A 115,343-nucleotide genomic window follows, 5' to 3' on the forward strand; every position below is an offset into this window, starting at 1 on the left:
ACCACCCATCGTAAACCGCCAAACGTTAGAGTTCTGCTACACCTACCATCACGAAACTTGCATCAAGGATTGCGAACGCACGGTGAGCTACCCGACCCCGGTGCCGGTCTATGTTACCGCGTAGAACAGTGTCGCACCGATCACCACGACGAAAAGTCCGGCGAGTCGGACGAGAGCGTGTGGCCGATGACTTAACCACTGCGAGAACGACCGAATCCGTTCGCGGCCGACCAGTAACATCATGACCCCCGAAAAGAGCACCAGCGTACCGAAGAACCGGAGGAACATCGGTAGTCGTGTTTCTGCTGCCACCATTAGCAGAACTAGCCCAACGACAAGCCGAACCGCAGCGATGGCAAAATGCAGCCTGCCCTGATGCAACAACGCCAGCCGTGTCACGCCCCAGGGAACCACCATGACAACACTACCAAGGACAATCATAAACAGGCCAAAGACTGCTACGACTGTCGCCATTGAACTCCTCCGTTAGGTAAATCACTCGGGTTCCACAGTCCTGACGGAGGCGAGCTCGGCACGTCAGGGGTCAGCCTCCGCCTGTGCGTAGCTACTAGCGACGAGCGGTGGGAGTCATGGTGATCTCGTGACGTTCGCCGTCGCGTAAAAACACCACAGTAATGACCTCATCAACCTTCACGGCATCCAACGCGTAAGTGTAGTCATAGATGTTGGCAATCAATTGACCTGCAAACTCAATGAGCACATCGCCCTCTTGGAGGCCAGCCTTCGCCGCCGGACCACCTTCGATAACACCACCTAGTAATAGACCCTCGACCTCAGCAGTATAGTCAGGAATCGTTCCAGTGAACGCCCGCAAGCTCGCACGTTGGCCCTGCTGCTCTACCTGCTCGACCCGTACAAAGTCCAATGGAGTGTTTCGATTGGAAACGTTACGCGCGATGATCGTACCTAACCTGACCACTCGGTCAAGATCCTCGTAGTTAACAGCCGAAGTATCATCACTCGGCCGATGGTAGTCCGAATGGCTACCTGTGAAGAAATTTAGGCTCGGAACCTCCGCACCGTTAAAACTCATCACATCGGTCGGCAAATACGGATCGTGTTGGATCTGCACGTTGAAACCAACAGGTACGTTCGCCTGCTCGATCAGCCCCTCCCATGCCGTGCTAGAACCCACCGCCTGCAACGCAAGCCTGTTGTCACGTGCGCGTCCGACCATGTCAAAGTTTAAATAACCCGAGATGTCCGGCATCGGTACTGGTTCTGTATCAGCAAAGTTCGCAGACCCAAGGAGACCCAACTCTTCACCTGACCAAAACGCCAGGATGACGCCTCTCCGACGGTCAGTGCCAGCAAGTGCACGGCCGATTTCAATGACCGCCGCCACACCAGATGCGTTATCGTCAGCACCGTTATGAATTTCACCACGCTCGTTATCACGTGCTAAAGAATTGCCTTGGAGGCCGAGGCCCAAGTGGTCATAGTGCGCACCCAGTAACACATACGGCTTTTGGTCTGCAGTGACCGAAGGCATGGCCAACGGCGGCAAATATCCGACAACATTGAAGCCGGTACGCTGCTCCCTAGTCACCCTGACATCGAGTGTCAGTCGTACGTCGTCGATAGAAAATCCCGCCACGTGAGGGTTACCGGTGTCCAGTTCAGCCTGAATTTCCTCGACAGTCCGGTTCGGCACATACTCAAACAGTGAATCCCCCACAGCTGCACTCATGGTCGCGGCGACAATCCCCGACCCGGAAATGGCCGTATCAAAGGTCATCGGAATCGTCAGGCCAGCGTTCGGTGAGCGCGGGCCAGTTAACACGAGCAATGCCTTTGCCCCACGTTGGCGGGCAGCCATTGCCTTATAGCGGAGGCCTGAATACCGCGCGAGGATGTTACGTAGTTCCTGATCTACATCCTCTGGAAAATAGCGAAGCACCACAACAATCTTGTCGGTGACGTCGAGGGTTGCATAGCTGTCATAGCCGAAGTCTTGCGAGTCTGGCACGACTAGGCCGTAACCAGCGAACACCACCTCACCTTCGACTTCGGTCGAATCAGAAAACGACAGCGCTTGCACGTCGTCACTGCTATTCCAGCTGGTATCAAGGTTGAGTGTCAGTGACGTGCCAGCATCGTTGACACCGGCCGTGAACTCGAAAGGTAGCCGGAAATCTGATTGGCCTGGAAGGACTGTCGCTCCGATCGTGCGAAGTTGCCCGACAATGTAGTCTGCTGCACCCTGGGCTCCTTCAGACCCAGTCAGGCGTCCCCCCAATGCATCTGCCGCCAGCGCCTCAACATGCGATTGTGTGCGCCATCCTTCTTGGGCAACAACCGGACCTACGAATGCACTCACTCCCACGACGAAAACTGCCACGGAGAATTGAACGCGATATCGCTTCGTCATATCGTTACTCATCACCACCCGCCTCGCTGGTCCCGCCAGAATCTCTTGGCCCAGCGGCTTCAAGCGCTTCGAGCGCCTTGGCATGATTCCACTGTCCAAGAAAAATCTGTCCGGCTTGACCACCAGCGCGATTTGACGTCCATGTTAGAACCTCGCCATTTGGTGACGGTACAGGCAGTCCATCGAACCCATCGGTGTAAGTGATACGTATCGGTTCCTTTCGACCATCGGCATCGACAATGTACACCTCAAAATTCGTGAAGCCCAGTTTGTTCGATGCAAAGAAGATGTATTCGCCTGATGGATGGTAGTACGGCGCCCAACTCAACGAGTTAAAGTCAGTGATCTGCTGCTGCTCGGTGCCGTCGAGATTCATCGTCCAAACATCGGCGGTCAAACCTGCCTCGTCAAAGCGCCGCCAAACGATTTTTGAACCGTCGGGGGAGAAGAACGGACCGCCGTCGTACCCCAAAACATCGGTAAGCCGTCGCTGCCCTGATCCATCAGCACGCATAATGTAGATTTCAGCAAAGTACGACGGGTCTAGTTCTAGTTGCTTCCGCTCATCCTGACTCAATTCTCGGTTGTAGGCGTCACGCATCGACGTAAACGCGATCCATTCTCCATCTGGTGAATAGCCCCCTTCAGCGTCGTACCCGTAGACATCTGTCAATCGCGCATATTCACCAGTGTCCTGGTCGAATGTATAAATCTCCATCTCCGGGTCGTAGTCCCACGCGTATCGTCGTTCTTGCCCAGATTCGCGAAAAGCCATCTCGGCAGCCTGTAACGCCTCGGATTCGGAATCGTGCTGAGTTGAGGCATACATGATGAGCGCGCTGCCAGGCTGGAAAAAAGCGCAGGTCGTCTTACCATGACCTGGTGAAATCCGGCGCGAGTCACCCGTCTCCATATCAAGAACGTAAATCTGATAGAAGGGGTTCTCGGGCTCTCGTTCACTTTGAAAAACAAGCATGCCACCGTCTGGTCGAAAATAGCCCTCTCCAGCCCGCTTGCCTGTGATGGTCAGCTGCCGGATACGCGTCACGAAGTCAGATTCAGAGTAACCATCGTCATTCTGACTAGCAACGAAGGTCCCCGACAGCCCTAGAACCAGCACCGCCGCCACAATTACTACCCTGCACATCCGTGTCCCAACGTTTGTCATATTCCACATCATCCTTAACTCTCTGGCCGTCAGAGCCCGCCCTCACCATATTATCGCGCTCGCCCAGAATCGCGGGAACTTTGGTATCTAACCATTAAACGCTCCGTCCGATGTGTCCTGCGCCGCCACGATTTGACTGACCGCATGGTAATTCACACCACACTCCCTGTCACTGTAGCTATCCTCTCAAGACGAAAGCACGGTAGTAATACACTATAAACTGCACGCACGCAGCGTCCCTAGTCCAACATCTACCTCACTTTTTACTCCCAACTCCTGTATTCTTGTGCCGGTATGACCCGCACTGCCTCCACGATGTTGCCTCTGGAGACACCAGCGCCAGATTTCGTGTTGCCCGACCCGCGTGGAGACGTCGTCTCGCTGTCTCGTTTTTCCGATGCACCAGCACTCGTGGTCATTTTCATGTGCAACCATTGCCCCTACGTGAAACATCTGAAGCCGGCACTAGCCGTGTTCGCCCGCGACTACCTCCCGAAGCATGTCGCGGTGGTTGGGATCAATTCAAATGACACAGCTGAGTTCCCCGAAGATGCCCCTGAACGAATGGTAGAGGACATCGAAGCGTTTGATTACCGCTTTCCGTATCTCGTGGATGGAACACAGGAGATAGCCAAAGCATATGGCGCGGCCTGCACACCGGACTTCTTTTTGTTCAACGTGGGTCGGCGGCTTGTGTACCGAGGACAGTTCGATAACAGTCGACCGAACAATGGCCTACCCGTTACCGGCGAGTCCTTACGAACGGCAGTGGACGCCATCCTCGCCGGCTCACCGGTCCCTGGACCTCAAACACCAAGCCTTGGCTGCAACATCAAGTGGAAACCAAACAACGCACCGGATTACTTCGCCGGTTGAGATGATTTAGAACCGACCTTGGACATAAAGCGCCCTTGTTTACTGGGCGCTCCTCGCTCATCACAAACGCCCTGCCCTGTAACGAACCCTGGGTCGACCTGCATAGCATCCTCCAACAACTCTAGGTAATGGACGCGGGGCACCCCCACCGCACCTAGACGTGCCAAGTGCGGTGTGAGCCATTGGACGTCGAGTAAGCGGAACTCGCGGGTCCGCAGGTGGTCTGTCAAGGCCGAAAGTGCTACCTTCGACGCGTCGGTCACACGATAGAACATCGACTCGCCAAAGAACGCTCCCCCCAAGGCAACGCCATAGAGTCCACCAGCCAATTCTCTACCACACCACACCTCGACCGAGTGTGCGAAACCCGCTTCGTAGAGCGCCGAATATGTTTCGATAATTTCGCCATTGATCCAGTCACCCTCAACCCCGCGAGACGCGCAGCCAATAATTACCTGATGAAACGCGCGATCGAATGTTATGTCGAACTTGTGACTCCGCAGGACACGTGCCAGGCGACGCGAGACACGAAACCGACCTATCGGTAGGATTCCACGCGGGTCGGGCGCGTGCCACACCATGGTTCCAGATGGCCCGGGCATTGGGAACAAACCCGAACGGTAGGCCGTTAGCAGGACCGGGAGCGAAATCATAATCCGTCTAGTAATATATAGTGGTTCATCAGTCGTAGCTGGGCATTGGTTCCCTCTGGGGTTAGTCTGCATACAATGAAATGATGGACGAGTCGTTCCACACGTCGCACGAAGCGTTTTGCCATGAACGAATCCGAAGTGGTAACTAAAGGGATCCGGGTCCACGTGACCTCTCATTACTCCGCTGAAAACTCTCAGCCGCAGAATCTGTGGTTCTTTCTTTATACGATCAAGATTTCGAACGAGAGTACCGATACGGTGCAACTCGTTAGCCGTCACTGGGTCATCACCAACGCTGAGAACCAGGTTGAGGAGGTTCAGGGTCAAGGTGTCATCGGCAAACAACCGGTGCTGGCACCTGGTGAATCATTTGAGTACACGTCCGGCTGTCCACTCACCACGCCTTTCGGCATGATGAAAGGGACCTACCAGATGCTCACGGCCGACGGTGACAATTTCGAGGTCGAGATCGCTCCATTCGCTCTGACAGAACCCTACACCGTGCACTGAACGTGCCGTCGGACACGTCAAGCGGTAGGATTTTTCTTGGTCAAAACGTATTTGTTACTTGAAACGTCGAGGACCTGTGGGTTGGTTAGTAGGCATCGGCTGGCCTACTCTCACCATTTAGTCGAGTGCTTCACTCGTTGGTAGACACCCCTCCGTATGTGATGCAACCAGACGTTTCCATCCGCACCAGGCGCGCGGCGATGACGGCACTTTTCATGAGTGCCGGCCTGTCTTCAAGCGGATACATCGCCGCAATTATCGTGGCTCCTCTCATCGCCGAAGACCTGCTCGGTAACGCTATGCTGAGTGGTCTGCCGTCAGCCTTTACTGTCGTTGGTATGGCCATTGGCTCAACGGTGCTGTCAACTAGGATGGCCAAGTCTGGACGACGTAGCGGCCTGGTTCTGGGCTACACAGTCGTGGCGGTAGCAGCAGCCCTAGCCGTGATTGCAACAAATCTCGCGTCCTTCACCCTGTTCTCATTCGCCATGTTCGTCCTGGGTGCTGGCCACAGTGCAAATCGGCTCACGCGCTATGCGGCGTCAGACCTGTATGAATCGAAACAACGCGGAGCGGCAATCGGCTGGGTGATCTGGGCCGGCACGATAGGGTCAGTGGTCGGCCCAGCGCTTCTCGAACCAGCGCGCGTATTTGCGATGTGGCTCGGCACTGTCGAAACGTCTGGCGCCTATTTGGTTACCATTGTTGGAGCCCTAAGCGCGATCGGGGTTTTGCGGGCAAAAATGCCGCGGCTCGCTTCATTCAACGCGTCGACCAGCTCAAAGGCTCAGTATTCCAGCATCAGTCGGTTGCTCGGGGTACCCGAAATGCAGATCGCGCTAATGGCATTAGTCATTTCCCAAGGGGTAATGGTGCTCCTAATGACCATGACACCAGTCCACATTCGAGGCGCGGGTGATGGGCTTGGTTCGATCGGATTGGTCATCGGTGCTCACGCTTTTGGCATGTACGCACTTTCTCCGCTTACAGGGATACTGAGCGATCGACTGGGACGTGTCCCCGTCATTCTGCTCGGTATGGCCATGCTGGTGGGTTCAGCGTTCTTGGCCGCCAACACTCCCGGACACGAAACCATGCGGTTGACAGTCGCGTTACTCCTGCTGGGTCTCGGATGGAATCTCGGGTTCGTTGCCGGCAGTGCTCTGCTGACCGACAGCGTGCCTGACATTGACCGCCTCCATGTACAGGGCTTCGGTGATTCGGTTACCTGGGTGACCGGGGCAGTGGCTAGCCTTGCGTCCGGTGTGCTCCTAGCAAGCGGTGGTTTCCCCAAGCTGAGCTTCGTCGGCGCAACGTTCGCGGTCCTGCCGGCTCTATTGATTGGGTGGCACAGACTCCGTAAGTCGCCAGTCGTTGGCCCAGACTAAGAACTCTAACAGCTAGAAACGTCAACCTTCCTCCGGCAGCACCGTCCGGCGGACAACGCCTTCGATTGTTAAACCTTGAATGATGATCGAAAAAATAACAACACCGTAGGTCGCCGCAAGCAACAACTCCTTGACCGGTGACGGTGGCAGCGACAACGCTAGCGCAACGGAGATGCCTCCCCGCAATCCGCCCCACGTAAGTACGGGAATCGCGCCTCGTGTAAACGTTCGCATCAAGCCCAGAAGCGTGATTGAACCCGCCACACTTACGAAACGAGCCACCAAAACCACGGGAATCGCCAAGCCTACGGCAAGGCCAATCTTACCGTTCAAGGAGAGCGCTACGACCTCAAAACCGATGATGAGAAACAGAACTGAGTTTAGAATCTCGTCGAGTAACGACCAGAACGTTTCGATATGTTTTCGTGTGTTTACACTCATCGCGAATCGCGTGCCGTGATTGCCAATGAAGAGTCCTGCGACAACAACTGCAAGTGGCCCTGACACGTGTAACTGAATCGCGATAACTGAGATCGTCATCACGAGAGAGAGCGTCATCAGTATCTCAAGGTTATGCTCGTCCACTTGGCGCATAACGCGAAAGGTGAGGTATCCCGTCAATAAGCCGAGTGCAATACCGCCGACCGCCTCGGTCAACAGTAGCTTTACCACCATCAGAACTGACACATTACCTGGTGAAGTGGCGTCAAGCCCCAACCCAACCAAAACTGAAAAAATGACCACGCCCACACCATCGTTGAAAAGACTTTCGCCAGCGATCTTGGCTTGGAGTGCTTTCGGCACAGCAATCGTCTTTAGAATGCTGAGCACAGCGATCGGGTCAGTAGGTGAAATGAGCGCGCCGAAGACAAGGCACTGTAACCATGAAACGTCGAACCCGAGCGCGTGCCAACCTACGTAGGTCAACGCTCCGACAATCAGTGTTGACGCGAGGGTGCCAACCGTTGCTAGCATCGAGATCGCCCAGCGGCGATTCAATAGATCGGCCAAGTCAACATGTAAGGCGCCCGCGAAAAGCAGAAAGCCCAACATGCCTTTCATCAGGGTTTCGTACAGGCCGATTTCAAGTAATACACCGTGGACGGCCGCGCGGAAACCAAGTGAAGGGATGAGGCTATCGACCGCCAGTGCGGCGAGCGAGGTTAAAAGAGCAATGACAACAAGGCCGATGCTATGGGGCAACTTCAGCCACCGGTGGTTCAGGTAGCCAAACGCCGCCGCTCCGGTCACGAGGAGGGTAGCAAGCTGGAGAACCGACTCTATGCCCATCGCGTCACTCTACTGTGAGAGTGACGTCTCATCCGAAAAAAAAATTGAAAAAATACTGCGAGCGCTCAGTTCAGCGCTCATTCCCACGCAACCTCAATTTCATACGTGTCGTCGCCCCCCGTCCCCGTAGCAGTCACGCGTATGCTCTCAGGCCGATGCACCCGTTGGTTAAACGGCGTGCCGTCGCTTCCGCGAAGTTCACCCAACGAGAAGCGGTTTGTAGCCTCAGACTCCAAGCGGTATATCGTCGCCGAAAAGACCATCTGTCGTCCGACAGGAAACACTTCCAGTTTGAGGTCGTTCAGCCCGGTACCGGAGTGATTACTTACGCTTATGTTGAGTTGCGATCGTTCGATTTCGATCGGCCCTCCGGTCGGCGAATCGTATTCCCTACCTGATCCGCACGCCGTCACAACCACCATGATGCCTAAAATGACCGCCGCGGCCGCAATCTTATGAACATCTCCGCACTTCTTCATAGTCTTACCCTCCAAAGAATCTATAGAAGACTAATGGCCGACCGGGGAATCAAGTTGTATGAGCCGAACTGACACAACGGCCTTAGGAAACGGAACGACAAGCCAGTAGACTCTGGACCTGGGCCGGTTCTAGGAAAACCAAAGAGTATGACGCCGAACGCCGAAGGTCTCATATTCACCACCGGGAACGGAACGCTGACCGTCTCAGAAAAGCAAACCTACACGGAAAGGCCGAGTCTAGCCCGATGAGACCGGGCATGCAAGGTTGGACCGGGTGGGGCCGAATCGCTCATCGCGTCGAGGTGACGGCCACAGTGGTGTCCTAGAAATGCCGCTCGTACCAAGCAATTGAACGTTCAAGTAGGTCTACTTGGTGGGCCGCCTCGCGAATGCCGTGACCCTCGCGTGGGTAGCGTACCATCACCACCTCCACGCCGACGTCTTTGAGTGCGATATAAAACTGTTCGGCTTCAGCAATCGGTACATCATTATCGTTCTCGCCGTGCACAAGCATTGTTGGAGTCGTCACGCTGTGTGCGTAACGAATGGGTGACCGTTCCCAAAGCAAATCAATGATGCCATTTTCGTGGGGGTAAGCACCAAATTCTACGGCGAGATAATCATGATAGTAAGCCATGTAGTTGAAGCTGATGAGATTTGAAATGCTCGCTCGCGGAATCGCTGCCCTAAAGCGCTCTGTCTGCGTAATAATCCAATTCGTGAGCTGCCCACCATAGCTCCCGCCCTCGATCACCAACCGACCACCGTCAAGCCACCGGTACCTGTCGAGCGCTGCATCAACACCAGCCATTACATCTTTCGCTTCGCCACCGTTTTGATCCATAAAAATGGCGTCGGTCAGCTCCTGCCCATAGCCAGTCGACCCTCGGTAATTCACCATGAGTGTTGCCCAGCCGAGTCCCGCATAGACCTGTGCAGTTAGATTGAACGCCGCCCCTTGCTGACCGTGGGGACCACCATGGATCATGACCACCAGTGAATGACGATTTGCTGAATCAAGATCAACGGGTTTAGTAAGGAATGCCTCGATAGGTCGGCCATCGAAACTCGAAAACGTGAACGCTTCTACCTCAGCCGTCACACGCTCGGCAAGAAGCTCGGCATTTAGCGACGTCAATGGTTCCGACGAACCGTCGTGTCGCATATAGAGTTCAGCAGGGCCGCTCGGCGCAGTGAATGTGTAAGCGATCGCGCCATTGTCCGCCACCGACCAAGCGCCGACCCGTCCTCGATCAATAACAGTCATGCGGGGTGAACCACCAGAGGTGGGCAGCTGAAACAGATGGACATTGCCACGTGCCTGAACCGTGAAGTAAAGCGACTGACCATCAGAAGCCCACCGCACGCTCCGTTGACGATTATCAATGCTGCCGCCGAGCTCCTGGCGGTTACGCCCATCAGCGTCGAGAACCCACACGTGGGTGTCCTCCATCGTCGTCTCGGATGAAGTTAACGACCGTCGAGATCCTAAATAGGCGATCAGGCGACCGTCGGGTGACCATGTCGGTTGGTACTCCGCACTCGCCGTATCAGTCACCCTACGAATCGCGCCGTTTGCAACACGCACTGCATATATATCGTAATTAAAAACACGGTCCGGGTCCGGCTCGCGATTCGAAATAAACACAATCTCATCGCCTTGCGGTGACCAATCGATAGAGTGCTCGTAATAGATTCCGCTGGTAAGTTGATTTACGCGATTAGTAATTCGGTCAAATATGAATATATGCACTCGACGATTGTCGTTAAACCGAGTCATCCCCTCTGAAGCCGTTGGCTTGTAGAGATAACGGGTGATGACCATCGGGTCACCCGCTGCCGCATCCTCTGCCTCACCGGTCGCCGACACGAAAGCAATGCGGTTGCCATCGGGGGCCCACGCAATTCGCTCGCCAGCTGACGGCAGTGGATGATTTGTACCTGTAATTGGCGTAAGAAATTTTTCGGCCGAGCCATCCGCGCGCGCTACTACGAGTCCTGCCTGACCTTCCACCACGCCGAAGTAAGCAATCTCTAGACCGTTAGGTGACCAGCGAGGCCCCGAGGCAAAGCCACCTTCACCACCGAGTTTCGACACTTCGCCGCTTGCGATCTCCATTACCCAGACTTCTGAATAGGAACGCCCAGGTCGATCGCTTTTTCTAACGCTGTAGGCAACTCGCTCCCCGTCAGGTGAAAGTTGAACGTCGCCAACGGCCTGCTGCCGATAGAGATCGGCGGCTTCAAAGGGGCGAACTTGCGCACTCACCGACCGGTCGGCTCCTACCATCACGCCAATGACAACTAATAGAACAGTGATACACACGCGAGGACTCATGGGTCTCCTTTGATAACGAGTACGGTGAGCAGGATATCAGAGAAAGAACAGAGAAAATGGATGGTGGAAGCCAAAAACAAAAATTGCGGGGAAGGAAAAGTCGTCGGTCCCGCTTCCCCGGCCTTGTTCCCGTTGACTTCTATCCTTTGAATCCCGCTCTGTTCAACGCAGTTCCCTGCCCCGTGTCTCCGGAATCCAAATCCAGAAAATGGCAGCCACAATGAAGGCTGCAGACGTAATCGAAAGTGCCGGAGCAAAACCATGGGTCTCAGCAAGTGACCCGACAATCCATGGAGCTGCAGCGCTAGCCAAACGACCAATGTTGTAGGTAAATCCCTGGGCCGTAGCGCGGATTTCAGTTGGATATATCTCCGCAGTCACCGCTCCGAATCCGCTAAACGATCCGGTTCCGAAGAACGCAACAAACGGGCCCAACACGAGTAGCGCTATCGGGTTACGGGTAGAGGTGTAGGCAAGAATAAGCGCAGCCGCAATCAGTACGTAAACTATGTAAGTACGCTTCCTTCCAACGCGATCACTCACGAAACCGAACATTACGTAGCCAAGCCACATCCCAATTTGCATTGCGATGATTAGTGCGGACATCGCATATGCACTCAATCCAATGCCCCCATCCGCTACCGATAGCGAGAGGTAGGCTGGAATCCACAGGTTGAAGCCCCACCACGCAAACATGATGCAGGCATTCATCAGGGTCACTGCAACTGTTAGGCTGCGCAGTTCACGCCGGAACATTGAACTGAAACGGCCTAAAGATTTACTGCTGCGTGCACTGGCCTGCCAGATTTGAGGCTCTTCAAGCCGCCGTCTAATCCAGACCGTGAACAGGGCTGGAAAAATGCCAACGAAGAACACTGCCCGCCAGCCCAAGCTTGGTAATACGAGTGCAGTCACGATGGCTGCAGCAGCGTATCCAAGAGCCCAGGAACTTTGCATGAGGCCAAGCGCCTTGCCTCGATGCTCAGCTGGCCACGTCTCTGAGATGAGCGCTGCACCGCTCGCCCATTCACCGCCCATGCCGATGCCCAAGAAGACACGGAACACAGCGAGCTGGCGCACCGACTGTGCAAAACCACAGGCTGCTGTGAACACGGAGTAGGTGAGGATGCTCCAGATGAGTGCGCGAACACGGCCGAAACGATCGGCGAACACACCGAACAGGATCCCGCCAACCGCGGAAGCCGCCAACGTCAGAGAGGCCAGTGAACCACCCGTTGCGGTGCTCATATTCAAATCAGCCATGAGCGCGGCGAGCACGAGCGCGTAAAGCATGACGTCAAAGGAGTCCAGTAGCCATCCCATTGACGCGGCGACCAACGCACGCCTCGCAATTGGGGATGACTCTCGCCACCAATGTAAGCTCAGGAGGTTCGATGGTTTGCCAGAAGAAGTGGCCACGACTCAGCTACCGATGGTTTGAGCAGGCACTCAAGAACCAGACAGTCATTCCTCGTTGTTCTTCTCTTTTGGCGGCCTCGGCCGGTGCATCGTCAGTCGCACACCCTCGAAGAACTCGCTACCATCACGCTCGACCTCGTGCTTGCCGTCGGCGAGATATTGGAGAATTGCCTTGTCCCACTGCAAGCCAGCAGTTGCAACAAGATCCATCCAGGCACCATGAGCAGTTTCATCTGGCGCTTCAGTGCTGCCACTCCAAATAGTGACACGTGGGTTACGTGCCATGAAGCTCCGACTCCCCGCGCTAGCCCGCGACCCCTTGAGTGCCGTGTAGATCAGGACATCATCAGAGAAATCAAGCTTAAAATTTTCGTTGTCGTGATCAAATCCATATCGAGCGTAGCGAGCATAGGCTCTTTCGTTGAGCGCACGGACATCAGGCGCAGCGTTGATGTACTCGGTAATGAGGTCTCGAATAGCGAAAGCTGCCTCCTTATGGCGTGGATAGCGCGGATCGTCGAGATAGCTAAACCCCGGAATGAACCAGCCCCGCATCCCCCACCAACCACGTGATTGCGTCACCCGGTTCCGAACCCACCCGGCGTACTCCGAAAAGAGTTGGACCCATTCGTGTGATGGATACCCATGAGGGTTAAGAAAAATGTCGGGTAGCCAACTGCGCCACAAGTCAACGCGAATCGTCGATTCGGGATAGAGGGGATCACTGTTCCATTGGCCCGACGCAACGTCAACACCTAGGGCGCCAAGATATCCTGCATGCAACATATGGTTAGGGGTGCTCCTAGAAAGATCGTAGGCGAGCTGTGCACCGTCGGCGTTGGTAATAGGATGAATGATCACGTTCACCTTATTTAGCCGTGAGTTAAAGGCTTCGTCAGTCAGCAGTAACTCGGCCAACTTGAGCACATGGCTGGTCGATGACACCTCATTCGCATGCTGCCGTGCCGAGTAGATGACTGTCGGCTTGAACGTTGTCGCTTTCGCGTGCGACCAATGCGATGCTTCGATCGGCGACATGAGATCCATTGCCCAAACATCCTTGCCGAGATAGCTACCGCCAACTCGGTAGGTTGTAGCTTCGGGGTACTCGGCCATGACGGCAAGAACAGCGTTCGCTTCGGGTGGCGGAATCGGGGTCTCCCATTGGACGATCGGAGCGTCAGGGTCACGCGTCGGCGCGCCGCTCAGCAACGATCTGACGTCTGGAAACGGCGCAGGCCGGCTACCACGGATAAGCGATGCGGTTAGCTGGGTCTCAATATCAATCTCGTGCTCCCACCCAGCAGCAACGCGTATTTCTCCCAAACCGTGGTAAGCAAGCGCGTCCCGATATAGCCCGGCCTCACGTAGCCGTTCAAGGTTACCGACAAGAGAGATCAACTGTGTAGCGGACATAATCTGCTCGTCCACCCGCTCAACACGTGTGCGTTTAACCAGTTCCGTCCACTCGTCGTGTTCCGAATCGACCTTGACGCGCAAATCGAGTCGCTCGATACCATCCTGACCATCACGTACGTAAGCGGCTAGTGTCACTGGCTGTTCCAGGGCTACCCTGGGAATGTCACGCCGCAGGTGCCCAGCCAAGCCCCCCTCTTCTTGATAGCTCACAACAACCGCGGGCCGTGGTGAGCCAAAGCCGGTGAAACTAATCGTGGCAGTACCTGGGGTGCCATCCGATTTCGCCTGTACGATCGGAATAACCCGCCCCGGGTAATTGAGCGCTTGCCCACGAGCATAGCGGCCTAGAACATCAAAGAAGTGCAACGTACCAAAGTAGATCTCCTCGTGGAGTGCCTCCATTGGTGCAATCTGCTCTTGGTCGATGCCAAGCTGATAATCGGGCTCGCTCAGTGTCACCGCCACTGTAAGCTCACCAAAGTGCGGCGCGTCGGCTGCGCGGGGTTTACCCTCACTAAGCTCCATGACGTAGTCATAAATTGCTGGGAGCGTGGTCCCCTGAAAGTAATCCCAAAAGCGCTCGGGGTCGGTAATGATCCGTGTGTTAGCAACCTCGCGGTCGCCAACACGCGCGTCGAGCCAACCGGTGGTGACACGGACCTTCTCGTAATCGGGAAACTGATCGAAATACGACCGCACCACTACCGCAGGTTCAAACACCTGCCGCAGCCGCTCGCGACCACGCGCGTCCCAAGCAATCACCTCGTAGGTCGGAGACCCAATCGGCATCTTTTCGAATGTGATTTTGTCGAGTGCAAGGTCGAGCTCCCGGGCGAGTACTTCATCGATCGGATGCAGTTCAAGCAACCATCGCGTCGGGGTGTACATCGCTTGCTGCCGCCACCCGGGAGGCGGACCGATTTCGGCGAATCGAATCACAACTCGATCCACCGGCAGAGTTGCCAGCCTCGGCCGGACGGCGTCGTAGAGCCAACTGTAACCCTGCTTATAGGCCGAAAGGATCGATACCGATACTTCAGAAAGTGTCGCTCCGGCATCAACAAGCTCTTGAATCACCTGCTGCTCAATCCGCGAACGCATCATTGGCGGCTCGCTGAGTCTTGCTGTCACGGTGATCGGTTCATCCCACATAACGGTTGGAATAACCTTGTTGCGGAAGTGTTCCCAGAACTCATCGACTTCCGAGGGAATCTCGATCTCATCACCGATAACAACACCGTCTACTTCGACGGGCCGAGCCTCCTGGACATCAAGACTCTCCACCGTTACGTCCAAGTCCGACACCGCTAGTGATGCTTCGACCGTTCTCCGAACCAAAACCTCTAAGCCCTGCTCGGGCTTCTCGACGAAGACGGTTACCTCAGCCGAAGTTAAAGAACGATCAGACAGTTCAGTGGCCAGTTGCTCAAGTTTGTACAGCGCCGTTACTGCCTGACCTGCCGGAGACCGACCCGACAGCAGGTTCCGAGCATCGTCCTCGACCGTGTCTATCGTGGTGCGATCCTTTCCCCGCTCCCAGATGTGAGGAAGCCGCTCGGTCAACTGAAGGATTGCCCGATCAAGACCGGAGGCGTCACCTCCGGTGACAATGACCGCGCTCTTACTCCCAAATGCTGGCCGTACCACCTGAACAAGGCCCTGGCCTGGCATCAAGTCAGGTAATTCCACCTTCCCGTCCTCAATCAATGCATCGATAAGGGGGTGATCCATGCCGATCAACACCGGCGTCGGCAACGATTCAGGTTTCTCAATCGCTTCGGTAGGCAGCGCTAATGGCACTGATAATCCGGTGGTCTCGAGCCCGAGGCGCGCGGCAAGGTCAATTGTGCGCATGATGCCTCCGCCCGATGGCACCAGCACGATGTCCGTCCGGTCTGGGATCAGATCGCTATTAGAGTCGCCAAAAAAGCCGTCAATGCCGTACACCGAGGACAAGTCCAAACTGCGCTTAGCCGCCGCCCCCGGCCGGCTGCTCAGAGGCTTAGGGTCGGGACCACGCACTCGCGGCAGGTCAATCGACACAACGACCCCTTCGGCAACTAGGTTGAATTGAAGCATGAGTGCTCCCGGGTAGGACAATGTTGGGTCGTCGTCACTCTCGGGTTCAACATTGTTGGTCGCCCGAGAGGTCAGCAGCTCATTCAGAGAGTCTTCTGCCTGTCGTAGTGCGTCCACCGCGTCGAAACGAACAATGACCCCCAAGCGGTCAATGCCAGCACCACCCGCCGTAACACGCGCATTAGGAACAGCGATCCTGCCGACTGGCACATCCAGGAAAGTCCCGGCCGCATCAACAACGTCAGCCAATGCTGCGCCCTTCGGGTCCCACACCTTAGGTAGCCGTCCGGCGAAAAGTTCAGCAGCCGCCCGCGTTCCAGCATCGTCAGGACCGGCTAGGACAATCGCGAGTACTTCCCTCACACGTGTCACCGTTACCAGGCCCTCACCCATCGCAAGCTCATTCAGTCCGATCGCCGATGGTGAAAGGCCCAGACGCGCCATTCCCGCAGTGCCGATTGCGACGACCGGCGAGTCAGGGTTCGCGTCAGCAAGGGGAAGCCCGATCGCCATTGACTCGAAACCGAGACGCGCCGCGACGTTAGCTGCCGCCGAGACGTCAGACGCGCTAGGCGAGTCACCTAAAACAAAGCGGACGTTAACGAAATCCGTGACGCTATCAGCGTTACGATCTTGAAAAATGACACCTTGGTCGAAGATCGACGTGAGAGTCAACGCGGGTAATTCAACCGACTGCGCTCCAGTACGGACCGTGGAAGCCACAACCACCACGAACAGTGCTGCAGTGCGAACAAGTTGTCTCCACCAACAATACAAAGTCCTCACTCCTTAAGTTTTGCAGCGGTGGGGCTGCCAACCATTACTCACGCGCTGGGCATCCCCGGCCGCCTTGCCAGCGTAGCCCCTGGTTCCTGATTGATCAAGGATCTTGGTAACTTTCTGCTACGATTGCGGCCGACACTTGATTCGGCACGCCTCCAGCTAGCTGAAGGAAGAGAGAAGATGTCAGTTGATTTCACTCGGCGAGAGTTTCTCGGTGCGGTAACCACTGCCAGCCTTGCACCGAGAGCTATCAAGGCCGTCGGGCAGCCATCAGTAAGCGAGCCGCTCTATAGGATCTCGCTGGCCCAGTGGTCGTTAAACCGGACAATTTTCGGTCCCCGAGGCGACAACTTTATGTCGCTTCTGCGCACCGACCCTGACGCAGTGCTCCAGGGAACATTGAACCCACTCGATTTCGCAAGGACGGCCAGGCGAGACTACGACATTGACGCTATCGAGTACGTGAATCAGTTCTTTTTCGGCCATGCTCGCAATGCTTCTTATCTTCGAGATCTGAAACAGCGAGCCGACGATGAAGGGGTGCGCAGCCTGCTTATTATGTGCGATGCCGAAGGCAACTTGGGAGACCCTGATGCTTCGGCGCGGACCACGACCATCGAGAACCATCACAAGTGGGTCGAGGCCGCGGCTTTTCTCGGTTGTCATGCGATCCGCGTGAATGCGCGTAGTGAGGGTGCCTGGGATGAACAGGTCAAGCTCGCGACCGACGGTCTCGCACGTCTCGCCACTTTTGCGGACGGGCATGGAATTGACGTCATCGTTGAGAATCACGGTGGGCTTTCTAGTAACGGGGAGTGGCTGAGCACAGTGATGGAGGCAGTGAATCATCCGCGAGTTGGCACGCTCCCCGACTTCGGCAACTTCAACTTGGCCGATGGTGAGCTTTATGACAATTACCAAGGCGTGACTGAAATGATGCCCTACGCCAAGGCCGTTAGCGCCAAGTCACACGATTTTGATGCAACGGGAAATCACACAACGATTGACTTCACTCGGATGATGCGGATCGTCCTCGACGCTGGATATCGTGGCTATGTCGGTATCGAATACGAAGGTCAACGACTCAGTGAACCCGATGGTATCCGTGCAACGAAGGCGCTCCTCGAGCGCGTTAGAAGCGAGTTGGCCGGAGAGTATTGACCACAAAGTCAGAACAACAGGATGCCTCTTTTTGAGGTCCTCTGTCGGTCGCCGCTACCTCAAGACTTGCTTACCCAACACCTGTTATGAATCTCCCAAGCTCACGCCTGACCTGGAATTTACTAGCGTATCTTTCCCTTGCAACCACTCCGCTAATAGCGCAGCCACCAACAGTCGACAATGTGATTCTTATCACGCTTGACGGGGCCCGAACCCAAGAGATTTTTAGCGGCCTCGACATCGATGTGTTGCAGTCCTCCCGTAACGACGTGCCCGTCGAGACCACCGCGGTCTATCAACAGTACTGGGCCTCAACCCCCGAGGCCAGACGCAGACAATTGATGCCGTTCTTCTGGGGAACGCTGATGGCCGATTACGGGTCGATTGCCGGCAATCGTACGCGGGGAAGTGTTGTTGAACTCACAAACACCCAGAGATTCTCCTACCCTGGTTATTCTGAAATACTTACGGGCGAGTCACACGATGACGTCATCACGAGCAACGAGAATCGCCGCTACTCATTTCCAACGGTTCTTGATTTCCTAAGAACTGAACTGAGGCTCGACCGTGAGCGAGTCGCGGTATTCGCCGCGTGGGAAACCTTCCGCTGGATTGTTTCGAACAAGGTGGATACCTTCACCGTCAATGCTGGATATCAGTCTTCGGACGATCCCAATCCGACGATTCGGACTCTAACTAACCAGCAGTTCGAGACATTGACACCGTGGGACAGCGTCAGGCACGACTTTTATACGTTCCGCCTGGCGATGGCACACCTCGCCGCCTACAAGCCACGAGTGCTGTATCTGGCCCTCGGAGAGACTGACGACTGGGCCCACGACGGGAGATACGACAGGACACTCCAAGCGCTCAACCAGTTCGACGACTATCTACAGGAATTGTGGGAGTGGCTCGAAGCTGACAGCCAATACCGCAACCGGACAGGGATCATCATTACGGTCGATCACGGTCGAGGAAATACCGCTGCCGACTGGACTGACCACGGTAATGCGACCGAGGGTGCACAGTACATCTGGATGGCCTTCGTCAGCCCGACCGTATCACTGCGTGGGGAATGGAGCGACCATGAACCGATCGGGCAGAATCAGGTTGCGGCGACGCTCGCCCACTTTTTGGGCTTCGACTTTCGAACCCAGACGCCTACCGCTGGCCCACCAATAGAAACACTTTTCATTCAGGAGCATTGACACCTGCGTGCTCCGTCGCTGACACCCACACAGACTTACCGTGATAGCCAGCGGCGAACCCGACGGATCCAACCCCCGAGCGCATATTGATGGTCAAGGTGATCGGGTGCGGAATTTCCTGCAAAACCGGCAAGATGGAAACCGCCTTGTTCGACCTCGCTGAGTTGCTGCATTCCGATCGGTCCCTCTCGAAGAACAACTGTGCGCGTCAACCCGAGTTGGGCAAGTAGATAATCGGCGGTTTCCGTCGTACTCGCATAGGTGCCAGGAAAGACTTCAGAGTGTGTGACCCACATCTGCTTCTCCCCGGCTACAGCATCGGCGGCAAAACGGACAAATACGTCAAGGTCTTCAACCACCACTGGTGGTGACAGACCGGCTACACGTGGTGGAGTCTCACCTTCCAGATAGGTCGCATGTAGACCGTCAGCTAGCAGGACACCATCGACCCGTTCGTAGTGCTCTGAGTGACGGAGAATGGCCCGCGTCGCGCCATAGCCCGCACTAAACGAACTGAGCAGGATTTTCCCAACCTTCGTCTCTCCGCCAGACACCCAGCCAAGTGCTAACTCAATGTCGTTGATCATTGAGCTAAATGTGCCTGGGTCGACAAACGCATCGTTGTAGACCTTTGAACCAACGCCCAAGGGCACCATCACCAAGGCGGCATCAGGCATCAGTTGTGACACGTAATGCTCACCGAGCCAAAACTCATGGTGAAAGTTAACGATGACTGGTACGGTTTCGTTGCCACCGAAGTTACCGGAAACGAATAGAGTGCCGACCGATAGGTCTTCTCGTTGACCATCCGCGATGGGAGGCTCAATACGCGGGTGAGGGCGGGTTGAGTCGATCATCGGTGATGGATTCTGGCGCACCTGTGCCCTAATCGTTGGCCACGCTAGGAAAACACAAAGACCCACTAGAACTGGCAGACGCTTGCGAAACCTCCTGTCCACTGCCCTCAGCATCCTAATCGACTCCTCATTCCTTGCTCCTACGCTAGCCCCGATAGTCGTTGGCCGATAATTGCACGAGTGTATTGTCCGGGTCCATAAAATAGACCTCTACGCCACGATTAAAGGACGGGTCAAGACCGTTACGGCGAAGGGTGTCCGCCGCACGATCAAGATCAAAATTGTCTACGCCGATGCAACAATGATGAGTGTGGCCCGGTGGGTCAATTGTCGCGACTCGTATTGTCCGACTAGTTGATCGATGGCTTCTGTCATCTCCTACCCCCTCCCATTCCAAAAAAAGACAATACCTTTAACTACACGAAAACCCCCGTAGCTGCCAATTACAGTTTTCGAGGGTGGCGTCCAAGCAGCCACTCTTCGGGGGGAGGCCCCACGTTTTATCCCGGACGTGCATTGACAGCCTTGAATTGCCCAGAAACAATGCCTCTGCGATGCGACGAGAGTTGAGCGGACGGTCTATTTGGCGGGCCTCCGGTTCCGCGACGTGAATAAGGAGCAAACGATGCATGAGATGGTCGATCGAAGAAACTGGTTGAAAACGGCAGGGCTCGCAGCGGTCGGCGCTGGCCTCGGTGTTCACTGTGCCTCGCCACTTGAACCCAATCCGAATGGAACCCAGCTACGGCGGGTGCATGTCTCGCGCAACCGTATTATCAGAACGACGGTTGGTCTACGCCCAACACGGCCATCTGGCTTCGTGCTTCGCTCAGAAACGTTCGGTGACAAAACGATCATCCACAATTTCGGTCATGGCGGAAGTGGCATGTCGCTCTCTTGGGGGACTGCTCACCTGGCCATGGAACTGGCACTTGAGACTGGCGCCTCCCAGGTTGCCGTTGTCGGAGCTGGTGTTGTCGGCTTATCGACCGCACGCCTACTCCAACAGAAGGGTTATCAAGTGACGGTCTACGCAAAAGACCTGCCACCGCGCACAACGTCAAACATGTCAGCCGCGTATTTCGGCCCTACGGGGGCGTATCGTTCCGCATACGAAAACGTTTGGCATCGGGCAACGCGACTCTCCCATCGCTACTTTCAGGACTATCTTGGCGACGAATACGGTGTCCGATGGGTCCCCTACTACTTGGTCTCCCAGAACCCACCGAGCCCTCAGCGCGGCCTTGGTCGGCTCATCGAAGACCTCTACCCTGAAACTGCGCAACTGGACCCCTCAGAGCATCCGTTCCCAACACCCTATGTGCGACGGCGTTGGACACTGCAGTTTGAACCATCCGTCTATCTCAAAGCCCTCCTCCGCGACGTCCGACTCGCCTCTGGCCCTCGGTCGGTGATCGTCAGGGAATTCACTAACCTTGACGAACTACTCATGCTTGATGAACCAGTGATAATGAACTGTACCGGACTAGGGGCTAAGCCACTCTTCGGCGACGAGGAATTACACCCTGTCAAGGGTCAGCTCACCGTATTACTCCCACAGCCCGAAGTGGACTACGCGGTCGTGGGAGGTGGGCTCTACATGTTGCCACGTCGCGACGGAATCATCTTGGGTAGTACCCGAGAGGCGAACGATTGGACATTGGAGCCAAGCGAAACAGAAATGGAACGCGTCATGAATGGAAACGCTGAGTTCTTCGACGCGATGACGTAACGCGTTTAGAATAAAGGGGGCCTGACCACTAAGCTCCCGTGTCAGGCTGGTAGATTTCAGCAGCCAGATGAACTAAACGGAAGCTCCCTCGGGGTACTGAAGCGCTAGACGAAGTTCCGTCGAGAGCGATTCGACCGTCGCCCCCCTACGCTTCCATGCACCCTCAGTCTCAAACCGCAGGTCACCTATCCGCCGGCCCCAAGGCGATATGATCCTGCCAATCGCGCGAAAATCCGTCCTGTCGGCGTGCTCCTGGTCAAGCCGGCTGATAACCGACGGTGAGACTCTGATGAAGGCACGCAGGGCGGTCGCCTTTTTGATGCTATATTTTCGCCCATTCCACGCTGCACCGAATACCTGAGCGACTTGCCGGAAGTAGTTCACATAGAACTTCTTAGCGTCGTTTCGAAACGACGCCGATTTTATTGGCCCGCCGAAAGACTCCGTGGCGAAAAGCTTCTTGAGTTCCTGTGCCAAAGGAGCCTGGGCGACATGACCCTTGCCAACCCCTAATAGCTTGATATCACCGCAGAGTGGGGAATCGCTCCGCTCGGCAAGTGTACGGACGATGTCGTGGGCGGCAGCCAGATTGTCATCGCGATAGAGCTGCCGCCCCGAAAGCGACACGAGGTGCGACGCATTCAACCGGGTGTGCTTCGCATTGATCGTCACAAACATCTGGACCACGTGATCCTCGGGGAGCCGATCAAAAATGACGGCCGGCACACTGAACAGTTCCGTGCCGAATCGCTCGATGTCGGCGTGCAGTGCTAGTAGACGGTGTTGCCCGTCTATGGCACGAAGGACGCCCTCGCGCTCGGGCACCTTCAGAATGCCAAGGCTCGAACCCGCCTGTGCAGCTTCAAACCGCAACGGTTCATCCGACGAGATGATCACCGCGCCAGGAATAGATGGCAGGTCTCTCGCCTGACGACACTGTTCGTAGTATTGGACGAGCTCGTCAATCTTCCGCTTAATGATTTCTCGCTGGTAGGCTCTTTCACTTGAGGCGATCCGACGCTCAAGAAAGTCCCAATTAACCTTCGATTTGCGGCGCTTCCCCCCACGCACCGGTGGCTGGCTCCGTTCGCCGTAACCGAGCACCTCAAACCTAACTAGGCGGTCAATGTCGTCGGCTGTCAGGGAGGCTTGGTAAAAATGCACCCCGAACTGCTGCATGCGAATGGCAGCTACGTTAATCATGATGTGCGCAAGGCCCCTCTCAGGCCCACTAGCACCAACGAGATGCCAGCGATTCCCCGCGCGCAGCGGGCTAACGACCTACCCCATGTGGGTCGCTAAAGACGCGTATAATAACGGCTTATCATGCGGGACTCAACGGCTTTTTCACTGCTCAACCTCATTACGACAAGGAGTTAGGACCTATGTACTCCAGAATCGGCCGTATTCGGTGCCCAAAATGGGGCCATTGGGATAGCTCACAGCGATTCGGCACGATGTTCCTTACCCTAGTCTGTGCTGCGGTTCTGGGTTCAACGCCTGTGCTAGGGCAGCCTTCCAGCAGGCCGTATCCATCGGCACAGCACGGTGGGAACTACATGCACAACTACTACTTTTCACCGGCGCCAAGCTCTACCCCCTGGGCTCCGAGTTGGTCGCCTGACGGCCGCTGGATTGCGGTCGCCATGAACGGGTCAATTTGGAAAGTCGATCCCGAGACCGGGCTCGCGCACGAGCTCAGCTACAACAAAAAATATCACTCAGCACCTGACTGGTCACCTGATGGTCACTGGATCGCCTACACCGCGGATGACGGCGGCACGACCATTCAGCTTGAAGTCGTGAACGTCAACACCCAGAGAGTCCACACACTGACAAGTGATGAGTTCATCTACACCGACCCCGTCTTTTCTCCTGACGGCTTCCAACTCGCCTACGTGTCGACTAAGCCGAACGGCCACTTCAATGTCTATGTCAGGCCGATCCACGACGGGCAGTGGGCCGGAGACGAAATTGCCATCACCAAGGACAATTCGTTCGGCCGCGACCGTCTGTACTTCGGAGAGTGGGACATGCACCTAATGCCAGCTTGGATGCCGAACGGAAGAGAGTTGCTGCTTGTCTCAAATCGTGATGTTCCGTTGGGATCGGGCAATGTCATTCGGTTACCAGTTATTCCATTAGGTATCGAGGAAGCAGAGACGATTCTAGGCGAGCAGACACTCTACCGAACGCGCCCAGATGTCTCGATCGATGGCAAGCGGTTGGTCTACTCGTCTACCTCTGGCACAGCTGACCAATTCTCGAATCTTTACGTGCAACCGACTTCTGGAGGTGAGCCGTACAAGATGACCTTCTTCAACCACGACGCGTTCCACCCGAGATGGTCACCCGATGGTGAGTGGGTCGCCTATGTTTCCAACGCCAATGGCCTACCGCAGTTGGCCCTACTCGAGACGTATGGCGGTGCACAGCGAAGGCTCGAGATTTCTGACCGTCGTTGGAAGCGACCGATGGGCATCCTGTCGTTAAACACTCACGACGGTGCTACCGGTGAAGCAACCGCGGTACGCGTTCACTTAACAGCCAGTGACGGTAAATTTTACGCCCCGACAAACGCTTACGCGAGGGTAACCGGCGAAGGCGACAGGATTTTTCACTCCCGCGGGACCGCTAGGGTCGAACTGCCAGTCGGCACGGTGAATCTGACCGTGGTAAAGGGGTTCGAATTTTCCCCGGAAGAGCTAACGGCAGAAATCACGGCCGGGGAGGTCACAAACCTTACGGTCGGAGTCGACCCGTTGACCGACATGGCTGCCAAAGGCTGGTACAGCGGTTCGACCCATGTTCACATGAATTATGCCGGGAACCTACACAACACACTCGACAACCTGATGATGATGTCTGCCGCCGAGGACCAGGACATCGTCAATGAGCAGATCGCCAACAAAGACAATCGCATTTTGGACCATCACGTTTTCGTTCCCGGCGGTGGTGCACATCCGATATCCACACCAGAGCGCATCCTGGTAGTTGGACAGGAATACCGGCCGCCTTTCTATGGCCATGTCTTTATGTTCGGTCTCGAAGATCATTTAATTTCGCCGTTCACAACCGGCTATGAAGGCACGGCGATCGAGAGCCTGTACCCGAGCAACACCGATATGTTCCTTAAGGCCAAAGCGCAAGGTGCCACGGTCGGTTACGTTCACGCCTTCTTCGGAAACAGTGACCCCCTCGAAGGGGCACTCGGCGGTGCTAAGGGTTTCATGGTAGATGCGGCGTTGGGTACAACTGACGCCGTTGAGTGGTCTGGCGCAGGGCGAGCAGGATTCTTTCCCGTATACGCTGCGTGGAACAACGGTCTCCGTGTCACAGCCGTTGGTGGCGAGGATTCCATTAGTAATTTGCACGCGAGTAAACTGGTTGGGTCGGTGCGCACTTACATCCATACCGGTGAACGCGGCCTAACAATGGACGCTTGGTTCGAGGGACTTCGAGCTGGTCACGCATTCGTGTCAACCGGTCCACTCGTTGAGTTCACCGTTGATGGAGCCATCCCCGGCGAGACGGTGAACCTGCCCGAGCAAGGCGGCACTGTAGAACTTCGAGCCTGGGTCAGGTCGATCACCCCAATCGAACGCCTAATACTCGTTTGGAACGGTGATGTTATTGAAGAGGTGCTTTTAGAGGGAAACCGGCACGAGGCCGAAATGTCACGCACGCTGTCGGTATCCGGCAGCGGATGGTATCACTTACGTGTTGAGGGCCGCTCCGATGAACGTTTTCCTCTTGACGCTGATTTTGCGCAGGCATTCACCAACCCCGTCTGGATAACCGTTGGCGATCACCCGGTTCGGTCGCAAGAGTCTGCTGCCTACTCCTTGCGCTGGATCGATAAGCTACAAGGAATGGCTGAAGCTTGGCCCGGCTGGCGTTCAGTTCGGGAGCGGTCGCACGTCTTCGAGCAATTCGAACAGGCTCGCCAGGTGTATCGCGGTTTCATTGAAGAGTCACGATAGTTAACTTCGCTCGTGAATTGCGCCACAAGCCGGTATCTGGTAGAGTAGCAAGCACTTCGCGGGATTTGGCCGCCGCGTCGAAAACCTACTGAGTCACATCCGTGTGTAGGGCGCTGAGCGTAGGTGCCTCTTGGCTGCGACGGATGGCTGCCGTTCAGAAACCCCGCCCTACTCTGTCCGTAGCGAGCGAAAGAATGGTGGAGTTGGAGGGACTCAAGTCGAACACTTAAGGGGGAAGGCTTATGGCCCAACGAGGACGACCGACGCTCCAGAAACGCCAGAAAGAACGCGCTCGAGTCGAGCGACAAAAGGATCGGATGGCGCGGAAGGAAGCTGCCAAAGAGCGCCGTGCTAACGCGCCCGAACGTTCTAGAGATGCTGATCCAGATCTTGCTGGCATCATAGCCGGCCCACAGCCGATGCCCGATTGGCAGGCCGAGGCATTTGCCGAACTCGAGGCTGATGCTGATGAGGAACAGAAAGATTTGCAGGACGCTTGAGGCTCGGCGCATCACTAGTGCTCGCAAAGGCAATTCTCAACGAGCGTGACCAGAAGAGGTGCTGGTAACCTCTTCTTGCCAGTGGCCTAGCGTCTAACAGCGGTCTCAACGCCGCGCACTCGCCACGATGTATACGCCAACCAACTGACCGGTAATAGCACCAATAGGTAAGTCAAATACTGCCCATACCTGCCGTCTGGGCCATAGGGCTCAGTCGCCCAGTGGAGCGGTTCGCTATAGGGAAAAATGTTGGCCTCGGTCAACTCGTGAAATCCGTAAATGAATAGCTGTACAACGAAAACCATCAGAAAGATTGCGGTGACTTGGAAGAACCTCGTCAGATTCACCCGATGGCCATAGCGAGACCAGAGCCAAGCCACAAACGCGGCGCTCAGAATGCCAGCTGTCGCCCCCACAACGAGTTGTGCTGACCGCACTTGAAACAGCAGCGCGTTCATCAAAAGCGCTGCCTCCATCCCTTCCCGTGTGATCATTAGCAGTGTGAAGCCAAAAACTCCAAGGAAAGCCCACACGCCAGGTCTTTGGCTCGACTCCCGCAATCGCTCTTCAATTTCACCCTTCAGCTTCTTCGCGACACGCAACATATGGAATGTTAGCGAAGCCACCATCACACCTGCGGCAATTGCCAATACACCCTCCCACAAAGCCTGATTGGAAGCCCGTTGGAAGGCAATACCGGCCAAAATACTCAGGGCGATCGAAACAACGATGCCCCAATAAATGGCCGGAATAAGCTGCGCCCGGCCACTTTTTCGCAGGTAGGCCAAGCTAATGGCGATAATAAGAAACGCTTCGAGCCCTTCCCTGAGCGTGATAACGAAGGCTTGCAGCATGAGTCCTCACGGCTTTCCCACTACCAAATGCACCAATAAAATGAGATTCAGTCTCAGTATTAACTGGTAAGTCTACTGTCAAGGACGAGAATCGGTCAACTGTGATCGTTGCCCAAGTTGAGGTGCCAAGTTAAAGTTGTATAGAGCGAAACCACATCTATACGCGTGAGGCCAACAATGTCTTTACGATCTACCACTATTCATCTCGTATTCTGCTGCGTTGCCCTGCCTCTCATGGTTACGTCGGTCACGGCTCACCCCGTCGCTCAACAAAACCTGGACGAGAGAGCGCGCGCGTTGCAGAAAGAGACACCGCTAATCGACGGCCATAATGACTTCCCGTGGGCCTTACGGCAGAACGTTGAACGAGATTTGAATCGGTTGGATATTCGTGTTGCACAGCCGTCAATCCACACCGACATTCCACGATTGCGTGAAGGTGGGGTCGGTGCCCAGTTTTGGTCGGTCTATGTTCCAGCTAGCTTCGTCGGAGCTGATGCGGTCACGGCGACACTCGAAGAAGTCGACACCGTGCACCAGATGATGCGCCGCTATCCCGAAGCGTTCGAACTGGCACTCACGGCTGACGATGTTGAACGAATCTTTCGTGGCGGTAAAGTCGCTTCAATGATGGGCATGGAAGGCGGCCATTCAATCGATTCTTCGCTAGCAACGCTTCGCATGTTCTACCGGCTCGGTGTCCGCTACATGACACTGACCCATGGCAGTAATGTCCCATGGGCTGATTCCAGCACCGACGAACCGGTACTTGGTGGACTATCGCGATTCGGCGAGGAGGTCATCCGTGAGATGAATTGGCTCGGCATGCTCATCGACCTGAGCCATGTCTCGCCTGATACGATGCGGGACGCCCTCCGAATAACTGAAGCCCCGGTCATCTTTTCGCATTCCTCCGCGCGCGCGTTGACTGACGTGCCGCGTAACGTGCCAGATGACGTGCTTCGCCTGGTAGCCGAGAATGGCGGTGTCGTAATGGTGACCTTCGTGCCGCAGTTTATCTCGCCTGACGTCGCGGGCCATGGCCGAGCAGCCGAGGTGGAGGAGTTAAGATTGGAAGCCGCGTATCCTGGCAACGCGAACGCCATCGAAGCCGGAATGCAAACCTGGCTAGAAGCGAATCCGACGCCGCGCGCAACGCTCAGCCAGGTCGCCGACCACATCGATCACGTCCGCGACATCGCAGGGCTCGAGCACATCGGTATCGGCAGTGATTTCGACGGAATCTCAAGTGTGCCGGTAGGTTTAGAGGATGTGTCGACCTACCCGTCCCTGACGGCCGAACTGCTACGGAGAGGTTACACTGATGAGCACGTGATGGGCATTCTCGGCGTAAACGTGCTACGGGTGATGCGTGAAGCCGAAGCGGTCGCCGAACGTCTCCAACGTACACGACCGCCATCACCAACGCTTATCGAACACCTGGATGGGAGATAGCGAGATTCCTAATGAAATTCTGGATAAGCAAGATGTGGGAGAGTCGGTTACTTTCTGCCGCCATGATTGCAATGTGCTCGGCCACACAACCTTTGGCAGCCCAAACATTTTCCGACGAGCTGTGGAATGCTAACCAGAATGTGTACGATGCGATCCTCGAACACCCGTTTTTGACCGGAATGCAGGATGGGTCACTTCCTCCTGATATCTTCGCCTCCTACGTCGTTCAGGACACCCTTTATTTGCAAGCTTTCGCGGACGCACTAACAACTGCGGCCACCAAGGCTCCCGACCGGGCATGGGCCAAACAGTTAGCTGCCGATGCACAGGATAGCCTTGAAGAAGAGCGTCGGTTACATAGAGAGGTCTTTGCGAGTCTCGGTATAAGTGAGGCGGAGGCTGCGAAGATTGATTCGACGCCAAACGCTTTTGCTTACGCTAACTTCCTCATCGTCACCGCTGACCACCGCCCATTTGCAGAAGTGATCGCAGCCTTATTGCCGTGCTATTGGATTTACTGGGAGGTTGGGAAAGCGCTCCAATCCAGTGGTTCGCCGAACCCACTCTACCAAGCCTGGATCGACACCTATATTGCGCCTGGATACGCGGACACCGTTACCGCCGTCATCCAAATGGTCGACTCAGTGGCCGCGACCGCCGATGCAACGACCCGGGAACGGATGCACGAACACTTCCGCCGTAGCAGCAGTTACGAGTGGCTGTTCTGGGACGCAGCCTATCGGAGCCAGACCTGGCCATCTAGATAACCTGGATATGGAGCACTTAACCCGCCTGACGTGACGGCTTGGTAGGCTTACGCTTACTCTGAGCGAAGAACCGATCACAGGCTTGTGTGAACCGCTTGGTTATACGTTTTCCCTCCTCACCGTATGGCGGTGGGAGCCGCTTCCACTCTAGCTGAACCCGCTTGGCTTCTTCCACGCTCGCACGACGCTCGGCCGCAGGATCGACCTTGGCACCCATCGTATTGGCAGCTAGCGTCTCACGCCAACTGCTGGCTAGAAGCTCGGCTGGAGATAATTCGGTCTTAGTATCCACCTTGTCCGACACGAGCAGACTCTCAATCCGTTCACACAGCAGCTCCATCCTCTGTCGGCTCACCTCCGGATCGAGGTCCGTATCATGAAATGCCTCGGGAAACCTCTCGACGAGCCTACCGATCGAATCATGGAATCTGGAGTTGAGCTGCCGGGCACGCTGTTCCGGCAATCCATCAGCCTGCCCCCACTGACGACGAACGGCTGACACTTGGTCTGCCATATCCTCCGGTGGGGTTGGCGACGCCTCGCCTTTGGCAACTGATTCGAGAGGAAGAAGTGCTTCAAGCCTTGCGCACAACGTCTCACGAGCAGCAATCTGGTCAGCCAGCCGCGCTTCTTCCTGCTCGGTCAACCTTTCCGAAACTTTCGTGCAGGCAACTCGAAACCGTTGCCAGATTGCATCCGACTTGCTTCGCTTGACGGGCCCAATCCTCCGCCATTCCATCTCAAGCCGTCTAACCGTTTTTACTGCTTCAGCATCAGCCGAATCGGCTAACGCTTCAGCTTGTTTGCAGAGCGCTTCCTTATGGGAGTAGTTCTTTGCCCAGACCTCCTTCTGTTGATTGAGATTTGCTTTACGTCGTTCAAAAAACTGGTCGCAAGCTCCACGAAACCGCTTCCAGGTCGCTTGTGAGTGCTTCCTTGGCACTCCACCGATGGCCTTCCATACGGCCTGTAACTCCACGATACGCGCCGCCGTCTTGAGCCAATCGGTCGATGTCACCAATGCTTCAACCTGCTCACACAGCGCTATCTTCTTTATTAGATTTGCCTTCCTAGCTTTGGCTTGCTCTGCAAAATATGTTGCGCACCTCGCATAAGCCTGATCATGGGCAGTCTTGAAGCGCTGCCAAAGCTCAGCAGCTCGCTCACGAGGCACCGTCGCAACGGTTTTCCACTGGGCAACGACCTCACGCAACTCACGTGCTACCTCAGCCAAGTCTTCACGGTCGGCTAACGCCTCAACACGTTGACAAAGTTCTTCTTGGACATTTACATTTGCCCAGCGCCTCCAGGACTCGATCTCACGAAGCTCATACAGCTTCGGATGGAGCATCTTCTGCAATGCTTTCAACCGCGCCTCAAATGAAGTACGGTCGTGTTTTGTTGGCAAGGCCGGTGTATGCTCGAGTGCCTTGCGGACGTCTCGGTAGCCGCGCTCCACCTGCTTCAATGTCATCACAGGCGAAACGGTGAGCGCCTCAAGCTGATCGCAACGCTGCGTCAACCGCGAGAGATTAATCCGACGCCGTTCAGTTTCTGAAGCGCGTATAGCTTCTTTCTTCGTGCGCAACGCATCGTTGATCGCATGGACCCGACCTCGGAGCCCCTCTGTCCAAGAACCTTCAAGCCTCGGCCATCCCTTCTTTAAAGACGGCCAGGTCGATGAGACCTCGTCAAGAGCGCCCGCGGCAACCTTCGCTTCTATCGATTCGAGATCCTTTTCGACCTGGTGTCGCCAGGAGAGAATCTCACTGAACATTTCATGACGCCTGAGCGCTGAGGCACATCCATCGTCGAACCGTCTCGTCAGTCCAGAGCTTTCCTCGACGCTTAACAACTCTGCAGCCGGTAACACATCCCAAGCCGTCTTTGCCGACTCCACCTCCGCCGGCACATCTTTACCCTCAGCGCGCTCGACACACTCGCATAGGGTGACCCGTGGCGCAGCCTGCTCGGCCCGCTTCTTGCGTCGCAGAGCCTCATCCGCCTGAGACCGATGATGCTCGTCAATACGTTTTCTTAGTACGGTCACCGCGGTCACGAATCGATTCGAGCAACCGTCTTCGGATTGATCGCCTCCGCCTAGATTAGACCAGGCGCTCTCCGCTTCGCGCAGTCCATCGATAACAACCGACCAGTCTTCAGAACCACTCAGACCTTCAACCCGTTCACAGAGTTCCACACGCTTGGCTTCGCTGTCAGCATCAGCACCGGCTACTATTTCTCGTTCCTTGACCACTGCTCTTGCTCGCCGGGCCACAATCTTATTCTTGGCACGCAAGGCGATTGCAGCTAAACCACGAGCTGCATCTGTGTTTGACGGCGGCGCTTCAGCCAATCGGCTAAACGCAGTAAGGGCAACATCCTTGTGATCGCTCTTTATTGCCACCGCGATAAGTTCACCGGTCTCATCGGTGCTAAGCCTTGAAAGCGCTTCAAGGCGTACGCCGTTATAGCCAGCGCGGCGCGCCAACCCACCGAGCAATTTAACTTCGGTCACCCGTGTCAAAGCTTCGGTGGCAATCGACTCATGGTCGGCGGCACGTGCCACATCAGCAAGGTCCCGTTGATCGGTAAGCGCCCTGAGTGCAGTAACGCCAATCGCGACATCGTTGGTGGTTGTTACTAGATCGACCAATATAGCGGCTGCCGTCGCGCGCACCATTTCATCCGCTTCTTCACGCACAATCGCCGTCAGCGCCTCGAGATCGTCCAGACGCTCAACTGCTACCTGACGCACTTTCGCGTCGACATCGCTTCTCAAAATTTCAAGCAGGATTTCGTCCGTATCCTCATCATCAGCAAGCTGCCGCACAGCCGCAACGCGAACCGCTGGGTCTTCGTGCTTCCACTCTGGGTTAGGCCGGATCTTATCGAGGATGCTCATCAATTCGTGTCAGCGTTAATATGCCACGTGTCCATAGTTTACAAAACCCCGACGAACTCGCGCCACTGGTCTAAGTAAGCCGGGCTACGCCAGGCGACTAGACAGGTTCGCCGATAATTATGCATACTCGAGGTCGGGTTGTGGACTGTCGGCTCCGTCAGCCTAGCCTGATCCCGACCCCTGTGGAATCAGAGGTTTCGGATCGCAATCCAAAATATATGAGTTCAGGCGCCCAGTGATGTTCATCTCGTTAAATTAAGGAGTCCCTCATGCCCCTGCGTGCTGTTATCGGAACTGCGTGTCTCAGTGTCCTGTTTGCTGCCGTCCCCGCCTCGGCCCAAAACCCGGTCGTCGTCATTGAAACCAGTGTTGGGAACATTACAGCCGAGCTCTATCGAGACAAGGCGCCGATTAGCGTTGAGAACTTTCTTGGCTATGTGGAGTCTGGGTTTTTTGGCGGCACGATCTTCCACCGAGTGATCAAGGGCTTCATGATTCAGGGTGGCGGCTTCACCCAAGAAATGATGCGGAAGGAGACCAACGCGTCGATCAAGAACGAAGCGACTAACGGCGTGGGAAACGAGCGGGGCACCTTGGCGATGGCACGTACCGGCGAAGTTGACAGTGCAACGGCGCAGTTCTTTATTAATACCGTAAACAATCGTGCTCTAAATAACCGAGGTACCGACCCTGCTCAATACGGCTACGCGGTCTTCGGCAAGGTTACTGACGGGATGAACGTGGTTGATCAAATTGAGAATGCAGCCACTGGGACGAGCGGACCCTATCGGGATGTGCCGTCAACGCCGATCGTAATCAACGCCATCCGTCTTCAGTAGTCACTTCCTGCCCTGGGCACCGCAACACGCGACGCCCAGGGCTGCCCCACCCGCTGCCGCGTCGTATCGCTGCTGTTGCCAATGGATAAGTCCATTTCTCGACTGTTTTTTTCGTTCGGCGCTTTTGAAAACCACGTTCGTGCGGCCCTGTACCGGGAAAAACCCGGCGAGGCGGCCCACCTTGATATGGCGCCCCGCCCACGCCGGCCGCTACACAAGGATAAGACTTCGTTACGTAAAGCGGCCGGCCTCCTTCTTCTATATCCTCTCGACGGAAAGCCCCACATGCTCTTAACTGAGCGAGCTGGCACGCTGCCTCGGCATGGTGGGCAAGTCTCGTTACCTGGCGGCACCCTTGAGCCTTCCGAGACTATCGAGGCTACGGCGTTACGAGAAGCATTCGAAGAATGTGGTGTGCAACCTGATACCGTACGCGTGTTGGGTACACTCACCCCGATTCAAATCCCGGTCAGTAGCTTTCTTCTATATCCTATCGTCGGTGCCATATCGGAGCGGCCCGAATTTCGACCCAACTCTAGTGAAGTCACCCGGGTCTTGGAAGCTGCGGTCCAAGTGCTCCTTGAGCCGGGTTGTCTTGGGCGCCGTCACCAGACACGCGACGGCATTGATATCGACGTTCCGTACTTCGATCTCTCGGGGATACGGGTGTGGGGTGCAACAGCGATGATAATCGCCGAGTTTCTTCACCTGCTCGGCTACGAACCCGACCCGTGGACCTGATCCGTCGGGCCACCTAACGATCCACACCGAACGACCGAAACAAGGGAAGAGTCCCTGGGTTGTCTCCCTCTCGTAGGTAAACCACCACTCCCCAGCGGCTAAGGAGGTACTCGCAGTTTGGCTCGTCGAAAGTCCAAGAAAAAAAGGGGAGCACTGCTCGATCTCACCGAAGGCGACGATTCACTGTCGCGCGGAAAGCGGAAGGGCAGCAGCGTGCCCGAAGAGCCCAGCGTCTCTCTGCATGAAGCTGCGGAAGCGCGCTATCTTAATTACGCTCTTTCGGTTATCACCTCCCGCGCGCTACCTGACGTTCGCGACGGGCTCAAACCTGTGCAGCGTCGCATCCTCTACACGATGTGGGACCAGCGTCTCACAGCTGATGTTAAGCATCGCAAGTGCGCCAAGGTGGTCGGCGACGTTATGGGAAATTACCACCCGCACGGCGACACGGCCCTCTACGATTCCCTAGTGCGCATGGCACAGCCGTTCTCATTGCGTTACCCCCTCATCGACGGCTCGGGCAACTTCGGGTCACTCGATGGCGACCGCGCAGCAGCGATGCGGTACACCGAATGTCGTCTCGCACGAGTGGCGGACGATATTCTTACCGAAATCGATCAGGGAACGGTGAGTTTCCAACCCAACTACGACGGTAGCCGCCAAGAGCCGACGGTTCTTCCCTCGCGTCTCCCCAACTTGCTCATTAATGGCGCGACCGGTATCGCGGTCGGCATGGCAACCAATATCCCACCGCACAACCTTGGCGAAGTCTGTACCGCGCTACTCAAGCTTCTCGACAGTGATTTCGAGCTGAGCTCGGTCCGACTATGCCAGTGGGTTAAAGGCCCTGACTTCCCGACCGGGGGTCAGATCTTGAACTCGCCCAAAGAACTAAAGAGTATCTACAAAACTGGCTCGGGTGTTATCCGTCTGCGCGCTACCTGGAAAACTGGACCCACTACGCGCAGTGGCAAGCTCGTCTACATCACGAGCGTGCCCTACACCGTAAACAAAGCGCAACTCATCGAGCGAATCGCCGCCGTGGCGTTAAGTCGCAAGCTGCCGCCGTTGCTCGATGTCAGGGACCTCTCGACCGACGAAATCTGTATTGCGCTAGAACTCAAGCGAGAAGCAGACGAGAAGATGGTGTTGGCCTATCTCTTCAAGCATACGCCGTTACAAACGAGCATCACCGTCAACCTAACGTGCCTTGTGCCAGAAGAACTCCCAGACGGTCGAGAGGTTGGCCGGCCCTATCAGCTCGACCTGCATGAAGCGTTGTTTAACTTCCTAAAGTTCCGGTTGGTTGTGGTCACCCGTCGGCTCGAGCACGAGTTGGCAGCGCTCAAACGACGGATACACATTCTCGAAGGCTTTGCGAAAGTCTTCGACGCCCTCGACGCCATCATCAAATTGATACGTGGCTCCGACGGAAAAGCCGATGCCGCAAAGAAAATAATGAAGCGGTTCTCGCTCGATGCGGAGCAAACCGATGCAGTCCTTGAACTAAAGATCTATCGGCTAGCACGACTGGAAATTCTTCAAATTCGAGAAGAACTCTCAGCCAAGAAACGACGGGCGCGAAAAATCGGTGGCTTACTAAAGGACGAAGAAGCTCGCTGGACGCTGGTCCGCGACGAAATTGTGGACATCCAAAAAACCTACGGGAGCGCGAAGGCCGACGGCCGCCGGACTGCCATTGAGCCCGACGAGGACGACGTCGAATACTCAGCTGAAGATTTCATCGTCGAAGAAGATAACTTCGTCATCGTATCGTGCGACGGTTGGGTAAAACGCCAGAAGAACCCCCCTGACCTATCTACAACCCGTCTACGTGAAGGTGATTCGGTGCTGAGCGTCCTAGCTGGCAGCACAAGATCGACGGCTGCGTTTTTCACTAACTACGGTACCGCCTACACATGTCGGATCATTGACGTGCCAGCATCAACCGGTCACGGCGAACCGATTCAACGGTTATTTAAACTGAAAGATGGCGAGCGGATCGTTGCAGCGGTAAGCCTCGACCCTCGAGCAACCACCGGCGACATTGTCGCCGCGACGGAGGATGATGTCCCCCCTGTGCACGGAGTCGCGGTGACCAGCGACGGCTACAGTCTGCGCTTTGGTCTCCAGTCGTTCGTCGAACCAAGCACCCGTACCGGGCGCCGGTTCGCTCGTCCCGCGAAAAGCACCGAGGTCATTGGTGTCGCCACCACGACCGGCGAAGAAATCTTGATCGTTGCGACGCAGCAGGCACGAGCACTCCTTTGCCGTGCTGACGAGATTAACTATCTCTCGGGACCCGGCAAGGGTGTAATCCTGATTAAGATCAAGCGGGACACCGACCGCGTGCTCGGCTTCGTGGCATCGACGGGCGAACGCGACCTGCTGACAGTGGAAACCAGCCGCAGCGCGACACAGACCATTAGCACCGCAAAATATGAGGTCACTGGGCGCGGCGGTAAAGGCCGGGAACTCCTTCAACGAGGACAATTCATGCGAGTCATTCCAGCCCAGCCCGAGGTGCCGGCCGTACCAGTCGACAACTGAGGCTGACATCTAATAGGCACATTTATGGCACGCAGCTATACAGCGAAAAACATCACAGTTCTCGAGGGACTTGAACCCGTTCGAAAGCGACCGGGCATGTACATCGGCGGGGTGGGTTCCCCTGGTCTCCACCATCTCGTCTGGGAAATCGTCGACAACGCAGTCGACGAAGCGATGAATGGTCACGCGTCATCGATCGCACTGACTTTACACGCCGACGGCGCCTCCGTGACAGTGAATGACGACGGCCGCGGTATCCCGGTGGACAGACACGCCAAGACGAAGAAAAGTGCCATGGAGGTCATTTTCACTACCCTGCACGCCGGTGGGAAATTCGAACAGGAAACCTACAAGACAGCAGGTGGCCTGCACGGCGTCGGTGCAAGCGTTGTGAACGCGTTGTCAAAGGAATTCGTGGCAACGTCCAAGCGCGACGGCCATCAATGGCAGCAGCGCTTCAAACGAGGTAAACCGACAGGACCGGTCAAGAAAATCGGCACCTCCCGCGGTACGGGTACCACTGTCTTGTTCAGACCCGACCCCACCATTTTCCCTAAGGTCCAGTTCGATCCTGCTCTTCTAGGCGAGCGTCTGGAAATTATCAGTTACCTCCATCAGGGCCTAAAAATTACTTTCGAGGACGAGACCAATAAGACCAAGGTCGTCCATCAGCACAACGACGGCCTAGTCGAGTACCTGCGGGGCCTTGTTTCGGAACGGTCGGCCAAAGTGGTCCATGAGGCCCCATTCGCGATGCTCAAGGATGCAAACGGCAGCGGGATCCGTATCGGCCTCGTCTTACACTGGACGGAATCAACCGAGGAGAACCTACGGAGCTATGTCAACGGGATCCCAACTGGCTCGGGTGGGACCCACGAGAACGGCTTCCGTGCGGGACTCGGTAAGGCGGTACGCAACTTCATAGATACCCACCAACTGTCACCTAAGGGAGTCACGATTACTGCGGAAGACTTACGCGAAGGGCTAATCGGCATCCTCAGCGTATTCATGGGTAACCCGCAGTTCCAAGGCCAAACCAAGGACCGGCTTAACAACCCCGAGCTGACAGCCGTCGTCGACTCGACAGTACGTCCGGTACTCGAGCACTGGCTGAACCACAACAGTTCCGTCGCTGAGGCAATCGTCGCGCGGGTCATTCTCGCAGCGCGCGCCAGAGAGGCAAGCCGTGCGGCTCAGGAGCAAGTTTCCCGTAAGAGCGCTACGTCGAATCGATTAAATCTACCCGGGAAACTCAGTGATTGTACTCGGTCAGGCGCGACCGATAGCGAGCTCTTCATCGTGGAGGGTGACTCAGCAGGGGGATCGGCTAAGCAGGGTCGCGATCGGACCCGTCAGGCCATTTTACCGCTACGCGGTAAGGTCCTGAATGTCGAGAGTGCCACGATCGCAAAAGTTTTGGAAAACAAGGAGCTCTCTGATTTGGTGACCGCACTCGGCTGTGGCCTTGGAAAAAACTTCGATTTGTCGCGACTGCGTTACGAACGGCTCATCCTGTTGGCCGACGCTGACTCGGACGGGAATCACATCGCAACGCTACTACTGACATTCATCTACCGTCATCTTCCGCAGCTCATTTCGAACGGCAAGGTGTTTCTCGCGCAACCACCGCTTTACCGGATCGACATCGGCAAGGAAACTCACTGGGCACTCGACACAGCCCAGCGTGACGCGGTCATCACCAAACACGGCAAGCCGGGTCCTGGAAAAGCCACGCCGGAAATTACGAGGTTCAAAGGCTTGGGCGAAATGATGCCCAAGGTGCTCTGGGAAACAACTATGAATCCAAAAACCCGGCGGCTCCTTAAGGTCAACATCACTGACCACATCATCACGGACCGGGTGATCAATAACCTAATGGGTAAAGATGCCTCAGCACGTTACCGTTTCATTACGGAGCGCGCCGACGAGGCTGACCACCTTGATATCTGATCGGCTCGAGACCACTGCCCACATGCAACTAGACGAGAGTCGGCCTAGTTAGTTCTGGTCAACTGAATCGGGAGTCTCCGCGGCGTGCACTATGGCCGCGCGCGGATTAGCAGCCGACTGAGCATCTGATCATCGTCCTCGTCGAACACATCACCAAAAACTTCTTCAATGATGTCTTCGAGTGTTACAACACCGAGCGGGGACTCATCATGTTGATACACCATGGCCAAATGGCTCCGGCGTTCCTGCATCACGCGAAGTACTCTTAGCAAGGGATCATTTCGACGCGCAGAAAGTACCGGACGGACAAGCGAGTGCCACTGATGCTCCCCCGCCAACCTGAACGCCATAAATTCCTTCGTGTGGAGCAGGCCCCTTACGAGGCCGTCCGCCTCACAGACCGGTAGTCGCGTGTGGCCAGATTTGACAACCACCGACATCACCTCATCAGCAGACTGCGACAGAGCCACAGAAGTAACGCTCTCCCACGGAAGTGCAATATCACCGACACTCTTGGTTTCAATATTCACGAGGTTAAGGATGTAGCGCTCATGTGCATCCGATAACTGTTCTGCGTCTCGTTCAGCGTCAGTCCTAGCTGCATTCCGGGCAACCCCAAACAAGCGCATGACGACCTTAGTGGACCATTCCAGTGTTGTCACAGCTGGTGATAGAAGGCGGTCGAGAGTCGTCAACCAGAATGCACCGCTCAAGCCAATCCGGTGGGGACTGCGCAACGCTAGGGCCTTGGGCGCAATCTCACCCACGACGACCGTCAGATATGTAAGGGGCACCACGACAATCGTGATTGCGATGAAATCTGCCCATGCGTTACTTAGTCCAAACTCACGCTCAAACACCGGGCTTAGAGTCTCGCTCGCGCCGGCGCCTCCAACAGCACCCGAGATTAGCCCTACCATCGTGATCCCGAGCTGAACGACCGAGAGTGTCCGTTCGGGGCGCTCACGAAGCGCCAGGAGACCAGAAGCCCCGGGATACCCAGCGTGCGCCATGGCACGAAGCTCAGGACGACCGACCGACACAAACGCAGTCTCTGTCGCAGAAAGCAAGGCATTCAACAGTAAACACAACGTGATAATGGCGATTTCCACCATAGCTTCTTTGCCTCACCCGCCCTGGTTGCGATGCGGGTAGTTAAAGGTATTAAATGCGGTAAGAAGGGTCTTACAACTCCACCATCATAGCGCAGCCCTTGCACTTGAGGGGACACTCTCTCTGAACGAAAACGACCTTAACTGCTACAGAGGTCAAAGGTCTGAGGCTGCACGGTCTCGTTGACCGACGCTTCGTTTGCTAAATGGCTGGCAGTCAACGATTGAGCGAGCACGCCGAAGACAACAGCAAATGCGGCAATCCGACTCATGCGTCGATTATTCGCCCACGCTTAATAAGGTGTTGCTTGATCTTGTCGTGGTACGCGAAGAGAGCCGGCGTGCCTCCAGAGTGGATGAAGACTAGCCGGGTGCCGGACGGCCAGCGACCAGCGGCGTGGTGGGCGAGCAACCCTGAGAAAACCTTAGCTGAGTAGACTGGGTCGAGTAAGATTCCCTCCGTCTCAGCCATTAGCATAAGGCCATCGAGACAACCTTCGGTGGCGTCACCGTACTCCTGCCCAATGTAGCCGTCGTGGATTTCGTAGCCCTCACGAGAACGGTCTGGATCGACATCGAGTAGTCGACAGATTCCAGCCCACCATTTCACCAAATTTTCCTCGCACTTTTGTTGAGACGCGTTCACGCTGATGCCGATGAGAGGACACTCAACGCCGCACTCACGAAGTGCCAGTAAGGTCGAGGTGAAGATGCCCCCAGTGCCGAATGGAATGTAAACCGCATCGGGCCTAATGTCCTGTAACTCGAACTGGTCAACCAACTCCAGTCCCGCGCGAACATATCCCAGACAACTCGTCGGCGTCGTTCCGCTGACCGGGATGTAGTAGGGCCGCTCTCCCTTCAACCGCAACTCTTCGCAAAATGCCAAGGCGTGTGATTCCAAGTCCCAGTGGTCCCTAGTCTCGACAAATCGAACCTCCGCACCCATTAGGTAAACCGTCAGGAGATTGGACTGAAACGCTTTCAATTCGTCACTACTTAGGACGAGCGCGCTCTTAAGTCCTAACTTCCTAGCAGCAGCAGTCGTCAGGCGTGCATGATTACTCTGCGCGCTACCGCAGGTAACCAATACGGTTGCACCCTGGGAGTTCGCCTTGGCCGTCTCGTATTCCAGCTTGCGTGGCTTGTCCCCGCCCAAGGCTAGGTCAGTAAGATCATCTCGCTTAATAAATAGATCAACATCCAAACGCTCACTCAGGTGTTTCAGATGAACTAAGGGCGTCGGCGTTCTGATTAACTCATTCCGGGGGTATTTGGCCAATACTTGCTGGATGGACTTGGTGACGGTCATGGGCCTTGGAATTATAGACACAGAAGGGACTACACTTAGGGTTCGAGGGTAATACTAAGGTTATTAGTGAGGGGGGCTCATGTGTGCACCACATGTCATTGAGACAGTTCGTCGAACAGTGTCGCGACGGGAACTGCTGGGCACCATTGGGACGGTCACCCTTGGCGCGGCGTGTGGGGGAACCGCTCCAGTTGAAACATCAACCGCGGTAAGTCCTGAGCCGCAATCGGGGAAATTCGACCAGATCTTCGACCTGACACATGTGCTCACAATGTCGATCCCAGTTTACCCGTCACTTACAAAACCACAGATGCGCCAGACTGCGAGTCTTGAGGAAAACGGCGTTTACAACAACGACCTGGTTTTCGGTGAGCACACCGGCACACATATCGATGCTCCTATGCACTTTGCTGAAGGTGGTTTAACCACGGATCAATTACCAGCCGAGCGCTTCTTCGCACCGCTGGTGGTCCTGTCAATTGCTGCACGGGCCAGCAGTAATCCTGACACGGTTGTGACTATCGATGACATTCTGTCTTGGGAGCAGGAACACGGCCGCCTGCCCGAAAAAGCGTTTGTAGCGATGCTGTCAGGGTGGGGAGACCGAATCAGCGACGCCGAAGCGTTCACGAACGCAGACGAAGCAGGAGTAACACACTATCCCGGCTTCAGTGGAGAAACGGCTTCGTTCCTTTGTGAAGAACGGGACATCGTCGGTGTAGGTGTTGATACATTCAGCCTCGATACCGGTAACGCTGAAGGCTACCCAGCCCACCGAACATTCTTGCCTGCTGGAAAATACGGCGTTGAACTAATCGCAAACCTCGACACTGTTCCGGCAGCGGGTGCAACCATTATCGTGGGTGCGCCAAAGCATGAGCGCGGGTCGGGTGGTCCAGCGAGGGTTTTCGCAGTGAATTAAGCTGGTCGGCGATAGGAGCGGACATTGAAATGCGGACCGTAGCGGTTTTCGCGATAATCGCACTGGCGGTGGTGACCGGCCTGACCCAAACCCATCTAGGATCCATCCGTGGCACGGTAACCGACTCGACTGATGCCCGTATTGCTGGGGCCACAGTGGAGGTCGTAAACACCTCGACCAACATACGTCGTGTCATAACTACCAGTGGCGAGAGTGCCTTCGTTTTTTCGCAGCTGCCGCCCGGCGAATTCAGAATCTCAATCGGACGGGACGGATATAAGACCCACGTTAGTCGAGTGGTGCTCCAAGTCAGTCAGCGACTTCGTCTAGATGCTCAACTTGAGCTCGGTGTGGTTACAGAGCAGGTGATCGTAACCGCACCCGATACACCGATTGAGCTAGATTCCTCTGCATTAACGACGGTTATTGATAACCAGCAGATTGTCCAGTTACCCCTCGACGGACGGAATTTCCTCGAACTCGCGTTGCTCGCAGCGGGAACCTCGCCGTCTCCACAAGGGTCGGCAGCCTCGGTTCGTGGTGACTTCGCCATGAGCGTCAACGGCGCGCGCGAAAATGCAAATGCGTTCCTACTCGATGGTGCTTACAACGTCGACCCTAAACTGAACACCCCGGCCGTGCGACCGACAATCGACGCGATCAAGGAATTTCGTATCCTGACCAGCACGTACGATGCGTCTTTTGGCCGTCATGCCGGCGCCCAAGTCAACGTGACGACAAAGACTGGTGCCAATCAGTTTAGTGGTACGGCCTACGAGTTCTTCCGCACAGAAGCGCTAAATGCTAGGAATGCGTTCGCACCAACCGACGGCCCGGCACCAGACTACCGACGGAATCAGTTCGGCATGTCACTCGGTGGACCATTGATTGAGAACCGGACATTCTTTTTCACCGATTACGAAGGCCTGCGACTCAAAGAGGGGGTCACCAAGATCGCAAATGTGCCGACGCTCGCCGAGCGGCAAGGTGATTTGTCAGCCAGCCTGCTTACACCACCAACCAACCCGTTCACCGGCCAGCGTTTTCCAGGCGACGTCATTCCGGCACCGTTCTTGAATCCAATTGGCAAAGCAATCGCCAACCTCTACCCGCTCCCGAATCGTAATGTTCCCTTCGAAAACTACATCGCGTCGCCTAACCAGCGTGACCGTAACGATCGCTTTGATGCCCGAATCGATCACACGCTCGGCCCTGGGTCCGGACTGACAGCGCGCTATAGCTTCGGAGATCGGCGGTTATTTGAACCGTTCTCGGGGACAGGTTTCGCCGAGGTACCGGGTTTTGGGTCAAACATTGAACGCCGAGCTCAGAATCTCATGGTCAGTCAGACCCAAGTCATCTCGCCGGCCGTTGTGAACGACCTGCGGATAGCGTTCAGTCGGGTGTCTACTGGCGTATTTCACCAGAATTTCGGTAACAGCCTTAACAGCACTGTAGGACTGCCAGAAATGTCGACTAATCCTCGGGATTTCGGCCTTAGCTTTATTAAAGTCACCGGCTACTCACCCATCGGCGACGAGTTCAATAATCCGCAGCATAGCGAGACCAACCTTTTACAAGTATTGAACTCGCTTAGCTTCGTTCGTGGACGTCATCTACTGAAAGCCGGTTTTGATGCACACTTCACCCGCCAGAAGGCATTCCGTGATGTCCAGTCGCGAGGTTTTCTAACATTCACCAGCCAACCGTACTTCACAGGTAACGCGCTCGCCGATCTCCTGCTTGGTCTACCCCTCATGACAGGGGGCGCCACACTTGACAACCGCCAGCAGCTACGCACTGAGAGCTTTAACGCATTCTTCCAGGACGAGATTAGGCTCAACTCTAGCCTTACGGTGTCCGCCGGTGTTCGGTACGAAGTCACTTCACCCCCTGTCGACACCAATGATCGTGCAAACGTTTTTGATCCTGTATCACAGGCGGTCGTCCGAGTGGGCACCAAGGGTATCCCTCGTGGTGGCTATGCAACCGACTACAACAACATCGCCCCGCGCTTCGGGCTCGCGTGGACGCCCGGTATGAGCAACAACACTGTGGTTCGCGGTGGATATGGGATTTACCACAATCGAACGGCCTTAGCACCTGGCGAGGGGCTGTATTTTAATCCCCCGTTCTTCGATTTCAACTTGTGGTATCCGTTACCGGGGGCTCCGCTGACACTAGCTAACCCATTTCCGACTCAGTTTCCGATAGCGACGCCTCCGTCAGCGTTAGCATTCGATCGCAACCTAAAGACTCCATGGCTACAGCAGTGGAGCCTTCCAGCACCAGTTCGGCAATCGACGGTCGGTGGAGGTGAATTACGTCGGCTCAAAGGGGCACAATTTGCTCACCGCGCGAGACATTAATCAGGCCGCGCCGAGCCCACAACCCTACAACCTGCGGCCAAATCCGCAGTTCGGCGACATTGTTACATTAGAGTCAACCGCCACATCGCGTTACAACGCTTTGCAGCTAAAGGCTCAGCAGCGAATGCTCAACGGTCTTACGATGCATGCCGCCTACACCCTCGGTAAAGGGACCGACGATGCCTCGGATTTATTTACGAGTGCAGGCGACCCCAATTTTCCACAGGACAGTAATAATCCGAAAGTCGAGAGTGGGCGCTCGAGTTTCGACATCAGACATCGTTTCTCGATGAGTTTCTCCTACGCCCTGCCGTTCGGCCTAGACCAGCGGTTCGTTATCGATGGCCTGGCCTCTCATATCTTCGGAAACTGGACGGTCGCCGGTATCTTCACGGCACAAAGCGGCTCACCATTCACCGTGGCGCTCCTTCCCGAAGTTGACAACAGCAACACAGGCCGCGCCGCACTCGGGTTCGGGATGAACGACCGACCGAATCTTGCCGGAGACCCAGTCCGTCCGAACCCATCGGCCACTGCTTGGTTTAACACCACATCATTTAGTCTCCCTCCGTACGGCAGCTTTGGGAATGCAGGTCGTAATATCCTCGATGGACCGGGATTCCAAAATCTCAACTTAGCACTGCTCAAGCAGGCGTCTCTCAACAAAGACCTAGATGTACAGATTCGGCTCGAGGCGTTCAACGTCCTAAACCGAGTAACCCTTGGACTGCCCGATGCATTTCTTGGTTCACCAACTTTTGGACGTATCCTTTCAGCCGGTTCTGCCAGGCGTTTACAACTCGGACTGAAATTGATCTATTAAGCACAAGAAACAACAGAGGTGGAGTTCTCCCGCCAAACGTTGGGTAAGGCGCGGTCACCACTCGCAGTCATTGCCCAACGATTCCTAAGAGGACAGCGAATCAGAATCGTCAGTCTGCCGACTCAAATGGTCAAGCATTCTTCACCTTGACGGACAAAACATGTGCATACTAAGGTCAGGTTGGCTGTCATTCGGACTCCTTGAACGAAATGACAAAACTTAGTCCTCGTCACCTCAATCGCGTTGCTCTCTGGGTTAGCTTGACGGCTTTTTCTGTCGTGCCTGCAACGGCGAACGACTGGCCCGATTGGCGAGGGCCAAATCGTGACGGCACCTCCCTCGAAACTGGTCTGATCGCAACCTGGTCACCAGACGGTGAAAACTTAGCTTGGAGAGTGCCCTATGGTGGACGCTCCGGCCCGATCGTTAACAACGGACACGTGTACATCCAAAACGCCGTCGGTGAGGGTGAAAACCTCCAAGAACGACTAATGGCGTTCGACGTGAGTAACGGAGCACTCCTCTGGCAGCACCGGTTTAATGTGTATTTGAGCGACGTGCCGCCTCACCGGGTGGGTTGGGCATCGCCAGTTAGCGATGTCGTTACTGGACACCTCTACGTTTTCGGTGCTGGGGGGAGCTTGCTATCCCTTACTGCTCATGGGGAACTACGCTGGGAGCGATCGTTGAACGAAGAGTTTGGTCTCATTACCACCCACGGTGGGCGCACCGTGTCCCCAGTTCTCGACGGCGACCTAGTGATCATCAGTGGGCTGTCCTCGGGATGGGGCAACCAAGCAATTGGACGTCACCGCTTCATGGCTTTTCACAAGGACACCGGCGAGACTATCTGGGTAAGCACACCGGGCGGCCGCGCCTTTGACACAACTTATTCAACTCCGATTATTAGCGAAGTCGGCGGAACCCGACTCCTCATCGCTGGCGGTGGCGACGGCACCGTCCACGCACTCCAACCGCAAACGGGTCAACCAGTGTGGAATTTTTCGATGAGTAAACGCGGTATTAATACTGGTGTCGTGATCGCGGGTGACCGAGCTTTCGTCAGCCACGGGGAGGAAAATCTCGATACCAGTGAGATGGGATTACTTGCGGCGATCGACGCCACAATAACCGGCGCCCTCGGTTCAGACGCCGTTGCTTGGCAGGTAACCGGCGTTCTCAGCAGTTACTCCTCACCCGTCATCGACGGTGATCGGATCTACCAAGTAGACAACAGCGCAAACCTGGCAGCCTTCGATACCTCGTCGGGAAGCAAGCTATGGGAATTAAACATCGGCACGATTCAACGTGCATCACCGGTTTTGGCAGACGGTAAGCTGTACGTCGGGTCGGTGACAGGACGCTTTTTCGTCCTTGAGCCAAGTCGAGATGGAGCCGAGATCCTGTCGGAAGTCCAACTAGGCACTGTGACTGAACCCGAAGAATTGTTGGGGTCACCCGCTATCGCGAATGGACGTGTTTATGTCGTCACAGACCGAGCTCTATACGCGATCGGCCCCAAGGTGCCACGTGTCGAGCGCCGCCTACCGACACCGGCTTCGCTCCCAACGTCAACCGACCCAGTAGCCCATGTCCGTGTTTCACCGACTGAACTGGTTGTTGAGCCTGGACAGCTGGTGTCGCTTCGAGTCGACCTATTCGATGCACGGGGACAGTTGTTGCCCCAAAGCGAGGTGACCTGGGCACTTGATGGGCTTGACGGACGGGTCACGGCCAATGGCGAGTTCCTTGCCGAACCCACTACGGGTGGCCAAGCTGGGTCGGTAACAGCAACGGTCAATAACGTCACCGGAGGTGCGCGGCTACGGGTGATCCCAGCCCTCCCCAATACATACGATTTCGAAGGAGATGCGCCAGGCAGTTCGCCAGCGTTCTGGATTGCGTCAGCCGGAAAATTTGAAGTCCGAGACGTGGATGGTAGTCGCGTTTTGGTTAAGAAATCAGATAACCCGTTCACTCGTCGCGCGCGGGTGTATAACGGCGCTGCCCAACTCTCCGACTACACAGTCGAAGCGGACATCTCAGCAATCCAGAGCCGGCGCCAGATGGGTGACGCTGGGGTCAATGCTCAGAGGCATACACTGGTCCTGATGGGCAACCATCAGCGGCTGGAACTCCAGACCTGGCAACCCGAGACCGTGCGTACCGTTACAACCCCTTTTGCTTGGGAACCGGATACATGGTACCGCCTAAAGCTCAGCGTCGAGAATCTTGACGATGGTCGTGTCCACGCACGCGGTAAGGTGTGGCCACGTGCCGATGCGGAGCCAGACGACTGGACCCTGCAGATGGTCGATGAAAATCCGCATCAACAAGGTAGTCCCGGTATTTACGCAAATGCGCCCTTCGAGATCTTTTTCGACAACATCCGAGTGTATGAAAACTAGTAATCAAGCACCGGGTATTTGGAGTAGGAGTTGGTAGTGATGCGACGACGATTGCCTTGGTTCGGCGCCGTTGGTGCGTTCGTTGGTCTACTCAACATTTTCGTTGTGGCGCAGGAGTCATCGTCACAACAGAGTGACTGGCCGATGTGGGGCGGGACACCTGACCGAAACATGATTTCAAACATGGTCGGTCTCCCCAGCGACTGGGATATAGCCACCGGACACAACATTAAGTGGGTAGCTGAACTTGGTTCGCAGACTTATGGCAATCCAGTCGTCGCCGAAGGAGTCGTGCTGGTAGGCACAAACAACGAAGCAGTTAAGGACCTACGGCAGCAAGGTGACATGGGCGTTCTTATGGCCTTTCGTGAGGAAAATGGCGAATTGCTTTGGCAACATGCCAACGCGAAGCTAGCCGCGGGCCGGGTGCACGACTGGCCCTATCAAGGCGTGTGTTCGTCCCCACTGGTCGAAAATGGTGTGGTTTATTACGTCTCGAATCGAGGCGAAGTATTGGCACTCGATATCGAAGGTTTTCGAGACGGCGAAAATGACGGATGGGTAACAGACGAACCCTATTCGAGCGAGATTGATGCCGATGTTATTTGGCGGTTCGATATGCTCGAGGAAGTTGGCGCATTTCCCCACAACATGTCCAACTCGTCGCCCGTCGTCTACGGTGATTTAATTTTTGTAAGCACCTCAAACGGTCAGGATGAAAGCCATGTGAACATCCAGTCACCCATGGCGCCGGCAATTATCGCTTTGAATAAAACGACCGGCGAATTGATTTGGGAGGACAACTCCGTGGATGACCGCATTCTCCACGGCCAGTGGGCATCGCCAACGGTTGGGACAATTGGCGGCGTCGACCAAGTAATCATGGGGCAGGGTGACGGTTGGATACGCGGCTACGAGGTAACATCGGGCGAGAAGCTTTGGGAATTTGACACGAACCCGAAGGACTCTGTCTGGCCACGAACACGTAATGAGCTCATCGCCACGGCAGTTGTTTACAACGATCTCGTTTATATCGCCAACGGACAGGACCCGGAACATGGCGAGGGAATCGGTAATATGTATGCGATCGACGCTACGCAGCGTGGGGATATCACTGAGCTGGGTCGTGTCTGGTACTACACGGACATTCGCCGGACAGTGTCGACTGCAGCAATCTACGATGGGCTGATCTACCAACCGGACTTCAGTGGCTTCCTCCACTGCCTGGATGCGAAAACCGGAGAAGTTTACTGGGTTTACGACACGTTCGCCGCCATCTGGGGCTCACCTCTCGTAGTCGATGGCCGCGTCTATCTAGGTGATGAAGACGGGGACGTTGTCGTGCTGAAAACCGGCAAGGAACTTGAGGTTATTGCCGAGAATTACCTCGGCAGTGCCGTTTACAGTACTCCGGTGCCAGCCAACGGCGTACTCTTTCTAGGCTCCCGTAATCAACTGTTCGCTCTCGTCGAAAACTGAGACGAAGTACATGCAGCGACGTTCAAAGAGAAAGCTGCCAAGGACAATTTCAATGCGTGCGGTAATTATGGTCCTAGCTTTGATCATGGCTAGTGCTGCCGACGGGGCGTCGGGTGCGGACAGTCAGCCCTTGCCAAACGAACCGCGATCGACTGTTGATTGGCCACAGTTCCGAGGTGACCTATCACTGGATGGGGTTTCGACATCACCAGTGCCTGATGACCCTCAACTGCTGTGGACCTTTGATACGGGTGAAATGGTGGACTCATCAGCAGCAATCGCTAATGGTGTCGTCTACGTGGGCACCTACGCCGGTGACCTCATAGCTCTCAATCTTAGTGATGGCTCACCCCGCTGGCGCTACCATGCGTCAGAATGGGGCATCGGTGAATCATCTCCAGCCGTGGTAAACGGCACCGTCTACATTGGAGATCTCTCTGGAGTGCTGCACGCCGTTGACATCAACACCGGTAAGGCTCGCTGGACCTTCGAGACAGAGGCCGAGATCAAATCCTCACCCGTCCTCGTCAACGGCATCGTCCTCATCGGATCATACGACAGCCATCTATATGGCCTCTCGGCAGACAGTGGTAACCCGATCTGGAAGTTTGAAACCAGCAGTTACGTCCACGCCACGCCGGCAGTCGTCAACGGCATCGCATATTTCGGTGGATGCGACGAAGAATTCCGAGGTGTGCGGGTGAGCGACGGTGAGGAAATCTTCGCAGTCTCCTCCGGCGCCTACACCGCTGCTTCTCCCACAATCATAGGCACGACCGCGTTTTACGGCACTTTTGCCAATGAGGTGTTAGCTCTCGACCTCGACCAAGGGGTGATTCGATGGCGTTACGAACATCCCACTCGTCACTTCCCCTTCTACTCGTCCCCAGCCTTTCACAACGGACTCGTTGTGCTCGGAGGACGCGACCGGATGGTGCACGCACTCGACGCTGAGACCGGTAAATCCCAATGGGTCTTCACCACACGCGGTCGAATTGATTCGTCACCAGCAATCGCTGGTGATCGCGTTTATGTTGGCTCCAATGACGGGCGACTCTACGGCCTTGCCCTGTCCGATGGCACGCACGAATGGGAATACGAAATCGGATCATCCGTGAGCACCTCTCCGGCGATCGCTAGCGGCCGAATCGTTGTCGGCGCTGAAGACGGACTGATCTACTGCTTCGGATGAGGACTCGGTATCCGCCCCGGTGTCCGTTGACTTCCACCTACGTGCTTGGTACAGGCAAGGGTGCCGTCAGGGCAACCGGTTTCTAAGGAATTCCGGATGAAAACGTCGCAAACCTGCGCACCATTCGCCGTGGTTCTGCCGGAGAACCGAACGCACAAAGCTGACTCCGCCCTCCACCGAGAATGCTAATTGGTTGACAGGTTAAGCTGGTATTAGCTCTATTGTTGTAGTAGAGTCTCCCGCCGGCGTTCATATGACGGTGATCATACCGTGAAGACTCCTGAAGGCAAAAAATGCCGAAAAAACTACCTAAACACGCATTTGAGCCAGTGAGACTAGTCGCATTTTGGAGGATCGCGAATCATGGAAGTTAATCGAAGAAAATTCATGGCATCCGTAGGGGGTGTGGCTGCAGTCGAACTGATGTCGCCCGAAAACCGGGCGGAAGCTGTTGAGCATTTTGCTTCGACAGAGCTTGACAAGTGGTATATCGACGAGTTCGGTGAAACCGCCGCGTTATCGCCGATCCGTCCGTCGTGGTATCAGGCGGGCGGCGGCGGACAGCAGGGTCAAGAGGGCCCACCGGCGCGTGGGACCGGCCGCGCGTTCCGTGATGGCTTTTCCCTGGCTGAGATGCCGGCGAAACCAACATTGGTCGATTTCTATAAGTATCGCTTCGCGCCGGCGCAGCATGTCATCCGCAGTGCTTCCCACGCACTCAAGGAAGGTCACCCCGAACGGACTGTCATGGCGTGCTTGTTGCATGATGTGGCGCAGGCACTCGTTCGGTCTGACCATGGTTGGTGGGGTGGCCAGTTGTTTGAACCGTATGTGGACGAGCGGGTTAGTTGGGGCGTCCGCTACCACCAGCCGCTCCGTTTCTTCCCAGACCCTGCGGTCGGCTACGAATATCCGGAGTTCTACAATCGGATCTTTGGCGTCGATTACGAAGTAGACGACTACATCAAAGAAGCATACAAGTTTGCTCGCGGCCACAAGTGGTACATGGAAGCACGTTTCGTCACGATGAACGACGAGTACGGCTTCGACCCCAACGTGCCGGTGTCGCTTGAACCGTTCATTGACATCATCGGACGTCAGTTCAAACAGCCAAAAGAAGGTCTCGGCAATGACAATAGTCCGTCGGCCCACATGTGGCGGACGATTATTAATCCGAATCGACCCCTTTAAAATGGGTCCGTACAGTAAAAAAAAGGCCGAGGCATACGCCTCGGCCTTTTTTCTGTACGGTATATAGGAAAAACTATCCTCGGAGCACTACTCTAGTAGTCCTGCCGCCCGTGCCCATCGATATTTCGCCCCCAGTACGTTGACCGGAAGTTGCGTCGTATACGGATACGCCACGATCCCCCGATCGTAGAGGTATTCCGAAGCTTCTTCCACCTCGACGTCGCCGACGAGCGATGCCACGATCGGCTTGTGAATCCCCTTGGCGCGCGCCTCTTCTACGACTTCTGAGGCAAGCTTCGCGAAGACCATCGGCGGCGTAACGATCGTATGCCAGTAGCCTAAAATAAGCGCATGGACGCGATCGTCTTCCAAACCTAGCTTGATCGTATTCCGGTAAGTAATCGGTGGCTCACCACCAGTAATGTCCACCGGGTTACCCGCTGCACCAAACGGTGGGATGAATTCCCGAAACGCCGCGTCCAAGTCCTTCGGCATGCTCATCAATTGCAGGCCATTATCGATGCATGCGTCTGACAAGAGCACGCCAGAACCACCTGCGCCGGTAATGATGATGATGTTCTCCCCCTGCGGCGTCGGCAGGACCGGTAGCCCACGCGCAAACTGCAGCATGTCGTTTAGCGTTCGCGCACGGATCACACCCGACTGCCGCAGCACGTCATCATAAACCTTATCGTTGCCGGCCAAGGCACCGGTGTGCGACGCGGCGGCCCGTGCACCCAGTGCCGTTCGTCCCGCCTTAAGCACCACAACAGGCTTTTGTTTCGATACACGCTGAGCCACCTCGGCGAAGGCGCGACCATCCTTCAAATCTTCAACGTGCATAGCAATCACTTGCGTGTTGTCGTCTTGTTCAAAAAAGGTGAGCAGGTCGTCTTCATCGATATCCGATTTGTTACCCAACCCAACGATCGCTGAGACACCCATCTTGGCCGACCGGCTAAACCCGATGATCGCCATGCCAACCCCACCACTCTGTGAAGAAAGAGCCGCCTGCCCCTTCACATCGTAAGGTGTGCAGAACGTTGCACAGAGATTTTCGTGTGTGTAATAGAAGCCGTAGATATTCGGTCCCATGACACGCACGTTGTGCTTCCGCGCCACCGCGACCATCTCGCGCTGCAACTCGATTTCGCCCACCTCAGCAAAGCCCGAGGGGATCATGACAGCGCCAGCGATGCCCTTCTGACCGACCTCTTCCAGTGCGCCGGCTACAAACTTAGCGGGAATCGCGAACACGGCGATATCAATAGAGTCGTCGATGTCCTTGACGCTCTTGTAGCACTTGTGTCCGAGAATCTCGTCGGCCTTCGGATTGATCGGGTAGATCTCGCCCTTATAGCCACCGTTGATCAGGTTCTTCATTACCGAATTGCCGATCTTGCCTTCCTCACCAGACGCGCCGATAACGGCCACTGCCTTAGGCTTCATGATACGGACCATCGAAGCTAGGATCTCTTGTTGCGACGGTCGCGGCCGTGGCTCGGGTAATTCCTCAGTCAGCAGAATCCGCACGTCGACGGCCGTCACCGAGTCCTTGGTAGCGAACACAGGATTCAAATCCAGTTCATGAATTTCTGGAAAATCAGCGATCAGTGTCGACACGTTCTCGATGAGCGCTGCTAGAGCCTCGCGGTTCACCGGATCAGCACCCCGGACACCACGTAAGACCTCGGCCGCTTGGATCCCATCGATCATCGATAAGGCATCCTCTCGGTTCGCCGGTGCTAACCGGAACGTGACGTCCTTGAGCACCTCGACCAGAACGCCACCCAGTCCAAACGCGACCAACTTTCCGAAACTTGGGTCAGTGACGGCACCGATGATTACTTCCTGTGCGGCCGGCAGCATCTGCTGAACTTGTGCGCCAGTGATATCAGCATCTGGCTTGTACTCACGGGCACTCTTGCAGATCGCCTCGTAGCCCTGCACCACTTCGTCGGCCGTCGTTAGTCCAGTCAGAACGCCACCTGCTTCGGTTTTGTGCAGGACATCCTTCGAGACAATCTTCAGCACTACCGGATAACCAATACTGCCAGCCAGCTCGGCGGCTTCCCCACTGGACGTGGCCAGGCCCTCCTTGGGCACCGGAATACCGTAGGCATCGCAGACTTCCTTACTCTCGGTCGAGGTCAACGACGCACGCCCAGCTGCACGTGCTCCATCCAATATCGCTTTGACTACTACGTGATCATGACTCATGAATAAATCCGCGCGCCTCCTGTTCTACCCCTGGCTAAATGGCACCCGCTGTCCGGGCTGCCGCGATTTCTGCGCTGTCACAGCCGACAACATCTTGAAGAATCTCGTTAGTGTGCTCACCAAGTCCCGGCGACGTCGTCACCTCGACAGGCGAATCCGACAGCTGTAATGGACACCCCACCGTACGGAACGCGCCGCGTTGTGCATGCTCGACCTCGACAACCATGCCACGGGTCATGAGTGACTCGTCCTCAATAAGCTCTTTCATACTCATGATCGGTCCGCACGGCACATTGACCCCGTTCAGGAGACGCATAACCTCGAGCTTGTCGTACTGCCGCGTCCACTGCTCGATGATTTCAAAGCATTCATTAAGGTGTAACAGCCTTGCCTCCGGCGTGGCAAAGGCTGAGTCGGTGATGAGTTCTTCACGACCGACCAGCTTCATGAGCGGCTCCCAACCAGGCGGCTGGATCATGACATAAATGTAGTCGTTCGCCCCGCCGCCCTTACACTTCAACGCTTTACCTGGCTGTCCGCCACCCGAAGCATTGCCTGAACGAGGCACTGTGTCGCCGAACGTCTCGTTCGGATACTCCTGCAGTGGGCCCTGCAGCAGGCGTTGCTGATCACGCATTTTGACCCGACAGAGGTTCAAGACACAGTCTTGCATCGCAACCTCCACCCGCTGCCCGCGGCCGGTCTTCTCGCGTTGGATCACCGCAGCTAACACCGCCGCTACCAAATTCATGCCCGTACCCGAATCACCGATCTGCGCACCAGTACTCGTTGGTACGCTGTCTTCGAAACCGGTCGTACTCATCGAGCCACCCATCGCCTGCGCCACCGACTCGTAGGCTTTGCAATCAACGTAAGGCCCTGGCCCAAAGCCTTTGCCCGAGGCATAAATGATTCTTGGGTTAATCTCGCGGATCGTCTCCCAAGAAAAGCCCTGACGATCGAGCGCACCAGGCGAAAAATTTTCGACCAGAACGTCTGACTTGGCGATTAGTTTACGGAAAATCGCCTGACCTTCTTCAGTCTTCGTGTTCAAAGTGATACTTCGCTTGTTGCAGTTCAGCATCGTGAAGTAGAGGCTGTCCGCGTCGGGCATGTCACGCAATTGGGAACGCGTAATGTCACCCCGTCCTGGCAACTCAACCTTCACGACGTCCGCGCCAAGCCACGCCAGAATCTGTGTGGCCGACGGGCCTAACTGGACGTGGGTCATGTCCAAAATTCGGAGTCCTTCGAGTGCTTTACCCATATCCTCATTCACCTATTTGTACATCGTCTGATTACGAGTACCCGGTGCCCATTCTTCCCGGTCGACCCAGATGTTGACGAGCGCTGAAGTGCCACCACGAACGGCTTCACGTGCACGGTCGAGCGCCGGCCGGATGTCCTTGGGATCCCGAACAGCTTCGCCGTATCCGCCTAGCATCTCCGCGAACTTTTCGAACTCAACGTCACCGAGAAGATTGCCGACATTGCCACGTTCAGCGCCGTACTTGTTGATCTGGCCGCACCGGATCTGGTTCATCGCCGAGTTGTTTCCAATAACCCCCAAAATCGGTAATTTGAACCGCTGGCACGTTTCCAGATCCCAACCGGTCAGCGTGAAGGCTCCGTCGCCGAAGTAGCAGAGGACTTCCTTCTCCGGATGGGCATGCTTGGCAGCCATGGCGAACGGCACACCAACCCCTAGGGTGCCGAGTGGACCAGGGTCCATCCAGTGGCCTGGCTGGTGCGGCTGTACAGCTTGGGCCGTGATGGTAACAACATCGCCGCCGTCACCAATGTAAATCGTGTCGTCGGTGAGAAATTCGTTTAGTTCGTAAGCTACTCGATACGGATTGATCGGCACGTTCTCCGATTTGAACGACGGCATCAGCTTCTCGTACGCCACCTGCTCAGCCGCGCGGAGTTCGTCGAGCCACGCTTGCCGTTTCTTGGCCCCGTTGTCTGTAGTACCTGTCGTCGCCGCCAGTACCGACGCCAGCACTTGGCCGATATCGCCGACGAGTCCGAACGAGATGTCTCGGTTCTTGCCAACAGTCCTGTAGTCCATATCGACCTGGACGACCGTCGCCTCAGACCCGAGCCGACGGCCATAACCCATCCGGAAATCGAATGGCGTGCCAACAATGACGATGACATCAGCCTGGTTAAACGCCATCCTCCGGGTTCTGTGGAAATGGTGCGGGTCTCCAGGTGGAAATGTGCCACGCCCAGAACCGTTCATGTAGGCCGGAATATTCAGAGTACGTGCGAATTCACGTGCCGTGTCACTTGCTCGACAAGTCCACGTCTGGGTGCCGAAGAGTACGCACGGACGCTCAGCCCTCACAAGGAGGTCAGCGAGCCGCTGAATGTCTATTGGGTCAGCTGAAAGCTTCGTGGAGGCACGATAATGCCCTGCTTGAGGGATACGGGCTTTCGACAACTCCACCTTGGCATCGAGAACGTCCCGTGGAATTTCAAGAAACGATGGTCCTGGCGCACCGTTGAAACATTCCCTGAATGCCATCGACACTAAATCGGCGACTCGCTCGGTCGACGGTACTGTGGCAGCGAACTTCGTAATCGGCGACAGGATATCGACGTGCGGTAAGTCTTGTAACGACCCCATCTTGTGCTGCGTCAGTGCGCCCTGGCCACCAATCAGGAGCATCGGGCTCTCGGCGCGGAACGCGTTGGCGATGCCAGTAATTGCGTCTGTTGTTCCTGGACCGGCCGTCACGACCGCACAGCCAGGCTTTCCAGTTTGCCGTGAATAACCGTCCGCTGCATGCGCTGCGACCTGCTCATGCCGAACGTCGATGATGTCAATCCCCTCGTCTAGACAGCCATCATAAATATCGATGATGTGGCCGCCGCACAACGTGAAGATAACTTCAACCCCCTCTGCCTTAAGCGCTTTAGCAACTAGGTGGCCGCCGGAAATTTGTTCTGGCGCTGTCTCGGTTTCAGCTGGCTTCATCTTCGGTTCAGCAATTGGCATGGTCCCTCTTTGATTAAATCTCAATAATCATTCCGAAACATTAATCTAGAAATGTAACGTGCTGCGCGACGTGGGTCTCGAGATTAAGGCTGTGCTCACGGACAAGCCGCTCGGCTAAATCGGCATCTCGGCTCTCAAGCGCTTCGATGATGTGCATATGGTCAATAATCGACTGGCTCGCCCGGTCGCGGTCACCGATGGTCTGCATTCGGATCGACCGCATGTGAATAAATAGGTTCTCGGCCAGCTGGTTCAGTAGTTCACAGCGACTCAATTGCAGGATCGCCTGATGGAACGAAATGTTCGTTGCTGAATACTCGTCGATCCGCGCCTTCACCTCTCCCTGGTCGAACTTGGCAAACAGTCGGCGCAGCGTTGAAATCTCATCGTCAGTCGCGTGTTCAGTGATCAGACGGGCCGCCATCCCCTCGAGAGCAGCCCAAGCCGTGATCATCTCCAAGATTTCCTTTTTCTTCTTACGGATGATGAAGGCACCTTTCCTCGGAACGGTGCGGATGAATCCCTCCTGCTCGAGTCGCACCAGGGCTTCGCGGACCGGTGTGCGGCTGACCCCGAGAGCTTCACCAAGTTGCCGCTCGTCGAGCCGTAGCTCATCCCTCTGGGCGTAGATGTTCACCGAACAGATTGCCTTCTTGAGCCGGAGATATATCCGACTCTTCAAGGCTTCTCCGGCGTCGATCGGTCCAAGTTCAAGGACGGCAGCTGGCATAGAAAACAACCTAAGGACTCCTGTGGACTGACGGAAAGCACCGAATCCAATAAGTCTGGTATACAATATACCACATTTTGTATTCTTCACAAACAACTGTAGAATTTGGAGTTACGGACTCTCAAGGAGTTAGAGTAAAGAGCAGCCGCCCAGTGAGCTTTTCGGGTGTGTATCCGACACAGGGCTTGGACGAAACGGGTCTCGTTGTTATCGTCTCGACAAAAGTGAAAGAATCTTCCGCTGAGTACGGCCGACGCAACATAACGGTCTACGCCAAAACGCCTCTCATTCACTAGGGACGGCTGACGGCTTCTTGAAGGATGGGGGAGAACAACATGCGTGCCACTGTTAGAGGAACACTTCTGGCCTCACTACTAATACCTTTGATGGTCGTTGGCGTTCACGCGCAGAACCGTGCGATCGATGACGCAGTCGAGAAATACGCCGAACAGATTATCGGGCTGCGTCAATACATCCACCAACATCCCGAACTAGGAAATCGTGAGTTTGAGACGATGGAGTTGGTATCCAACCACCTACGCAATCTGGATTTTGATGAGGTTATGGTTGGCGTAGCCCATACTGGAGTTGTGGGTATCCTCCGTGGTGGCCTTCCTGGCGAGGTCGTGGCCGTTCGCGCCGACATGGATGCATTACCGGTAACTGAGGACACCACGTATCCCTTCCGGTCTAATGTGCGCACTGAGTATCTTGGCCAAGACGTTGGCGTCATGCATGCGTGCGGACACGACGTTCATACGGCAGTGCAACTCGGTGTCGCATCAGTCCTTGCCTCCATGCGGGACCAGATCCCAGGAACCATTAAGTTCATCTTTCAGCCCGCTGAGGAAGGTCCGCCGCCAGGCGAAGTGGGTGGTGCGGACCTTATGGTTCAGGAAGGAGTGTTGGAAAACCCCCGGCCTACGGCCATCTTCGGATTACACACGCTCGCCTCCATGGAGGTGGGCACCCTCGGCTATAAAGCTGGGCCGATGCTCGCTGCTGTGGACCACTTCAGGCTTCGAGTTAAAGGCCAGCAGGCGCATGGCGCCTATCCTCATCTTGGTATCGACCCAATTGTGATGGCCTCTCAGATCGTGACCGCTCTTCAGACGATCCGCTCCCGCAACTTGTCACCCCTTGAACCCAGCGTGGTGACCGTTGGTCTCATGCAAGGCGGTACACGTTTCAATATTATTCCGGATGAAGTGCGAATGGAGGGCACAGTTCGGACCTACGACCCGGACATCCGAAACACAATCGAAAGACGAATGGAAGAAATCCTTGATGGGATTACGCTCGCCGGCGGTGGTTCTTACGAACTCGATTACGAGCGAGGATCGCCTGCTACGATCAACGACCCAGAATTGACAGTCCAGATGGCGCCCACGCTTGAACGAATCGTGGGTGCCGATCGGCTCGTGATCGTAGAACCGGTTATGGGGGGCGAGGACTTCTCATTCTTCGCGAATGAGGTGCCTGGATTCTTTTTTCGGCTCGGTATGGTGAAACCTGGCACACAATCCGGAGGACATCACACACCGACCTTCCAAGCTGATGACGCATCAGTGCCCGTCGGCATGCGGGCAATGTCGCATCTTCTACTGGATTATCTTCGGTCCAAACAGCCCTAATCGGAGCTTAAACGAATTCTGCAATCCGCCGAGCTTGTAATGTCGAGCCAACAAGACAGCCTGAAGAAGGCTACGGCGGGCACTGGTTTCGGCGACGCATGCGGACTCCTCGAAGGAACCTTACGTGGCACCTTCCGACAAGAGGTCTCGACCGATCTCATCACATCATCCAGCCTGCCCCCCGCAACCGGGGTAGAATCATCCGTCCCCTATGCCTTTCCCAGACCTCCGCACGTTCATCGAGCGCCTACGGCATGACCGGGATCTTGTTGAGGTTACGACTCCCGTCGACCCCTACCTCGAAGTCGCAGAAATCCATCGTCGTGTTGTCGCCACCGGTGGTCCAGCGTTGTTGTTTACACAGGTTCACGGCGCCGATTTTCCGCTCGTCACGAATCTTTTTGGCACTGCTCACCGTGCGGAACTTGCGTTCGGCGATCGGCCGCACCGTCTGATCCAACGACTGGTCCAACTGTTCGAAACGATTCTCCCGCCGACAGCAACCAAGTTGTGGGGAGCTCGTGACCTTGGGTTCGAACTACTCAAGATAGGCCTCAAGAAGCAAGGCCGTGGAGGCCCGGTTACTGAGGTCGTCACCAACGACGTCCATCTCGAACGGCTACCAACATTAACGACGTGGCCAGACGACGGTGGACCGTTCATCACCCTGCCGTTGGTTTTTACACAGCATCCTGATGGTCGCGGCCACAACCTTGGGATGTATCGGCTGCACGTCCATGATCGGCAGACAACTGGCATGCATTGGCAGATTGGTAAGGGTGGCGGGTTTCACTACGACGTGGCCGAGTCACGCGGTGACGCACTGCCAGCCACCGTGTTTCTCGGTGGACCACCTGCCCTTATTCTGTCAGCCATCGCACCCCTGCCAGAGAACGTGCCGGAGTTAATGCTGGCCTCGCTGATTGGCGGAGAGCGCCTGCGGCTTACTGAAGGTCCCTGGCCACATCCCCTTGTAGCAAGCGCGGAATTCGCATTAGTTGGAGAAGTGCCACCCCACGAGCGAAAGCCCGAGGGTCCGTTCGGGGACCACTACGGATACTACTCTCTGCAACATGACTACCCTCTTTTTAGGGTACATACGATGGCGCATCGTCGGGACGCCATTTATCCAGCGACTGTGGTTGGCAAGCCGAGACAAGAGGACTTCTTCATTGGTGATCTCCTGCAGGAACTTCTCTCGCCCCTATTTCCGGTTGTGATGCCAGCCGTTGAGAAATTGTGGTCGTACGGCGAAACCGGTTATCACTCACTCGCGGCGGCCATCGTGAAGCAACGCTACGCACGAGAAGCGATGGTAAGTGCGTTCAGAATTCTGGGTGAGGGGCAATTGTCGCTAACTAAGTTTTTGCTCGTCACCGATCGACACATCGACCTAAAGGACTTTCCTGCCACGCTCGAGCATGTCCTCGCCAGAACCAATCCGGAAACTGACCTGTATATCTTTTCGAATCTTTCGATGGATACGCTCGATTACACCGGGCCAGAGGTAAACCTCGGCTCAAAAGGAGTTTGGCTCGGACTTGGGGACACGGTGCGTGAACTACCCCGAGCCTTCACAGGGTCGGAGTTGCCGCAAGGTGTCTTCGACGTTCAAGTCTTCTGCGGTGGCTGCCTGGTCGTTGGTGCGCCTTCACGACAGGTTGAGCCCAACATCGCCGCCAGAATTGCCTCGCATTCAGCATTCGCCGAGTGGCCGCTCATTGTAATCACCGACGAACCTGGTCGAGCCGCCAACAGCACGATCAATTTCCTCTGGACAACATTCACTCGCTTCGAGCCGGCGGCAGACATCCATGCAAGAGGAACGCAAGTCGTACGGAACCATTTGGCTTATACGGCGCCGATCACAATCGACGCCCGGCTCAAGACGGGATTCCCGAAAGAGCTTACCTGTCGTGATGATGTCGCAGCGACAGTTACCCGACGATGGAAGGAATACTTTCCAGCGGGTGGCGTGGAGATGGGTGATACCGATCAGAGCCACCTGACCTGAGGAAAGCACCAGCGCATAATCAACCTAATAACTGTGCATGATCCATCAAAGCATCACTGATAAGACCTCCCCAGCGCCGGCTAACCCGATTGCCTTAAAACGCATCTTCGCGAAGCAATGGCTCCATCTACTGCTACTCGTTTTGCTTCTCGGCGGGCTTGCGCCGGCAGTCCGCTCCGACCCTGTTCGAGTAGGCGTCCTTTTCGGCCTTGCCACGCCTATTTGGATCGTGGTGGCACTTATCCTCGCAGTCACTCATCAGAGCTACGTCTGGTTCTGCTGGAGAACGCAGCTGCACGCATCGCTGCTCACCCGTACTTTTGGCGACCGAGGCTTTCCTCTGTACGCCACTGGATTCGCTATTCTCGCACTGAGTCGAATCACAAGCGTTGTTATGGTTGCTGCCGCAAATCGCGGTACGGTTCCTTTGGATTTGACTGTTTTGCGAGTAATAGCCGTCGTCACGACAGCGCCGGTTGTATACCTTTTTTACTCAGTTTACCGTTACTTCACGTTCCGGCGAGCACTCGGAGTCGACCATTTCGACCCCTCGCACCACTCCCGGCCGCTAGTGCGCCAGGGCATCTTCCGCTTTACCCGAAACGGCATGTATGTGTTCGGCCTGCTGATTGCGTGGCTTCCTGGACTTTGGTACGCCTCTGCGGCGGGGCTCGTCCTCGCGCTGTTCAACCACGCCTACGTCTGGGTGCACTACTTCACGACGGAGCGTCCCGATATGAAGCGGATCTACCCCAGTCTCATGGCCACGCCACAACCACCTGCGTGATACTCTCAAGCACTCGGCCGGAACGCGTCATTGGAAATTTTTCCTGAAGGAGTGAATCCCATGAGATCGAATCGATTCTCACAACGATTCGCGGTCGTCCTGATCGTATTAACAACTGTGCTGGGACTCCGGACAGCGGTCGTTTTCGGCCAGACCATTCCGTCACCGGAAGAGTTTTTCGGCTTTCAAATGGGTGCCGACCAAAAACTGGCCCGGTGGGACAAACTGGTCGAATATTACGAACTCCTCGGACGTGAAAGTGCGCGGCTCGAGGTCGTCCATATGGGACCGACGACACTCGGTAATCCATTTCTCGCGCTCTTTATCTCTTCACCAGACAATCTGGCTCACCTTGAAGACCTGCGCCAATTTAACGCCATGCTGAATGACCCGCGTGGTATATCAGAGGAAAAAATTGAGCGGGCGATCACTGACGGCAAGGCCGTCGTCGTTCAGTCGATGGGCTTGCACTCAACTGAAGTTGGCTCAAGCCAGATGGCTGCCGAACTAATGTACGACCTCGTAACCCGTAACGATCCCGAGATAACACGGATCCTCGACGAAACGGTTGCTATCATGATCCCGTGCTTCAATCCCGACGGGGAGATCATGGTGACCGATTGGTATAACGAAAACGTCGGTACAGACTACGAAGGTGTCGGCCTCCCCTGGCTGTACCACCACTACATCGGTCACGACAACAACCGCGACGCGTTTCAACAGAACACGATTGAGTCGCAGTACGGTGCCAAGATCTTGTTCCGCGACTGGATTCCCCAAGCCTACATTGACCATCACCAGATGGGAGCATACGGGGCCCGAATCTACGTGCCACCCTACGCTGAACCGATCCGCCCGGCAGCTGATCCACTGGTGTGGCGCGAGATGAGCTGGTACGGTGCACACATCGCCTACAAGGAAGAAGAGGCTGGCAGAGCCGGTGTCGTTAATGCCGCCATTTACTCTGGATGGGGACACTTCGGCTTCCACTGGATCACCCCATTTCATAACATCGCCGGCATGCTCACCGAGTCAGCAAGCGCCCGGTTAGCAACGCCATTGTTTGTGCATCCGGATCAACTCAACGGCTCTCGTGGCCTGCCGGAGTATGAGGCCCAAACAACGTTCCCAAATCCATGGCAAGGTGGTTGGTGGCACGTACGCGATATCGTCGAGCAACAGAAAATTGCTGCAGTGGCCACGTTAGATATCGCAGCCAGACATCGCTCCACAGTGCTCCGTAACGCCTACCTGAAGGCGTCCCGCCAAATTGAGCGTGGTGACTCAATGTCACCGGCCGCGTTCGTCATCCCTACCAACCAGCACGACGCGCTCACGGCAACCAAGATGGTGAATAAGCTGCTCGGCCAAGGTGTTGAAGTGCACCAATCACGAAGTGAGTTCATCCATGAGGGGCGAGTCTACGGTGCAGGTTCGTTTGTCATCTCGATGGCTCAGCCGAAGCGAGGTGTCATCCGTTGGTTGCTTGGCCAGACGTTCTATCCTGACAACACCTATACGCGTAACCGAGACGGGAGTCCAATTCGGCCGTACGACATGTCCACCGATACGATGGCTGAGTTTATGGGCGTTCGCGTGGACCCGGTTGACTCGATGGTTAACAGCGCACTCGCGACCATTGACGAGCCGCTCTCTCCGGCAGGCGAGGTTACCAGGGGCGAATTCGGATTTGTTCTCGACGGGCGGCTAAACGATAGCTTCAAGGCAGCCAACCTTCTCCTAGCAGAGAGCGTTGGGGTGCGGCGTGTCACGACGGCAGGCGAAGGCTTTCGGGTCGGGGATTTCATCGTAGCAGCTTCGGCGGCTGATGCGATTGTGGCTGAGGTTGCACAGACAACGGGTGTTGATTTCTCGACACTCGATACCAATGTTAGGAACATGAGCCAGATGCTGCGACCCAATCGGGTTGGGATGTACCAACGATACTACGGTGGCAACATGGACGAGGGCTGGACGCGCTGGCTGCTGGAGGCTTTCGCGTTCCCTTACGACACGTTAATGGATACAGCAATCACTGGTGGCAACCTGAACGAGGCTTACGACGTGATTGTGCTACCAGCCGACAGCGTCGCGCGTATGACCGGAGAACCGTCAGAAACCAGCGGGCGGGGTGGCTCTCGCCCCGAAGACTATCCGCCGGCTTACCGAAGCGGCTTCGGAGATGAGGGTGTGGCCGCGCTTGAAACCTTCGTCAAGAACGGCGGCACGCTCGTAACGTTCGCTCAAGCCGGAGACCTACCGATTCAGAAGTTCGGCTTGCCAGTGCGCAACCTCCTGGCCGGACTGTCGTCAATGGAATTTTGGTCACCGGGGTCGACCCTCAGAGTCAATATTGATCACACAAATGCACTGGCCTACGGCATGCCCGCTGACGGTCTGGCAGCCTTTCTTGGTGGGAACCAAGTCTATGAGGTCGTGGCCACGCCACGAAATGATAGGGTCAAGCGAATCGTAACCTTTGTAGACCGTGACATCCTACAAAGCGGCTGGCTGCTTGGCGAAGATGTGATTGCGGAGAAGGCGGCCATGGTCTCAGTGCAGCATGGACTAGGCCAAGTAGTCTTGATCGGTTTCAGAGTTCAACATCGGGCTCAAACACACGGTACCTTCAAGCTCTTCTTTAACGCCCTAATAGGCGCGAGCATGCCGTAAGTGGTGACATGCAACTCAACAGTGCACGGAAGGTGACCTTAACGACACCAAACGGACGGACTTCTGGAGTGAGGAAATATGACTAAGCAGCCATGCCTCGGCCGCCTTGCGTGTATTGCAACACTCGCGGCCATCGTAACCACCCCGACGACTGTCGCGCACGAACAAGACAGGCTCAATATTTTCATCTCGGTTGACATGGAAGGCATTGGGGGGATCGGCACCGGCCGGATGACAAGTAGTTCCGGTAAGGACTACGCACTCGGTCGCGAGTTGATGACCGGAGAGGTTAATACGGTCGTCGCCGCGATTTTCGAGCACGGTCCGGCGGACGTTCTAGTTAACGACTCACATGGAGATATGCAGAACCTACTGCACACCCAACTGGATCCACGGGTGCAGTATATCCAGGGCAACTTAAAGCCGCTCGGAATGGTACAAGGACTGGACAACTCCTTCGACGCCGCTATTTTTCTCGGCTATCACGCACGCGCGGGGACGGAAGGTGGCTTCCTCGCCCACACCGGCACAGGATCGGTGAAGGGTCTCTGGCTGAACGGTACCGAAGTCGGCGAAGGCGGTCTGAACGCCTTCTATGCCGGCAGCCACGGTGTTCCGATCATCCTCGCCACCGGCGACCTAACGTTCACCGAGCAGTTCAGGGAGCTGGTGTCAACACAAACGGTCGCGACAAAGGAGGCTATCGGTTCATCGGTGGCGAAACTACGTCATCCGGAAGATATTAAAGCGCGCCTGCGCACGGGCACGCTTCAGGCACTTGCCAACCTTGACGCCGCCCGCCCACTCGACACGCAGGGCCCGATTACGCTCAGATTACGCTCAGCGACGACGACACGGGCGGACATCGTCCAGGCGATCCCCAACGTTCGCAGAATCGATGGAACAACAGTGGAGTACGACGCGCGGAATATGACCGAGGCCTATAAGCTGATCCGCCTGATGTATCGCTACGTGACCTGGTAGCGAGTGGCTGTCACGGCGGCGTGACTCACGAGTGTCAACAGACACCACTCGCTACGGTCAGCCGTGGCAGAATACGTTGCCAAGAAAATGAACCAGAGCGCTAGGGCTACCGGCTAGCCAACTTCAGGCCACTCTTGATCGGAGCGATGCCAGGAAGCTCCCACTCCTCCCACATCGTATCGACCATCCCCTGAATGTAATCGAAGTCCTCATCAATCAGATGGGCGAAACGCCCTTGCTTGACGAGGTAGTCACGAACGGGGATGCGCCCCTTCTTATGCGGGTCATACGTATAGGTAACCTTACCGTCCAGGATCTCGTAGAGGGGGAAGATACCGCACTTAATACCCAACTCGCCTAGCTCCCGAGAATAACCAGGGTGAAAGTCCCAACCCTTGGGACAGGGGTCGAACGTATGGATAAAGGTCGGCCCACTGACGTTCAGCGCCTTTCGCGTTTTGTTCATGAAGTCTAGGGCCGGGAAAGCCGGGCTCGCAGTCGCAACGTAGCGGCACGTTGGGTGTCCGACGGCGAGCATCGGCGCCACATTTTTCTTCCATCGTGCCTGCATGATCCGACGCGCCTTCCCAGACGGCGTGAACGTAGTTACGGCACCATAGGTGCTGAGGCCCGTCGCCTGAATGTCCGTGTTGGCTGCCGACTCGTTGTCGTAGAGGATGATGAGTAGGTCGTAGTCGGTCTGAAGAGCCGCGGAAATTCCCGAAAGACCCATGTCGGCCCCGCCGAGATCTCCACTAAAATTGATGATGTTGATCTTCTCTTTAGCGATCTTCCCCTTGCGCATCAGCGCCCGTATACCAGCCGCCATCCCGACAGCTGACGCTCCGCCAGCGCCCAACTGCGTATGCATCCATGGGATGACCCAAGGCGTCGTCTGATAGCTAGTGTTCGCCACATACATGCACCCGGTGGCACCCGTCGCGATGGTCCGCGGGCCGGAAGCCTTAGCGAAATCGCGCATGACCAAGGCCGACTCGCAGCCCTGGCACGTGCGATGACCGGAGGTGTAGAACTCCTCGTGCGGCGCGTCGTGCACCTTCTTGATCTTTTCGTAGTCGATCACCGGGAGTGTTGTTGCCATGTCCGTCATCCTTCCTTAACTCTTCACCACCGAGCGTGCGTCACGCATTGGCGTCGTGCAGGCAGTTGCTAAACCCATCGACTGACCCTGCATGCTCACCAACTGTCTCAGTGCTCACTTATTCCCGTAGACCAATCCAACTCACGATCTCCTCTGGGACGTCGCCACGGCCGGCTGCCAGGGTCCGTTCGTACATGTCAATACATTCGTCAATAGATATATCCCGGCCACCGAGGCCACCCATGAAATTGATCACGTTAGGACCGTCCCCGCGCAACGGATAGAGACAGGAACGGACATCCTGCAGGAGGATCCCGCCGTTGTCTGGGGATCCTTGGGAGAAGTCCCGGTCGATGACCCCTACGCCCTTGAACCGCCCCAGACACGCACGCAACTCTTCCGTCGGAAATGGTCTAAACCAGCGCAGGTTGACATAGCCGACCTTGTGCCCCTTCTCCCGTAGACGCCGGGCTGCCGCTAGGGACGGCATACACACCGCACCGATGCCGATTAGCACCGCATCAGCATCTTCCGTCATGTACTCGGTGAAATACGGATTGTCGTATTGCGAACCATGCGAGCCAAAGACGCCGTTAAACTCCTGATACGCCTCTTTGATCACCCCTCTGGCCCTGCGCGCCGCTTCCCAGTTCTGTCGACGCAACTCCATGACCCAATCTTCATTCACCTGAGGCGCGACAGAAATCGGGTTGTCCGGATGAAGCACGCGGTCTCCTAGGTCGTATGGCGGGAGGAACTGCTTAACCGCCTCTAACGTCGGCACCTTCACCATGTGTTGCGCATGGGTCAAAAAGCCGCCGTCCATGGCCAAGGCCATCGGCATGCGCACCCTCTTGTCTTCGGCGACGCGATAGCCAATGAACACATGCTCCAGCGCCTCCTGGGCGGTACTGGCCCAACAGATCAGCCAACCGAGGTCCCGTACAGACATCGCGTCATTGTGTTCAACCCCGAACGCCCCAGGGTCGTCAAGCGCCCGGTTGCCGACAAGAAAGAGTGGCGGGAGGCGATCAGTAGCCGTCACTGCCAGCGCTTCCATCCCATACATCCATCCCGTGCCGCTGCTGCCGCCAAAAGCTCGTGCCCCAACGGAACTAGCATGCTTCACGATCTCGAACTGCGAGTGTTCACTGTCGGCGATGATGTACTCGGCGTCGAGTTCCCCATCCGCAATGAGCTGCGACAACTGGTCCATCACCTCGGTGTAGGGTCGGATCGGATACGCGGAAATGACATCGACGTCTGCCAGTTTCACAGCATGTGAAACCGCCTGACAGCCGGTGAGTAAGAGCTCGCGTTCCCAGACGTCAGTTGGTTGAGCGGCCGTCGTCACAATGCCTCCTTCTGTCCTGGCCCATCCATATTTCGTGGGACGGGTGTTGCCTTGTACTTTTCGACACCCTCACCGGTGACATGCCGGTAGCGGATACGCGTCGAACCCTTTTTGTCCTCGGCCCACTGGATGTAACCCGCAGGGTCTTTCTTGTGCTGCTCCCAGGGACTCTTTTCGTCTTCGAACTGCAGTTCGGGGACCATGACGATGCACTCTTTGACCGGGCAGACATCCGCGCACTTATGACAGCCCGTGCACACTTCGTAGTTGATGTCGTACAGTCCGTCATCCGTCGGGTCGAAGCACTCATCGGGACAATCGGCCCAACAAAGCGTGCACTTGATGCAGAGATCGAATCGGACGACTGGCCGTTCTGTCTTGGAGGTTCCGTGCTTGAACCCGTCGTTCCGGTTCTGGCCGCGTGGCCCTAGCTTAAAGCCTCGTTTGACCGCCGGGACCGCAACACCGCCCTCTTCGAACTCATGCCACTTGGGCAGCACCGGAATCTCGTGCGGCCAGTCGATACCCTGATCCGGATTGACCACCTTGATCCGGCGTAGCGTCGCCTCGTAGGCGTCCCGCGCCGCACGCGCACGGTCCGCGTCCTTCCCGGTATCCAGCAGATACTCTTCAACCGCCTCGATAGAGATGATGCCTGGGTCCACGGCGGCAACGGCACCAAGACAACGCTCGCGTGTGAGGTCGTCCTTGAAAACCCACATACCGGCCAGACTGGCATCTCCCTCTAACGTCGCCAACCGGTAGGGTTGCGGCTTCTTGGCCGTGAACTTGAGAAGGTGCTCATGGTTGCGGCGGGTGACCACCAGCAGGCAAGCCTTGTGACCTACCAACTCATTGACCGGGCGTATACCATGCCAGCCCCAGGGCTCGACCCCCTGTGCCATGGCGTCATCGACCACCACAGACACATCGACGTTATCGGCGTTGTACGAAGACCCGCACTCGGCCTCCAACTCCGCTTCGGACAGGTCAGGTGATACGAACGCAAAATACTTGCAGGGGATTCCATTGCGCTCAGGGGCATCGCTGTAACGCCCGTTCGAAAAGGCAACCTTGCCCATCCGGCTAGCGATCTGAACGATGTCGCCGCCGATGTACTTGCCGAGGGTCTTCTGATAAACCCCTCGGTATTGCACCTCTACGCGTTTAATCATGATCGTCCCTTGTAAGTTTCGTGGCCAAAGCCGGGTGCTCACGGAGCGATACGACTGTTAGTTTACACGAGCCCAAACGCTGAATACTACCACGGAGTGACTACCGAAAATAACGGCTCCACCGGTGGTGCCGTTTACGGGCAGTCGTCGTCGCCCCATTGACGGCGGACACCATCCACTGTCACAAGCCGGATTGCTGACGCGGGGCCAAGCGTTCGGATCGACATGGCACAGCGGGGCCCGCCTCGTGGCGGTAGCGTTGCTGGCCCGTAGCGGTTCCCGACGTGCGACCTTTGGGTCGCCCCCCGCCCGGCAGGAAAACGTCCTAATCACGATAATTCTCGAACTGGAGCGGGAGGTCGAACTTGGCTTCCTTGAGCATGCCGATAACCTGCTGGAGGTCGTCACGCTTCTTGCCCGACACGCGCAGCTGGTTACCCTGAATGGCGACCTGAACTTTGAGTTTCAGTGTTTTGATGAGTTTAACGATCTCCCTCGCGATCTCCGACTCGACGCCTTGACGTACCATGATGAGCTGCCTAGCCCCGCTTACGTTGATCTGTGGATCGTCGAGCTTCAGACAACGAATGTCGACCTGGCGGCCGACGAGGCGCTTCGTTAGTACGTCGTACATCTGGCGGAGTTGAAATTCGTTCGGCGCTCGCATGGTGATTTGATCGTCCTCCAAGTCGAATCGGGCGTTGGTGCCTTTGAAATCGAAGCGCGTACCCAATTCACGGTTTGCCTGATCGACGGCATTCCTGACCTCCTGCTGATTCACCCGCGAGACAACGTCGAACGATGGCATTGGTTACTCCGATGAGCGTGATGCGCTCTTCTGAAAAGCTTAATCTCGTAGCAGTATGTCACCATGCCAGCGAATAACGGAATGCTTCTCGGGCTACGCGAATCGGATTTCGGGCACGAAACGCACTTCAGCAAGAGCACTCAGGACTGGCCACAACAGCCTGGAAATTTAGATAGATTCCTTACGATGTAACGCGGTCATGGCGTGCTGACTGACGCTAGAATTATAATCGCGTCGTGGCGGCTCAGGGCCGCCAGTTGGGAGGTCACTAATGTCCAAGTCCCGCACCGTCGTCCTCATAGCCATTCTCACGCTCAGCACCGTGTCCGCCCTCGCCCAGGATCAAGGCGACCCGACCTTAACCGAGGTGTGGGAACCCGAGCCGCCTATCGTTATTCCCAACGCTTCAGGTGGACCACCGTCAGATGCGGTCATTCTTTTCGACGGCAGCGATCTCTCAGCTTGGCAATCACGTAGTGGTGGAGCCCCTCCATGGAAAGTCTCTGATGGTGTACTTACCGTCCTGCCAGATACCGGAGACATCGTAACGAAGCAAGGCTTCGGCAACGTTCAGCTGCACGTCGAGTGGCGCACGCCGTCGGTTGTGACAGGCGGGGGGCAAGACCGGGGAAATAGTGGCGTTTACTTAATGAGTCGCTATGAGGTGCAGGTGCTTGACTCTTACGAGAACCGGACTTACTCGAACGGCCAAGCGGGTAGCATCTACAAGCAGCATATTCCCTTGGTCAACGCGTCACGTGCGCCTGGCGCTTGGCAGACCTACGACATCATCTTCAGGGCGCCTCGGTTTCATGTGGACGGTACGATCGCGCAACCAGCGACGATAACCGTGTTGCATAACGGTGTGCTAATTCAAAACCACGTAGTACTCCAAGGGCCAAGCATCTTCATCGGCCAACCCGAATACGAGACACATAGACCCATGGAACCACTTCTTCTCCAAGAACACGACCACCCGGTCAGCTACCGGAATATCTGGATTCGGGAGCTGTGAGGTTGGGCCCGCAACTCGGTCCAACAGCGGACAACAGACGATTAGCCTTTTAGGTCTCGGGTTAGGTCTCCGAGGTTAAGATAATCCTCTAAACATCTCGTTTTTAAGGGAAAAACGAGCTGTTAATAAGCACTAGCCAATAGCAACCAACATGGCGAAGCTCTCGCGAATATTCCCGTGATTTCCGCATGGAGTCTGGCACCAGACTCATGTTAAGCTGCGTTGTCTACGAGAGGCCGTTTCGGCGAGCTGAGGGCACACTGTGGTGTGCCTCGAGGCATGTCGCCACGTGGAAAAGACGCGGAGGGAGCGAAGTGGCTGACTACAAATACATCGGTAAGGATTATCAGACTCCAGACATCGTCGCGAAAGTGACGGGAAAAGCGAAGTATGCCGAAGACTTCCGTGCCGAGGGAATGCTCTTTGCAAAGCTATTGCTGAGCCCGATGCCCCACGCCCGCATCACGCGCATAGACGCAAGTGAAGCGCTGGCAATGGAAGGCGTTGAAGGGATTCTCACAGAAGACGACCTCCCGCCGGTGCAGCGCGAAGGCATCCAAGAGCGTGCACTCAATTCGACCGAGCCATTTTATGAAGGCCAGCCTGTTCTCGCTGTAGCTGCGGTCGACGAAACCACGGCCGCGGATGCTATCGAGAAAATTCGTGTCGATTACGAGCCACTCCCGTTCGTAATCGACCCAATGGAGAGCCTTCGCCCGGGTAGTCCGAACGCACGCTTGGATGGCAATGCCTTCGCTGGGCGTGAGGTCACGACCGTCAAGTGGCCGGAGGATGTCTTTGCGTCTGCTGAACCCGGCAAGCTACCAATGGGTGAAGTCGGAGAGGAATGGGAGCACGGCGACGTTGAGGAGGCTCTTGCTGGAGCGGACCTCGTTCTCGATGAGACAATTGTTCAGGCCTCAACATCACATCAGCCACTTGAAACACGGACTGCGATGGCTTACTGGCAGAACGGGAAGTGCTATTTGCACTGCTCCACACAGAGCACCGTGCGCAGCCACGCGCCAGCGGCTGCGTGGATTGGAATCGAGCCAGAAAACCTGGTGCTCATCGCCGAGTACAGCGGTGGGGGGTTCGGTAGCAAGATTCCTGGATCGATCTTTGAGGCCATCCCGGGATTACTGTCGCGGAAGATTGGGAAACCAGTCATGCTGCGGATCACGCGCCAAGAAGAGAACTATATTGGTCGTGCTCGTCCAGGCTACCAAGCACGGGTTAGGGCCGGTTTCCGTTCAGATGGCCGTTTGACTGCAGTAGACCTGTTCGTTGTGCAGGACAACGGCCCTTACAATCGCCAAGGTGATTTTCTCACCACTGGCCGAATCGTGTCACTGACCTACCAGCCTGAGAACATACGATTCCGCGGTCTAAGCGTGATGACGAATACTCCGCCGCGAGCCTCACAGCGAGGACCTGGCGGCGTTCAGGCGGTCGCCATGTTTGAGCCAGTCATGTCGAAGGCTGCGCGACAACTCGGCATTGATCATGTCGAGTTCCATAGAATCAACGCACCAAGTGGCACAGCCGCTTACGGACCAACGAATGACGAAGATGTTCGTCGCCGTGTCACAAGTGCCAACGTAAGCGAGGCGCTTGACCTAGGCAGCAAGCTCTTCAACTGGGAAGAGCGAAAGCAGCGAAGCGGCCAACGTAACGGCATGAAGGTAACGGGGGTCGGTGTGTCCGTGAGCCCGTACGTGGGTGGCAGTATCGGCTACGATGGTCTTCTCGTGATCAAGCCGGACGGCAAGATGTACGTTCAGTCTGGCATTGGCAATCTGGGCACGCACTCCGTCTTCGACACAACCCGGGCGGCGTGCGAGGTGCTGGACTTTCCTTTTGAGGACGTAACGGTCGCTTGGGGCGACACGAGCCGGCATCTCCCTTGGAGTGCTAGCCAGGGCGGTAGTCAAACTACCCACGCACACACCCGTGCGAACTGGGCCGCCGGCCTCGATGCCAAGCGCAAACTGCAAGAAATCGCAGCGCGTGATTTAGGTGGGACGCCTGACGACTATGATGTCGGCGGCGGCCGCGTGTATCACCGGTCCAACCGCTCGCGGTTTCTCTCATTCGCGCGGGCGGCTGAGCGTGCAATCCAAATAGGCGGCAAGTACGATGGTCACGAGTTACCAGAAGACATCAACCCGTTCACTGCAACATCGGCCACGAATTTAGCCGGCGGAGGTCTGATGGGTGTAGCACGTGACAATTTCGGGCGTGACGGAGATACCTATACGTTCGTTATAGGTTTCGCGGAAGTTGAGGTTGACGTCGAGACGGGTCATGTCCGCGTTGTGGATTACGCATCAGCGGCCGACTGCGGCGTGATCATGCATCCCCGCAGCCTAGGTGGCCAGATCAATGGTGGCTCCATCCAAGGTTTTGGGCACGCAATGAAGCAACGGACGGCATATGACCAGCATTGGGGTCTGCCGGTGGCGAAGCGATTTTACTCAAACAAGCCACCGACTATCCTAGATGTTCCGCTCCACATGAAGTGGGGAGCAGTCGATATCCCTGACCCACAGACACCGGTCGGTGCGAAGGGAATCGGTGAGCCACCACAGGGTGCGGGTGCAGGTGCGGTGCTAAGTGCCATCGCTGATGCGATCGGCGACGAGCATCTTCGCCGAACCCCGGTTACCCCGGACATGATTCTGAGCTCACTCGAGATGGGGCCGGACGGCAATTTAACCGCGAACATCGGTTAGCCAGTAGCTTGATGGTTCGCAAAAAGGGGGCGGCGGATGCCGCCCCCTTTTTTTGTGCTTCTCTCCCACGGACGATAAACTGAACACAATGTCTCATGCGACTGTCGCTATTCTCCGGACACAGCCATCAACCGTAATCAGCGACTATCATGAGCTGCTGAATCTGGCCGGGTATCGGCAGGTGATAGACCCTTCTGTCGATACAGCACTCAAAGTCAATATCTCCTGGCACTTCTTCTTTCCTGGTAGCTCGACCACACCGTGGCAGCTTGACGGAGTAATCCGCGCGATGAAGCAGGATGGGTATGATCCCGCACTACTCCACGCCTGCCACAACCGGACAGTCGTCATCGACGCACATTTGGGTGAGCGTGAGAATAAACAACTGCCAGTGGTTGAGACACACGGCCTTCGTAATATTCATCTTTATGAGGGCGAGGACTGGGTGCACATACGAGATGCCGTGGGTGATTTGGCCGACAAGTTTTTGTGCTTGAATAACGTTTATCCGAAAGGCTTTCTCATTCCAAAACGCTTTATTGGTGAAAACATCATCCATTTGCCAACCATCAAGACCCACGTCTTCACAACCACAACTGGTGCGATGAAAAATGCCTTTGGAGGACTTCTCAACGAACGCCGACACTGGACCCATCCAGTGATTCACGAGACGCTCGTTGACCTCCTACTGATTCAGCGCAAGGTCCACCGGGGTGTATTCGCGGTCATGGATGGCACGTTCGCTGGCGATGGCCCCGGACCAAGGTGCATGACGCCGTACGTTAAGAACGTTATCCTGGCCAGTAGTGATCAAGTGGCTATTGATGCCGTGGCGGCTAAGTTGATGGGCTTTGATCCGTTGTCAATCAAGTACATCCGGTTAGCACACGACGCGAAACTCGGATGTGGTGACCCGCGTGACATCGCCATCGTTGGCGATGAAGCAGCCGGAGCCGAGCAATGGGGTTTCGTAGGACCGTTCCGCAAGATGACCTTTGCATCCAAAATGCAACACAGGATCTACTGGGGACCACTGCGGCGACCACTTGAGTGGTCACTTAAGACCATACTGGCACCGTGGGCTTACCTCGCCAGCGTCCTGTATCACGACAGCTTTTGGTATCCGACAAAAGGCCGCTCAGTAATGCGGGAAGTCTTAACCAGTAACTGGGGACGATTATTTCGTGGCTGGGAGCGAGCCGTCGCAGACAAGGATGGGTATCGCGTGAACGATGCACCCCCAGCAAAGTTGCACCGAACAGGATTCCGTGCACTCCTCACATCATTTAGAATTCTAGGGACTTGCCTCAAAGAGGCGCCGGAATTTTCTACTCGACGTCGCCGCGTGGCTAACCGGTCCTGATGGACGACCGGAAACTACACTCCGTAGGGATCACGCCAATCAAGCAGGAGTCACAATCCATCCGTTTTTGATTTCAGAGCTTCCTGCCCTTTCACATAAAGATCGAACCACTCCAACCATCGCGCCCACAAGTCTAGATAGTTTTCCTTCGCGCGTGGTCCGTGCGATTCGAAAGGGTAGATATAGAGAGCCGCCCTCTTCCCCAAACCGGTCAGTGCTTGCATCATTCGCTCAGACTGAATGAGAAAGGTGCCGGAGTTATTGTCCTGCTCCCCATGGTACATAAGTAGTGGTGAATGAATCTGATCCGCGTAAAAGAATGGTGAGATCTCGAGGTAAGTTGTCGGTGCGTCCCAGATGAACCGTTGCTCTCCTTGGAAAGTCATCGGCGTCAACGTGCGATTGTAAGCACCATCACCGGCGATCCCGGCTTTAAAGAACGGCGTGTGTGCGAGTAGATTGGCCGTCGCGAACGCACCGTAGCTGTGCCCGCCGTGTCCGATTCGATCGACGTCAACGTATCCCATCTCGTCAACTTTTCTAATTACCGCGTACATTGTTTCAGTCATGTCCGCGACGAAACGGTCGTTAAACCGCCCGGCCTGACCGAGAATCGGGACGTCTGGATATACCACCGCATACCCTTGGGTCAGCCAGATATCCGACCAGCGAAGAAAGCTGAGCGGTGAAAAAACGTTATGATTACGAGCCCGGATCGACGCCTGTTTATACTCCTCGGCTGACGCGTATTCTCGAGGATATGTCCAGAAAATTGCAGGAACCCGATCACCAGATTGGTAATCGGTCGGTAACGAAATCCGCGCCTGGATGGTGAGGCCATCCCGACGCGTGAATTCAAAGTCGATCCGCTGAGCAGCTGTAATCTCGGGATACGGGTCAACATTTTGGGTTAAGTTCTCCCACGCACCGTCAGTGCTCCACAGATAGCTGTCTGGTGCCATTGAAGTCATTTCTCGACTTACGATCATCCGTGTTAGGTCATCGTTGAGTGGAGTTAAGGGCCAATCGAACGTTTCGGCCGCGCCCTCAAATAGACGCGTGGTTACACCATTCGCAATTTCGACCCGATCAACAAATGGCTGCGGCGTAAATTGTTCGCCATAACCGGAACCCCGAAGATACGCAGATTGACCATTGCTCGACATCATGACCGTCGTGATGCCATTGCCGTCTTGGCGCGTCAGTATTTCACCCGGTAGTTCGAGAACATTATCCGGGTCATAACTCACCAACACCTGTCCGGCAGCCGGCTCAACCGACGTGTCGTATGCGAAAAGGGTCCGCTCGCCGTCCTCGGTGATTTCCGCAAAAAAATGATCGCCCGCAGCATCAAAATGAAGGTCGCTAAACCGACCTTCTGTCGACGTAAGAACCTTCGCCTCCGCAACAACAAACGGCTCCTCAACGCCCATCACGCGTTCTTGCTGTTTAGTGTCTCTAGTGTCATCACTTTCCTCAGCGGCCGTCGGCGTTCTGGCAAGCCACGACAAGCCACGCCCGTCAGGCCGCCACGCGACCTCTCGCGGCAGTTTCGCATCAGGCCGGTTGTCTCGCTCTGATGACTCGTACAACGGTATCTGTCGAATTGTTGACACAACGTCACCATCCAGATTCAGTACGTTGAGATCGCGCCCAAAACTCGTGTATCCGACAATGTACGAAAACGGCTCAACGAGCTGTTCAGCGAGGATGTGTCCACCGTCCGGTGACAGGGCGATCGACAGATACATAGCTGGATCGCCAATCGGTTGCGGTGCTTGTCCAGACGAAAGACGTGCGAGCTGTGCAGTTGTGTAGTAGCGAAATAGGTCAGCGTCGTACTCAGTCCGAAGCAGAAACGGTAGTGTTCGGGTTGGCGTTGCCTTCTCGCGTGTGCGACGCACAACGGGGCCGGTCGGCACCGGGTCGGCTTCGGGTTCTGAACCTCGGCCGGCCGGCACGAGCAGCGCAAGTACCGAGCCGTCTGGCATCCATTGCAGCATCCTCGAGGGCACGCCCGCACCACCCCGAGCTGCAAGTGTCGCCATCACACGCGCATCGCTGAGCTGTTCAGTCGCACCAGTGCTGACGTCCGCCGTCCACACTTGAGTGCCTTCAGCTAAGTGCGCGAGAAATGCCAATCGGCTACCGTCTGGAGACCAGATAGCGTCACTAACGAAACTTCCTTCCGGAACATCGATCGACCATCGCCGACGTTCCTCCAAAGCGTAGACGTCATAACCACGAATGCCATAGGTCGCTAGCCGCCATTCCCGATCCACCTCTGGCATCAACTCCAGCATCCCAAGCCGTAGCGTCCGGCGTGCCATCACCTCGAGGCTCGACAATTCATCAGATAACGGAATCAAAAAATGTGAACCGTTTGGACTTATTCGGTCAAGCTCCGCTAAGTTCTTGTCCCGGTCAAACAACTCCTGCACAGATACAGGCGGCAGTAAATAATCATTAGACGGATCGACCTGAGCCCGTATCGGTGAGGAGTCCAGCACCATAGCTATCAGCAGGATTGCCCCAACCACGACCGTAGAATCCTTAAAACGTCGTCGTTGCGAATCGATGTCTACCTTCATCTACCTTTCCTTTCGATTCCAGCCCTAGCTATGCCAGACCCCTCGTACAGCCCAGTTTCTTCTAGGGCTGTCTGACGGTCGGATACTCGATACCGAGCTGCTCAAGATACGTGTCATACCGGGCTGGATCGAAGTAGTACTTTCGCATTTCCTCCCGGAACTCCCCCATGATTTCGCGATTTAGGTGAGTCGCCGGCCGGTCATCGGCACTGATAAATGGAACGTACTCCTGAGTCTTTGTCTGAACATCACGATAGTACGTCCAAGCCGCCTCAACCTTCTCCGGTTGGAGGAGAAAATCCAGCGCGGTCATTGCCATAACTTTTGCACCCGCTGTTGAGCCTTTGTGGGCGATCGGCGTTGCCATCGCGACGGCACTCGACCAGTGATGGCCGCCACCTCCCGTCCGGAAGTTCGAAGGGAATCTCAGAGTGACCGTCGGTACGTTCCACGAGATATCGCCAATATCATCCGAGCCGCCGCCGGTCCGGACGCCTTCAGGCGGCCCGCCCAACTCACCAAGTTCTGTCGCAAGTCCAGTCGGCTCGGCACCAAGCTCTTCCTGAAGAGCTCTGGCTAGGGTTTGGTCCGCTTCACTCCACTCGGGGAGTCCAACCATCTTGATATTCTCGTACATCGTCTCCGCAATCACCTTATTGAAGTGCCGCGGCCAAGCCGACCCGAGGATCCGCCACTCCACTTCTGTATTAGTCATTTTGGCCGCTGCCTCCGCCGCTGTGTTGCCAATCTCGAAGAGGTCCTTGATGTGCTCGTAGTCGAGCTCGCGGAAGTAGTACCAAACTGAGGCGCGCGACGGCACAACGTTTGGCTGGTCGCCTCCATCTGTGATCACATAGTGCGTGCGTTGCGATAGCCTAAGGTGTTCACGTCGGTAGTTCATAGCCGCATTCATCAGTTCGACCGCATCGAGCGCGCTGCGACCCGACCATGGCCCTCCGGCCGAATGCGCCGACTCACCGTGGAATGTGTACTCTACCGACACGAGTCCATTACCACTGCCTTCGCCCCAACTCACGCCCATATTGCTACCGACATGGGTGAAAATCATGATGTCAACATCCTGAAACAGTCCGCCTCGAACGAAATAGGCCTTTGATCCCAACTGCTCCTCAGCAACACCTGGCCAGAGCATGATAGTTCCTGGAATCTCTTCGCGCTCCATGAGCTTCTTGAGAACGAGCGCCGCCGTCACGTTCACGGCCTGGCCAGAATTGTGCCCTTCGCCGTGGCCTGGGGCGCCGTCAATAATTGGGTCGTGGTAAGCCACTCCAGGCTTCTGCGACGCCTTGGGAATACCGTCGATGTCGCTCCCGAACGCGATAACCGGCTTGCCCGATCCCCAGGTCGCAATCCACGCTGTTGGCATCTCTGCGACCCCTTGCTCTACCAAGAACCCGTTGTCGCTCAGGATGCCAGTCACATAACTGGATGTTTCGAACTCCTGAAAACCCAGCTCGCCGAAGCTAAAAATCTGGTCGACGGCCTGTTGTGTAAACTGTCGCAGACTCTCGACCTCAGCTACAGCTTCCTGTTTGAGGTCGTTGAGCCGCTCGACCTCTTGTCCATGGATAGAGAACGGGCTTGCGAGCAGAACGAACATTAAAACCGCTAACCAACAACGACTGTGCATGAAAGACCTCCCTCGATAGCCGCCCGACCTAGGTAGTTATGCTCCAAATAGCTCAACACCGAAAACACGTGCGAGAATAACAATCCCCGTTAGCCCACTGAACACGGCCAGACTCAACCAGCTAAACATAACTTCGAATGTCGATGGATAGAAGTGTTTATCGGATTTCGGGATGATGGTCAGGCAATAGTACAGATTCAAGAAGTAAATCACCGGTGCAACGAAGAGGGCCAGCGCCGAGGCGACTAGCACCAAGAAGACTGGCCTGGGTACTCCCGCAATGATCGCCACTGACGAGACAAGTGAAAACAACATCGTCAGACGGTAGATGTTGTACTCGGAGTACCAGTGTCGGCGGTGATCATCGGTGAGATCTTCCCTCGCGATCCCCTGCAGTGCCGCCGTCGAGCGAAAAATGTTTCGACAGCAGGCACCGACGATTCTCGGCCAGCCATCAAAGTAGTTAAACGCGGTGGAGTAGGTCGCAGCAAACGCACCGAGAATGAAAATGATCATCATCTCCGGGCCGATACTGTCAGTGAAGATTCTAGCAATCTCGCCCATGACATTGTTGCCGGCTACCTCACTGGGATACATCCAGGTGGCGGCCAGTAATAGAAAAATGGTGGCCAGTATGAATGACACTACGTGACCTAGCCTGAAATCCCATAAGCCGATCTGAAACCAACGGCGACAGTATTCAATACCGTGCGCAGGAATCTTCGATGTATCGACGGCCAGGCCAACTTTCGAGTTCGAGAACGGGTCAAACGCTTCCACCAGGCCAGCGCGCTCCAATTCAGGTCTGATGCGCCCCATGCCGACCTTCTTCGCTTTACCCCACTCTGAAGCCTGAAGCGACACATCAATCCCGGTGGGCAGTAACCCAAGGAACGCAGCAATTACGAGCCACGACCCCGCGGGTGTTTCAAAGATAAAGAAATGGCTGAACGCATCTAAGCCAACTGGACGGAAGAAGAACACCAAGAACGTGCAAGCAATCAGCATCCCAGCCAGAATCTTGGTTGCAGTCTCAACGGCTGCGTAATTGCCGTAGAGAATGATCGCCACCGCTGTGGTGGCAAGCACGAAGCCATAGTGTGTCTGGGATAGCGGCAAACCAACGGTCGTCGTGAAAAGGTAATATGCGACTGCGGCTGCAGCAGCTAGACGACCCGCCTGACCAACGGCCGACTGAATGACCGTGGTAATCATCACGTACCAGAGCGGCCATTTTTTCCAAGCTGTACCATACGCTTCGATGAGGCTCTTGCCAGTAGCATTTGTAAACCGGAAGGCCATCTCAAATCCGTAGTACTTGAAGATATAGGCGATCGGGATGCACCACAGCAGCGCAAACTCAAACCGGCCACCTGCGGTCGGCGCCGTCACAAGATGGCTAGTCCCAACACCGGTCATCATCAGGATGAGTCCGGGACCAAAGTGTCGCAGCATTCCCCGCCAAGAGGTATTCGGCAGTGACAACTTGCCGACTACTTGTTCCAACCGTGCCGATTGCTCATCAGTCATACCTGAGGGTTCTCCCGCTCACGTTTCCTTGCGATTTTGGACGAACTGCCATCCGAAACGTCCCTTGATGCACAGATGCCCGTGGGTCACCGAATGGTCCATCGGCGACATTACCTTCACGATCTCATTGTTCTGCACGTGTAAATCAAGATTACATCCCACGCCACAGTAAGGACATACCGTACGAGTCACACTCTGCTTTGATTCGTCCCACTCTCCACTTTCTCGACGGTCATGCTCACTCTTGAACATAAGGGCGCCCGTTGGACACACGCCGATGCAGTTCCCGCAATACACACAAGCCGAATCGTCTAACCGCCGATCGAATTCGGTTGAAATCCTGGCGTCAAAACCGCGCCCTGCAACTGCAATGGCAAATGTGTTCTGCGCGTCCTCACCACAGGCTTCAACACACCTGTAGCAAAGAATGCATTTTGAATAATCGCGTATATACATCTCGTCGTGAATCTTGACCGGTTGTGCAACCGTTTCCGCTATCGTTCCGTCCGGCGCGTGGTGATGTCCTGGGCTACGACCATCGCGGTCACTAACCGCCGCCGCCAACGGACCAAACTTCTCGGCATTCACCTCGTAGCTATCTATCCACCGCCGCACGTCATGACTTGCCAAGGACAGATCGACCGACGAGGCCAAGAGTTCAAGGACAAGCTTTCGGCTATGACGGACCCGTGGCGTATCGGTTCGCACGACAGCCCCTGGCTGCGCCGCACGTGAGCACGAGGGCACCAGCGTCCGGGAACCTTCAAGCTCAACGACACAGACACGGCACACGTTTACAGGAGTGAGGGTGTCGAGATAGCACAGCGTCGGCGTGTCAACACCCTTCGCGCGGCAGGCATCCAGGAGGGTGGCTCCCTCAGGCACACGCACCGTCTCACCATCCACAGTCACTTCGACCAGAGGCAACGTCCGTCCCGTCACTTGATCACTCATCCGTGAGTCCTCCGAACAATCCCAACGTCACCGCCGACTGCACTGCATTGGCAGCGGTATGCCCAAGGCCGCAAATCGACGCGTCGCGCATCACCTGAGCCAGCTCGTCCAGTAACTCAGCCTCGGCCGACGGCTGAGCATCATCACGTACTAGCCGCTGCAAAAGCTCCTCCTGACGCACCGTGCCAACTCGGCACGGCACACACTGCCCGCATGATTCATTCCGAAAGAAAGCCGCGATCCGCAATACGATACCGCGCATCTCAGCGTTTTCATCGAACGCCATTACGACGCCAGAACCCAGTGATGCGTTGATCGCCCGAGTCCCCTCAAACGTGAGCGGCGTGTCGAGGTGCTCTGGCAACACAAAGGAACCGGCAGCTCCTCCGAGCAACACGGTCTTGAGACGTTTACCACTGCTTATTCCACCAGACAGATCCAAGAGTTCACGTAACGTTGTACCGAACGGCACCTCATAGAGACCTGGCTGCTCCACAGCACCAGACACGCAAAAGAGCTTCGAACCAGTCGATTGTTCGGTGCCAACCCCGGCGAAAGCCGACCTACCTTCAAGCAATATGTCGAGGACGTTAGCTAGCGTCTCTACATTGTTAATGACGGTCGGCTTACCGAACAAGCCCACCTCCACTGGAAACGGTGGTTTGTTCCTGGGCTCGCCGCGAAAACCCTCGATCGAACTGAACAGCGCCGTTTCCTCACCGCAGATATAGGCACCGGCACCACGACGAACGTCGATATCGAAGGAAAATCCACTGCCCATCACATCGGGACCCAGAAGACCTGCCGATCGGCACTCGCGGATCGCGTGCTCCAGTCGCGCGGTAGCAAACGGATACTCGCCCCGTATATAAAGGTATCCCTGGTCAGCACCAACGGCAAAACCTGCAATTGTCATCGACTCGACGATGGCAAACGGGTCTTCCTCCATCAAGACGCGGTCCTTGAATGTCCCAGGTTCAGATTCATCGGCGTTGCACACTAAGTAATGTGGCTTGACCGGAGCCTTAGCCACGGCATCCCACTTACGGCCAGTTGGAAACGCCGCACCGCCACGGCCTTGTAGCTTTGACCCCGATACTTCTGCAATCACCTGCGCCGGCCCGATTTCAATCGCTCGGCGAAGTGCTGCATATCCATTGGCGGACTGATATGCAGCAAGACTCGTCGGGTCACAAGCGTCAACACGCCGTAGTAAGCGCAAGGCTGGATCTCGCGGTCCGGTGGTTTGTGGCGTTGAAATGGAAGGAGGTGTCGGTATAGCAGCACCATTCAACACCTCTTCAATATCTTCCACCTTCGCAGGCGCCACCGTACCGTCCGCCCCATCACCAGCCAACTGAAACAGAACGGCTGGCGCACGTTCGCAAAGTCCGAGACAAGGGCTTCGATGCCAAGTCGCTTTCCCGTTTACCGATGGCGTTCCTGGGGAACCCAATTTACGCTCTAGTGTCGCGCACAACCCGTCTGCACCACGTAACTTACAGGCGATATCGTCACACACGTGCGCAACTCGTGCCGGCCTCTCGTTGGTAGAAAACAACGCGTAAAAACTCGCAACACCGTAGGCTTCAGCAGGTGGGATCAGAAGTTGGCGACAGATCTCATTGAACGCACCCTGCGAGATCCAGCCAACCTTCTTCTGTACAGCGTGGAGTGCGGGCAGCAGTAGGTGTCGCCTGGCGCGCGCCTCTTGAAGGCCTTCCCCTGCAACCTGTTCCGCCTCAGGTAAATCCGACCGGTGCTCAATAATGGTAGCGACCGCAGCACGTTCTATTTCATTCGCCTCAACCGGCAGTAGTTTCAGATCCATTTACGCTCGTTCATCCGCCATTACCGACCGGCGACTCAATTTTCTCGATACAAATCGCCGTAGCCTTGAAATCGGCCGTTCCCGACTTCTTATCCCAGGTCGGGTTGGTCAGTTTATTGGTTTCAGCCTCATCGGAAAAATGGAATGTGGTAAACGCCAAGCCGGGTCGTAGATCGTTCGTATAACGCACAGTCATGTTGATCACACCACGGCGTGAGCGGACCCGTACCTGCTCGTTGTCAGCAACACGCCATCGGCGACCGTCAGACTCGCAAATGTCAAGGGTCTCTGGCCGCCTGAGCGGAGACCGAAAGCCGCCGCTCTGCACTCCGGTGTTATATGAGTCCAGTCGTCGCCCGGTTGTTAGACGGAGCGGATATTCGTCAGTCAATTCATCGGCTGGTGGCAAATGCTCAACGACACTGAAAGGTGCTAAGCGACCTTCCACGGGCCGCTTCCACAGCCGACCGTGCAAGTACGAACTCCCCTGACTATGCTCATCAGGACAAGGCCAACAGATACCACCCAGCGCCTCGATCCGGGCGTAACTCATACCAGCATGCATCGGGGACAGGCTCCTTACTTCGTTCCAGATTTCCTCAGCAGTTGGAGAGCCCCAGTCATGTCCTAGCCGTCTTGCAAGTTCACACAGTATCTCGACGTCGTCACGCGCTTCTCCCGGAGGGTCGAGTGCTTTTCGGACACGTTGTACCCGTCGCTCGCTGCTCGTAACGGTGCCCTCTGCTTCTGCCCAGCCAGCGGCCGCTGGTAATACGACGTCCGCGAGTTCAGCAGTCTTGGTCAGGAAAATGTCCTGAACGACGAGGTGGTCCAATCCCTTCATCAGGTGAATCGCGTGCTCAGCGTTCGCCTCAGATTGCGCTGGGTTCTCGCCAATCACGTAGAGACCACGCAGATCGCTCCGTTCCATGGCTTCAAACATCAGTGTTAAATGCCAGCCGCTCTTCTCCGGAATAGTGCAGTTCCAAGCACTTTCAAACTTCTGACGTAGTGCGTCATCTTCCACATCCTGGAAGCCGGTTAGTTTATTCGGAATTGCACCCATGTCACCGCCACCCTGAACATTATTCTGGCCACGCACAGGATTGAGGCCAGAACCAGAGTGTCCAACGTGGCCTGTTAGGAGCGACAGGTTAATCAGAGACAGCACATTGTCCACTCCGTTGTGATGCTCTGTGATCCCAAGTGTCCAGCAGAGTTGTGCCTTCTTGGCACCAGCGTAGGTGTGAGCCAGATCTTGGATCAAGGCTCCTGGCACGCCAGTGATTCGTTCGGCGTGCTCGAGGGTATACGACTCAACCGCCACGCGGTACTCGTCGAATCCGGTCGTAGCATGCTCGATAAAATCACTGTGAACGAGACCTTGGGTGATAATTTCCCTCGCCGCAGCGTTGGCTAGAACAATGTCGGAACCGACGTCTAGACCAAGCCAAACATCTGCCCACTGCGCCGAACTCGTTCGGCGCGGATCCACAACGTAGCAGCGGGCACCGTTCCGCACTGCCTTTAGTAGATGATGGAAGAATATCGGATGGGTCTCGCGAGCATTTGACCCCCACAAGATGACTACTTCAGCTTCTTCCAGTGCCTGGTAGGAACTCGTGCCGCCTCCCGCTCCGAAGACCGTCGCCAGACCGACGACGCTGGGAGCGTGTCAGGTGCGGTTACAGCTGTCAATATTGTTACTGCCGATTACCGAGCGAGCGAATTTCTGCGCCACAAAATTCATCTCGTTCGTCGTCTTCGAGCAACTAAACATCCCGACTGCAGACCCACCGTGCTCATCAACGACCTTCTTGAGACCTGACGCCGCACGGTCCAAGGCCTCGTCCCAGCTTGCTTGTCGTAACGAGCCGTTCTCTCGAATCAACGGGTGTGTCAATCGGGTTAAAGGTTCTCCCATCTCATGTCCTCGCAGCTCTCGGAAGAGCGGAGTTTATCATGGCAAGTAGCAGCATTCACGGTGGACTCGGCGATCGTACCGAAATCAGACCGGTGTTCATGCTAATCTTGGGGACTAATCAAGACCATTCCGCACTTGACCACTAAATACGGATCCCAACGGCTGTGCAGATTGATGAGGAAAACCTGCGATGAATAACTATTGGCGCATCGGCTTATTGGTCGGCCTGCTCTGGCAAGTCCCCAGTGGGACTCTTGCACAGACAACCGAACAGCCAAGCCCAGAAAATCTAGCCGCGCGCGCCTGGTTCCAGGATGCCAAGTTCGGGTTGTTTATCCACTGGGGAATCTATAGCGTTCTCGGTGCCGGTGAATGGGTAATGGAAGAACGGGGCACCCCGTCCTATACCGATAGGCCTGGTATTTCAGTATTGCACTACGACCGTCTTGCCGAACAGTTCAATCCAACCGAGTTCGACGCTCGCGAGTGGGTGGCACTGGCCAAGGCCGCCGGCATGAAGTACATCACGATCACCTCCAAACACCATGATGGATTTGCAATGTACGACTCCGCCCTGACTGACTGGGACATCGTCGACCGAACACCCTATGGGCGTGACGTTCTAGCCGACCTCGCCGAGGCCTGCCGGGAAGAAGGGATCAAGTTATTCTTCTACCATTCCCAACTTGACTGGCGACATGAGGATTACTTCCCACGTGGTCGAACCGGTCAACAGGCTGGACGGCCAGAACATGGCAACTGGAGCACGTATATTGATTTCATGAATGGTCAGTTGCGAGAACTCCTGACCAATTATGGGGAGATCGGTGGGATTTGGTTTGATGGGATGTGGGATAAATGGGATGCGCCATGGCGATTAGAAGAAACCTATGCGCTGATCCACGAACTTCAGCCGCAGGCTCTCATCGGATCCAATCACCACCTAGCACCGAAACCCGGCGAGGACTTTCAGATGTTTGAAAGAGATTTGCCTGGCGTCAACAGCGCCGGGTTCAACACAACTGAAATTGGCACACTGCCGCTCGAAACAGCAGAAACGATCAACCGATCCTGGGGCTTTAACCTGACCGATCACGATTACAAGAGCACCGAAGAACTCATCCGTTACCTTGTAAGCGCTGCGGGCCGAGGTGCAAACTTCTTGCTCAACGTCGGACCGATGCCGAACGGGAAGATTCAGCCTGAATTCGTAGAGCGATTACGTGGAATTGGTGGCTGGCTCGAGTTGTACGGCGACTCAATCTACAACACGCGTGGCGGTCTAATCGCTCCAGGACCGTGGGGCGTTAGCACGGCAACACAAGACGTCGTCTATCTCCACGTGCTCGACTGGAATGGGCGGGTCCTCGCACTCCCGAGCCTCAACCGCAAGATAGCAACCGCCCGGTTACTTCGCAACCAGGCCCTTGTGCCGTTTGAGATGAACGATGATGCTCTATTGGTCACGCTACCGGCTCGACCCGATGGCCTCATCGATGAAATCGTCGTCCTTGAGATGCAATCGGGACAGCCCTGAAGTGGTGACCGACATTCATTCCGGTAATGCCTCGCTTTGGGGTTCTGGTAACCAGAAGCTGGCTGTGAATCCCAAGGCGTAAACGAACAGGCCGACAATCGCGGAAGCATACGCTAGCTGTACCGCAGGGTTTTCTCCAGGCATGACATTGGTCAACTGCGTCGTCACCAAAGCGAATGACGTTCCGATCATTCGCCCACCGATATTAGCCGCGAAACTCTCACCAGTACCTCGAAGGTGCGTGGGATACACGCGCGGAAGATAGTTGCCCCAAAAACTAAACTGCGCGACGGTACATACACCGGCGACGAATAAGCCAAACTGAAGCATTGGAAGGCTGGTGGTCGTAGCGAATAGGAATACTGGCGGCACAAGTAGCAGGCCCGGCACCTGAAACACTCGCAGTAATCGGCGCCTAGCAACAATCCGAACAGCAAAGAAAGCCAAGAGTAACCGACCGGTGAGCCCTCCCATCTCCTGAACGAATTGAACAGTGCCGATAATCTGTTCTTGTTGAACGCGTGCCAGCATCGCGATCTCCTCAAGGCCTGGGACAATTCGCGGCGCCTGCTGTATCGCACCAAACGCCGCACCATAGGCACACGCAAACATTATCGCCGTCACGATGGTTGTCTGCCGATACGCCGGTTGGAACAGCTCGCCGATGCTGGGCCGCTTTAATGTACCTGCCATTTTCTTCTGGTACCACGTCGGCGACTCAGGTAAGAAAGGTCGGACCACAATGAGAGGTAAAGCTGGAATCACGCCAGACATCAGGGTGTAACGCCAAGCCTCATGACCACCTTGGATCTCCGGTAATGAATCGCCATAGGTAACAGCAAGAAAATAAGCTCCACTGACAAGAAGGCCGCCTATTGACGAAAAAGCCTGCGTGTAGCCGAGCACTGCTTCACGTTGTTTCGGCTCAGGGAATAACTCGGCGAGCCACGCAACGGCCGCGACAAACTCCACAACAACGCCAGCAAAGGTTGTGCAGCGTAAGAACAGTAGCATTTCGATAGACGTAGCGAACCCCGCAGCTAGCGCAGAGCCCGCGTATAGGAGAATGCTCCAGACCAGCACACGCCGGCGTCCGAATAGATCTGTAAGATAACCTCCCAATAGGCCGAACGTGCCGCCGACCACCGCTGGCACGAAGAAAAGCATGCCTACCCAGAGGTTGAAGGCGGGAGTACCTGGCGCAGCACCAATTAATTCAAGCAGTGCTGGACGCACGATGAGCGGCAACATCAATAGCTCGTAAATGTCGAACGCGAAGCCAAGAGCAGCGACTCCGCAAATTGTCCATTGGATTGGAGATAGACGGCTGAAAGAGTGTGGCATCAAGAACTCCAGAATCTGATGTATTTAGACGCTCAGCGCAAGGAAATTCAGAAGCGTTACATTACAATGAAGAGAGTTACGGTGCGCCAGCCCAGCTGCACAGCGACAGTTTCGAAGGTAACGTATTAATCTGAAAAGGAGTGATCTCATGACTTGGTTGTTATTCGCACTCGGTGCTGCCCTCTCCTGGGGAGTGTATGGAGTTGCGCTGCACACTGGTCAAGTGCAGCTTGGAAACCCTCTTCGAGCCCTGTTATGCGTAGGCATCGCTTATTTTCTTATTGGCGTCCTAGTCCCAACATTCGCGCTCTCTTCCCAGGGAGAGCTGACCGGTTTTTCGAGCACTGGCACCGCATGGGCCACCGGCGCTGGCGCGCTTGGCGCCATTGGTGCGGTGTGCATCATCTGGGCCTTCCGTACCGGCGGTATTCCGCTCTACGTGATGCCACTGGTGTTCGGCGGCGCACCTCTGGTCAACGTAATCACGTCAATGGTAATTCATCCTCCGAAAACCGCTCCGCACCCATTAATTTACGTCGGCTTTGTGTTGGCCGCCGTCGGCGCCGGGATGGTACTCTACTTCAGGCCTCAGGCTTAGGTTAGTTCTCCCGGCGTTCACCAACCGCATAGAGAAACGAGTCGGTCCGTAAGAAAAGTTGTCCTTCGGAAATCGCAACCGAACTCAGCGTGTATTCGTCCATCACATTCTCCGCGAGGATCCTAAACTCGGGACCTGCACTATAAACGGTCGTCGTGCCATCCTCATTCGTCACGTAGATCTTATCGTCAGCCAGTACTGGTGAAGAACTGTAGGTGCCGGGCGTGATCCGTTGTGGTCCATAAATTGTCTCACCTGTCTTCGCATCGAGACAGAATACAATCCCGCGGTCATTGACGATGTAGAAGTAAGTACCATCGGTGACCGGTGTCGGCACGTCCGGACCATTTTGAGTTGTCCAAATAAGATGTGAGGTTGTGATGTCTCCTCGACCACCTGCACGAAGTGCAAGCAATGGGCGCTCTCTGGTCGGCGCATAGATTACCCCGTCCATGACTACAGGCGACGCAACAATCCGATACGCGCCGTTATTCTTTGGATTCAACCCGTCAGCACGCCACAACTCGGCACCGGTTTCAGGATCGTGTCCAGTAACCACATCACCGCCCGTTGTGACGATCTCGGTTGTGTCGTCGTACTGCAACAGCGCGGGAGTGATGTAGGCGTCCGGTGACTCACGACGTGCGTTTGTAGGACGTTCGACACGCCAGACGGTCTTACCAGTCGCCGTATCGACCCGCAGGATATAGGAGGGATCATCGGTCCGCATACCGTGCAGTACCGGCACATAGAGGCCGTCCTCATACAGCAACGGCGACGAGGCGTAGCCCCAGTTGAGTCCGAACTGGCCATAGTCTGCCTGAATGTTACGAGTCCATCCTTTGTTCCCGTCAAAATCGAACTGCGTGAGGATACCGGTTCCGGTCATCACCCAAACGTGTTTGCCATCAGTCACTGGCGAAGGTGATGACATGTTCTGCTTGCGACGTTTGACATTGCCATCACTTAATCGGCGCCGCCATACCGGCTTTCCTGTTTGGCGATCAACAGCCCAAAGAGAGATGTCCTCGCCATCGGCGACGTTGAGAAAGATGTGCTCACCAGAAACGATAGGAGTGGCACCAGTCCAGGCCGGCATCTCGAGTTTCCAGGCGATGTTCTCACTATTCGTCCAGGTGACTGGTAAACCCGTCTCTTCACTAGTGCCATTGAGATGCGGCCCACGCCACTGCGGCCAATCCTTGGCTTTAACGGGAATGAAAAAAATGGAAACGGTTAAGATGATGAACAATAGCCTTCTACGCATAGATAATTTCATTATCGGTTCTTGTTTACTCCGCTTTAAGAGCAGCCAAGAGCGGCGACCTGGCCATTACTCGGGTTGCCGCAAGCGACGAAATTGCCCCGGCGAGAGCCACCGTTACCAACAGCCAACCAATCAACGCGAATGGCAACTGTTGGCCTCGTTCATACCAAGCGGGTGCGATAGCAATCAGCGCAGAGCAAGCTCCGATCCCCAAGCCCAGCATTAACAGTAGCAGGTTCTCAGTCAACACCATAAACATCAGATGCTGCCGGTCGTAGCCAATGACTCGCAGCAGTGCGATTTCCCGTCGTCGCTCAAGCACGTTTCGAAGTAGCACAGCACCCAACCCGATCGTGCCAAGCAGCAGTCCAAGTACGCCAAGCGTCTGAAACGTAACTAGGTAGGTATTCTCAACGCGATGGAACATTGCCAAGCGCTCGGCAGTCGGCACAACGTCAAAGCCAAAATCGGTAAGCCGTTCCTCAAGGGCAACCGTTACCTGAGAAACTCGGTCTTCAGGAACATCAATCATAAAGAAATTGAAGCCCTCCTGTTCGGGAAATACTCGTCGAAACTGTGCCTCCGACACAACCAACTCGCTTTGCAACACGCTGTCGGCTAGTGCGGCAACGATCCGCAGCCGCACCTCTCGATCAGTGTCACGGTTTAAGACGATCTCATCGCCAACCGCTAGGTGCAACACATAGGTCAGTGAGTTAGCGTCGGCAAGAGCTGGGACGACCCCATCGGGCAACTCACGTCTTAGGAGATGCCATGGGTTCTCCAGTTCAGCCGGTGTCCTCGCTAGCGTGGCACCGAAAGTAAACCGGTTGTCGGCAATAAAGCTATCAGAAACACCGATGACACGTGGATCGGTCGGCCGGTAGAGATTCAAGCAGCTAGCATCGTCACCAGCTCGCACTCGGAACCGTTCGAAGTCAACGCCATCGAAAAGACTGCCCTCATATTCCGACAGCCCAAGCCGATTCCGACCAGCGGTTTGGTCAAGATCATCGCCCACCGGAAACAATGAATCAGCTAGCAAGGTAAATCCTCCGGTACCCGACGCTCGGTCCCGTACATCGCCTTCGCTCCGGTGAAACGCGCCAACTGCTACGATCAAGAAAGCAGCCAAGGCGATGAGCGCGATACAGAGTACGCTCCGACCTGGGCGGTGACTGGAATTTCTCACGCCAAGTTGAACAAGTGGCCAAAGCCTTGGTTCACTAATCGAACCCAGGACCATTCGACGCAGCCAAGTCCAGGCAAAGCCCAGTAGCGCGCACAGCAATAGGGTGCCAGCACCAAAGAAACCAATAGTCGCGTTCAGTGCTCCTGCGCGCGCTGCGATGACAAGTGTGAAACTACTCGCTACAAGCACCACCGGCCCAACCCAGCCTGAGATGTGCGTCCAGGCCGAGATTGCACGCGTCTGCTTCATGCCGTGAGCAAGCTGTGGCAGCGGCGCCCCACCAAGGAGACCACGCGGTGACACGCCCTTGAGTGACCGCAGGCTGACGGCAATCGTCAGCAGTGCCGCAATAACACCGCCCGCTGCACCGGCACCCAGTGTCTCCAGAGTCACGTGCAGACTCAACAGTGTCGTGCCTACTGCGTCCACCCACCAAGTGCGTAGCCCGTAAATAATGACCTGGGCATACCCAACAGCGCAGACCATCCCAAACAACCCACCACCAACACCGAGAACAATAGCTTCACGCCAAAACAGCGACCGGATCGCCTGAAGAGGAAACCCGAACGCCTGAAGCATGCCGATTTCTTGCAACCGCTGCTCGATACCAAACTGGAAGAACAAGCTGACAAGTAGTAACGCAGATACAACGAGAAAAAAGCTAAAGTATGCGAAGTACTCCCCGAAGTCGATCGCTCCAACCGATGCCCTAAGCGCGACCGCCCGGACTGGCTTCACGCCAATACCAGCCGCAATTGGGTCAATGTTGGCGACCAAGGTTCGGCGGTAGGTAACGGCGGTTGACGTTAGGTCTTCGATATTGTCAGTGAGCAACCGGACTGACGTGAGCTGTCCGTACCGAGACCGCCACAGGTCCTGACCATCAGCCAACTCCACGAATCCCTTCGGCGTGGTCCGGTAACGGTCCCAGTACTCCTCATCACGCGAGTCAATAGCACTAAGGTCAATTGGAAACGGTGGGTCCCAGTCGACCATGCTCTCCACGTCGGTCACCCCTTTGTAAACGGGGGCAAGTTCTCTATCGGCGGCGTCACCAGCAATCGACAACACTCCGTGAAGCTGAAAATCAGCCTGCCTCGTGACTAGGCTGCCAGTGTCTTCCCAGACGTAGTACTCGGCGCTGATGATGTCTCCTTGGCGCGCACCTAGGTCACGGACTGCCCATTCGTTTAGAAGAATTGGTGGATATTCGAGTGCTTCTGGCCAGAGTCCCGTTCGACGTTGCGCACGGGATGACAAATCCGAAAATGATGAAAAGTCAACACCAGTGACCAGCGAATACGGTACGTCGCGAGGTCCAAGGCTCAAACGATTAATGAGATACGTCAGAATCGGCTGTGGATGCAGCCCCATCTCGCCAGCAGACGCCAACACTGCGTCGGCCACGGCAGCATTAACCATTCCGGCGGCTGATTCAACTACTAGGGCACCACGTTCGGCTAGCTCCCTGACAGTTACGGAAAGATCGTCGAGCGTGGCCGTTTTGCGTAAGGCTGCCTGCACATTGGCAACCTGAACCGCTGGGGACCCCAGCGCGCCTACGCGCTTCGACAGTAAGATCGTGTTAACTTCACGGTTGATATCCAATAGTTCTTGCAAACGCGAGAGTGAAACGAAAACCGCGCGGGCGGGCCCTTGGAGCTGACGGAGTGAGAACTCACCGAGCTCCGAGGGCGCCAAGATGGACCCGACTGTTAGTCGCACGGTCCGACCGACATCATCGCGCCGGCCATGCAACGAGCCCAGCGGCACCTCCGACGGGCGCGCCACCCGCACAAGCAGTGCCGTGCCGATGTCCACTTTGAGTTCCCGCACTAGTGCTTCACCGAGAAACATTTCGTTTCGATCAGGAGCCAACTGTGTTGTGCGCTTATGAAATCTCCAAAACCGGTCGTCGACTCCGTACACTCGTACGCCAGACACTCGCCGGCCGGTGGCTGGGTCGGTGACAAAACCATCGAGTGCAATAAGTGGCACCGCTGCATCGAACAGATCAGACGTTGGCGGACCTGCCGCCAGCTCAGCAGAGAGTGCATCGCGGAAGAATGTCGGTGACGTGATAACAGTGTCAGTCTGCCCGAGCCGACCGAGCGCGAGCGCGCGCAGAGAACTACGTACCGATTCCCCCACAAGCAACGCGCCCCCAAGGATCGATACAGCAACAGCAACACCCGCTACGACCGTAAGGTTCACTCGCCAGTAGTAGGTTAGGCTGCGCTTGACCAAGCGTCCGAGGGTCACGTCGCGCTCCCACGGGGCAGGAGTTGTTGACCGCGCAGTTCGAGCTTTTGGGCGAACCGGTCGGCGATCGCCTGGTTGTGAGTCACCACAACCAATACGGTCTGCTGCTCACGATGCAATGTCAGGAGCAAGGATGCTACGGTATCAGCAGACTCACGGTCGAGGTTACCCGTCGGCTCGTCACAAAGTACGAGCGGAGGATATCGGATGAGAGCCCTAGCCAGTGCGACACGCTGCTTTTCACCACCAGACAACTCAGCGGGCCGATAGTTAAGCCTTTCGCTGAGCCCCACCCGGTCGAGAAGGTCTCGGGCACGTGCGTGGCCATCTGGCAGAGGGTTCCCAACGAGTGTCGGTAATAGCACATTTTCAATGACGGTACATTGAGGTAGCAACAGGTGATCCTGAAAGACGAAACCGATCGCCCGATTCCGAAACTCCGCTAGAGCCCTCGGCTCGAGCGTGAATGGGTCGTCACCATCGAGGAATACTTGTCCCGAGGTCGGGGGCTCGAGGGCGCCAAGGATATAGAGGAGCGTGCTCTTACCACTCCCCGACGGACCCATGATCGACGCAGATTCCCCTCGCTGCATTGCGATACTAACGTCGGAAAGCACCGAAAGCTGCCCGCTAGGTGCCGAGTATGCCTTGGATAAGTTGGATACTTCGAGCAACGTTACAACCTCCCTTATCAGGATACGGCAGCTATTCCAGCTGTCGCGATCGTGTGCCCATACAGTTCAACTGCGCGGTCGGCCATCCGGGACACACTGTAATGTTTCCGTACACCATAGGCCCCTTGCATGCGTAACTGTTCCATACGCTCGGGCTGACAATACAAAGCAGCTAATTGGTCAGCCAGGAGGTCTGAACGGTTTGCCTCGAACGTGATACCCCCACCGGTACGCTCTAAAATTTCTGGGAAGGCTCCATGTCCAGGCTGGACAACCGGCACGCCGCCGGCCATCGCCTCTAGAACAGAAATACCTTTGGGATCCGGGTAGGTACTAGGCACCGACAATACATCTAGGGTGCTCAGAAATTCAATCTTCTCGTCACGATTGAGCACACCTCGGTAGGCGAACTCACGACCAAGTCCCCGTTCCACCAGATGCTGCTCGACCTCAGCGAGATAACTCCGATGCTGGGGAGCCAGATACCCTGCGACTTCAAGGCGGGCATCCGTCACACCGAGGTGTTCGCGTAACCTCCGATAGGCTTCCGCAAGCAAGTGAAGTCCTTTCTCAGGAGCAACGCGAGCGAGGTAGCCAACTGTGAACGGCGCTGATCGGGTCGATAACGTCGCTTGGTGCTTAGGGTAACCTTCGAAATTCATGCCGAGCGGTAACACGTCAAAACGATCCTGAGAAACCTCAAGATAATCAGACATAAAATCGAGGTAGTATTCACTCACCGGGAAAAAATGGTCGACATCGTTCGTGCACCTACGGATGAGATCAAGCGCAGTGTCGCGCTGGGCAGGCGGTAGCGCTTCGAGAAACAAGTCTTCCCCTTGCAACGTACAGCACACCGGACGTCCGAGTGCCGCGCGCAGCGGTGCGGCCAAGCCAATTAATAAAGAATTTGGAAGAACAACGAGATCCGGAAGCGGTTGCGTTCGCAGCCAAGCTATCAGTTTATGCAGCTCCTTACGCTGGTGACCGTTTTCCCCTTGCAGCACCGAAATTGTCAGAGCGCCGAGCTGCGCTGGATCAACACTGACCGTGCGACCCGCGAACGCGCGAATCACCGATGGCGTGTCCCATAAACGATCGAGAAAGTGGGGGGTCTTACGGAAAAGTGGCAAAAGCTGCTGAAGGTAAACGCTGATCCCGCCATAAAACACATGCCCATCACTGACATTGCGTTCGTCAGTCAGCGTGGGAGTGTAAAGTGGCAGCAGAAGCACTTGATGACCACGCGCGATTAGTTCGGCGGCCAAGGCGTTGTCGCGAAGACAACTCCCGCAGTACATGTTGGCTGCCCCCGCCGTGATCGACAGGATTCGCACCGCGGCTATGCCATCTGAAAGGCTCTCGCCCGGAACAGAAAATCGACGATGTTCCCTTCGTGGGGAGCTAGCCAGTTGACCTGGGTCGTTGGAATCGGTCCCAGGTTGAGACGATCAATGTTGGTCGCCTCTAGTAAAGACTGACGGAAGGCCTCATCATACGTGATGCCGCTGGCAACGAGCGTCGTCCCAATTGATGAGGCCATCTTATCCTGAGGACATTCCACGACAGTGACATAGGGAAACATGTACTCTTTACCAGCTGAGGCCAGTTGCGGCGACTCAGCTCGGATCACGGTTGGCCGAAGATAGCCATAGCGCTCCTGACTCGTTAGGCGACTGCCACCATGGTAGGGCGCAGTCGCATCTTCAACGCCATCTTGCTCAAGCGCACGGTCAATCTCGACGGAAATAGCCTCAGCCTGTCCAGGTACTGTGAAAGCGGCGAGTTCGGCTTTGGGATCATCCGGTGGCAAGGGTTCGATCGGCCCAAGACGCTTGGCTAGTGCTTCGGCAATCTCCCGTGTATGGCGTGAAGCCCAGATGCCGGAACAGTTGATACAGCTTCTCCCGCTATTGACCAACACACTCTGGACCATTAGGTCAAGATATTGTTCCCAGTTGTCCACGATATCGTCGCCGAGCAGAATCTTGCTGAACCCTGGCCCATGTACCTGAACCGCCGGATTAGTTCGATAGTGATCAACGGTCGCAGTACCACCAAATATGAAACTGCGCGGACAGTGACTGAGGACAGCTGCGCCAACCTCAGCCTCACCAGGGTAGAGGGCAATTGCTTGTCTCGGGATGCCAGCCTGAAAGAACGCTTGCGACAGCCGCCACGGAGTCCAAGGTTCCTGAGGTCCAGGTTTGAGCACCAGCCCCACCTGGAGCGGCACCACTGGCAGCCAAAGACTGTGTACACCTGGCGAGTTCGAGGGCAGTACCATTCCGAGCACGGGCGCAGCCGCTTGATAACTACGCATAACCCCGCCCTCGTCACCGAATCCCCGCGTAAAAATGTCGAGGTTTAACTTGCGCGTCAGCGCAGCGAGAATCTGGTCGAGCTGCGCCAGCACGCCGCCGATCTTCTCCATGTTCATCCGACAAAGCTTCTCAGGTAGTCCGGTTGTCGCCGACTGTTGCCGCACAAAATCCTCAGGCGACTGTAGCGCGTCTCCGACTGGCAAGTCGGCCGACTGAAATAGCTCGCCGGCACGCTGCACTATACGGATAAGTTCCGTACACGGAATCTCTCGAAGCGCATCGCGTGCTTGCTCAGCTTTTCGCAAATCCCGGGCTACTAATCCGCCGTTGGCCTGGCTCACTTCGGCCACGGGCTCACCAGTGACGAAGTGCGACATGGCATTCACCTCGAGACTTCGATATGGTTCGCCCCACCGAAGGATAGGAAAATGGATCACGTCAATACACCCCTACTGTCGTCACTGACGACAGGCGGCTAAATGGTCGAACACCGCTTACGCCGTCCCATGCATAACGCTCGTCCGGGCGTTCGCGCTCACCTTCATCACGTTCAAGAAATCGAGGTAGAAAGAACTCCTTTGTGAGAGTCGTGATCATAACCCTCCCTGTTGCGCCATAATCAACAATCCGACCTGTATCGTCAGCATCAACCACCTGGATGACTGCCCTCGGTTGCGGGGCATAATACGTGATCTTGTAGTTGTTTTCAGGTGTACTCGGTGCACTTGGGGCTAACCCCATCAATGTATTACCGTAGGTTGGCGTCATGTAAACTCCATCGAGTAGTTCTTCATGCGCAAAGCGGTTCCACTGCGGCGTGAACTCGGTCCCTCCAGAAAAAATGCCTGCGATCCCTACGTCTTTGAGGCTCGCCCCATCGGCCGCAAGACGATCAGCCAACGCTTCGAGTAACTTCGGGGTGGTAAATAGACACTTGATGTCGTGATTTGCACTGAGGATTGTTACAGCCTGTTCGATCACATGCGCTTGATAGGCCTTCAGATGTTCCATCCAGTTCTTATTGATTAGCTTGATTACCCACCGCGGATCGAGGTCCACGCAGAAGCAGATGCCACCCCGGTGTTGAGCGAGGTGTTCGACGGCCAATCGTAAGCGCCGAGGACCGCTCGGTCCGAGCATCAGCCAGTTTGAACCAGTTGGAAAGTGAGCGACCGGTAATGTCTTGGAAAATTGTTCATAATCGATCCGAAAATCGTCGATGTTGATTCGACTCTTGGGCACACCGGTCGTGCCACCGGTCTCGAAAACATAAGTCGGCCGATCAGCGTAAGCCTTTGGCAACCACCGACGAACTGGACCACCGCGGAGCCATTCGTCATTAAAGTGTCCAAACTTTTCAAGATCAGCAAAGCCATTGACCTCACGCCGTGGGTCCCAGCCAGCGCGTTCAGCCCACTCTAGCCAGAAGGGACAGCCCGTAGACGAATCGAAGTGCCAACCGACAACGTTTCGAACCCACTCGTCAAGTTCCTCTTGCGCTTGGCGAACTACATTTACCATCGATTAAAGCATCCTACACTAGTGTGGTGCGAAAACGAGGAAAACTCAGTGTTATAGACTAACCGCGAACGGTGGACCTTTACGGGGGAGAACTATGAGCGGACGGGTTGAACGAATCTGGATCAAGCGCTCTAAACAACACAACATGGATGAAATCGGTGAAGTGCGTGTCAAAGCCGGCAAGGGGATCGTGGGTAATGCAGACCAGGGTGGTTGGCGACAAATCACACTCATCACCCACGAACGTTGGGAAGAACTAATGCGCGAACTCGGAGTCTCGCTTGATCCCTCGAACCGACGTGCCAACTTGCTTTTGTCAGGCATAGAGCTCGCTAACACCGGTGAGCGTGTACTCGAAGTTGGCGACACCCTTCTACGGGTGCGGGGAGAAACTCACCCTTGCGACCTAATGGAGCAAGTGGTCCCCGGGTTGCGCGACGCCATGGCCCGAGGGTGGGGCGGAGGTGTGTTCGCAGAGGTTCTCATCGACGGCTCAATCTCAGTCGGCGACACGGCGCGTTGGAGTGACGAGAGCAACAAGTCGTGAGAACCTTAGCACTACTCACAGCGGCGTTTCCGGTTTGGGTGCTCGTCGCCAGTACGATCGCACTTTACCACCCTCCGTCCTTTACCTGGTTCAGTGGAACTTCCATCACGGTTGGCCTCGGCATCATTATGCTTAGCATGGGAATGACCTTGGATGTCGAGGACTTCCGCCGAATCGCAAAGCACCGGCGTCTAATCGTGCCCGGCGTGGTTCTCCAGTACACCGTCATGCCCCTCCTCGGGTGGAGTATCGGTTATCTCTTCAACCTACCCACCGAATTCGCAGTTGGGCTCGTACTGGTCGCGTCTTGTCCAGGTGGTACAGCATCGAACGTTATCTCGTTTCTCGCCAAAGCTGATGTGGCACTGTCTGTAACGATGACCACGGTATCAACGATGCTTGCCGTCGGTATGACCCCGATGCTTACTGCGCTCCTCGCAGGTAGTCGAGTTGACATACCTACCACTGACCTACTGCTGGACATCGTGCAGGTCGTGATTGTTCCAGTTGTCCTTGGAGTGAGCCTAAATCGTTACGCACCAAAGGTTACACGGTCTATATTACCGGTGGCGCCTTTCGTGGCAGTGATCACGATCACCATCATCGTGGCTTCGATTATCGGCGCAGGCAAGCAGCAGGTGCTGACCGCTGGCCTCAGCTTACTATTCGCCGTCTTCACCCTACACATTGGCGGGTTCGTGTTGGGCTACGCTGCCGGCCGACTGATTCTGGGGCAGGAGCGGGCCGCACGGACCGTGTCCATTGAGGTTGGTATGCAGAACTCGGGATTAGGCGTCGTACTCGCCCGTCAGAATTTCGCAAGTCCGCTCGTCGCCATTCCGTGTGCGATTTCAGCCGTTTTCCACTCGCTCATTGGTAGCCTAGCTGCAGCTGTCTGGCGCCGGAAGCCATAGCGCTCGCACGAGTCACTACTTCCAAGTCACCTCCATTCCAAAGAAGTGATCAAAGACCCTTCGGGTTGGATTGTTATTCGAGTCATTTTCAGGGCTCCGAATGAAGAAATCAATCTGTTGAGTCGCCGGGTTGACCGCACCGGCTGGCGAGCGCTTACCCACTAGTGGATAGTTCACCGCAAGCGTTTCACGGTCCCGCATTCCCTGCGTGACCATAAAATGGACTTGGTAATCGTTGTAGAGGGTCTCTCCGTTCAGGGTTGCCCGACCGAATCCCCATCCGGCCAGAAAAATAAAAGTCTTCGGCCAAAGCGTGTCGCCGCATCCGGAATCACCATGCTCGTAGATAGATGCTGCGATGCCGCCATCCTGACAGGGACTGAATTCATTAAACCGATCAATTTCGAGAACTAGCTCCCCAGCCGGTAGCTGTAGCCGAGCAATAAATGTGCCCGTATTCTCGATTTCGTCGACGTCGATCTCAACTGTGCCGTTAACTTCGTGCACATCCGACCCATCGTTGTCGACATGGTCCCAACCTGGAGGGTCGTCAAGACGACCAACCTGATAGATTCGAGATGCTGATAGCACCCAGCGGCCATCGTATAGATCGTGTTGCTCCGGCGCATAGAAACTAACTTCGGCACCAGGTTGTTGCCGAGGTGTCGACTGTGCAGAGAAAAGCTGCTTCCCTACCATTGCTGTTACCAATATCGCAAAGAGCACTATTGGCATCCTGAAGGTCACCGTTGGCAGCATATATTGTCCCTTTCTTCAAGTGTGTCTCGCAACTCATCGATAATCGTAGCTCAGAGTGATCTCCGTCGTCCGCGCGGGCTCAATGCGTATCGACTGGTGCAACTGTCCCAGACGTTCGTGCCAAAACTCAAGAGTGTAATCGCCAGGTGGTATGTTATTAATACGGAACGCGCCGTTAGCGTCGGTCACAGCATGAAACGGATGCGAGTCGATTCGAAGGAACGACTGCATCCAACCGTGCACGTCACACTTAACGACAACCATACCTATCCCTTCGGCCACTCGTGAGACCCGGAGGCCAGCCGTCGGTAGCGCGAGATTCGTCTCCATGGCACCGTAGAGATGCGTCGTGTGCAACACCGGATCACTGTTAGTGACTTCAATCACCGTGCCGGCCATCACCACGCCCACGTGTGGCGCAAACCGGCAATCTCGGTTGTCGATGATGAGCGGTTCGTCGACTATTTGGGGAATACGAGCTTCTGGTACGTCTACCAGTGCAGCAATGACGTAACGAATTCCACGATCAGGCCCCACAATCAGATCTTGAAGTGTATGCTTCCGGCCACAGATTTCAGGGTCTGTGCTGTTTTCAATAATGGTCGGCGTGACAGCACCATTGCCACTTAACCGCACAACACCAGTCAAAAACCCCAGTCCTGCATCTTGGGCTCGTGGGAGTGAATCTTCAGGTCCAGAGCACCCGAAGACCAGGCTCATGATAAGTGTGCCAACTACCCTAACTAGGCTCGTATGCACCGTCATTCATGATACACGGCCGAACAGCTCTACCTTTTGCTAAGATGCACCTCTCTAGCCCGGCCGCTCTGCGGGGGACCAAATTCCGGGCAGAAACTTACCTGAGGAGGCACTGTGGACGTAGGCACTCTTGGCTGGCTCTCGGTCGTTCCACCGGTTCTCGCGATCGGCATGGCTATCGCTACTCGTCAGGTGACAGTCTCGTTAGTCGCCGGCATTTGGGTTGGCTGGCTGATACATGACGGCTGGAACCCGGTGAGTGGAACCGGTGCAGCGATTACAGCCATAATCAATGTGTTCGTCGACGCTGGCCAAACCCGTGTCATTGTGTTCACGTTGTTAATGGGTTCCCTGCTCATCCTCATGCAGCGAGGCGGGGGAATCGATGGATTCCTTGCCTGGGTCAGCCGGTGGGCATGGTCACAAACCCGACGAGGCGCCCAGCTTATGGCCTCGTTCATAGGGCTTGGTGTGTTTATCGAGTCGAACATCACCTGCCTGGTGGTCGGAACGGTTTCTCGCCCACTGTTCGATCGCTTAAAGATCTCTCGAGAAAAGCTCGCCTACATTTGCGACTCGACCTCCGCACCGGTCTGTATGTTGATCCCATTCAACGGTTGGGGCGCTACAGTTCTTGGCCTGCTGGGCGCGCAAGCTGCACTTGGCAACCTCGGCGATGCTGGACCGCTCACTGTGTTTATGGCTGCTGTACCGCTTAACTTTTATTCGATCATAGCCATCCTCCTAGTGTTCACTGTTGCTGTAAGTGGCTGGCATATTGGTCCGATGAAAGAGGCAGAGCGCCGTGCCGAGGTGGAGGGTAAGGTACTCCGCGACAATGCCCGTCCGGTTGTTGATGACCAAGTGATAATGACACCACGCAAACCGGAGGCGCCGCCCCGCCTAAGCAACATGCTCGTGCCGCTAATGCTCATGGTGCTCATGGTCATCAGTGGTATTGGCATTACCGGCTCAGCCGGCGTGCGGGCGATGGGCATCGAGAACCCTGGCTTGATGGACTACCTCAACCAGGCGTCGGGCTCAACATCGGTGCTCTGGGCCGTACTTCTTGCGCTAGGTGCGATGGCGCTCATGAGTCTAACTCAGGGAATCTTCTCGGTACAGGAGTTTGTCGATTTGTCGTTCAAGGGAGCGGGTGGAATGCTGCCGCTGGCGGTACTTTTGGTACTTGCTCTCGCCCTAGGTAGCACGTGTGCTGCGGTCGGCACCGGTCCGTTCCTAGCCGGACAGGTTCAGCCATTCTTAACCCCAGCCTTGGTGGCGCCCCTTGTGTTCTTGGTAAGCGCCTTTATCGCATTCGCGACAGGTTCGAGCTGGGGCACGTTCGCTATTATGTTGCCGTTGGCTCTGCCACTCGCCGCGTCATTCAACGCTGAAGCGACTGTGGTTTCTCTACCGCTTGTGGTGAGTGCTGTGCTCGGCGGTGGTGTCTTCGGCGATCACTGCTCACCGATCAGTGACACAAGCGTCATCTCATCGATGGCAGCAGCCAGCGACCACATTGACCACGTGCGGACACAGCTACCCTACGCTCTGGTTGCGGGAACCGTCGCTTTCACGCTGTATCTTGTGGTCGGAATCGTGGGGTGAGTTACACCTTAACCAGCTACTCGGTGCATTATTACCGTCGCGTCATCAACTTGATCGGCCAACCCCTCAAGAGCTTCGGAAACACGCGTAACAAATGCGGCTACCTGGTTCCACTCCTCTTGCTCGATACTTTCGCGAATTCCCGGAAGAGTCTTCACACCGTAGCCTGTATACAGGCCAGGTGCGTAGATTAGATGCTTAAACCAGTCACGCTGAGGTAGCCCCGCCCGAGAGGCTAGTGCTCGCTCAGACGTGAAGAGCAGCCGATTTAACTGAGCCAAATCACCAATCCTGGCTCTAACCGCTGCGGAGTCGGTCTCATCTAGCCTACGGAGCGACAGTTCGTATGCCGAACCAGCTCTCTCAAGTCTCGCTAGCGCCTCACGAATAGGCTCAAAATCGAGTCTCGGTGGCTCATCGAACGATTGGTAAAGTATCTCTATCTCCTCCAAATATATTGCAATCGTGTTCGCGTAGTCGACGAAGTTAAATGGCAGCACCGTCGCGTCGGCAAGTCGCAGAATACTCGTTCCCACGGTTTGGGAAAGCGCGCGAACATGGGTAAAGTCTGTGTCCGAGAATCTTGTATACCAGTCGAACGAATCGTATTTCGAATGGTAGACGCCGCTACTTGAACTGTCACCGCCAAAGCCAAGATTCAAAGAGGCAACTGTCAAATGATCGAGGAACACCGTGTAATCCGAACCTGATCCGAGCGCACTAATGGAAAATCCCTTCGATGATTCAACGGCAACTCGCGCCCGCGCCCCATCGTCTTGGGCCGCCTCAAGTCGATGCGCCAGGAGTTCCTCACGTACCGACCCACCACCCCGAGGCCCCGGAACGTCTCGTGCAACCTCGTTGACGAACTGCTGCAGCGAGTGCGACCCGCCAGCCGACAACCAGCCACGATTTGTACTATCGGTATTGATATAAGCAACGGCGTTTGCGCGCAGTTCTTCTGCGTGCTTTTCGCCCCATTCAGTGGAACCCAAGAGACCCCATTCCTCGCCGTCCCACGCTGCAAGGATGATCGTCCGCTTCGGACGCCAACCCTGCCGGAGAAGTTCGGCGAGACCTCGTGCCGTTTCCATGAGCGCCACGTTGCCGCTCGTGGGATCGGCCGCACCGTTAACCCAAGCATCGTGATGGTTGCCGTGAAGAACCCACTGATCGGGGAAATCGGTGCCATCAATGCGGACTACCACGTTGTAGAGCGGCCGTGTCTGCCAATCGAATGACAGTTTCATGTGAACCCTGGCCGGGCCTGGACCAATCCGATAGGTAATAGGCAGGGCGCCACGCCAGTCCTCAGGGGCCACCGGTCCCTCCAACGCGTCGAGTAGCGGCTGTGCGTCGGCGTGGGAGATTGGCAGTACAGGAATCTGTAGGATGGTTGCCGCGTCCGCCCGGTTCAGTCTCCGCGCACCCGGTTCACTACCCCACCCAGGCGTCAGAGGGTCCCCAGGATACACAGGCATATCCATCACGCTACCCCGCTGCGCGCCAAACGCTGGGCGAAAGGGGCCGTCGGGGTAAACCTCGCCTTGATAGTAGCCGTCTTCCTTTGGGTCAGAGTAGATAATGCACCCTACTGCGCCATGTTCCCAGGCAAGCTTCGGCTTAATACCGCGCCAGCTCCGACCGTACTTTGCAATAACGATTTTTCCTGCCACATCGATACCAAGCTCTTCGAGTCGTTCGTAGTCCTCCGGGATACCGTAGTTAACGTAGACTAATTCTGCTGTCACGTCGCCGTCAGCCGAGTAGGCGTTATAGCTCGGGAGTGCTTCTGCATCTCCAGAATCCTTGTCCTGTGCAATCTCTGGCTCCTCGAGACTCAAGCGAAAACGCGTTGGCTCAACTAACTCGACAATGAGTTCAACGGGCATTGGCATCAGCGCTTCGTGTTCTTCGATCCGTGCCTCGAGGCCCCAATTGCTGAGCTGTTCCACCATGTAAGTCGCAATGCGGCGACTTCCCGGGGAACCTGCGTGATGCGGTTCTTCAGTTATAAACCTCATATACTCACGTAAACGTTCAGGATCAGGCACGGCCCTAAACACCTTTTCGCGTTCGCGCTGAGCCGATACTTCGTCAGGAAGAAAACCTCGCAGTGCGGTTTCCTGGGAGAGCACCGCTGAACCTGCCATGGCAACGATGAGGCACCCAACCAGCATGACAAGCCAGGCTAACGAGTGACGGTTCACTGGTCGGCTTTGCGTTTTGTGATACATCTCCGTCCTCTCATTTCTCCATTGATGTTACAAACACCGTGAACCACACATCGACTGCCCAATGGCTGAAGGCTATAAAGGTGTTTCGAGAATGATTCCCGCAACCTACAAGGCATCACATGACACGGCCCTATTCGTGGCCGCGCACGGGCTGTGGCTGATACGGCTCCTCGAGCGCCGTGCATTCCGCATCGTCTAACTGAATGTCAAGTGCCTCAACCGCTTGATCGAGTTGATCCATCTTAGATGCACCAATGATCGGCGCCGTTACACCAGGCTGCGCCAACAACCACGCTAGTGAAATCTGGGCCGCCGACACGCCACGCGCCTTGGCCACTTCAACAACTCGGTCCACGACGTTGAAATCTGCATCCGTGTAGTAAAGGTTATGCGCAAACTTATCGTTCTTCGACCGTTTAGTCGTTCCCCAGTCGTCTCTGCGCCGATTTCCAGCCAGAAACCCTCTCGCCAGAGGACTCCAGGGAATTACACCGATCCCTTCCTCGCGACAAAGTGGCATCATCTCGCGTTCTTCCTCACGATAGACAAGATTGTAGTGGTTTTGCATCGAAACAAACCGTGCCCAGCCGCGCTGGTCTGATAGACAGAGCGCCTTCATGAATTGCCAAGCGTACATGCTCGAAGCACCGATATACCGGGCCTTGCCCGCCACTACGATATCGTTCAGCGCGCACAGAGTCTCATCTATCGGCGTGTCGGGATCCCACCGATGAATCTGAAATAGGTCAACGTAGTCCACACTAAGTCGGCGCAGGGAAGCATCAATCGCACTAAAGAGATGCTTTCGCGATAGACCTCGATCGTTTGGTCCATCACCCATAGGATAAAACGCCTTGGTTGCAAGAACGACCTCGTCGCGCTGGGTAAGTTCCTTGAGCGCCCGGCCAACGATTTCCTCGGTTACGCCGATAGAATACATGTCAGCCGTGTCGAAGAAATTGATGCCATATTCAAGGGCCCGCTTAAAGAACGGTCGGCTTTTGTCTTCTGGTAGCACCCAATTCCGCCAAGCGGGGTCACCGTAAGTCATCGTCCCAAAGCAAATGCGGGACACCTTTAATCCGGTCGAACCGAGATTCACATAATCCATGAGATTAACCGCTGGTCAATAATTCTCCGTAAGACCCAACAGACTATCACGGTCATAGAGGCCAGAAAGGCCTAGGCTATACCTAGGGCGTCTGGCCCAGATACTAGCCTGTGCCGACCGGAACAGCCTTACCAGCAGAACTGAAAGGAACCACCGTGATCATCAATGACGCACACTGTCATTTCTTCTCGGAGGGCTTCTTCAGTGCACTTGCCAATGAGCGGTTTGGCGGAAACACGCCATCTTACAAGAACTCCATGTCGAGGACGAAACACTACATGAGATTTTTTCTGGCACTTTCGAGCGAATCTATGTTTCATAGTGTTGCCTGACGTTACAATTGGACATGGTGTTAAATCGGCTGTTCGCTGCGTTCACGCTCTCCGTCATTGCATCGGTTCAATTTTCGTGCGGCGGAGCCTCCATAGCTGATCTGGCCGATTCTGAGTCCAACGCAGGAAGTGCTGCTGGTCGACCGGCGCAGGCGGTGATCGCGTTAGCGCCAGAATTGGAAGTGCTAGCTGTCTCGGCATACACCATTGACGGCGTCAGCATCGAGTTGCTCAGTCTCTCGAGGACCGGAGTGGATGTAATCACTGTCCGGTGGCAATACCGAACTAGGATTATTGAAGGTATTCATCTTGACCCTGACGACGACCCGTTAGACTTGGCGCGTGATGCCTACCTCTACGACCGTGTTCATCAGAAAAAGTACATGGTCATCAAGGACAACACGGGTCAACCGGTAACAAACATCCACTCAGACGATACGAGTTTGACCATTACACCGGAGACTCCGCTCGTTGTATCGGCCAAGTTTCCTGCCCCACCTGACAACATCAAACGGATTTCCGTTTACCTACCTGGGGTCCGACCATTCGAGGACCTGGTTCTTAGCCAGTAATTTCAGAGAGTTCGCGTTCTGTACCTGGCACTAGAGCCCTAGAACTTATGACCGCAACCCTTGAACTCCAGGGCGTTACCGTCAGACGGGACAACCAACTGATTCTCAACCGTATCGACTGGACCGTGGCACCTGACGAACGTTGGATCGTTCTCGGCCCGAACGGTTCTGGCAAGACGACACTTTGCCAAGTGGCGTCCCTGTATCAGCACCCGACGAACGGCACGGTAAGAGTCCTAGGCGAGACGTTCGGTTGCACAGATGTTAGACAACTTCGGAAGCAGATTGGTTATATGAGCGTGCAGTTGGCTGACATGCTGGGCCCTGGACTGACAGCGACAGATGTTGTCGTCACCGCAAAACACGCGGCGCTCTCAACCTGCTGGCACGTCTATTCGCAGGATGACTACGCAAAAGCAAGACGGTTGCTTAGCCGGTTCAACTGCGAAGACCTGGCAGATCGTCGGTTCATTACACTGGCATCCGGCGAACAAAAAAAAGTTGAAGTCGCAAGGGCCCTCATGGCGAATCCTGGTTTGCTGGTGCTGGACGAACCAACTGCCGGCCTCGACTTGGGTGGACGAGAGATGCTGGTCGCTACGCTGGCCTCACTCGCTAAGGACCGTGGGACGCCACCGATTATCTTGGTTACGCATCATATTAACGAGATCCCTCCTGGTTTCACCCACGTGTTGCTACTCGCCGGCGGCCAGAGGCTAGCAGCCGGTCGGCTCACCGAAACGTTGAACGATGATGCGTTGTCTCGGTGCTTTGGACTTAAGCTTCGTGTTGAGATGCGTGGGGATCGGTGGCACATCTGGACCGGATGAGCGTGATAGCAAACGCCTAATATCTACCCGAACCCTCTCGAGTCACGAATGCTTCTGACCCTCAGCCAGTAGCGCTAGGGCCTCGTCACACGACGAAATCTCCCTCGTTTCCATAGCTCTCGCTAGCAATCCTGTCAGGTTGGCGACAGCAAAGCTAAGGCCTTTCAGATTGCGCGAGGGCGACACACCGGGAATCGGCCTCGGTAACCCCGAAGCGGCGAATACCACCGTGCCGGACTGCCTCGTCCATCGGCACTGATCACGAGGACAGTTCCAGTCCAAGGCAACCGGTACGACACCTGGCAAGCTACCGGTTAACCATTGCGTGTGTTCGTCAGCGGCCGGTGCGACGACTAATGTGCCACTCATAGCCGCTCGCTCCACGGCTGTGCGGAATTGATTTTCGTGTTCCGTATTCACCATTCCGAGACTAAGGTTAATCAGCCGAACGCGCGACCCGACGGCCCAGTCGATCGCTGCTACCAGAGCCTCAACACTCGTCGAGAGCTCCTGGTCGAAAACCTTAACAGCGTAGAGAACACTCCTCGGAGCTTTCTCCCTAATGGCTGCCGCGACAGCAGTACCGTGCCCAAGGCGATCAACGAAGTTTTCATGCTCAGCACCGTCGATGGTGATCCCTACACCCCCGGCGACACCACCAACGTGAGGATGATTGGGGTGCACGCCACTATCCACGACGGCCACGGATACGCTAGTGAGACCACGCATCACGATTCTTGAGCATTCGTGGTAGAGCTCGTATCAAACAATCGAACAAACGCGCCGTCGCGAGCCATTAATTCCGATGGTGCGCCTTGCTCAACCACATTTGCGCCATCAAGTACAACCACTCGATCCGCCTGCAGTGCGAGCTCAAGCCGATGGGACACGACGACGGTCGTCCGACCCCTCATTAGTGCCTCGTAACCGGTCATCACCTGCTTCGTCATCGAGGGATCAAGCGATGCAGTCGGTTCATCCAGCACCAAAACGGCGGGCGCGGCGAGAAATGCCCTAGCAATCGCGACACGTTGCCGTTCGCCAGTTGATAACGCCCTTCCCCCCTCTCCTACTTGGGTAGCGTAACCCTCTGGTAAGTCGACGATGAAAGCCTCTAATCCTGCTGCACGGACCGCCGCCGCAAGATCCTCGTCAGTCGCCTCCGGACTTGCGTATCGAAGGTTCTCGAGCAGCGACGCATGAAAGAGAAATGGCTCTTGATCGACGAGGGCGATATGTCGTCGGATTTCGCGAAGTGGAACTTCCCTGAGATCCCGACCGTCAAGCAACACCCGTCCCTGATCCGGGTCAATTAACCGCAGCAACAACTCCGTCAACGTCGACTTCCCGCTACCGCTAGGGCCTACGACAGCCAGCACCTCACCAGGAGCAACCTCAATCGAAACATCATCGAGCAACGGTGCGCCGCGACCAAACGAGACGGTTACGTGTTCAATCGTCACGCGACCATCTACTCGGTTCAGCCTAGCACTCTCGGGAGTGTCAATCACGTCGACGTTAGCATCTAGAAGCTCTTGGACACGTCCCAGCGAAACTTTTGCTGTAGCTAGGCTTGCATAGAGACCCATCAATGCTTGGACAGGCGGAAGAACTCGCATCTGGTAGGCCATGAACGCCACCAACGTCCCCATTGTGATCGTGCCATCTATAACCCGGCTTCCGCCATAAAGAAAAATGATCGCCGTACTACCAGAAAGGATTAGCCCGGGTAGCCCGCCCGATAAGTAGGTAACCCATTGCATCGACATCAGGGCTTCCACAAACGCATCGTTTCGCTGTCGAAAGCGGCCGGCTTCGCGGACTTGGGCATTCGACGTTACGACCAGCTTCATGCCCTGGATCGTCTCTATCAAGAAGCTTCCGATATCCGCACTGCGCTCACGGACAGTTCGCACCCGACCTTCCAAGCGCCGCCGGTAGCGGACGAGTGCCCAGAGGCTTGGCGGCAAGAACAATGCACTCACCAAGAAAAGTCGTAGATCCAACCAGACCAACATACCGAGCGAGCCGGCAAGAAAGATGACATTGCCAAGAGTGGCAAGCACTACCTCCGAGGCGACCCGCTGAATCTCGCTAATGTCATTGTTGATGCGCGACATGATGTCGCCAAGGCGGGTGCTCGCAAAGAATCTCGGCGACAGACGCTGTAGGTGTCGATACAGCGCCAAGCGCATATCAAACAAAATGTCCGCCGAAACACGTGTGTACCGTAGCCCGCTCACGACGTTTAACGCAAAGCTTGCAACCGTAATTATCGCGAACGTGAGCACAATCCGGCGAAGTGCATTGCCGTCGCCTCCGAGCAACGCACCATCAACCAAACTTCGTGATAAGTAAGGGACGTAGAGTGCAAGGCCTGTGCTCGACAAGCTGAGCACAAAGACCAGTAGTAGCCGGCGCCAATACGGCACCACGTAGGCAAGCGCGCGGCGAAACTGGGGCTCTAACAAGGAAAGCGTCCGACGTCAGGCATCTGACGTCAGTCTGGCGGCAGTACAATCAAACTGGTCGTGGAATCAGCTTCAAGGTCAATCGTTCGCAAGTATCGGAATGTACTAGCCTCGTGAATATCGATCGTCTGGCCAGCTTGCCACACATACAACAGCTGACCATTTGAACTTGGTGTCAATTGCATTCTCGGCCGACCACGGTCAAATATTTGTCGCGGACCGAGACGGCGATTCTCCAGATCAAACGCCCAGAGCTCATAATGCCCGATTGGGGCCTCTTTGACGAAACCGTACGCCTTTGTGCCGTCCGCTGTCATACTGAAACCGACTCTGGCTGCTGGCCCAAGCATGTAAAAATAGTCAACTTCTTTCTCATTGAGATCGACACGAGCCACACCCATCTGCCGCCCATCCCGCCTAGGCGAGCGCACCGTGAAAAGGCCAGTGTAGATCCCAAACTGTTGATTGAGGCCTCCACTGAAACCGAAGTTCAACGAACCGAGTCCTGGTTCAAACGGTTCCGACAGATCCCATCGGTCAACTTCAGTGAAATTAGTCGTTTCATAGATTACGACTTGGTCCACAAAAAAATACAGAAGTGAACCGTCTGGCGAGATCAGCATGTTCAGCTGCTGTCGCTCTTTGCCATCAGGAAAGGGAATCGTTCGAATGACCTCATGAGTTGACAAGTCGTACTGCGACAGTTCCGATGGACCAATCTCAAACCGGTCGACGAGCTTTGTTAATGAGCGCGTCAGAAGAATAACGTATCGTTCCTGCGGATCCACAACGAAGCCTTCAATCCGGTTCCTCGTGTTTCCTCCACTCAGTGAAAACGTGTCTAGCGTTGAGCGGGACGCGATGTCTATGATCTCGAAATGCTCCGCCGTCATGTCATTCAAGTAAAAATGCTCGCGGTTCGTCGAGAGCGTTAGGCTCCTCGGAATCCCTGATGTAACCTGGATCGCGTCGACAACCTGCTCGGTCGCTTCGTCGATGACATAGATCTCATGCGCATATCCGCCAAGGAACAGCGTACCCTCGCCGCCTCTTAGGGTCGCACCTTCGTTGTCCTGAGCGTGCAATGGCACACTAACCAAGACCAATACCAACCACGCCAGGTGAAACAGGTTCATCATCGCACTCACCGAAGGCTGAAAATCACGGGAAAATAAGGTCGATCTTCCGCCAGTCTTTCTGAGCCGAAGAACAAGTTGCCGTCCAGTCAGGTGCATGATTCAGTTGGTCAGGCACCTGCGCCGGCCAGAAACACCCGAGATGACAGTCGAATAAATCCCGCTCGACCGGAGAACAGAGCCCTGCGGTGCCACCTTCGACGTCAACCTCCCAACCCGGGAAGAAGACGAACGAACACCCCAGAGGAACGTGTGTGTCCGGACGTAGCGGAGTTTGCTGCAACGCTACGACGTCACCTCCGGGTTTGGTCTGACCTTCAAGATGCTGCTTGACCCGGTCGGCTTTCTGATTAATTGGTTTGAGATGCTTCATTAGTCACTCGTCCTTCAAAATGCGCAAGATACGCAGGATTACGCTCAGCGAGTTCGCCGTAGATACGAAGACATTCGTCAGTCCACTCACGGATCCAGTCACAGTAGTGCAGATTCGGCCCTTCGGTCATTCCATACCGGGTATGGGCCTCATGATAACAGCCACCGGCACATAGTGGCCTCGCCCAGCACGTTCGACAATCAGTCTTGTTCTCAACGTGATGGCGGTCCAGAAAGTCACTTTGTCGTTCCCGATCTATTCCTTCGCCCACCGTCCCCAACGAGTGGTCGTCTGACCCGGCGAACCGGTGACACAACGCCACCTGCCCGTCCGTAGCAACACCCATTAACCCGAGGCCGGCCCCGCACGGATACGCTTTACTTGCACCCTTGTGAATCTCCTCCAGGGTGTCCTTCGCGTTTGCAAACCCGTGATGCCGATTTTCTACTGCGTACTCAAGAAATTCATGAGCAAGACCCCTAAACTGCCCAAGCATTTTGTCAAACCCGCCATCTTCAATTGCGTATTGCTGACTCGGAGACGTCGTAACGGGAGCAAAGCCTACCTCCCGAAAGCCAATTTCCTCAGTCAAATGCTTGAAGATCCGCTGTACATCCAGCGTTTGCGAAGTGAGTGTCACACGGGCACCGATAGGCTTCGCACGATGGCGGCGCAGCAACTCTTTAATTTTCGGCATCGCCACGTCATAACTGCCGGCACCGTTATGAAAGACACGAAACTTGTCCTGCATGTCCTGCGGGCCGTCGATTGAAATTGTTACAGCAACATCGTTCTCAATCAAAAAATCAATGATTTCAGGACTCAGCAGAGTTGCGTTCGTCGTTAGATTAAACTCAACTCGCTTACCCACTTCGCTTGCGTGCTTCCGAGCATAGGAAATTGCAATCTTCAGTACAGGAAAATTCAGGAGCGTCTCGCCGCCGAACAGGGTCATGTGCACGACTTTATTTGGCCCCGCCTCGCGAAACATAAAATCCACACTCTGTTTAGCAGTCTCCTCAGACATGAACTTCGGCTGTTTTCCGTTCGTTGTGTCAACGACCTTATCTTCCCCGTATTCATAGCAATACGTGCAGGCGAGATTGCACTGGTTGGTGACGTTCATCACCATCGTTGTCAACGGAAAAGGCTCAAGCGGAATTACCTTGGGAACTAGTTTTGGAGCCTCGTTCACAGGCACAATGGCCTGCACGCGAAGAAGTTCGTCCATCCCTTCGTCGAGTTCGGCCGCAGACAAGCGCGTCCCCAGCATCCCTTGAATATCCTCACGTGTACGCGACCCAACATCTAGCAGTTTGAGAATTGACTGACTCGCGTCATCAAGTGAAAAAATTGCTGCACTCTGGAGATAGAGAAACGGTTTTCCAGACGCTTCGAACTGGTGCAAATGTGCGGTACGGAAATGCATCGTCATTTAACGACCAACCTGCCACGAATCGAACCGCATATAAACTGGCACAGTCACTACCAAGTGCCCACGCGCTTTAAGTGACGTATCGGCACCCGCAGGTGTATACGTGGCGACAACCCAAACGTCCCCAATGTTGTTCCGGTTACCCACTCGGTCGGGGTTCGGGCCGTCCACCGCCGGGGTGAAGACCCCGTTCTGGCCCAGTGAACCGACATATTTAAGGTCCTCGTCGCCGTAGGTCGCGGCGTATTCTTCTAGGCTCCAACTGGGCGCGACCACGCCAAGATTTAAATCGTCATCCGTGTTCGGCGTATCGTCAGGGCCATCGTGCCACGCCACAGCGTCAAACTGTTCATATTGCTTCGGCACGATAACGCCGCCTACTCGGGCCATGCCGCGTAAGGGCTCAACCGTGATCCGGTCCATCTGGTCATACACGGCTATCCCACGCTCCAACATTCCCCGGCCTACGAAAACGTCTCGATCGCCAACGCTCGCGCTGTCCTCCACCGAAATTCGCACCGAGGCCACATTAGGGGTGACACTAACAACCTCCAACAACCTGACCCCCGCACCGAGATTGACGTCCTCTGGCACTAACTCTTCGGGAAGGTTTGCACCGTAGATGCTCACCTCTTGACCACCGGTCGACGTACGCACCGCCCGAGGATAGACCCCAGAAACACTCGGCCCTTCGTCGACACGTGTGAGCGTCACGTCGAGGCCAATCTCATCCCACGCACCTCGAAACCATCGTCCAGACATCGAAGTCCAGTCTCGCTCGACAAACATCACCTGGCGCCAAGTAGCAGCATCGGCTTCAGACGACCCTCTCCACTGATACCCCGTGTAGACGATGGACTGACCCGTGTGAGTCACGGACCGTCCATCACGAGCGTAAACCAACGTCGTGTCAGTGGTGAACTCAGCACTGCCACTCTGCCCAGCGCTGATCGTCATCCTCCCGAATACGGGACCGCTGCCGGGATGGTTCCCTGAAACCATCCAAGACCCTTCAAGCTGTGGCGCGCGGAGATTCGCCGACCACGCGGCCCACGCGGACGAATGTAAAGGAAACACTTCGGCTAGGTGATCAATCGCCCGATTCATCGGATGTCGTCGCTCGGGCGTCTCATCAGGGGCTGGAGGGTCACGCCGCACCATCCCGCCTTCTCGAAAGCCTTGTCGGTCAACAATGGGGTAATACCCTCGGTGCATTGCCACCACCAGTGCCCACTCTTCCTTGGTGCGGCGCTGATTAAGTATCCGCCCCATTGAGTGACAGGCACTACAGGTCGCCTCGGTATCCCGGTCGGCCTCGTATTCATACTCTATGAGCCGGCGTTCGACTTCAAACGCCCCGCCTCGTGCTTCTTCCGGCGCGAGCCCTAGGTTATTCGAAAGGTATCGTACGATCTCCCGTGCCTCATCCGGGTCGAGAATCATGTCGTTGAGGCTAACCATCCGCTTGATCGTCTGCTGCCACCCTTCCGGAGTCGTCCGTCGGTATGAAATTCGAGACAAAATTCCCGGCTCGTCAGTTACGTGACAGATACCACACGCCTCAATAACCGTTTGATTGTCTATTGAAATTCCATCGGCGCCCTCCGGGTCAGACTGACCAAACGCCAAAGAAACAGGTATCCAGGACGCAATAACCAAGGCCGAAAAAATACGCATAATTATCACTTCGACAAGCTAAGAATGACAGAAAAGGACCCACATTTGTAGCAAAAGCACTGCACCAGCACAATTGGAGGCATTAGACCTCTTTACCAATACCATTGATAAGTGCACCAGTCGCGAGCAGAAGCGACAAAGCTCCGAGAAAATCCGGAAGAATCACTGGGGCATTACGTTGATTGTAAGCCTCGAACAGGTCGGGGACGTGCCGGTGGTGGCCCGCTATATGAACTAACGCCGGCAAATCAACATTCCTGACGAACCTCACCGCCACTCGACCGATAATGGGCGTCTCTAGCCCAAGGCGCTCCTCGAGCACAACCTCCCGCCCGGCAATGCCAGGCCAACGCTCAATCTCGAGGCCATCTCCAGGAGTCAAGGCAATCTCAGCGCTATTTTTCAACTCGGCAAACGACACCTGCACCGTTGGATCACGGCGCACAGAATCCAGATCGATTGCCGTCGGAGAACTATGATCCAAGTCGTAATTGAACTCGGATCGTCCGGTCCAGAACGGATGGTCATGCATTGTCCCTCCCTCGCGAAAGTAAGCTGCGGTTTGCTTAGCGAAGGTCGAAAATATCTCCGTCTCACGTGCGGTATAAAAATTGCGCGCCACCTCACCCATATCAGGTCTCACTAGGCAGGTATTAGCCACTATGGCTGCCATCGAG

The 115,343-nt window shown here is 55.7% G+C and carries 84 protein-coding genes (1 of these 84 running past the window's edge); 36 read left to right on the top strand and 48 right to left on the bottom strand.

The features are described from left to right. Nucleotides 1-108: 108 nt before the first annotated feature. The 3 genes from QGH09_03920 to QGH09_03930 form a co-directional block, all read right to left on the bottom strand. Nucleotides 109-474, bottom strand: a complete 366-nt coding sequence (locus QGH09_03920; GenBank protein HJO17331.1) for a hypothetical protein — start codon at nt 472-474, stop codon at nt 109-111. Nucleotides 475-568: 94 nt separating this feature from the next. Then, nucleotides 569-2,392, bottom strand: coding sequence for a M28 family peptidase (locus QGH09_03925; GenBank protein ID HJO17332.1), 1,824 nt, complete (start codon nt 2,390-2,392; stop codon nt 569-571). A 4-nt stretch (nt 2,393-2,396) separates the two neighbouring features. Continuing rightward, a complete protein-coding gene (locus tag QGH09_03930) occupies nt 2,397-3,560 on the bottom strand; it encodes a hypothetical protein (GenBank protein HJO17333.1) in 1,164 nt (387 codons plus the stop codon). A gap of 294 nt (nt 3,561-3,854) precedes the next feature. Between QGH09_03930 and QGH09_03935 the strand changes: the two genes are divergently transcribed. Then, the gene (locus tag QGH09_03935) at nt 3,855-4,436 is read left to right on the top strand and encodes a thioredoxin family protein (GenBank protein ID HJO17334.1); all 582 of its coding nucleotides are present in this window, start codon (nt 3,855-3,857) and stop codon (nt 4,434-4,436) included. Here QGH09_03935 and aat read toward each other — a convergent pair. Next, nucleotides 4,421-5,089, bottom strand: a complete 669-nt coding sequence (aat, locus tag QGH09_03940) for a leucyl/phenylalanyl-tRNA--protein transferase (protein HJO17335.1) — start codon at nt 5,087-5,089, stop codon at nt 4,421-4,423. The genes QGH09_03935 and aat overlap by 16 nt on opposite strands. A gap of 123 nt (nt 5,090-5,212) precedes the next feature. On the opposite strand from aat, the gene apaG reads away from it, so the two are divergent. Together apaG and QGH09_03950 are read left to right on the top strand one after the other, a co-directional pair. Next, nucleotides 5,213-5,599, top strand: coding sequence for a Co2+/Mg2+ efflux protein ApaG (apaG, locus tag QGH09_03945; GenBank protein ID HJO17336.1), 387 nt, complete (start codon nt 5,213-5,215; stop codon nt 5,597-5,599). A gap of 137 nt (nt 5,600-5,736) precedes the next feature. Next, nucleotides 5,737-6,987, top strand: coding sequence for an MFS transporter (locus tag QGH09_03950; GenBank protein HJO17337.1), 1,251 nt, complete (start codon nt 5,737-5,739; stop codon nt 6,985-6,987). 21 nt (nt 6,988-7,008) lie between these two features. Here QGH09_03950 and QGH09_03955 read toward each other — a convergent pair whose 3' ends face one another. The 5 genes from QGH09_03955 to QGH09_03975 form a co-directional block, all read right to left on the bottom strand. Next, nucleotides 7,009-8,277, bottom strand: a complete 1,269-nt coding sequence (locus QGH09_03955) for a sodium:proton antiporter (protein HJO17338.1) — start codon at nt 8,275-8,277, stop codon at nt 7,009-7,011. 77 nt (nt 8,278-8,354) lie between these two features. After that, nucleotides 8,355-8,756 (bottom strand): hypothetical protein, encoded by a 402-nt coding sequence (locus QGH09_03960; protein ID HJO17339.1) that lies wholly within the window; start codon nt 8,754-8,756, stop codon nt 8,355-8,357. Between the two features lie 322 nt (nt 8,757-9,078). After that, complete coding sequence (locus tag QGH09_03965) at nt 9,079-11,082, bottom strand: S9 family peptidase (GenBank protein ID HJO17340.1); 2,004 nt, start codon at nt 11,080-11,082, stop codon at nt 9,079-9,081. Between the two features lie 174 nt (nt 11,083-11,256). After that, nucleotides 11,257-12,513, bottom strand: a complete 1,257-nt coding sequence (locus tag QGH09_03970; GenBank protein ID HJO17341.1) for an MFS transporter — start codon at nt 12,511-12,513, stop codon at nt 11,257-11,259. 45 nt (nt 12,514-12,558) lie between these two features. After that, nucleotides 12,559-16,788, bottom strand: a complete 4,230-nt coding sequence (locus QGH09_03975) for a M14 family metallopeptidase (GenBank protein ID HJO17342.1) — start codon at nt 16,786-16,788, stop codon at nt 12,559-12,561. A gap of 186 nt (nt 16,789-16,974) precedes the next feature. Here QGH09_03975 and QGH09_03980 point away from each other — a divergent pair, with 186 nt between their 5' ends. Together QGH09_03980 and QGH09_03985 are read left to right on the top strand one after the other, a co-directional pair. Beyond that, the gene (locus QGH09_03980) at nt 16,975-17,955 is read left to right on the top strand and encodes a sugar phosphate isomerase/epimerase family protein (GenBank protein HJO17343.1); all 981 of its coding nucleotides are present in this window, start codon (nt 16,975-16,977) and stop codon (nt 17,953-17,955) included. 86 nt (nt 17,956-18,041) lie between these two features. Further along, entirely contained in the window at nt 18,042-19,163 is a 1,122-nt protein-coding gene (locus QGH09_03985) for a hypothetical protein (protein ID HJO17344.1), read from the top strand. A gap of 35 nt (nt 19,164-19,198) precedes the next feature. Here the strand turns inward: QGH09_03985 and QGH09_03990 are convergent, their stop codons facing one another. Then, nucleotides 19,199-20,134, bottom strand: coding sequence for a hypothetical protein (locus QGH09_03990; GenBank protein HJO17345.1), 936 nt, complete (start codon nt 20,132-20,134; stop codon nt 19,199-19,201). Between the two features lie 520 nt (nt 20,135-20,654). Between QGH09_03990 and QGH09_03995 the strand changes: the two genes are divergently transcribed. Further along, nucleotides 20,655-21,752, top strand: a complete 1,098-nt coding sequence (locus QGH09_03995) for an FAD-dependent oxidoreductase (GenBank protein HJO17346.1) — start codon at nt 20,655-20,657, stop codon at nt 21,750-21,752. Between the two features lie 72 nt (nt 21,753-21,824). Here the strand turns inward: QGH09_03995 and QGH09_04000 are convergent, their stop codons facing one another. Continuing rightward, nucleotides 21,825-22,955 carry a DGQHR domain-containing protein gene (locus tag QGH09_04000; protein HJO17347.1) on the bottom strand — a complete coding sequence of 377 codons (1,131 nt, stop codon included), beginning with the start codon at nt 22,953-22,955 and terminating at the stop codon, nt 21,825-21,827. A gap of 182 nt (nt 22,956-23,137) precedes the next feature. Here QGH09_04000 and QGH09_04005 point away from each other — a divergent pair, with 182 nt between their 5' ends. Both QGH09_04005 and QGH09_04010 read left to right on the top strand, forming a co-directional pair. Next, complete coding sequence (locus tag QGH09_04005; protein HJO17348.1) at nt 23,138-25,735, top strand: CehA/McbA family metallohydrolase; 2,598 nt, start codon at nt 23,138-23,140, stop codon at nt 25,733-25,735. A 242-nt stretch (nt 25,736-25,977) separates the two neighbouring features. After that, nucleotides 25,978-26,235: a hypothetical protein gene (locus QGH09_04010; GenBank protein HJO17349.1), complete on the top strand. Its 258-nt coding sequence runs from the start codon at nt 25,978-25,980 to the stop codon at nt 26,233-26,235. Between the two features lie 86 nt (nt 26,236-26,321). Here QGH09_04010 and QGH09_04015 read toward each other — a convergent pair whose 3' ends face one another. Next, complete coding sequence (locus QGH09_04015; GenBank protein HJO17350.1) at nt 26,322-27,089, bottom strand: FTR1 family protein; 768 nt, start codon at nt 27,087-27,089, stop codon at nt 26,322-26,324. A gap of 177 nt (nt 27,090-27,266) precedes the next feature. Here QGH09_04015 and QGH09_04020 point away from each other — a divergent pair, with 177 nt between their 5' ends. Both QGH09_04020 and tenA read left to right on the top strand, forming a co-directional pair. Then, nucleotides 27,267-28,544: a dipeptidase gene (locus QGH09_04020; GenBank protein ID HJO17351.1), complete on the top strand. Its 1,278-nt coding sequence runs from the start codon at nt 27,267-27,269 to the stop codon at nt 28,542-28,544. Between the two features lie 11 nt (nt 28,545-28,555). Beyond that, complete coding sequence (gene tenA, locus QGH09_04025) at nt 28,556-29,311, top strand: thiaminase II (GenBank protein HJO17352.1); 756 nt, start codon at nt 28,556-28,558, stop codon at nt 29,309-29,311. A gap of 16 nt (nt 29,312-29,327) precedes the next feature. Here the strand turns inward: tenA and QGH09_04030 are convergent, their stop codons facing one another. Further along, the gene (locus QGH09_04030; GenBank protein ID HJO17353.1) at nt 29,328-32,216 is read right to left on the bottom strand and encodes a DUF349 domain-containing protein; all 2,889 of its coding nucleotides are present in this window, start codon (nt 32,214-32,216) and stop codon (nt 29,328-29,330) included. 269 nt (nt 32,217-32,485) lie between these two features. On the opposite strand from QGH09_04030, the gene QGH09_04035 reads away from it, so the two are divergent. From QGH09_04035 to QGH09_04050, 4 genes are all read left to right on the top strand, one after another. Beyond that, the gene (locus tag QGH09_04035; GenBank protein ID HJO17354.1) at nt 32,486-33,055 is read left to right on the top strand and encodes a peptidylprolyl isomerase; all 570 of its coding nucleotides are present in this window, start codon (nt 32,486-32,488) and stop codon (nt 33,053-33,055) included. Between the two features lie 81 nt (nt 33,056-33,136). Next, complete coding sequence (locus QGH09_04040) at nt 33,137-33,796, top strand: CoA pyrophosphatase (protein HJO17355.1); 660 nt, start codon at nt 33,137-33,139, stop codon at nt 33,794-33,796. 117 nt (nt 33,797-33,913) lie between these two features. Further along, nucleotides 33,914-36,346, top strand: coding sequence for a DNA topoisomerase IV subunit A (locus tag QGH09_04045; protein ID HJO17356.1), 2,433 nt, complete (start codon nt 33,914-33,916; stop codon nt 36,344-36,346). 24 nt (nt 36,347-36,370) lie between these two features. Continuing rightward, complete coding sequence (locus QGH09_04050) at nt 36,371-38,296, top strand: DNA topoisomerase IV subunit B (protein ID HJO17357.1); 1,926 nt, start codon at nt 36,371-36,373, stop codon at nt 38,294-38,296. 89 nt (nt 38,297-38,385) lie between these two features. Here QGH09_04050 and QGH09_04055 read toward each other — a convergent pair whose 3' ends face one another. The 3 genes from QGH09_04055 to QGH09_04065 all read right to left on the bottom strand — a co-directional run bounded on the left by QGH09_04055 (nt 38,386) and on the right by QGH09_04065 (nt 40,720). Beyond that, on the bottom strand, nt 38,386-39,411 hold the full coding sequence (locus QGH09_04055; protein HJO17358.1) for a hemolysin family protein: 1,026 nt from the start codon (nt 39,409-39,411) through the stop codon (nt 38,386-38,388). 137 nt (nt 39,412-39,548) lie between these two features. Then, nucleotides 39,549-39,680, bottom strand: coding sequence for a hypothetical protein (locus QGH09_04060; protein HJO17359.1), 132 nt, complete (start codon nt 39,678-39,680; stop codon nt 39,549-39,551). After that, nucleotides 39,677-40,720 carry a D-cysteine desulfhydrase family protein gene (locus QGH09_04065; GenBank protein HJO17360.1) on the bottom strand — a complete coding sequence of 348 codons (1,044 nt, stop codon included), beginning with the start codon at nt 40,718-40,720 and terminating at the stop codon, nt 39,677-39,679. Before QGH09_04065 ends, QGH09_04060 begins: the two co-directional genes overlap by 4 nt. A gap of 79 nt (nt 40,721-40,799) precedes the next feature. On the opposite strand from QGH09_04065, the gene QGH09_04070 reads away from it, so the two are divergent. The 7 genes from QGH09_04070 (at nt 40,800) to QGH09_04100 (ending at nt 51,104) form a co-directional block, all read left to right on the top strand. Continuing rightward, nucleotides 40,800-41,642 (top strand): cyclase family protein, encoded by an 843-nt coding sequence (locus tag QGH09_04070; protein ID HJO17361.1) that lies wholly within the window; start codon nt 40,800-40,802, stop codon nt 41,640-41,642. Nucleotides 41,643-41,671: 29 nt separating this feature from the next. Beyond that, nucleotides 41,672-44,011, top strand: a complete 2,340-nt coding sequence (locus QGH09_04075; GenBank protein HJO17362.1) for a TonB-dependent receptor — start codon at nt 41,672-41,674, stop codon at nt 44,009-44,011. Next, complete coding sequence (locus tag QGH09_04080; GenBank protein HJO17363.1) at nt 43,989-44,834, top strand: hypothetical protein; 846 nt, start codon at nt 43,989-43,991, stop codon at nt 44,832-44,834. Before QGH09_04075 ends, QGH09_04080 begins: the two co-directional genes overlap by 23 nt. Before the next feature lie 209 nt (nt 44,835-45,043). After that, nucleotides 45,044-47,242 (top strand): PQQ-binding-like beta-propeller repeat protein, encoded by a 2,199-nt coding sequence (locus tag QGH09_04085; protein HJO17364.1) that lies wholly within the window; start codon nt 45,044-45,046, stop codon nt 47,240-47,242. A gap of 39 nt (nt 47,243-47,281) precedes the next feature. Then, a complete protein-coding gene (locus QGH09_04090) occupies nt 47,282-48,721 on the top strand; it encodes a PQQ-binding-like beta-propeller repeat protein (GenBank protein ID HJO17365.1) in 1,440 nt (479 codons plus the stop codon). 52 nt (nt 48,722-48,773) lie between these two features. Further along, nucleotides 48,774-49,913: a PQQ-binding-like beta-propeller repeat protein gene (locus QGH09_04095; GenBank protein ID HJO17366.1), complete on the top strand. Its 1,140-nt coding sequence runs from the start codon at nt 48,774-48,776 to the stop codon at nt 49,911-49,913. 363 nt (nt 49,914-50,276) lie between these two features. Further along, nucleotides 50,277-51,104 (top strand): HD domain-containing protein, encoded by an 828-nt coding sequence (locus QGH09_04100; GenBank protein ID HJO17367.1) that lies wholly within the window; start codon nt 50,277-50,279, stop codon nt 51,102-51,104. Nucleotides 51,105-51,191: 87 nt separating this feature from the next. On the opposite strand, the gene QGH09_04105 is transcribed toward QGH09_04100, so the two are convergent. The 4 genes from QGH09_04105 to QGH09_04120 are packed head-to-tail and all read right to left on the bottom strand — an operon-like array spanning nt 51,192 to nt 57,058. Beyond that, entirely contained in the window at nt 51,192-53,324 is a 2,133-nt protein-coding gene (locus QGH09_04105) for an acetate--CoA ligase family protein (protein HJO17368.1), read from the bottom strand. 34 nt (nt 53,325-53,358) lie between these two features. Continuing rightward, nucleotides 53,359-54,591, bottom strand: coding sequence for a formyl-CoA transferase (gene frc / locus QGH09_04110; GenBank protein HJO17369.1), 1,233 nt, complete (start codon nt 54,589-54,591; stop codon nt 53,359-53,361). Between the two features lie 12 nt (nt 54,592-54,603). Next, nucleotides 54,604-56,328 (bottom strand): thiamine pyrophosphate-binding protein, encoded by a 1,725-nt coding sequence (locus QGH09_04115; protein ID HJO17370.1) that lies wholly within the window; start codon nt 56,326-56,328, stop codon nt 54,604-54,606. A 40-nt stretch (nt 56,329-56,368) separates the two neighbouring features. Further along, entirely contained in the window at nt 56,369-57,058 is a 690-nt protein-coding gene (locus tag QGH09_04120) for a GntR family transcriptional regulator (GenBank protein HJO17371.1), read from the bottom strand. A gap of 335 nt (nt 57,059-57,393) precedes the next feature. Here QGH09_04120 and QGH09_04125 point away from each other — a divergent pair, with 335 nt between their 5' ends. The 5 genes from QGH09_04125 to QGH09_04145 all read left to right on the top strand — a co-directional run bounded on the left by QGH09_04125 (nt 57,394) and on the right by QGH09_04145 (nt 65,150). Then, nucleotides 57,394-58,692, top strand: coding sequence for an amidohydrolase (locus QGH09_04125; protein HJO17372.1), 1,299 nt, complete (start codon nt 57,394-57,396; stop codon nt 58,690-58,692). Nucleotides 58,693-58,903: 211 nt separating this feature from the next. After that, the gene (locus QGH09_04130) at nt 58,904-60,706 is read left to right on the top strand and encodes a UbiD family decarboxylase (protein HJO17373.1); all 1,803 of its coding nucleotides are present in this window, start codon (nt 58,904-58,906) and stop codon (nt 60,704-60,706) included. Between the two features lie 37 nt (nt 60,707-60,743). After that, nucleotides 60,744-61,493 (top strand): methyltransferase, encoded by a 750-nt coding sequence (locus QGH09_04135; protein HJO17374.1) that lies wholly within the window; start codon nt 60,744-60,746, stop codon nt 61,491-61,493. A gap of 60 nt (nt 61,494-61,553) precedes the next feature. Then, nucleotides 61,554-64,166 carry a M14 metallopeptidase family protein gene (locus tag QGH09_04140; GenBank protein ID HJO17375.1) on the top strand — a complete coding sequence of 871 codons (2,613 nt, stop codon included), beginning with the start codon at nt 61,554-61,556 and terminating at the stop codon, nt 64,164-64,166. A gap of 78 nt (nt 64,167-64,244) precedes the next feature. Continuing rightward, complete coding sequence (locus QGH09_04145) at nt 64,245-65,150, top strand: M55 family metallopeptidase (protein HJO17376.1); 906 nt, start codon at nt 64,245-64,247, stop codon at nt 65,148-65,150. 106 nt (nt 65,151-65,256) lie between these two features. On the opposite strand, the gene QGH09_04150 is transcribed toward QGH09_04145, so the two are convergent. The 4 genes from QGH09_04150 to QGH09_04165 form a co-directional block, all read right to left on the bottom strand. Further along, nucleotides 65,257-66,252, bottom strand: a complete 996-nt coding sequence (locus QGH09_04150) for a thiamine pyrophosphate-dependent enzyme (protein ID HJO17377.1) — start codon at nt 66,250-66,252, stop codon at nt 65,257-65,259. Between the two features lie 118 nt (nt 66,253-66,370). Beyond that, nucleotides 66,371-67,606 carry a transketolase C-terminal domain-containing protein gene (locus tag QGH09_04155; protein HJO17378.1) on the bottom strand — a complete coding sequence of 412 codons (1,236 nt, stop codon included), beginning with the start codon at nt 67,604-67,606 and terminating at the stop codon, nt 66,371-66,373. After that, nucleotides 67,603-68,781: a 4Fe-4S dicluster-binding protein gene (locus QGH09_04160; protein HJO17379.1), complete on the bottom strand. Its 1,179-nt coding sequence runs from the start codon at nt 68,779-68,781 to the stop codon at nt 67,603-67,605. The genes QGH09_04155 and QGH09_04160 overlap by 4 nt, the downstream gene beginning before the upstream one ends. Nucleotides 68,782-69,106: 325 nt before the next feature. Further along, complete coding sequence (locus QGH09_04165) at nt 69,107-69,589, bottom strand: YajQ family cyclic di-GMP-binding protein (protein ID HJO17380.1); 483 nt, start codon at nt 69,587-69,589, stop codon at nt 69,107-69,109. A gap of 271 nt (nt 69,590-69,860) precedes the next feature. On the opposite strand from QGH09_04165, the gene QGH09_04170 reads away from it, so the two are divergent. The 3 genes from QGH09_04170 (at nt 69,861) to QGH09_04180 (ending at nt 74,702) form a co-directional block, all read left to right on the top strand. Beyond that, entirely contained in the window at nt 69,861-70,604 is a 744-nt protein-coding gene (locus tag QGH09_04170; GenBank protein ID HJO17381.1) for a DUF1080 domain-containing protein, read from the top strand. 314 nt (nt 70,605-70,918) lie between these two features. Beyond that, nucleotides 70,919-73,339, top strand: coding sequence for a xanthine dehydrogenase family protein molybdopterin-binding subunit (locus tag QGH09_04175; protein ID HJO17382.1), 2,421 nt, complete (start codon nt 70,919-70,921; stop codon nt 73,337-73,339). 88 nt (nt 73,340-73,427) lie between these two features. After that, a complete protein-coding gene (locus QGH09_04180) occupies nt 73,428-74,702 on the top strand; it encodes a DUF362 domain-containing protein (GenBank protein ID HJO17383.1) in 1,275 nt (424 codons plus the stop codon). A 50-nt stretch (nt 74,703-74,752) separates the two neighbouring features. Here the strand turns inward: QGH09_04180 and QGH09_04185 are convergent, their stop codons facing one another. From QGH09_04185 to QGH09_04210, 6 genes are all read right to left on the bottom strand, one after another. Next, nucleotides 74,753-77,293: a prolyl oligopeptidase family serine peptidase gene (locus tag QGH09_04185; protein ID HJO17384.1), complete on the bottom strand. Its 2,541-nt coding sequence runs from the start codon at nt 77,291-77,293 to the stop codon at nt 74,753-74,755. Nucleotides 77,294-77,354: 61 nt separating this feature from the next. Continuing rightward, nucleotides 77,355-78,944: an amidohydrolase gene (locus tag QGH09_04190; GenBank protein HJO17385.1), complete on the bottom strand. Its 1,590-nt coding sequence runs from the start codon at nt 78,942-78,944 to the stop codon at nt 77,355-77,357. Between the two features lie 36 nt (nt 78,945-78,980). Further along, nucleotides 78,981-80,474 (bottom strand): Nramp family divalent metal transporter, encoded by a 1,494-nt coding sequence (locus QGH09_04195; GenBank protein HJO17386.1) that lies wholly within the window; start codon nt 80,472-80,474, stop codon nt 78,981-78,983. A gap of 18 nt (nt 80,475-80,492) precedes the next feature. Further along, nucleotides 80,493-81,428, bottom strand: a complete 936-nt coding sequence (locus QGH09_04200) for a 2Fe-2S iron-sulfur cluster-binding protein (GenBank protein HJO17387.1) — start codon at nt 81,426-81,428, stop codon at nt 80,493-80,495. Continuing rightward, on the bottom strand, nt 81,421-83,259 hold the full coding sequence (locus QGH09_04205; protein HJO17388.1) for an NAD(P)H-dependent oxidoreductase subunit E: 1,839 nt from the start codon (nt 83,257-83,259) through the stop codon (nt 81,421-81,423). Before QGH09_04205 ends, QGH09_04200 begins: the two co-directional genes overlap by 8 nt. A 10-nt stretch (nt 83,260-83,269) precedes the next feature. After that, complete coding sequence (locus QGH09_04210; protein HJO17389.1) at nt 83,270-85,183, bottom strand: molybdopterin-dependent oxidoreductase; 1,914 nt, start codon at nt 85,181-85,183, stop codon at nt 83,270-83,272. A 190-nt stretch (nt 85,184-85,373) separates the two neighbouring features. Here QGH09_04210 and QGH09_04215 point away from each other — a divergent pair, with 190 nt between their 5' ends. After that, complete coding sequence (locus QGH09_04215; GenBank protein HJO17390.1) at nt 85,374-86,720, top strand: alpha-L-fucosidase; 1,347 nt, start codon at nt 85,374-85,376, stop codon at nt 86,718-86,720. A gap of 15 nt (nt 86,721-86,735) precedes the next feature. On the opposite strand, the gene QGH09_04220 is transcribed toward QGH09_04215, so the two are convergent. After that, nucleotides 86,736-88,064 (bottom strand): MFS transporter, encoded by a 1,329-nt coding sequence (locus tag QGH09_04220; GenBank protein ID HJO17391.1) that lies wholly within the window; start codon nt 88,062-88,064, stop codon nt 86,736-86,738. A gap of 148 nt (nt 88,065-88,212) precedes the next feature. On the opposite strand from QGH09_04220, the gene QGH09_04225 reads away from it, so the two are divergent. Next, the gene (locus QGH09_04225) at nt 88,213-88,662 is read left to right on the top strand and encodes a hypothetical protein (GenBank protein HJO17392.1); all 450 of its coding nucleotides are present in this window, start codon (nt 88,213-88,215) and stop codon (nt 88,660-88,662) included. A 1-nt stretch (nt 88,663) separates the two neighbouring features. Here the strand turns inward: QGH09_04225 and QGH09_04230 are convergent, their stop codons facing one another. The 6 genes from QGH09_04230 to QGH09_04255 form a co-directional block, all read right to left on the bottom strand. After that, nucleotides 88,664-89,929 carry a PQQ-binding-like beta-propeller repeat protein gene (locus QGH09_04230; GenBank protein ID HJO17393.1) on the bottom strand — a complete coding sequence of 422 codons (1,266 nt, stop codon included), beginning with the start codon at nt 89,927-89,929 and terminating at the stop codon, nt 88,664-88,666. A 25-nt stretch (nt 89,930-89,954) separates the two neighbouring features. Next, nucleotides 89,955-93,383 carry an FtsX-like permease family protein gene (locus tag QGH09_04235; GenBank protein ID HJO17394.1) on the bottom strand — a complete coding sequence of 1,143 codons (3,429 nt, stop codon included), beginning with the start codon at nt 93,381-93,383 and terminating at the stop codon, nt 89,955-89,957. Further along, nucleotides 93,380-94,057 (bottom strand): ABC transporter ATP-binding protein, encoded by a 678-nt coding sequence (locus tag QGH09_04240; protein HJO17395.1) that lies wholly within the window; start codon nt 94,055-94,057, stop codon nt 93,380-93,382. The genes QGH09_04235 and QGH09_04240 overlap by 4 nt, the downstream gene beginning before the upstream one ends. Before the next feature lie 17 nt (nt 94,058-94,074). Further along, on the bottom strand, nt 94,075-95,394 hold the full coding sequence (locus QGH09_04245) for a glycosyltransferase family 4 protein (protein HJO17396.1): 1,320 nt from the start codon (nt 95,392-95,394) through the stop codon (nt 94,075-94,077). A 5-nt stretch (nt 95,395-95,399) separates the two neighbouring features. Next, complete coding sequence (locus QGH09_04250; protein ID HJO17397.1) at nt 95,400-96,758, bottom strand: aldehyde dehydrogenase family protein; 1,359 nt, start codon at nt 96,756-96,758, stop codon at nt 95,400-95,402. Nucleotides 96,759-96,819: 61 nt separating this feature from the next. Then, a complete protein-coding gene (locus QGH09_04255) occupies nt 96,820-97,902 on the bottom strand; it encodes a hypothetical protein (protein HJO17398.1) in 1,083 nt (360 codons plus the stop codon). 94 nt (nt 97,903-97,996) lie between these two features. Between QGH09_04255 and QGH09_04260 the strand changes: the two genes are divergently transcribed. Further along, nucleotides 97,997-98,449, top strand: coding sequence for an MOSC domain-containing protein (locus QGH09_04260; protein ID HJO17399.1), 453 nt, complete (start codon nt 97,997-97,999; stop codon nt 98,447-98,449). Further along, on the top strand, nt 98,446-99,363 hold the full coding sequence (locus tag QGH09_04265) for a bile acid:sodium symporter family protein (GenBank protein ID HJO17400.1): 918 nt from the start codon (nt 98,446-98,448) through the stop codon (nt 99,361-99,363). The genes QGH09_04260 and QGH09_04265 overlap by 4 nt, the downstream gene beginning before the upstream one ends. A 15-nt stretch (nt 99,364-99,378) precedes the next feature. Here QGH09_04265 and QGH09_04270 read toward each other — a convergent pair whose 3' ends face one another. Together QGH09_04270 and QGH09_04275 are read right to left on the bottom strand one after the other, a co-directional pair. Then, a complete protein-coding gene (locus QGH09_04270) occupies nt 99,379-100,122 on the bottom strand; it encodes a hypothetical protein (protein HJO17401.1) in 744 nt (247 codons plus the stop codon). A 33-nt stretch (nt 100,123-100,155) separates the two neighbouring features. Beyond that, complete coding sequence (locus QGH09_04275) at nt 100,156-100,881, bottom strand: carboxypeptidase regulatory-like domain-containing protein (GenBank protein ID HJO17402.1); 726 nt, start codon at nt 100,879-100,881, stop codon at nt 100,156-100,158. Nucleotides 100,882-100,995: 114 nt separating this feature from the next. On the opposite strand from QGH09_04275, the gene QGH09_04280 reads away from it, so the two are divergent. Further along, nucleotides 100,996-102,492: a Na+/H+ antiporter NhaC family protein gene (locus tag QGH09_04280; protein HJO17403.1), complete on the top strand. Its 1,497-nt coding sequence runs from the start codon at nt 100,996-100,998 to the stop codon at nt 102,490-102,492. Nucleotides 102,493-102,500: 8 nt separating this feature from the next. Here the strand turns inward: QGH09_04280 and QGH09_04285 are convergent, their stop codons facing one another. Then, nucleotides 102,501-104,729, bottom strand: coding sequence for a transferrin receptor-like dimerization domain-containing protein (locus QGH09_04285; protein HJO17404.1), 2,229 nt, complete (start codon nt 104,727-104,729; stop codon nt 102,501-102,503). Nucleotides 104,730-104,859: 130 nt separating this feature from the next. Next, nucleotides 104,860-105,840 carry an aldo/keto reductase gene (locus tag QGH09_04290; GenBank protein ID HJO17405.1) on the bottom strand — a complete coding sequence of 327 codons (981 nt, stop codon included), beginning with the start codon at nt 105,838-105,840 and terminating at the stop codon, nt 104,860-104,862. Between the two features lie 346 nt (nt 105,841-106,186). Here QGH09_04290 and QGH09_04295 point away from each other — a divergent pair, with 346 nt between their 5' ends. Then, nucleotides 106,187-106,744, top strand: coding sequence for a hypothetical protein (locus QGH09_04295; protein ID HJO17406.1), 558 nt, complete (start codon nt 106,187-106,189; stop codon nt 106,742-106,744). Between the two features lie 47 nt (nt 106,745-106,791). Then, the gene (locus tag QGH09_04300) at nt 106,792-107,574 is read left to right on the top strand and encodes an ATP-binding cassette domain-containing protein (protein ID HJO17407.1); all 783 of its coding nucleotides are present in this window, start codon (nt 106,792-106,794) and stop codon (nt 107,572-107,574) included. 42 nt (nt 107,575-107,616) lie between these two features. Here QGH09_04300 and QGH09_04305 read toward each other — a convergent pair whose 3' ends face one another. From QGH09_04305 to QGH09_04335, 7 genes are all read right to left on the bottom strand, one after another. After that, a complete protein-coding gene (locus QGH09_04305; protein ID HJO17408.1) occupies nt 107,617-108,303 on the bottom strand; it encodes a S8 family serine peptidase in 687 nt (228 codons plus the stop codon). Further along, nucleotides 108,303-110,045, bottom strand: a complete 1,743-nt coding sequence (locus QGH09_04310; GenBank protein HJO17409.1) for an ABC transporter ATP-binding protein — start codon at nt 110,043-110,045, stop codon at nt 108,303-108,305. The genes QGH09_04305 and QGH09_04310 overlap by 1 nt, the downstream gene beginning before the upstream one ends. Before the next feature lie 29 nt (nt 110,046-110,074). Next, the gene (locus QGH09_04315) at nt 110,075-111,184 is read right to left on the bottom strand and encodes a hypothetical protein (GenBank protein HJO17410.1); all 1,110 of its coding nucleotides are present in this window, start codon (nt 111,182-111,184) and stop codon (nt 110,075-110,077) included. Nucleotides 111,185-111,206: 22 nt separating this feature from the next. Beyond that, nucleotides 111,207-111,554 carry a quinohemoprotein amine dehydrogenase subunit gamma gene (gene qhpC, locus QGH09_04320; GenBank protein ID HJO17411.1) on the bottom strand — a complete coding sequence of 116 codons (348 nt, stop codon included), beginning with the start codon at nt 111,552-111,554 and terminating at the stop codon, nt 111,207-111,209. After that, the gene (gene peaB, locus QGH09_04325; protein HJO17412.1) at nt 111,532-112,989 is read right to left on the bottom strand and encodes a quinohemoprotein amine dehydrogenase maturation protein; all 1,458 of its coding nucleotides are present in this window, start codon (nt 112,987-112,989) and stop codon (nt 111,532-111,534) included. Before peaB ends, qhpC begins: the two co-directional genes overlap by 23 nt. After that, nucleotides 112,990-114,666, bottom strand: a complete 1,677-nt coding sequence (gene peaA, locus QGH09_04330) for a quinohemoprotein amine dehydrogenase subunit alpha (protein ID HJO17413.1) — start codon at nt 114,664-114,666, stop codon at nt 112,990-112,992. A gap of 82 nt (nt 114,667-114,748) precedes the next feature. Continuing rightward, a protein-coding gene (locus tag QGH09_04335) for a tryptophan 7-halogenase (GenBank protein ID HJO17414.1) crosses the window boundary here: on the bottom strand, nt 114,749-115,343 show its final stretch. The gene runs 941 nt beyond the window's last position; 595 of the gene's 1,536 nt are visible here — the last part of the coding sequence; its start codon lies beyond the right edge, outside the window — the gene reads right to left on this strand; the stop codon is at nt 114,749-114,751.

It is taken from the genome of Vicinamibacterales bacterium, assembly GCA_036012125.1.
Classification (GTDB): domain Bacteria; phylum Acidobacteriota; class Vicinamibacteria; order Vicinamibacterales; family UBA823; genus UBA11600.

Excerpts from the sequence above, each read along its gene's own strand:
- QGH09_03920 (HJO17331.1), bottom strand. The coding sequence starts at position 474 with ATGGCGACAGTCGTAGCAGTCTTTGGCCTGTTTATGATTGTCCTTGGT.
- QGH09_03925 (HJO17332.1), bottom strand. The coding sequence starts at position 2,392 with ATGACGAAGCGATATCGCGTTCAATTCTCCGTGGCAGTTTTCGTCGTG.
- QGH09_03930 (HJO17333.1), bottom strand. The coding sequence starts at position 3,560 with ATGACAAACGTTGGGACACGGATGTGCAGGGTAGTAATTGTGGCGGCG.
- QGH09_03935 (HJO17334.1), top strand. The coding sequence starts at position 3,855 with ATGACCCGCACTGCCTCCACGATGTTGCCTCTGGAGACACCAGCGCCA.
- aat (HJO17335.1), bottom strand. The coding sequence starts at position 5,089 with ATGATTTCGCTCCCGGTCCTGCTAACGGCCTACCGTTCGGGTTTGTTC.
- apaG (HJO17336.1), top strand. The coding sequence starts at position 5,213 with ATGAACGAATCCGAAGTGGTAACTAAAGGGATCCGGGTCCACGTGACC.
- QGH09_03955 (HJO17338.1), bottom strand. The coding sequence starts at position 8,277 with ATGGGCATAGAGTCGGTTCTCCAGCTTGCTACCCTCCTCGTGACCGGA.
- QGH09_03960 (HJO17339.1), bottom strand. The coding sequence starts at position 8,756 with ATGAAGAAGTGCGGAGATGTTCATAAGATTGCGGCCGCGGCGGTCATT.
- QGH09_03980 (HJO17343.1), top strand. The coding sequence starts at position 16,975 with ATGTCAGTTGATTTCACTCGGCGAGAGTTTCTCGGTGCGGTAACCACT.
- QGH09_03985 (HJO17344.1), top strand. The coding sequence starts at position 18,042 with ATGAATCTCCCAAGCTCACGCCTGACCTGGAATTTACTAGCGTATCTT.
- QGH09_03990 (HJO17345.1), bottom strand. The coding sequence starts at position 20,134 with ATGCTGAGGGCAGTGGACAGGAGGTTTCGCAAGCGTCTGCCAGTTCTA.
- QGH09_03995 (HJO17346.1), top strand. The coding sequence starts at position 20,655 with ATGGTCGATCGAAGAAACTGGTTGAAAACGGCAGGGCTCGCAGCGGTC.
- QGH09_04000 (HJO17347.1), bottom strand. The coding sequence starts at position 22,955 with ATGATTAACGTAGCTGCCATTCGCATGCAGCAGTTCGGGGTGCATTTT.
- QGH09_04005 (HJO17348.1), top strand. The coding sequence starts at position 23,138 with ATGTACTCCAGAATCGGCCGTATTCGGTGCCCAAAATGGGGCCATTGG.
- QGH09_04010 (HJO17349.1), top strand. The coding sequence starts at position 25,978 with ATGGCCCAACGAGGACGACCGACGCTCCAGAAACGCCAGAAAGAACGC.
- QGH09_04015 (HJO17350.1), bottom strand. The coding sequence starts at position 27,089 with ATGCTGCAAGCCTTCGTTATCACGCTCAGGGAAGGGCTCGAAGCGTTT.
- QGH09_04020 (HJO17351.1), top strand. The coding sequence starts at position 27,267 with ATGTCTTTACGATCTACCACTATTCATCTCGTATTCTGCTGCGTTGCC.
- tenA (HJO17352.1), top strand. The coding sequence starts at position 28,556 with ATGAAATTCTGGATAAGCAAGATGTGGGAGAGTCGGTTACTTTCTGCC.
- QGH09_04030 (HJO17353.1), bottom strand. The coding sequence starts at position 32,216 with ATGAGCATCCTCGATAAGATCCGGCCTAACCCAGAGTGGAAGCACGAA.
- QGH09_04035 (HJO17354.1), top strand. The coding sequence starts at position 32,486 with ATGCCCCTGCGTGCTGTTATCGGAACTGCGTGTCTCAGTGTCCTGTTT.
- QGH09_04040 (HJO17355.1), top strand. The coding sequence starts at position 33,137 with ATGGATAAGTCCATTTCTCGACTGTTTTTTTCGTTCGGCGCTTTTGAA.
- QGH09_04050 (HJO17357.1), top strand. The coding sequence starts at position 36,371 with ATGGCACGCAGCTATACAGCGAAAAACATCACAGTTCTCGAGGGACTT.
- QGH09_04055 (HJO17358.1), bottom strand. The coding sequence starts at position 39,411 with ATGGTGGAAATCGCCATTATCACGTTGTGTTTACTGTTGAATGCCTTG.
- QGH09_04060 (HJO17359.1), bottom strand. The coding sequence starts at position 39,680 with ATGAGTCGGATTGCCGCATTTGCTGTTGTCTTCGGCGTGCTCGCTCAA.
- QGH09_04065 (HJO17360.1), bottom strand. The coding sequence starts at position 40,720 with ATGACCGTCACCAAGTCCATCCAGCAAGTATTGGCCAAATACCCCCGG.
- QGH09_04070 (HJO17361.1), top strand. The coding sequence starts at position 40,800 with ATGTGTGCACCACATGTCATTGAGACAGTTCGTCGAACAGTGTCGCGA.
- QGH09_04075 (HJO17362.1), top strand. The coding sequence starts at position 41,672 with ATGCGGACCGTAGCGGTTTTCGCGATAATCGCACTGGCGGTGGTGACC.
- QGH09_04085 (HJO17364.1), top strand. The coding sequence starts at position 45,044 with ATGACAAAACTTAGTCCTCGTCACCTCAATCGCGTTGCTCTCTGGGTT.
- QGH09_04090 (HJO17365.1), top strand. The coding sequence starts at position 47,282 with ATGCGACGACGATTGCCTTGGTTCGGCGCCGTTGGTGCGTTCGTTGGT.
- QGH09_04095 (HJO17366.1), top strand. The coding sequence starts at position 48,774 with ATGCGTGCGGTAATTATGGTCCTAGCTTTGATCATGGCTAGTGCTGCC.
- QGH09_04100 (HJO17367.1), top strand. The coding sequence starts at position 50,277 with ATGGAAGTTAATCGAAGAAAATTCATGGCATCCGTAGGGGGTGTGGCT.
- QGH09_04105 (HJO17368.1), bottom strand. The coding sequence starts at position 53,324 with ATGAGTCATGATCACGTAGTAGTCAAAGCGATATTGGATGGAGCACGT.
- frc (HJO17369.1), bottom strand. The coding sequence starts at position 54,591 with ATGGGTAAAGCACTCGAAGGACTCCGAATTTTGGACATGACCCACGTC.
- QGH09_04115 (HJO17370.1), bottom strand. The coding sequence starts at position 56,328 with ATGCCAATTGCTGAACCGAAGATGAAGCCAGCTGAAACCGAGACAGCG.
- QGH09_04120 (HJO17371.1), bottom strand. The coding sequence starts at position 57,058 with ATGCCAGCTGCCGTCCTTGAACTTGGACCGATCGACGCCGGAGAAGCC.
- QGH09_04125 (HJO17372.1), top strand. The coding sequence starts at position 57,394 with ATGCGTGCCACTGTTAGAGGAACACTTCTGGCCTCACTACTAATACCT.
- QGH09_04130 (HJO17373.1), top strand. The coding sequence starts at position 58,904 with ATGCCTTTCCCAGACCTCCGCACGTTCATCGAGCGCCTACGGCATGAC.
- QGH09_04135 (HJO17374.1), top strand. The coding sequence starts at position 60,744 with ATGATCCATCAAAGCATCACTGATAAGACCTCCCCAGCGCCGGCTAAC.
- QGH09_04140 (HJO17375.1), top strand. The coding sequence starts at position 61,554 with ATGAGATCGAATCGATTCTCACAACGATTCGCGGTCGTCCTGATCGTA.
- QGH09_04145 (HJO17376.1), top strand. The coding sequence starts at position 64,245 with ATGACTAAGCAGCCATGCCTCGGCCGCCTTGCGTGTATTGCAACACTC.
- QGH09_04150 (HJO17377.1), bottom strand. The coding sequence starts at position 66,252 with ATGGCAACAACACTCCCGGTGATCGACTACGAAAAGATCAAGAAGGTG.
- QGH09_04160 (HJO17379.1), bottom strand. The coding sequence starts at position 68,781 with ATGATTAAACGCGTAGAGGTGCAATACCGAGGGGTTTATCAGAAGACC.
- QGH09_04165 (HJO17380.1), bottom strand. The coding sequence starts at position 69,589 with ATGCCATCGTTCGACGTTGTCTCGCGGGTGAATCAGCAGGAGGTCAGG.
- QGH09_04170 (HJO17381.1), top strand. The coding sequence starts at position 69,861 with ATGTCCAAGTCCCGCACCGTCGTCCTCATAGCCATTCTCACGCTCAGC.
- QGH09_04180 (HJO17383.1), top strand. The coding sequence starts at position 73,428 with ATGTCTCATGCGACTGTCGCTATTCTCCGGACACAGCCATCAACCGTA.
- QGH09_04185 (HJO17384.1), bottom strand. The coding sequence starts at position 77,293 with ATGAAGGTAGACATCGATTCGCAACGACGACGTTTTAAGGATTCTACG.
- QGH09_04190 (HJO17385.1), bottom strand. The coding sequence starts at position 78,944 with ATGCACAGTCGTTGTTGGTTAGCGGTTTTAATGTTCGTTCTGCTCGCA.
- QGH09_04195 (HJO17386.1), bottom strand. The coding sequence starts at position 80,474 with ATGACTGATGAGCAATCGGCACGGTTGGAACAAGTAGTCGGCAAGTTG.
- QGH09_04200 (HJO17387.1), bottom strand. The coding sequence starts at position 81,428 with ATGAGTGATCAAGTGACGGGACGGACGTTGCCTCTGGTCGAAGTGACT.
- QGH09_04205 (HJO17388.1), bottom strand. The coding sequence starts at position 83,259 with ATGGATCTGAAACTACTGCCGGTTGAGGCGAATGAAATAGAACGTGCT.
- QGH09_04215 (HJO17390.1), top strand. The coding sequence starts at position 85,374 with ATGAATAACTATTGGCGCATCGGCTTATTGGTCGGCCTGCTCTGGCAA.
- QGH09_04220 (HJO17391.1), bottom strand. The coding sequence starts at position 88,064 with ATGCCACACTCTTTCAGCCGTCTATCTCCAATCCAATGGACAATTTGC.
- QGH09_04225 (HJO17392.1), top strand. The coding sequence starts at position 88,213 with ATGACTTGGTTGTTATTCGCACTCGGTGCTGCCCTCTCCTGGGGAGTG.
- QGH09_04230 (HJO17393.1), bottom strand. The coding sequence starts at position 89,929 with ATGCGTAGAAGGCTATTGTTCATCATCTTAACCGTTTCCATTTTTTTC.
- QGH09_04250 (HJO17397.1), bottom strand. The coding sequence starts at position 96,758 with ATGTCGCACTTCGTCACTGGTGAGCCCGTGGCCGAAGTGAGCCAGGCC.
- QGH09_04255 (HJO17398.1), bottom strand. The coding sequence starts at position 97,902 with ATGGTAAATGTAGTTCGCCAAGCGCAAGAGGAACTTGACGAGTGGGTT.
- QGH09_04260 (HJO17399.1), top strand. The coding sequence starts at position 97,997 with ATGAGCGGACGGGTTGAACGAATCTGGATCAAGCGCTCTAAACAACAC.
- QGH09_04270 (HJO17401.1), bottom strand. The coding sequence starts at position 100,122 with ATGCTGCCAACGGTGACCTTCAGGATGCCAATAGTGCTCTTTGCGATA.
- QGH09_04285 (HJO17404.1), bottom strand. The coding sequence starts at position 104,729 with ATGTATCACAAAACGCAAAGCCGACCAGTGAACCGTCACTCGTTAGCC.
- QGH09_04290 (HJO17405.1), bottom strand. The coding sequence starts at position 105,840 with ATGGATTATGTGAATCTCGGTTCGACCGGATTAAAGGTGTCCCGCATT.
- QGH09_04295 (HJO17406.1), top strand. The coding sequence starts at position 106,187 with ATGGTGTTAAATCGGCTGTTCGCTGCGTTCACGCTCTCCGTCATTGCA.
- QGH09_04300 (HJO17407.1), top strand. The coding sequence starts at position 106,792 with ATGACCGCAACCCTTGAACTCCAGGGCGTTACCGTCAGACGGGACAAC.
- QGH09_04305 (HJO17408.1), bottom strand. The coding sequence starts at position 108,303 with ATGCGTGGTCTCACTAGCGTATCCGTGGCCGTCGTGGATAGTGGCGTG.
- QGH09_04315 (HJO17410.1), bottom strand. The coding sequence starts at position 111,184 with ATGATGAACCTGTTTCACCTGGCGTGGTTGGTATTGGTCTTGGTTAGT.
- qhpC (HJO17411.1), bottom strand. The coding sequence starts at position 111,554 with ATGAAGCATCTCAAACCAATTAATCAGAAAGCCGACCGGGTCAAGCAG.
- peaB (HJO17412.1), bottom strand. The coding sequence starts at position 112,989 with ATGACGATGCATTTCCGTACCGCACATTTGCACCAGTTCGAAGCGTCT.
- peaA (HJO17413.1), bottom strand. The coding sequence starts at position 114,666 with ATGCGTATTTTTTCGGCCTTGGTTATTGCGTCCTGGATACCTGTTTCT.